The sequence below is a fragment of the Bradyrhizobium sp. BRP20 genome (genome assembly GCF_020194215.1).
Classification (GTDB): domain Bacteria; phylum Pseudomonadota; class Alphaproteobacteria; order Rhizobiales; family Xanthobacteraceae; genus Bradyrhizobium; species Bradyrhizobium yuanmingense.
In genome coordinates this window covers 1-113,133 of the sequence record NZ_JADYVY010000008.1, presented here as the reverse complement: position 1 = coordinate 113,133, position 113,133 = coordinate 1, and the positions used below count along the sequence as shown (strand labels likewise).

Genomic DNA, 113,133 nt, shown 5'->3' with positions numbered 1-113,133 from the left:
AGGCCCTAGCGCGCTAGCGCGAGCAGGCCTTCGACGTCGAGATGCTTTTCGATGTGATCGGCCAGCGCCTCGAGCGCGCTTTCGACGCTGGCGTGATAGGGCTCGTCGCCCGCGGGAATGTCGAGCTTGGCGAGGTAGGCCTTGCGGAAATCATCCGACGTGAACAGGCCGTGCAGATAGCTGCCCTGCACACGGCCGTCCCTGGAGATCGCGCCTTCCGCCTCGCCGTCCAGCTTGGCGAAGGGGCGGGCGCGATCCGGGCCGTCGGTGCGGCCGATGTGGATCTCGTAGGCCTGGATCGGCTGATCCGTCGCCGCGTGCACGGCCGTAACGCGCGTGAGGGTCTTTTGCGGGCTCATCACCGTCTCGACATCGAGAAGCCCGAGGCCCGGCGTGTCGCCCGCAGGTCCTTCGATGCCTTCGGGATCGGTGACGCTGCGTCCCAGCATCTGATAGCCGCCGCAGAGGCCGAGCACATGGCCGCCCCTGCGGTGGTGGGCGAGCAGGTCGATGTCCCAGCCCTGCGCGCGCAGGAATGCGAGGTCGCCGCGGGTGGATTTTGAGCCAGGGATGATGACGAGGAGCACGTCGCCCGGGATCGCCTCGCCCGGGCGCACCATCACGAGATCGACGCCCGGCTCGAGCTTGAGAGGATCGAGATCGTCGAAATTGGCGATGCGCGATAGCGCCAGGCAGGCGATCTTGCATTGGCCCGGCTTGCGCGCATCGCGCAGGCCGAGCGCGTCTTCGGCCGGCAGCTCGCCGGCGCGCGGAAACCAGGGCAGCACGCCGAGGCCGCGCCATGCGGTCTTTTGCTCGATCAGCCTGTAGCCGTCGTCGAACAGCGTGGGATCGCCGCGGAACTTGTTGATGACGAAGCCAGAGATCATCGCGGCATCGTCGGGCTCGATCACCGTCTTGATGCCGACGAGCTGGGCGATGACGCCGCCGCGATCGATGTCGCCGACCAGCACGACGGGCACATCCGCCTTGCGGGCAAAGCCCATATTGGCGATGTCGGACTTGCGCAAATTCACCTCGGCCGGGCTGCCGGCGCCCTCGACCAGCACCAGATCGGCCCGCGCCTTCAAGCGTTCGAAACTCTCCAGCACCGCGCCCATCAATGACGGCTTCATCGCGGCGTAGTCGCGCGCACGCGCCGTCGCGATGCGCTTGCCGTGCACGACGACCTGCGCGCCGACATCGGTCTCGGGCTTGAGCAGCACCGGGTTCATGTCGGTGTGCGGCTCGACGCCGGCGGCGAGCGCCTGCAGCGCCTGGGCGCGGCCGATCTCGCCGCCGTCGACCGTGACCGCGGCATTGTTCGACATGTTCTGCGGCTTGAACGGCAGCACCCGCAGACCGTGGCGCGCGAAGGCGCGCGCGAGGCCGGCGACGATGAGCGACTTGCCCACGTCCGAGCCGGCTCCCTGGATCATCAGCGCGCGTGCCATGATGACTTCAGAACTCGACGCCGGCCTGCGCCTTGATGCCGTAGCGGAACGGATGCTTCACGAGCGTCATCTCGGTGACGAGATCGGCGATCTCGACCAACTCGTCCTTGGCGTTGCGACCGGTGAGCACGACATGCGTCATCGCAGGCTTTTGCGTCGTCAGGAAATCGACGACTTCGGCGATGTCGAGATAGTCGTAGCGCAGCGCGATGTTGATCTCGTCCAGCACGACCATGCGCAGCCGCTCGTCGAGGATCAGCTCCTTGGCTTTCTCCCAGCCGGCGCGCGCGGCAGCGATGTCGCGGGTGCGGTCTTGGGTCTCCCAGGTGAAGCCTTCGCCCATCGCGTGGAACTGACAGAGTTCGCCGAAATGGCCGGTGAGTAGGCGCCGTTCGCCGGTATCCCAGGCGCCCTTGATGAATTGCACCACCGCACAAGGAAAGCCATGCGCGACGCAGCGGACGATCATGCCGAAGGCCGAGGAGGATTTTCCCTTGCCCGCGCCGGTGTGGACGATGATCAGGCCTTTTTCACCGCTCTTGGTCGCCATGATCTTGTCGCGAGCGGCCTTCTTCTTCGCCATTTTGGCGGCGTGGCGGGCGTCGGTTTCCTCGGTCGTGTGGGTTTCCGGTTCAGGCGTCATCGGTCCCGGTCCTTCGGCTTGACAAGTGGCGGCCACCGGCAAATGGTGGCCTGGCGTTGGTTCCTGTCCTATGACAGGCGAAGAGGGAATGCGATAGGGTCCGAATCCGCAAAGATTTGGGTCCAAAATGCAGCCGCCCCCGCGACCGTGACCGGAGAGATGCCCGAAGCCACTGAGTCCCGAAAGGGAATCGGGAAGGCGGGGATCGAAGGGCCAAAACCCTGCTCCGCAAGCCGGGAGACCTGCCAGCGCGGACGAGTTTTGGACCGGCGGACGGGGTGTTCCGCGACGGGGAAGCGGGCCTTTCTGGAGAATGGTCCGTGCGCCTCATCGCCTCCCGCTGTTATCTGGAAGAGGCGATGACCGTCACACTTCATGTCTGTATCACCTGCCGCGCCGGCCAGACGCTTGGCGAGGGCGAGACGACGCCCGGCAAGCGCCTGCATGGCGCGATTCTCGAGGCCGGCGTGCCCGAGGGCGTCAGCGTGGTTCCCGTCGAATGCCTGTCGGCGTGCAGCCAGGGCTGCTCGGTCGCGCTCAGCGCGCCCGGCCGCTGGTCCTATGTCTATGGCCGCCTGTCCGATGCGAATGCGCAGGACGTGGTCGCAGGTGCTGCGGCCTACGCGGCGGCGCCCGACGGAATCGTGCCCTGGCGCAGCCGTCCCGAAATCTTCCGCAAGCAGTCGCTTGCCCGTATTCCCCCTGTTACCGTCGTGCCGGAGGCCGCTGAATGAACTCGCTCGCAAAAGTCCCGGTTACGGTCGTCACGGGTTTCCTGGGCTCCGGCAAGACGACGCTGATCCAGCATCTGCTCAGCAATGCCGGCGGCAAGAAGCTCGCGGTGCTCGTCAACGAGTTCGGCAGCGAGGGCGTCGACGGCGAGATCCTGAAGTCCTGCGCCGATGCGAACTGCCCGGAGGAGAACATCGTCGAGCTCGCCAATGGCTGCATCTGCTGCACCGTCGCCGACGATTTCATTCCAACCATGGAGCAACTCTTGGCGCGCCCGGTGCGGCCCGATCACATCCTGATCGAGACCTCGGGCCTGGCGCTGCCAAAGCCGCTGCTGAAGGCGTTCGACTGGCCGGAGATCCGCTCGCGCATCACGGTCGACGGCGTGATCGCGCTGGCCGACGCCGAGGCCGTCGCGGCCGGCCGCTTCGCGCCGGATCCGGCTGCGGTGGAAGCGCAGCGCGCGGCGGACGACAATCTCGATCACGAGACGCCGCTGTCAGAAGTGTTCGAGGACCAGATCGCCTGCGCCGACATCGTGCTGCTGACCAAGGCCGATCTTGCGGGCGCAGCCGGAATCGAAGCCGCAAAAGCGGCGATCACCGCCGAGATGCCGCGCCGCGTGCCGATGCTGCCGGTCACCGACGGTGCGATCGATGCGCGCGTCATTCTCGGCCTCGGCGCTGCCGCCGAGAATGATCTCGCCGCGCGGCCATCGCATCATGACGGCGAGGAGGAGCACGAGCACGATGATTTTGCCTCGGTCGTGATTGACCTTCCGGAGGTCGCCGACATCGACGCGCTGGTCGCATCGGTCCAGAAACTGGCGCGCGAGCAGAACGTGCTGCGGGCGAAGGGGTACATCGCGGTCGCTGGCAAGCCGATGCGCCTGTTGTTGCAGGCGGTCGGCGAGCGGGTGCGCCATCAGTTCGACAAGCCCTGGGGCGCGGGTCTCAGACAGTCGAAGCTCGTCGTGATCGGCGAGCATGGCGATATCGACGAGGCCGCCATCAAGGCAGGACTTGGTCTTTCAGGATCTGGCATCTGATGCACGTCGTCTTCCGCGAGAGCCGCGGTCTTGAGGAGACCGCGACGCCAAGAGACATCGGCCAGGACCCGGCCGATCTCGTGGTGCTCTCGTATTCGGATTCCGATTTGGCCGCGTTTGCGGCCGGCTGGCGCCGCGGTCGGGGCAGCCTGCCGTCGCTGCGGCTGGCCAATCTCGCGGAGCTGCGTCATCCGCTGTCGGTCGACACCTATATCGAACGGACGCTGTCGCAGGCGCGGGGCATATTGGTGCGCCTGATCGGCGGGGAGTCCTATTGGGCATACGGGCTCGCGGCGCTCCAGCAACTCGCGCAAGAGCGCAACATCGTGCTCGCCGTGCTGCCGGCGGACGGCCGCGACGACGCGCGGCTGGATGCGTACTCGACCCTGCCGGTCTCGACGCTGCGGCGGCTCAAGGTGCTCTGCGACTCCGGTGGCCCGGTCGCCGCGCAAGCCGCGATCGCGCAGCTCGCGCTGGCCTCGGGCCTCTATGCCGGCCCGGTCATCGGCGAGATGACCGTGCCCGAGATGGGATTCTACGATCCCGCGCGCGGTGTCATTGCCGCGCCAGTTGGCGAGGGCAAGCCGCGCGCACTCGTGACGTTCTATCGCTCCTATCTCACGGCCGCCGATACGGGGCCGGTCGACGCCTTGATTGCGGCGCTGCGCGAGAAGGGATTTGACGCCTACGGCGTGTTCGTCACCTCGCTGAAGGCGCCGGCCGTTGCCGACTGGCTGCGCGCGCATCTGGCGCAACATCCTGCGGCGGCGATCGTCAATGCGACCGCGTTCTCGGCCCTTGGCGATGACGGCACGACGCCGTTCGATGCCGCATTCTGTCCGGTGTTCCAGGTCGCGCTCTCCACGGCGCGGCGCGAAGATTGGGCGGAATCACTGCGTGGCCTGTCGCCCGGCGATCTCGCGATGCATGTCGTGCTGCCGGAGGTCGACGGCCGCCTGTTCGCAGGCGTGGTGAGTTTCAAATCGGCCGGTCAGCGCGATCCCGATTTGCAGTTCTCGCATCTGGCGCACAGGTCCGATGAGGAGCGCGTGAAGGCTGTTGCTGGGCGTGTCGCGGCTTTGCGTCGCCTCGCCGAGAAGCCCGCCGGCGAGAAGCGGTTGGCGATCGTGCTCTCGAATTATCCGGGCCGTCCGCATCAGATAGCGCACGCCGTTGGTCTTGATGCGTTGGCGTCGGTCGAGGCTTTGATTTCCGATGTCGCTGAGGTCGGCTTCGATGTCGCGCCGGTCGATGCGCTCGGCGAGACGCTGCTAAGGCAGAGTTTGACCTGGAGCGTTGCCGATTATCGCGCTGCGCTTTCGCACCTGCCGCAATCCTTGCAGGACGATCTCGCGCAGGCCTGGGGTGCGCCGGAGAGTGATCCGAGTTGCCGCGATGGCGTGTTCCATTTCCCCGGCATCGCGTGCGGCCGGTCCATCATCGCGGTTCAGCCCGAGCGCGGCGATGCGGCCACGCGCGATGCCGACTATCACGATCTCGCCCGCACGCCGCGCCACGCCTATGTCGCATTCTATCTCTGGCTCAGGCAGCAGGGCTGCGATGCTGTCGTGCATATGGGCGCACATGGCACGCTGGAATGGCTGCCCGGAAAATCCGTGGCGCTGTCGCAAGCGTGCTGGCCGGAAGCGCTGATCGACGATCTCCCCGTCATCTATCCCTTCATCGTCAACGATCCCGGCGAGGCCGCGCAGGCCAAGCGGCGCATCGGCGCGGTCACCATCGGCCATTTGCCACCGCCGCTTGAGACATCAGCGGTGCCGGAGGGGCTTCGTCGGCTCGAACGGCTGCTCGACGAATATTCGACCGCTGACGGTCTCGATCCCGCCCGTCGCCAGCGCCTGATTGCGGCGATCCGCGATGAAGCGCGCGCGGCGGACCTCGAAGACGATCTCGGCCTCGATGCAATGGCCGCACCGGCCGAAGCCATCCCGCGGATCGACCGCTTCGTCTGCGATCTCAAGGAGAGCCAGTTCGGCGATGGCCTGCACGTGTTCGGCCGCGGTGCCTGCGGCGAAGCGGAGCGCGATGCATTGCGTTCCGTGCTCGCCGGAAAACGCGTTGCCCCCGGGCCGTCGGGCTCCCCGTATCGCGGGCGTCAGGATGTGCTGCCGACAGGGCGCAACCTCTTCGCCGTCGACCCGCGTGCGGTGCCGACGCCGTCGGCGCATGCGCAGGGGATAAAACTCGCCGAAGAGCTGTTGCGCCGTCATCTGCAGAATCACGGCGACTGGCCGAAGGGCCTCGTGGTGGATCTCTGGGGCTCGGCGACGATGCGCACCGCAGGCGAAGAGTTCGCGATGGCGTTGCATCTGGCCGGCCTCGCGCCGCGCTGGGATCACGCTTCCGGCCGTGTCACCGGTTACGACATCATCGCCCCGGCCGAGCTCGGCCGTCCGCGCATCGACGTCACGCTGCGCGTATCCGGCCTGTTCCGCGATGTCTTCGCAGGGCTGGCGCAATTGTTCGAAGCCGCCGCCGAGGCGCTCGCCGCGCGCGAGGACGAGGGCGATGAGAATCCCTATCGCCACCGTGCGTCCCGCGTGTTCGCGCCGCGGCCGGGACAATACGGCGTCGGCCTGTTGGCGATCCCGGATGCCTTCACGCCGGAGACGCGCGAGGCCGCGGGCGAAGCCTGGCTGTCGGCATCGTCGTGGGCGTTTTCGGCCGATGGCGCGATGCAGCCCGATCGCGCTGGTATCGAACAGCGTCTCGCGTCCGCCGATGCTTTTGTCCATGTCCAGGACTTGCCCGAAACCGATCTGCTGCTGGCCGCCGACTATGCCGCGCATGAGGCAGGCATCGCAGCGGCAGCCGTGCATCTCGGGGCAGGCGTGCCGTCGCTCTATCACCTCGATGCGACGCGGCCCGGCGAGCCGCATGCGCGCACGCTGACGGAAGAGATCTCGCGCATCGTTCGCGCTCGCGCGGCCAATCCGGCCTGGATCGCCGGTATGATGCGCCACGGCTTTCGCGGCGCGGCCGAGATCACCGCGACGCTGGAGCACATGGCCGCCTTCGCGCATCTCGCCGGCGCCGTGCCGCCGCATCTGTTCGACCTCTATTACGACGCGACACTCGGCAACGACGACGTCCGCGCCTTCATGGCGCGCGAAAATCCGTCCGCACTCGCCGCAATGGAAACCTGCTTCACGCGCCTGCACGAAGCCTCGCTCTGGCGAACCCGCCGCAATTCGATTGCAGCAGCGCTGCGGGAGGCCTCATGAGCGCGACCACGGTCAAGGGTTGGTGTCCCGGCGCGCTGCGCCCGATGCAATCGGGCGACGGGCTCGTGGTGCGCGTGCGTCCGTTCGGGGGACGCCTTGAAGCACCACAAATCTCCGGGCTTGCGGAACTCGCCGAGCGCTTCGGCAACGGTCTGATCGACGTCACGAGCCGGGCCAATCTGCAGATCAGGGGCGTCCAGGAGGACGGCCATCGGCCGCTGCTCGATGGTCTTGCGCAGCTCCAGCTGCTCGATCCCGACGCCGACATCGAAGCCAGGCGCAACATCCTGGTGACGCCGTTCTGGGGCAGCGGCGACGAAACGCAGTCGCTCGCTGCCGAGCTCGAGGAGGCGCTTGCCAATTCCGGCCTGGCGCTTCCCACCAAGTTCGGCTTCGCCATCGATGACGGGCGGTCGCGTGTTCTCGCCGGCGATTCCGCCGACATCCGCATCGAGCGCGACCGCTCGGGCGGTCTCCTGGTGCGGGCCGACGGCGCCAAGCTCGGTCGTTCCGTTGAACGCGGACAGGCCGTGAGCGCGGCGCTGGCGCTCGCAAGCTGGTTCATCATCTCCGGCGGTGCAAACGGCGGGCGAGCGCGCATGGCAGCCCACATCGCATCCGGCGCCGTGTTGCCTCAATCCTTGCGCGGCGAGACCGAGCCGGCGCCGGTGATGGCCGCGGTGCGTCCCGGGCACTATCCGCAAGGCGCGATGGTTGGCGTTGCGTTCGGGCAGATGCTGCACGCGACCCTGCATCAATTCTCTGCTTGCGACCATGCGCTGCGCATGACCCCGTGGCGGATGGTGCTGAGCGAAGGCAAGCGCGAGATGCCGAACGGGACGGGGCTCATCACCGAGCCGTTCGATCCGGCCCTACGCGTCATCGCCTGCAGCGGCGCGCCGCGCTGCCGCGAGGCCCATGCCGATACGCGCGCGCTGGCCGCGGCGCTGGCGCCGCGCATCCCCGCCGACGCGCGACTCCACGTCTCCGGCTGCGGCAAGGGCTGCGCCCATTCCGGCGCGGCTGCGGTTACCCTGATTGCGACGCGCGCCGGGTTCGATCTCGTCCGCGACGGCTCGACCCGCGACGCGCCGGTCCTGCGCGGGCTGAACGGCGCCGACATCGTCAGCGATCCCTCCATCCTGGTCGGAGGAAACTGATGCCGCACACCTACGAGACCGACGGCGCTGTGATCTACCGGCAATCCTTTGCCACCATCCGGGCCGAGGCCGATCTCGCGCGCTTCACGTCGGACGAGGAGCAGGTGGTGGTGCGGATGATCCATGCCGCCGGGATGGTTGGCCTCGAGGCGCATATCCGCTTCACCCCTGATATGGCGATTGCCGCGCGCGCGGCCTTGCAGAAGGGGGCGCCGATCCTGTGCGACGCGCGCATGGTGTCCGAAGGCATTACGCGGGCAAGACTGCCCGCGGCCAATGCCGTGATCTGCACGCTCGGCGATCCCGCCGTGCCCGCGCTGGCGCAGTCCATGCGCAACACGCGCTCGGCCGCGGCCCTGGAGCTGTGGCGGCCGCATCTTGATGGCGCGATCATCGCGATCGGCAATGCACCGACCGCGCTGTTTCATCTGCTCAACATGCTGGAGGATCGCGACTGCCCGCGGCCGGCTGCGATCATCGGCTGTCCGGTCGGCTTCGTCGGCGCGGCCGAATCCAAGGCCGCGCTGATGGCCGATCCGCCGGCACCGGCGCTCACCGTCGAAGGCCGCCTCGGCGGCTCCGCCATCACGGTTGCTGCCGTGAACGCGCTGGCAAGCCGGAGCGAATAGCCATGGGACGCATCATCTGCTGCGGTCTCGGCCCCGGCGATCCTGATCTGATGAGCGTGCGTGCCGATCGTACGGTGCGGGGAGCTAGCCACGTCGCCTATTTTCGCAAGAAGGGCAGGCCCGGTCAGGCGCGCCGCATCGTCGATGGCATGCTGGCTGCGGGCGTTACCGAATATCCAATGGAATATCCTGTTACGACGGAGATCGCTTTCGACAGCCCCGAATATGTCCAGCTGCTCGCCGGCTTCTACGACGAATGGGCCGAGCGCCTGGCGCGGCTTTCGCGCGCCGTCGACGTCGTCGTGCTCTGCGAGGGCGATCCTTACTTTTACGGATCGTTCATGCATCTGCACACGCGCCTGCAAGGCCGCGTCGAGATCGAGGTGATCGCCGGCATCCCCGGCATGGTCGGCTGCTGGAACGGCGTCGGGCAGCCGATCGCGCTCGGCGACGACGTGACGACGGTGCTGATGGGGACGCTCCCCGAGGCCGAGCTCGAACGGCGCATGCGCGATTCCGATGCACTGGTCGTCATGAAGACCGGCCGCAACCTGGCAAAGGTGCGCCGCGCGCTCAGCTCCGCCGGGCGACTCGCCGATGCCTGGCTGGTTGAGCGTGGCACCATGCCAGGCGAGCGCGTGGTGCGGCTCGCCGAGATCGATGCGGCCGACTGTCCCTATTTCGCGATCGTGCTCGTGCACGGCAAGGGCCGGCATCTGGATGCCGCCGAATGACAGGCACACTGACCATCGCGGGCCTCGGGCCGGGCAGCGACGCGCTGGTGACGCCGGAAGTTTCCGCCGCGCTTGCGACGGCGACCGACATTCTGGGCTATGCGCCCTATGTCGCGCGCGTGCCGCCGCGGCCTGGGCTCACTCTGCATCCATCCGACAATCGCGAAGAGCTGCAACGCGCGAGCGAAGCCCTGCGGCTTGCCGCCGAAGGCGGTCAGGTCGTCGTCGTCTCTTCTGGCGATCCCGGCGTGTTCGCGATGGCATCCGCCGTGTTCGAGGCGCTCGAGCAGGCGCCGGAATTTCGTGAACTTTCGATCCGTGTGCTGCCCGGCGTCACCGCGATGCTGGCGGCCGCCGCGCGTGCCGGCGCGCCGCTCGGCCATGATTTCTGCGCGATCAACCTCTCCGACAATCTCAAGCCGTGGGCAGTGATCGAGAAACGCCTGCGCCTCGCGGCGGAAGCCGATTTTGCCATCGCGATGTACAACCCGCGCTCGGCCAGCCGCCCGGAAGGATTCGGCCGTGCGCTTGCGCTGCTTCGCGAAGCCGGCTGCGGCGAGCGTCTCATGATCTTCGCGCGCGCGATCAGCGCGGCTGATGAAAAGATCGAGATCGTGACGCTGAACCAGGCGACGCCCGAGATGGCCGACATGCGCACGCTTGTCATCGTCGGCAATTCGCAGACGCGCCGCATCGGCCGCTGGGTCTATGCGCCGAGGCGCGCAGAATGACCGAGCCATTGCATCACGTCAGTGACACTCTCGACCCTTTGGCGCTCGGGCAGCTCTGGTCGCGAGATCATGATTACGGGAAGGCCGAGCATGCGCGCCGCGTCGATCTTGGCGCGCGCGCCGTCGCCGCCGGAATTGCGGGCGACGATCCAGGCGATGCCGCGCGTGTGCAGCATCTCCAACTCGCCGTCGAGGGTGAAGGGGCCACGCGATACGATCACATCGGCCGCGAAGGGCAGCGACGCTTCGGGCGGATCGACGAAACGCAGCGTGTAGGCATGTTGCGGCTTGGCCGCGAACGGCGCGATGTGCTGACGGCCGATGGCGAGGAACACGTTTGCCGGGGCGTCGGGCAGCGCGGAGACGGCAGCATTGACATCCGCCACCTCGATCCAGTTGTCGGTGGACGCCTTGATCCAGGGCGCGCGCTCCAGCGCAAGCAACGGCGTGCCCGTCTCGGTGCAAGCCGCAACGGCGTTGCGGCTCATTTCCGCGGCGAAGGGATGCGTTGCATCGATCACATGCGTGATGCCTTCGGCGCGGATGTAATCCGCAAGTCCGCTCACGCCGCCGTAACCGCCGATGCGGGTCGGCAGCGGCTGACCGGCCGGGACGCGCGTGCGGCCCCCATAGGAATAGACGGCGTCGATGCCGGCGCGCGCGATCTCCGCTGCGAGCAGGCTCGCATCGGCCGTTCCGCCCAGAATGAGGGCGCGAATCATGAATGAGCCCTGGCTGTCCATCATCGGTATCGGCGAAGATGGCCTTGCCGGGCTGTCGGAGGCAAGCCGAAAGGCGCTTGCCAGGGCCGAAACCGTGTTCGGCGGCGAGCGTCATCTTGCGCTTGCCGACATTGGCAGCCGCGGTCGTCCATGGCCGGTGCCGTTCGATGCGAATGTTGTGCTGAGCTGCCGCGGTCGGCCGACAGTGGTGCTCGCCTCCGGCGATCCGTTCTGGCATGGCGCCGGCGCGAGCCTCGCCGAGAAGCTCGGCAGCGGTGAGTGGATCGCGCACCCCGCGCCGTCGACCTTTTCGCTCGCCGCCGCGCGGCTGGGCTGGCGTCTGGAGTCCACCATTTGCCTCGCCCTGCACGCTGCCCCGTTCGAACGTCTGGTTCCTTATCTTGCGCACGGTGCGCGCATCATTTGCCTGGTACGCGATGGCAAGGCCGGCAGCGATCTTGCGAAATGGCTGACGGAACGCGGCTGGGGCTCCTCGACATTCTGGACTCTCGCCGCGCTCGGTGGGCCGCGCGAAAGTGTCCAGGAGTATCACGCCAGGGATTGTTCTGGTGATCTCACTGGAAACCCAGTGGCAGTAGCCGTGGAGGCGAGGGGCGAACATGGCATTGCTCGCAGCTCGGGCTTGCCGGACGACCTCTTCGTTCACGACGGCCAGATCACCAAGCGGCCGGTGCGCGCGCTTGCGCTCTCGGCGCTGGCGCCGCGTGCCGGCGAGCGGCTGTGGGATATCGGCGCTGGTTCAGGCTCGATCTCCGTGGAGTGGGCGCTGTGTGGTGGGAGGGCAAGTGCAGTCGAAGCGCGCGAGGATCGCGCCGCGAACATCCGCAAGAATGCAGCCGCATTCGGTCTGGCGCATCGGATCACAGTCGTCACGGGCAGGGCACCGGAAGCTCTTGCCGGGTTGGAAGCGCCGGATGCCGTCTTCATTGGCGGTGGTCTCGACGAAGTGTTATTTGATGCGATCTGGACGCGGCTTTCGCCTGGAGCACGGCTCGTCGCACATTCGGTCACGCTGGAGACGGAAGCGCTGCTCGGCGAGCTGCATCAGCGTCACGGCGGCGAACTGATGCGGGCCGAAATTTCGCATGCCGCCCCGCTCGGCCGCTATCGGTCTTGGGAGGCAGCACGCCCCGTGGTGCAGTGGAGTGTGGTTCGATGAAGGTCGCCGGACTCGGCTTCAAGCGCGATGTGACGCTGGCTTCGCTGCGCGAAGCGCTGCTCGCTGCCGGCGGTACGGAAGGGCTTGCGGCGATGGCAACCGTCAGCGACAAGGCCGATACCGAGGCGCTGAAGCAGCTCGCACGCGAATGCGGCGTGCCGATCAGGGCCGTTCCGGCCGCGACACTGGCCGGCATCGACACGCCCACGCAATCGAAGCTCGTCGCGGAGAAATTTGGCACCGGATCTGTAGCCGAGGCTGCTGCGCTCGCGGTCGCCGGTCCGCGCGCGCGGTTGATTGCAGCACGGGTTGTCTCGCAGGATCGCACCGCGACCGCCGCGATTGCCGAAGGAGACGGCCCATGACGGTGCATTTCATCGGTGCCGGGCCGGGCGCACCCGATCTGCTGACGTTGCGCGGCCGCGATCTGATCGCGGCCAGTCCGGTTTGTCTCTATGCCGGCTCGCTGGTGCCGGAGGGCGTGCTGGCGCATTGCCCGCCCGGCGCACGTATCGTCAACACCGCGCCAATGTCGCTCGACCAGATCATCGCCGAGATCGCAGGCGCGCATGCGGCAGGCCTGGATGTCGCGCGGCTGCATTCCGGCGATCTCTCAATCTGGTCGGCGATGGGCGAGCAGCTCCGCCGTTTGCGGGCGCTCGGGATTCCCTACTCGGTGACACCCGGCGTTCCCTCGTTCTCGGCTGCCGCGGCCGCGCTGGAGGCTGAGCTGACGCTGCCCGGTCTTGCTCAGACGGTCGTGCTGACGCGCACGCCGGGCCGTGCCAGCGCGATGCCCGAGGGCGAGAAGCTCGCCGCGTTCGCTGCGACCGGCGCGGTGCTCGCGATCCACCTGTCGATCCATCTGCTCGACCAGGTCGTCGCCGAGCTGACGCCGCATTACGGCGCGGATTGCCCGGTCGCGATCGTCTGGCGCGCGAGCTGGCCGGAGCAGCGCATCGTGCGTGCGACGCTCGCAACGCTCGATGCGTTCGTGGGTGGCGAGATGGAGCGCACGGCGCTGATCCTGGTCGGCAAGACGCTTGGCGCTGCCGATTTTGACGAGAGCCGTCTCTATGCCGCCGATTACGACCGCCGATACCGGCCGGTCGGTGCCGAGCCGCGCTTTCCGGAGGCGTCGTGATGCCGGCGAGCCTCGTCATCTCCGCGCCGGCCTCCGGCGTCGGCAAGACCACGCTGACGCTGGCGCTCGCCCGCGCCTGGCGCAAGCGCGGCCTGAACGTGCAGTGCTTCAAGAGCGGCCCCGACTATATCGATCCCGCCTTCCACGCCGCAGCCACGGGACGCGCCTCGGTCAACGTCGACAGCTGGGCGATGGATCGCGGCACCATCGCGCATCTCGTCAGCCGTGGCGGCAATGCAGATGTCGTTCTCGCCGAGGGATCGATGGGCCTGTTCGACGGTGTCGCCGCGCGCGGTGTCTCCGGCACCGGAGCGACCGCTGATATCGCGGAGATGCTGGGCTGGCCAGTGGTTCTGGTGATCGATCCCTCCGGCCAGGCGCAGACTGCGGCAGCGATCGCCGCCGGCCTTCGCGATTACCGCGCCGGCGTGCGCCTTGGCGGCGTCGTGCTCAATCGCGTCGCCAGCCCCCGCCATGAGGATCTGGTGCGGCGCGCGCTGAACGAGGCCGGCATCAAAGTGTTCGGCGCGCTGCCGCGCCATGCCGAGATCAGCCTGCCGAAGCGGCATCTCGGTCTCGTGCAGGCCGAGGAGCAGGCCGAGATCGGCAAGCTGATCGACGAGGCCGCGCGCTTTGTCGCCGAGCACGTCGATCTCGATGCGGTGCTCCACTCGGCAGGCCAATGGTCGCCGCAAGCTGCGGCGAACGGATTGAACGTGACGCCGCCCGGCCAGCGCATCGCGCTGGCGCGCGATGCGGCGTTCTCCTTCGTCTATCCGCATATGCTGGAAGCTTGGCGCGCCGCGGGCGCCGAGATCGTGCCGTTCTCGCCGCTGGCCGATGAAGCGCCCGATGCGAGCGCCAACGTGTGTTGGCTGCCCGGCGGCTATCCCGAGCTGCATGCGGGAAAGATCGCGGGCAATGCGCGCTTTCGCAGCGGCTTGCGCGCTTTCGCCGAGACGCGGCCCGTGCATGGCGAATGCGGAGGCTATATGGTGCTGGGCGCAGGCCTGACCGACGCCGACGGTATCCGCCATGAGATGGCGGGGCTGCTTGGCCTCGAGACAAGCTTTGCCAAGCGGCGCATGCACCTCGGTTATCGTCTTGCCGAACTCGCCGCACCGATGCCGGGACATCAGCCTGGCGCGCGCCTGCGCGGCCACGAGTTCCACTATTCGACCATCCTCGCCCAGCCCGATACGCCGCTCGCGGTCGTGCACGATGCCACCGGCGCGGTCATTGCCGAAACCGGCTCGCGCCGTGGCCATGCCACCGGCACGTTCTTCCATCTGATCGCGGAGGACCGGTGAGCGGTTTTGTCTCTTTCGTTTCCGCCGGTCCGGGCGATCCCGAGCTCCTCACGGTGAAGGGCGCCACGCGGCTGCGCGAGGCCGACGTCGTGCTTTATGACGATCTTGCCTCCGGCGCGATCCTCGATCTCGCACGGCCCGGCGCCAATCTCGTCGCGGTGGGAAAGCGGGCCGGGCGTCCTTCGACCAAGCAGCACCACGTCAACCGTCTCCTGGTCGACTATGCCGCAACCGGCGCGCGCGTGGTGCGGCTCAAGTCCGGCGATGCCGGCATTTTCGGCCGGCTGGAGGAGGAGATCGAGACGCTGCGCGAGGCCGGCATCGGCTACGAGATCGTTCCCGGCGTCACCTCCGCCTGTGTCGCCGCCGCCCAGGCCGGCATTCCCCTGACCCGCCGGTATACCTCCCGCCGGGTGCAGTTCATCACCGGCGCTGACGTCACGGGCGAGCTGCCGCCCAATCTGAATTGGGCGGCACTGGCCGACCCCGAGGCCACGACCGTGGTCTATATGGGCCGGCGCACCTTTCCGGCGCTTGCCGCAAAATTGATCGCGCACGGCCTCGCTCCCAGCACTCCGGCGCTGTTCGCCGAATCTCTCGGGCGTCCCGACGAACGGCTGGTCCGCACCACGATTGCCGAGCTCGCCGAGCAGCTTGGGCGCGGCGGCGCCGCTTCCACTGCGGCCGTCATCCTGTTCGGCGCGCTGGCGGGAGAATATCCGGCATGACGGCTCCGGCAGCGGTTCGCCCCTTGACGCCCGCGATACGAAAGGGGCACACAAGAGCGGCATGGTGCTCGACGCGGCGCAAAGCGCCGGAGCATAATCGGGAATGGGGATGGGCGGACCCAGTTGCGGCGCCCAAAACCCCAGCCGCCCCCGCGACTGTAAGCGGTGAGGGCCTCCGAACCGCCACTGGACCGCAAGGTCCGGGAAGGCCGGAGAACCCAGTGAACCGCGAGCCAGGAGACCGGCCGTGCACGTATTGAGGCCAAGGCCGTCGGGTGTGACGGCGGAAAGGAATTGAGCCATGCATATCGAACCCGGGATCGTGACGGGCGCCAAGCTCGTGTTGAGTTACGCAACCGGCATCGCCGCAGGCGGCGTTGCCTTGAAGCTCGCGGTCGAGACCGTGCGCGAGCAGGGCGCCGGCTCGTTCGCGGCGCGGACACTGGCCACCACCGCTCTCGTCTTCGTCTTCTTCGAGATCCTGCCGCACTTTCCGGTTGGGGTATCAGAGGTGCACTTCATCCTCGGCTCGACCTTGTTCCTGCTCTTTGGTGCTGCGCCCGCCGCCTTCGGCCTTGCATTTGGCCTGCTGCTTCAGGGCATGCTGCTGGAGCCAGTCGATCTGCCGCAATACGGCATGAACGTCACCACGCTTCTGGTGCCGCTGTTCGCGATCCAGGCGATCGCCAAGCGGATCATTGCCCGCAACACCGCCTATGTCGATTTGAAGTACGGTCAGGCGCTGGCGCTTTCGACGACCTACCAGGCCGGCGTGATCGCATGGGTGGCGTTCTGGGCGCTCTATGGCTCCGGCTTTGCGATGAGCAATCTCGCCAGCGTCGGGACGTTCGCTGCCGCTTATGCGCTGGTGATCGTGATCGAACCGCTCGCCGATCTCGCGGTGCTGGCGCTGGCGAAGTCGCTGCGCGGCGTCACCGCGCCCGGCCTCGTCACCCCGCGCCTGCACAACGCGGCGTAAGAGATCAGCGATGGGCGGCCGGTGTGGCCGCCCATCGCGCTCGCGATGCTAACGCTCTCTCTGATCGGCATCGGTTGCGGCGATCCCGCGCAGCTCACGCGCGCCGCCGTTGACGCCATCAACGCCGCCGATCTCATCCTGATCCCGCGCAAGGGGACTGCGAAATCCGATCTCGCCGATCTCAGGCGAACGATCTGCGCCGGTGTGCTCACCAACAAAACGACGCGCATCGCCGAATTCGATCTTCCCGTGCGCGATGCGACCGAGGCGGACTACCGCAAGGGCGTCGACGATTGGCACGATGCGGTGGCCGCGATTTGGTCGCAGACGATCGCTGGGCATCTCGAAGATGAGGGCAAGGTCGCGCTGCTGATCTGGGGCGATCCTTCGCTCTATGATTCTTCGCTGCGCATTGCGCGGCGGCTCGACCCATTGCCGACAATCGAGGTCGTGCCTGGGATCACCTCGATCCAGGCGCTGTGCGCGGCGCATGCGCTGCCGCTCAACGACATCGGCGAGCCGTTTCTGGTCACGACGGGGCGGCGCTTGCGCGAAGGCGGCTGGCCGCAGGGCGTCGATACCGTCGTCGTGATGCTCGATGGCGGCACGGCGTTCCAATCGCTGGATCCAGAAGGCCTGCAGATCTGGTGGGGTGCCTATCTCGGCATGCCCGATCAGATCATCATGTCCGGCGCGCTGGCTGAACTGGGCGCGCGCATTGCCGCCGTGCGGCAGGACGCACGCGAGCGGCACGGCTGGATCATGGACAGCTACATCATCAAACGCAGGCGTTGAGCAGCATGCTTCCCGAATGGGTTACCCAGAACTGCCCCGAGGTCTCCGCTGTTCATCGCGAGGCGGCCATTGCGCGGCAGGCGCAACTGACGAAGCCGACCGGCGCGCTCGGCCGGCTCGAGCAGCTCGCAATCGAGCTTGCGGGCCTGCAGGCCACCGAGCAACCGCGCGCCGCGCGGGTGCCGATCATCATCTTCGCCGGCGACCACGGCATCGTCGCGCAGGGCGTGTCGGCCTATCCGCAAGCCGTCACCATCGCGATGATGGCGAATTTTGCTGCCGGTGGCGCCGCGATCTCGGTGCTGGCGCGCGAGCTGGGTTCGAGCCTCGAGGTGGTCGACGCCGGCACGCTGGCCGAGGCGCAGATCGCGGGAATCGTCACCGACAAGCCGCGCAGCGGCACCCGCGATTTCAGTGTCGAGGCTGCGCTCACGCCCACGGAATTGGCCTTCGCCTTCGAGGCCGGGCAGCGCGCGGTGGTGCGCGCCGAGGCCGGCCGGCCTGATCTCTTGATCTTCGGCGAGATGGGGATCGGCAACACCACGACCTCAGCTGCGATTGCTGCGAGCCTGCTCGGTGTGAGTGCCGACGAGATCGCGGGCAGCGGCACCGGCGTCGATGCGTTGGGCCGCGCGCACAAGGTGCGGGTGATCGATGCGGCGATCGCGCATCACGGCGTTGCGGGGGCGTCACCCGAAAAAATCCTGTGCGCTGTAGGCGGCCTCGAGATCGCGGCGATCTCGGGGGCGATCGTTGCGGCTGCGCAACGCCGCATTCCCGTGTTGCTCGACGGCTTCATCGTCTCGGTGGCGGCGCTGGCAGCAGTGCGCCTCAACCCGTCCTGCCAGCCGTTCCTGTTGCCCTCGCATCAATCGGCGGAGCAGGGACATCGGCTGGTGTTGCGCGCGCTGAACGTGCAGCCGCTGATCAGCCTCGATCTCAGGCTCGGCGAAGGATCGGGGGCCGCGATCGCGCTGCCGCTGGTCCGCTCGGCCTGCGCGCTTCACAATGGCATGGCGACGTTCGCGCAGGCCAATGTGCCGGATCGGTCGTCTTGATGCGGCTCAAGCCACGCGCTGGTTGACCGACACGACGCGCCAATCGCCCGCCAGCCGGTCGATCCGAGTCAGCGACAGCGGATCGACGACGAAGCGCAGCGCGGCTTCCGGTGTGAGATCGAGCGCGATGCAGAGCGCGGCCCGAATGGTGCCGGAATGGACGACTAGTGCCGCGGGGCCTGCGCCAATCTGCGACAGGCCGAGGCGGACGCGGGCGACCTGATCCGCAAAGCTTTCGCCGTTCGGCGGCCGTCCGTGCGCGGGATCGCGCCAGACCTGCGCGTAGGCCTCGCCGCCGGTCCCGGCGAGCTCGTCATGCCGATGGCCGGTCCAATCGCCGAAATCCTGCTCTCCGAATTCGCTGACCAGCTCCGGTTCGAGTCCCAGGGCGCGCGCCGTCTCGACCGTGCGCCGCGATGGGCTGGCATAGCCGGCGACATCCGCGGGCAAGAGGCGCCTCAGGGCCGCCAATGCAGCGTGATCGCCGAGGTCGGCCCGCGCATCGGCCGCATGGATCGTCCCGGGCACGCCCGCGACGGCCGCATGCCTGATCAACCAGAGGAAGGTCTCGCCTTCCATGCTCATCTCCAAGGAAGTTGGTTGCTGTGGCCCCAACGCCGCAACTGGCACATTGACTCTGTCTTGGTGGTAATCCTAGATGCTCACGACGGTTTTCCCGAGAGGGAATGAAAAGGGAATGCGGTGCGGGGAAAATGTCCCCAATGCCGCGGCTGCCCCCGCAACTGTAAGCGGTGAATCCTTCGTCACGAGCCACTGGGTCCTCGGTCCCGGGAAGGCGACGAAGCGGTCACGACCCGCGAGCCAGGAGACCTGCCGTCAGCCGTGGTCACACGCGAAGATGTCGGTCGGGGAGTACAGACATTCGGCTTCATCGGACGGCTAAGGCCGAAGGTGAAACCTCGTTCGCTGTGACGTGCCACTGACGTCATACCGAGGTTTTCACCTGTGTCTTCCATCCGTATCGCACGACCGCGCCGCGTCCTGCTGGTTTCCGCCGCGTTCACGTCCTTTGCCGCTCTTGGTCCGCCTGCCGCTCTGGCGCAGCAGGCCCGAGAGCCGCTGCCGCCCATCGAGGTGTCGCCCGCCCAGGCCCGCAAGCCGGCCAAACCGGCAGCAGGAACGGCGCAGAGCGCGCGCCGCGCGGCAGCGCGCAGGCCGGCGGCTGTATCCGCAGCGCCAAGACCCGTCACGCCGGATTCGACGCCGCAAACGCCGCTCAACTCCAACGCCGTTGCCGAAAGCGCCTCGCGGCTCGGCCTGACGGTGCGGCAGACGCCCGCGACCGTCGAAGTTGTCTCCGCCGAAACCATGCGCGAGCAGGGCTATCGCACCGTGTCCGAGGTGGCGCAGGGCGCCGCCGGCGTCACCTCCGGCGACAACCCCGCCGAACCTTCCGCCTTCTCGATGCGCGGCTTCACCAACAGCCAGATCAACACGCTCTACAACGGCATCAAGATCGGTCCGCAGAACATGACCTCGCGGATCGTGGATACCGCCAATCTGGAGGCGGTGGAATTCCTCAAGGGCCCGGCCTCGCTGATCTCGGGCGAGGGCGCCGCGGGCGGTGTCATCAACTTCGTCACCAAGCAGCCCCACACCGGAGCTGTCCGCAACGAGGCCGATTTCTCCTGGGACTCGCTGAATTCGTTCCGTGCCCATTACGGCTCCGGCGGCAGCACCAATGTGCAGGGCCTGGACTATCGCTTCGACATCAGCCGTTCCGCCCTCAACGGCTTTGCCGATGACACCAATGTCAAGACGTTCGGCACGTCCGGCCAGCTCAACTACCGTGTTTCCGACAGCCTCAGGATCTGGGGTGCGGTCGAATATCGCGAAGACCGCTCGAAGGCCTATTGGGGCGCGCCGCTGGTGCCGATCACCTTCAGCGGCTCGCATGCGACGACGGGGATCGTCTCCGGCAATTACGTCTCGAATTACAACGGAACCAATCTCGGTGCCGTCACCATCGACGACCGCACCTTCAACACCAATTACAACGTTCTCGATAACCGCAACGTGGCGCAGGAAGTGTGGCTGCGTGGCGGCTTCGAGCTGAAGCTCGCGCCTGACCTCACGCTGAAAAGTCAGGCCTATGGCTATGGCGCGGAACGGACCTGGTTCAATAACGAGATCGAGGCGTTCAATTCCACCACGAACCTGGTCGATCGCGAGCGTTTCTATGTCGCCCACAGTCAGCGACTGGTCGGCAACATCACCGACCTGATCTGGGACACAAATATTGCGGGCTTCGACAATCGGCTCGTGACGACGCTGTCGTCGAGCTATCTCGATTTCGTCAGGCCCGGCGCGGCAAACTTTCCCGGCGATTCCGTCTCGCTGGTCGACCCCAACCGCGGCTTCTACGGCCTGCTCACGACACAGCAGCAGACCGCGCGCATCGACAACGAGGCGCTGTCATTCGAGGACAGGCTCAAGCTGACGCGCAGCTTCGCGCTGATCGGCGGCCTCCGCGTCGAGCATATCGGGCTCGACCGCAATTCGACCGACCAGAACGGGATCGTGAAGGCGGGCTTTCCATTCACGAAAGACTGGGCACCGGTCACGGGGCGCATCGGCTACACCTGGGAGGCCGTTCCCGGCCTCACCTTCTTCAGCCAATACGCCACCGGCGCCGACGTCGCAGCCAACAACATCTTCCTGCTCTCGCCCACCCAGCCGCTCGATCTGACCACCGCGCGCACCTATGAGACCGGTGTCAAGCACCTGTTCTGGGACAATCGGGCGGAGTGGTCGTTCTCGGCCTATGACATCCTGCGCAAGAACGTCTATGCGGCCGCCGGCGGCATGCAACTCAACATCGCCGGACGACAGGAGTCGAAAGGCGTCGAGCTTGCCGCCTCGATACGCCCGATCGAGCCGCTGCGGCTGTGGGGCAACATCGCCTATGTCGATGCGCGCTATGCCGACTACAATTTTGCCGGCGGCTCGTTCTCCGGCAACACGCCGCCAAACGTGCCGCGTATCGTCGCCAATGCCGGCGCGTCGTATCGCTTCTTCACACCATGGCCGGTGGAGCTTGGCATCACCGGCCGTCATGTCGGCGACCGCTACAACACCGACGCCAACGTCGTGACGATGAAGGCTTACACCGTGGCCGACGTCTACGCCTTCGTCGACATCCCCAAGACGGCGTTCAATGCGGTCGACCAGGCCCGCCTGACCTTCCGTGTCCGCAACATCACTGATAAGCGCTACGCGATCTGGGGCGATCCGTTCTATCCGGACCAGATCCTCCTGGGCGCGCCGCGCACCTATGAAATATCGGCCGCGTTCAAATGGTGAGGCCCTGAGCGCATGATGGGCGCGATCGTCCTCACGCATCGCTGGCTCGGCATCGCGTTCTGCCTGCTGTTCGCGATGTGGTTCGCGAGCGGGATCGTCATGCACTTCGTCCCGTTTCCGTCGCTGACGGAAGCGGAGCGATTTGCCGGACTTGTGCCGGTCGATCGCGACGGGACGAGGATCTCGGTCGCGGACGCCGTTGCGGCGAGCGGGATTGCCGATGCCACGCGTGTTCGGCTGATCCAGCGGAGCGATGGACCGGTCTACGTCGTCTCGGGCTCCGCAGGTTCGCGAGCGGTTCGCGCCTCCGATGGAGGAGACGCGTCGGTGACATCAGCCGATGTCGCGCTCACCATCGTGCAAGCTTATTCACGTCAGCGCGGGCTCGACGCGCCGCGCGCCGCGATCGTCGCGCGGTCGGACTACGATCAATGGAGCGTGCCGAACGGTTTTGATCGGCATCGCCCCTTGTCTCGCGCCGCTCTCGGCGATGCCCCTGGAACGGAGGTCTACGTTTCGTCGCTGACCGGCGAAGTCGTCCTGGATACGACGCGCAGCGAGCGCGCGTGGAACTGGGCCGGCAGCGTGCTGCACTGGATCTATCCGACAATTCTGCGCAGCAGCTGGGCGCTGTGGGATGGCGTGGTCTGGACGCTGTCGCTGCTGGCCCTAATCGCGGCATTGCTTGGTGCGGTGCTCGGAATCGTGCGTGTGAAGATATGGGGACGCCAGCTCTCGTCGCCCTATCGTGGCTGGCACGCCCTGCATCACATCATCGGTCTCGTCGCGACCGTGTTCGTGCTGAGCTGGATCTTCAGCGGCTGGCTGTCGATGGATCACGGCCGCCTGTTCTCGCGCGGGCAACTGACTCCGACAGAGGCCGGCGTGGTCGATGCCGCCCCGGATTGGCGAGACGCGTCGTCGCTCGATCCGCAGCCAATATCGCCGTTGGCCCGCGAGGTCGAATGGTTCGCCTTCAACGGCCATGTCTATCGGCGCGACCGGGTTGGTCTCGGCCGTCAGGCGTTGATCAGGGCAGGGGACGCGCCGCGCGATGGACCGGCGTCATACCTGGATAGGCAGGACATCGGCGACCTGATGGCGCGCCTTGGCACCGGCTGTGCCGCACCGTTCCTGCTCGCCGGCAACGACGACTATCCGGCGCAATCCGCACTTCCGGGGGGCCCCGTCTACCGGACGACCTGCGGCGATCTCTGGTTCGATGTCGATGCTGCCGATGGCAAGCTGCTGCAAAGACTGGACCGGTCGCGCCGCGCCTATCGCTGGCTTTACAGTGCGCTGCACACGCTTGATTTCCCGATTCTGCTGGCTCATGCGCGGCTGCGTGACGCTCTCATTGTCGGGCTCTGTACGCTCGGGCTGATGTTCTCCATCACAGGCATCGTCATCGGCTGGCGGCGCTTGCGAGCACGGCTGGCGAGCGCATAGCCAGTCGCGAAATCTCCGTACCCGGCGCGACCCGTTCGGCGCGCCGGGTTATCCACCAGCGGCCGGTGATGTCCTCGCTTACCGACCGTACAATAAAGAGAGGCTGAGCCGACCTGCGTGCATAGCTCTTGGTCAGTGCTGTCTCCCGCACCGCCGACCGATCGCCTGCAAAGTAGACAAACGGCCTTGTGCGATCCGATTGCAGTGCAACGGGCGCTTCTATTTGCCTCGAAGAATCCAAGGGTGCGCTGCACATTTTGACTTCGCGGCCTTCTGCTCTCTGCGCGAGCAGCGCTGCACGGAAACGTGCAGCCGATGCTGCGCCGCGCAAGGCCGGTGGCTTGCTAGCGCTTTGGTTTGCGACAACTCTGACCCTATCCCGCGGCCATCGCTCTGTCGCACGCTCGCACGTGATGGCATGACAGGGAATGATGATGAACGTCACGCGTAGCTGATTGTGCAGATGAGCGATCCCGGCAATCATTGGGAGGTCGGCACCGATATCGGTGGCACCTTCACCGACATCATCGCGATCCGGCGCGATTCCGCGGAAGCGCGAATTGCGAAGGTGCCGTCGCGCCCCGACGCACCGGTGCAAGCGATGCTGGAGGCGATCGAGGCGGTCGGCCTGCGCAAGAGCGAGGTGAAGCGCTTCGTCCACGGCACCACGCGCGTGACCAACGCGATCGTCGAGAACCGGCTGCCGAAGGTGGCGCTGGTCGCGACCGAAGGCTTTGCCGACGTGCTCGAGATCGCGCGCTATCGCCGCCGAGACCTCTACCGGCTCGACATTCCGCCGAAATCGCCGCCTCTGGTGCCGCCTGAACGCTGCTTTGGGCTCGCCGAGCGCCTCGATCATGAGGGGCGGGTGCTGAAGGCGCTCGAGGAAGCGGAGGTCGAACGCCTGGTGGCGTGGCTGAAGGGGACCGGCGTGCAGAGCGTCGCAGTCGCGCTCCTTCACGCTTATGCCAATCCGGTGCATGAAAAGATGCTGGGCGAGCGGCTCAAGGATGTGGTCGCTCACGTCTCGCTCTCACACGAGGTCAACCCCGAGGCGCGCGAATATGAGCGAACCTCGGCGACCGTGTTCAACGCCGCCGCGATGCCGATCGCGGTGGAATATCTCAGCGAGCTGGAACAGCGGCTGCCGATCGGGCCCGGCCTGCAGGTGTTTCACTCCGCCGGCGCCATGGTGCCGATTTCGGCGGTGAAGCAGCGTCCGCTGGTGATGGCGATGTCGGGCCCGGCGGCCGGCGTCTCGGCGTCGGTCAGCATTGCGCGCCAGCTCGGCTGCGCGCGGATGCTGACCTTCGACATGGGCGGCACCACGACGGATGTGTGCCTGATCGTCGACGGCCAGGCCGAGATGACCGACGGCCGCATGCTCGGCGACAAGCCGCTGCGCCAGCCGATGCTCGCGGTGCACTCGATCGGTGCCGGCGGTGGATCGATCGTGCGCAACGGTCCCGGCGGGCTGACGGTCGGGCCGGAGAGCGCCGGTTCCGAGCCGGGCCCGGCCTGCTATGGCCGTGGCGGCACGGAGCCGACCATCACCGATGCCAATGCGGTGCTCGGCTATCTCAATCCTGAGACCAAGCTTGGCGACCGTATCGGCATCGACATCGCGGCCGCAAAGCGCGTCATCGCGCCGATTGCCCGCGCGCTCGGGCTGAGCCTGACGGAGACGGCGCTCGGCATCATCAAGGTCGCGAACGCGACCATGGCCCGCGCGCTCCGCCGCGTCACGGTCGAGCGCGGCATCGACGGGCGCGATTGCACGCTGCTGGCCTTCGGCGGCGGCGGCCCGATGCATGCCGCGGGCCTTGCCGATCTCTACGGCATTGCGGAGGTGGTCGTGCCCAGTGCCTCGAGCGCATTCTCGGCGCTGGGCTGCCTCACCGCCGATTTCAGCTTCCTGCAGCAGCAGACCCTTCGCGCCGCCCTCGACGGCATCGATCTCGCCCGCGCCTCGGAACGGATCGAGGCCCTGATTGCCGATGCCTCGGCGCCGCTTCTCGCCAACAATGTTGCGAAGGCCGAGATCCAGGTCGAGCCGGTGGCCTTGATGCGCTACGCGGCGCAGAACGACGCCATTCCGGTATCCTTCACGCTGCCGCTCGACGTCGCCAGGCTGAAGCAGGACTTCCTGACGCGGCATCATGAGCTGTTCGGCTATGCGACCGGCGAGCCCTGCGTCATCGAATCGGTGCGGGTGCAGGCGCGTCGCCCGTCGACGACAATTGTCAGCCGGCCGGCGACTGCGGCGAGGGCAGTGTCTATGAGCACGCGCACCTGCTCGTTCGACGGCTTCCACGATATCGCAACCGAGATCGTCGACCGCGCCTCGCTCACCGAGACCATCAATGGTCCCGCCATCATCGAAGACGCCTGGTCGACAGTGGTGGTGCCGCCGGGCTGGCAGGCAAAGCCCGATACATCAGGCAATTTGTTCCTGACGCGGAGGGCGGCATGAAGCTCGATCCGTTCGTCGTCGAGGTCATCAGGCACGGGCTCTCCGCCGCGGCCGAGGAGATGAGCCTCGTCATGACGCGCTCGGCGCGCTCGCCGCTCTTGCGCGAGGCGGGCGACCTCTCGTCGGCGATCACCGACGGCCACGGCGGCCTGGTCGGGCAGGGCCGCGACATTCCGATTCATCTCGGCGCGATGGCCTACACCATCCCCGAACTCTTGAAGGTGATGCCGCGCGATGGCCTGAACGACGGCGACGTCGTCATCTACAATGTCGGCGCGCTCGGCGGCAATCATCTCAACGACGTCAAGGTCGTGCGTCCCGTCTTCTTCGACGGCGAGATCGTCGCCTTTGCAGTCAGCCTCGCGCATTGGCCAGACATCGGCGGCACCTGGCCTGGCAGCTATTTCGCCAAGGCGGTCGATACGTTCCAGGAGGCGATGCGGATTCCGCCGGTGCTGATCGCAACCGCAGCCGGCCTCAACGCGCCGATCGTGCAGCTGCTCAAGGCCAATGTCCGCGATGCCGAATCCTGCGAGGGCGACCTTCTTGCCCAGATCGCGGCGACCAAGGCCGGCGAGAAGCGCATCGTCGAGCTCTGCCGCGAGCATGGCAAAGCGGTCTTCATGGCGGCGCAGTCGCGCCTGCACGACCTCTCCGAAATCGAGATGCGGGAAGCGCTGCGCGATCTGCCGGATGGCATCTATGAGGGCGAGGATTATCTCGACGACGGCAGCGCGAACAACGCGCCGGCGCGCATCCATGTCAAGATCACCATCCGCGGTGACGAAGCGACCTTCGACCTTTCCGGAAGTTGCGACCGCGTCTCCAATTTCTGCAACACGACGCCATTCATGGCGCGCTCGGCGGTCGCCTATGCCGCGCGCATCATGAGTGGGCGCGACATGCAGCAGAATGCCGGCGCGCTGCGGCCGCTGACCATCATCACGCGCCCGGGCTCGATCCTCGAGCCCGGCTGGACCGCCTCCGTTGCCGCCGGCAATCACGAGACCTCCATGCGCATCGTCGATGCGATTTTCCGTGCCATGCAGGACACCATTCCCGAGCGCCTGTCCGCGGGCGGTGCGACCACCGCGGGTGTGCTGTTCTTCGCCGAGCCGCGGCCGAACGGGTCGTGGAAGATGCTCTATGAAGTCCATGGCGGTGGCGAAGGCGCGCGGCACGATCGGGCCGGCACGTCCGCGACCCGCGTGCATCTGTCCAACACCTCGAACACGCCGGTCGAGGTGATCGAGGCGAATTACGCGATCCGGCTCGAGCAGCAGGCCATCCGCCGGAATTCCGGCGGCGCGGGCGCGCATCGCGGCGGTGACGGCTCGGTCCGCACCTACCGCATCCTGGCGCCCTCGATGCACCTGACCACCTGCGTCGAACGCATGGTGATGGCGCCGTGGGGCATGCAGGGCGGCTCTCCCGGCAAGGCCTGCCGCATCTCGCTGGTCCGGCAGGGCGCCAACGTCGCCATCGACGGCAAGTCGAACCTGGTGTTGCAGCAAGGTGATCTCGTCACGATCGAGATGTGCGGTGGCGGTGGCTACGGCGCCGTTCCGGCGGAGTGAGGCAGTGGCGATGAGCAGATTGTTGCGAACTGGGCTGAATGCGGGCGAGGCTGCGCCGATGGCCGTGGTCGGCGGCGAGGGCGTCTACTTTCACCTTGCGGACGGCCGCAAGCTGATCGACGGCAGCAACACCGGAGGCGGTCTCGGCCATCGCCATCCCGCCATGGTGGAGGCGATCCGCCGTGCGGCCGATACGCCCGTCGTCAACGAGGGGTGGACCTGGGTCGGCCGCGAGCAGGCCGCCGACGATCTGATGGCCACCGCCTTCAAGGGCGAAGAGGACTGGGTCGGCGCGGTGCGCTTCTGCATCAGCGGCAGCGAGGCCAATGACATGGCGCTGTCGCTCTGCCAGGCGCTGACGCAGCGCTCGGCGCTGGCAACGCGCGAGCGCGCCTATCACGGCATCACTGGGCTGTCGCGCAGCATGACGGTGCAGCCGCAATGGCACGGTGGCCTCGCGGTGCACGCCGGCGGCTCGAAACTACCGGCACCCATGGCGCCGGTGCGGATCCTGCCGGCGCCGGATGGGGCGATCTATGGCGCGCCGGCCAACAACACCCCGCCCAGCGAATATCTCGCGGACGCCCCGCGCCTGCTCTCGGACACGGCGGCGACGATCATCGACTACACGCAAGGCGGCATCTATTACGACGGCGCCTATCAGGATGAAGTGGCAAAGCGCGCGCGGCAGGCCGGCTCGTACTGGATCGCGGACGAGGTCGTCACGGGCGCCGGCCGCGCGGGCCGCTGGCTCGCGTTCCAGGGCGCGCAGAGCCGGCCCGATATCGTGACGCTCGGAAAGTCGCTCGGCGGCGGCGCGGCGGCCGTTGCCGCTGTCGTGGTGTCCAAAGACATCGTCGAGCGGCTGAAGGGCACGAGCTGGCAGAACTACGGCACGCTGCGTGGCCATCCGATTAGCATGGCGGCGGTGAGCGCTTATCTGAAGGTCATCAGTGAGGACAGGATTCTGGACCACGTGCAGAATCTGGAGAAGCTGTTCACCCGCCGCCTCCTCGCAATAGCGCAAAAGCACCCCAGCGTGCAGCGCGTGGCCGGGCAGGGGCTGCACTGGACGGTGGAGCTGCATGGCCCGGATTGGCGCAGCTGGCATGCCGACACCACCGAGGTGCCGATCGCTTCGCGCGTCGCGGAGCGCGCACTGGAAGCCGGAGCCGTGATCGGCACCAGCGGCGAGCAGACCTCGCTGTTCCTGGCGCCGCCGCTGGTGATCTCCGAGCGCGAGGCGACGCTGCTGCTCGATGCGCTCGACCACGGCCTCGAAATTGCCGATAAGGAGCACGGGTGATCGCGGACCACGCAGCACCTCGTCGTTCGCCGGCCTGGCCGGCGGATGAGCCGTGGCATCTCGCGATGCCGGAGGGGACGCTCTACGACGCGCTGGCGCGCGCTGCAGGTGAACGGCCAACGCATCCGGCCACAATGTTCTACGGGGCGAGCCTGAGCTACGCCGAGCTGCGCGACCGGGTCGATGCCATGGCCGGCTTTCTGCAAGGCGTTTGCGGAGTGAAGCGCGGCGACCGCGTCATGATCGCGCTGCAGAATTCGCCGCAATACGTCATCGCTTACTATGCGACGATGCGGGCGAACGCCGTGATCGTGCCGGTCAATCCCATGAACAAGACCGCCGAGATCGCGTATCTCGCCGTGGACAGCGGCGCCAGGGTTGCAATCATCGGCAGCGAGCTAAGCGATGTGTTTGCACCGCTGGTGGGCGAGGCGATTACGCATGCGATTGTCGCGCAGTACCGCGACGAAGTTCCAGCCGCGACGCCCTACACACTGCCATCATGCGTGACCGAAGCGCCGTTGGAGCCGCCGTCATCGCCGGGCTGGTATTCGTGGTCGCCCGCGATAGTGCAGGGCCTGCAGCCGGGTGCGATGGAGGCGGGGCCGGACGATCTCATGATCCTGCCCTACACGTCCGGCACGACGGGTAAGCCCAAGGCGTGCATGCACACCCATCGCAGCGCGCTGTTCACCGCCGTGTTGCAAGCGCGCTGGTATGGGCTCAATGGCAGCGACGTGATGACCGGCTTCATGCCGCTGTTCCATGTCGCGGGCATGCAGGGCTCGATGAATGCCGCCATCGTCTCCGGCGCCACGCTGCTGCTGATGGCGCGTTGGGACAAGGATCTGCTGCCGGATTTGTTCGAGACCTATGGCGTCACGTTCTGGAACGCTGCGCCGACCATGATCGTGGATGTGCTCGCCAGCGCCAGCTTGCGCGACAAATGTTTTGCGAAGCTCAAGGTGCTGACTGGTGGCGGCGCGGCGATGCCGACAGCCGTCGCGGAACGGCTGAAGGGGCGGTTTGGGCTCGATTTCGTCGAGGGCTACGGCATGACCGAGACGATGTCTCCGACGCACCTCAATCCGATGGCGGCGCCGAAGCGGCAGTGCCTCGGCATCGCCGTGCACGAGACCGACGCCAGGGTGATCGATCCCGAGAGCCTGATCGAGCTCGACGACAATGTCGTCGGCGAGATCATCGTGCACGGGCCGCAGGTGCTGCAGGGTTACTGGAACAGGCCGGAGGCGGATGCCGAAGCCTTCATCGAACGGGACGGCAAGCGGTTCCTGCGCACGGGCGATCTCGGCTACCGCGATGCCGACGGCTATTTCTTCGCCGTCGACCGCCTCAAGCGCATGATCAATGTCAGCGGCTTCAAGGTGTGGCCGGCCGAGGTCGAGGCGACGATGTACCAGAACCGCGCCATCCGGGAATGCTGCATCGTTTCCGCGCCGGACGGCTATCGCGGTGAGACCGTCAAGGCGCTGGTGGTGCTCGATGACGCCGCGCGCGCGACGACGTCGGAGGGCGACATCGTCGGCTGGGCGCGCAGCGCGATGGCGAGCTACAAGGCGCCGCGCGCCGTCGTCTTCGTCGAGTCCCTGCCGCGCACCGCCAGCAACAAGATCAACTGGCGGCTGTTGCAGGATGCCGAATGGGGGCGGACGGCATGAAAGCTGCTTGGCTGGAATATCGGCACGGAGCCGCGTTATGCTCGGCGCTGCGGAAGATCCTGCAAGCCGACGCTTCCCCCCAGACATCACCAGGAACTCGCTGATGCGCATCGTCAATGTCGCCGCCGCCCAGATGGGCCCGATTCAGAAAGCCGACAGCCGCGAGGCGGTGGTCAAGCGCATGATCGCGCTGATGGACGAAGCCAAGAGCAAGGGTGCCGACCTGATCGTCTATCCCGAGCTGGCGCTGACGACGTTCTTCCCGCGCTGGTACGTCGAGGACCGCGCCGAGTTCGACATCTGGTTCGAGCGCGAAATGCCGAACGCGGCGACCAGGCCGCTGTTCGAGCGCGCGGCGCAGCACGGAATGGCGATGAATTTCGGCTATGCCGAGCTGACGCCCGATGGCCACCACTTCAACACCGCGATCCTGACCGACAGAACCGGCAGGATCGTCGGCAAATACCGCAAGGTACATCTGCCTGGCCATGTGGAATACGACAGCAAGCGCTCGCATCAGCACCTGGAGAAGCGTTATTTCGAGCCGGGCGATCTCGGCTTCAAGGTCTGGCGCGAGCTCGGCGGCATCATCGGCATGGCGATCTGTAACGATCGCCGCTGGCCCGAGACCTATCGCGTCATGGGCCTGCAGGGCGTCGAGATGGTTCTGATCGGCTACAACACGCCGTCCGTGAATGCGGAGAAGAGCGAGGAGGGCGTCGAGAAGCGCCTGTTCCACAACCGCCTTTCGGTGCAGGCCGGCGCCTATCAGAACGCGACCTGGGTGGTCGCCGTCGCCAAGGCCGGCGTCGAGGACGGTCATCCCCTGTTCGGCGGCAGCCTGATCGTCGATCCCAATGGCGAGATCGTTGCCGAGGCCAAGACGGATGACGACGAGGTGCTGGTCCATGCCTGCGACCTCGATGCGACGGCGTTCGGCAAGACCACCATCTTCGATTTCGCCCGGCATCGCCGCATCGAGCATTACGGTCTGATCACCAGCCAGACCGGCGCGGTGCCGCCGCCGGAGACGTGACGCCGATGGCTGACAAGGGCATATCCTTGCGTGAACTCGATCCGCGCGATCGCTACAAGCTGCTTTGCGGCGTGGTGGTGCCGCGGCCGATCGCGCTGGTGACGACGCTGGATGAGAACGGGGCGGCGAATGCCGCGCCATTCAGCTTCTTCAACGTGTTCTCCGAAAGTCCCGCGCTGATCGTGCTCGGCCTGCAGCACAAGCCGGATCACTCGCCGAAGGACACCACCCGCAACATCCATCGCGACGGCGAGTTCGTGGTGCACATGGTGGACGAGGCGCTGTCGGTCGCGATGAACGACTGCGCGGTCGATTTCCCCTCCGGAGACAGCGAGGTCGCCGCGACCGGCCTGGCGACGCTACCTTCGGTCGACGTGAAGGTGCCGCGTCTCGCCGCGGCGCCCTTCGCGCTGGAATGCCGGCGCCATGTCGTGATGACCTTCTCGCCCGATCGCGAGCTCCTGGTCGGCGAGGTCTTGCGGGTTCACGCCCGCGAGGGGCTAGTCGACACCGCCAACATGTATGTCGATCTCGACGCTTACCGGCCGATTGGCCGCATGTTCGGCAATCTCTACACCACGCAGCGGGATACGTTTGCCCTTGTCCGCGAGAGCCATGCGCAATGGCTCGCGCGCCAGGACACCAACGAGCTGAAGGACGCCTAGTGAGCCGAGAACTGCACCGTACCCAGCGCCATGCTGACGGCCGCCTGTGTCGGGTCGATGACGGGAATCCGCAGCGCGTCTTCCAGCGCACGGCGGTGGCGGGCCATGCCGGCGCAGCCCATCACGATGGCACGGGCGCCGTCCTCGTCGCGCAGCGCGCGGCCGACCTCGATCATCTTGGCGAGTGTACCTTCGCCCGAAGCGGTTTCGGCGACGCTCATGTTCAGCGGCCGCTCGCCGGAAAAGCGGTCGGTCAGGCCCATCTGCCTGAGATAGCGCATGTGACGCGGGATCGAACGCTGGGCGATCGCGATGACGCCAAAAGTCTCCGCGCGGGAAAGCGCCGTCAGCACGCCGCACTCGGCGATGCCGAACACGGGGCGGTCGGTGCCTTCCCGGCAAACTTGCAGCCCGGGATCGCTGTAGCAGGCGATGACGAAGGCGGCCGAGCTGTTGTCGCTTTCGACCAGCTTTCGCAGTGGGATCGCAACGCTGTCTGCGTCCGCCTGGCTTTCAATGCCGAACGGACCTTCGGCCAGCGTCTGGCAGACCACTTCCGGCCCGCCCTCGAAATCGAGCGGCTTCAACGCATCCTCCAGCCCCTGCGTGACCTTGTGGTTGGAGTTCGGGTTGATGACGAGAATGCGCGGCCGGGACATGATGATCTTCCTGCGAGATTTAGCGAACGTACCTTGAGCCTATCACGGAGTGCCTCATGACTGAACCCGCTTACGACATGATCATCCGCGGCGGCCGCGTCGCCACCACCACAGACGTCTTCGAGGCCGACGTCGCCATCTCCGGCGAGACCATTGCGGCCATCGGCCGCGGGCTTCCGCCCGCAAAGCGCGAGATCGACGCGCGCGGCAAGCTGGTGCTGCCCGGCGGCGTCGACAGCCACGCGCATATCGAGCAGCTGTCGGCCGCCGGCATCATGAACGCCGACACGTTCGAGAGCGCGACCGTCTCTGCCGCTTTCGGCGGCACCACCACGGTGATTCCGTTCGCGGCTCAACATGTCGGCATGAAGCTGCCTGAGGTCGTCGCGGACTATCACGCCCTGGCGAAGAAGGGTGCGGTGATCGACTACGCCTTTCACATGATCATTGCGGACGCGACCAAGGAGACGGTCGAGGAACACATTCCCGCGCTGGTGAAGCAGGGCCATGCCTCGATCAAGATCTTCATGACCTATGACCGCCTCAAGGTCGATGACGAGCCGCTGCTCGACATCCTGCTCGCGGCGCGTCAGTCCGGCGCGATGTTATGCGCCCATGCCGAGAACCACGGCATCATCGCCTGGATGGTGAAGCGGCTGCTGTCGCGCGGCTACACCATGCCGAAATACCACGCCGTCAGCCACGCCCGCGTGTCGGAAGCCGAGGCCTTCACCCGGCTGATCGGCATGGCGGCGTTGATCGACCAGCCGATCATGATCTTCCATGTCTCGACCGCCGAAGGCGCCAAGGTGATCCGCGACTCGCGCGGGCAGGGGCTCAAGGTCTTTGCCGAGACCTGTCCGCAATATCTGTTCCTGACCGCCGCTGATCTCGACAAGCCCGGCGCGGAAGGCGCCAAATGGATGTGCAGCCCGCCGCCGCGCTCGCATGCCGACCAGAAGGCGCTGTGGCAGGCGCTCTCGCTCGGCGATCTCCAGACCATCTCGTCGGACCACGCGCCGTATCGCTATGACGAGACCGGCAAGCTGCGCGCCGGCCCCAATCCCACCTTCAAGCAGGTCGCCAACGGCCTGCCGGGCCTGGAGCTGCGGCTGCCGCTGTTGTTCGACGCGATGGTGTCGAAGGGCCGGCTGGGCCTGGAGAAATTCGTCGAGCTGACCGCGACCGCGCCCGCAAAGATCTACAACCTGCATCCGCGCAAGGGCTCGATCGCCGTCGGCGCCGACGCCGATATCGCGATCTGGGATCCCAACCGCGAGGTCACCATCGCCGACGAGATGATGCACGACCTCGCCGGCTACACGCCGTTTGCGGGGCGCAAGCTGAAGGGCTGGCCGGTGTCGGTGCTGTCGCGCGGCCGCGTGATCATCGAGGGCGACAAGTGCCTCGCAAGCGCCGGCAGCGGAAAATTCCTGGCGCGCAGCGGCGGCGAGGCGGCCACGCCGACCGGTCGGCTCGTTGCCGACATGGATCCGGAGCGGAATTTCGGAGCAAACCTGCTGTGACGGCGGATCGCGCGCGATGAGGATCGTTATCTTCGGCGGCACCGGCTTTGTCGGCCTCAATCTCGCCGAGGTGCTGCTCGCGCGCGGGCATGAGGTGACGCTGTATGATCGTGCGGCGTTGCCGGCGAGTGCACAAAGATCTCTGGCTGACTACGGCGCGCGGATAAATGCCGTGCAGGGCGATATTAGCGACACAGACACCATCGACGCCCTGATTGCAAAGGGCTGCGATGCGATCGTACTGGGTGCCGCGGTCACCGCCGGCGATGACCTCGAACGGGCATCGCCCGCGCGCGTTCTCGAGATCAACGTCATGGCCCAGATCCCGATCCTGCAAGCCGCGATCCACCATGGTGTTCGCCGCGTTGTCAATCTCTCGTCGGCCTCAGCCTATGGCGCTGCGGGTAAGCGTCATCAGATCCTCGACGAGGAAACGCCCTGCGATCCCGTCTCGTTCTACGCCATCAGCAAGTTCACTTCCGAGCGGTCGGCGGCGCGGCATGCCGAGCTGTTTGGCGGCGATTTTCTGAGTGTGCGCTTAAGTGCCGTATTTGGTCCGTGGGAGCGGCCAGGTTCGGTGCGCGATACGCCCAGCCTCCAGTTCCAGATCCTTGCTGCATTCGCTCGCGGCGAACCGGCGCTGCTGCCGGCGCCAGGCATCAAGGATTGGACCTACGCGCTGGACGCTGCCGAGGCCGTGGCTGTGCTGATCGAAGCCGAGCGGCCGCGCCATCGGCTCTACAATATCTCCAGCGGCGCGGCCTGGTCGGCGCTGCAATGGGGCGAGGCTTTTGCGGCCCTGCATCCCGGGCTGGAGTGTCGGCTGGCGGAGCCGCGCGAGAAGACCTTCATCAAGCTTCATGGCGGCGATCGCGCGCCGCTCTCGGTGATGCGAATGGCCGACGAATTCGGCTGGCGCGCGCGGTTCGGCTGTGCGGAGTCAGCTGCCGCGATGAGCGCCTGGTGGATGCAGCACAGGGAGGGGATCTGACATGCGGCTGCAGGGGCGCACGGCCATCATCACCGGCGCAGGCTCGGGCATCGGCCGCGCCAGCGCAAAACTGTTCGCGGAGGAGGGCGCGCGCCTTGCTTTGGTCGATCGTGACGCCGCGGGCCTCGAGGAAACGCTGAGCCTTATCGGCGAAGCGACGACGCATATCGGCGACGTCGGCGATGGCGCATTCGCCGAAACCGTCGTCGGCGACGTCGTGGCCCGGCATGGCCGGCTCGATATCCTCATGACGGCGGCTGGCTTCTCCTGTGGTGGCACGGTGCTGACGACGAGCCTGGACGACTGGGATGCGGTGTTCCGCGCCAATGTCGGCGGCACCTGGCTGTGGGCGCGGGCCGCGGTGCCGCAGATGCAGCGGCAGAACAGCGGCTCGATCATCACGCTGGCATCGCAGCTCGCCATTGCCGGCGGCAAGGGCAACAGCGCCTATATCGCGGCCAAAGGCGCGATCATCAGCCTGACGCGCACCATGGCGGTGGATTTCGCCGCCGACGGCATCCGCGTCAACGCAATCGCTCCCGGCGCGATCGACACGCCGATGCTTCGCCGCAGCTTTGCCCGCCACGCCAATTCGGACGAGGTGCGCGAGGCCTCGCGCAGCCGCCACGCCATGAAGCGGTTTGGCGTGCCTGAGGAGATCGCGCAGACCGCGCTGCATCTCGCGAGCGATGCCTCCTCGTTCACGACCGGCACCGTGATGGTGGTCGACGGAGGCTGGCTCGCCGCATGAGTGAGACGCTGACCCAGCTCGAAGCCGACATTCACGCCGATCTCGCTCGGATCGCGCATCCCGGCGCGGCGTGGCTCGAACCGAAAGCGGGGCCAGACGGCAAGGCGGCGCTGGATGTTCTCATCATCGGCGCCGGCCAGTCCGGCATCGCCATCGGCTTCGGCCTGCTGCGCTCGCGCGTCAGCAACATCCTGCTGATCGACAAGGCCGAGGAGGGCAAGGAGGGCCCGTGGCTCACCTACGCCCGCATGCCGACGCTGCGCAGCCCGAAGGACTACACCGGGCCCGACCTCGATATCCCCGGCCTGACTTACCAGTCCTGGCACGAGGCCCGCTTCGGCAAGGCGAGCTGGCAGGAGCTCGGCCTGATCGCGCGCGAGCATTGGGCGGAGTATCTGCTCTGGCTGCGGCGCGCGGTCGGCTTGCCGGTGCGCAACGCTTGCGAGCTCAAGGAGATCGCGCCGGCGGCTGACGGCCTGCTCGCTGCGCGCGTGAAACGGGCAGCAGAGGTCGAAACGCTCTATGCCCGCAAAATCGTGCTGGCGACAGGGCAGGAGGGCATGGGCGGCTGGATGATTCCGGAGCAGCTGGTGCATCTGCCGGCGAGCTCTGTTGCAACCGTCGCCGACGACATCGATTTCGAAAGCCTGCGCGGCAGGCGCGTCGCCGTGATCGGTGCCGGCGCCTCCGCTTTCGACAATGCGGCGACTGCGCTGGAGGCCGGTGCCGCTGAAGTGCGCCTGCTGTGCCGCCGTGCGCAGATCCAGGTGATCCAGCCCTATCGCTGGCTGACCTTTCGCGGCTTCCTGCGCCATCTCAGCGATCTCGACGATGCCTGGCGCTGGCGCTTCATGCGCAAGATCCTCGAGATGCGGGAAGGATTTCCGCAGCCGACCTATGACCGCTGCGCGCGTCACGCCAACTTCACACTGCACGAGGGCGCGCCGGTCGAAGCCGCGCGCAAGACTGATAACGGCGTTGAACTCCAGACGCCGCGCGGCGCCATCACCGCCGATTTCGTCATCTGCGGCACCGGCATCGACATGGACTTTGCCGGCCGCGGCGAGCTCGCCCAATGTGCCGGCAACATCGCGACCTGGGCCGACCGCTACCAGCCGCCGGAAGACGAACGCAACGAACGGCTCGGCCGCTTTCCCTATCTCGCCGACGACTATGCCTTCACCGAGCGCGAGCCGGGAATGACGCCGTGGATCGCCGACATCCATCTGTTCGCCATCGCCTCGACCATGAGCTTCGGTCCGTCGGGATCGTCGATCAATGCGATGACGACCGCCGTTCCAAAGCTGGTCCACGGCCTGACGCGCGGCCTGTTTCGCGCCGATGTCGGGCGGCACTGGGATTCGCTCAGCGCCTATGACGTGCCGCAGGCCGTGGTGACGCGTCATGCGCGAGAAATGGGGGAATCGCTGTGATCACCCATGCGCCGTCGCGACCTCGCGTCCCTCGAAATGTCCGATCGGACTGGCGCGCAACTTGCTTCCTTCTGAACCTGCCTTGCTGGCGTTCTCGTTCGAAATTCAGGGAAAAACCAATGCGTTTTGTGTCTTTCAGACTGGCGACCTCAGTTCTCGCTACCACTGCGCTGCTGCTCGTCGCCACTGCGCCGTCGCAAGCGCAAACCAGGGCAGAGACCTTGCGCTACGTCACCGGCGCCTCCGTCAACACGCTCGATCCCAACATCCCCGGCTCGACCCGCGAATCCTTCGCGTTGAGCATGAGCACCTATGACCGGCTGGTGGCATTCGGCCGCAAGCAGCTCAACGGCAAATGGGTGTTCGACCTCGACACGATCACCGGCGAGCTCGCCGAATCCTATGACGTCAGTCCCGACGGCCTTAAGATCACCTTCCGCCTGCGCAAGGATGCAAAGTTCCAGGACGGCTCGCCGGTCACGGCCGAGGATGTCAAGTGGTCGCTCGACCGCTGCGTCACCGCGCCGATCCTCGGCAAGGCGCAGCTGCTGACGGGCTCGCTGACGTCGGCCGATCAGTTCAAGGTGATCGATCCCCTCACCATCGAGGTGACGCTTCCAAAACCCGACAAGCTTGCGCTGCCTAATCTTGCCACCGTCTACCCGATGATCATCAACTCGAAAGTGGCAAAAGAGCACGCGACGGCTGACGATCCCTGGGCCACGGCCTGGCTGAAGGAGCACACCGCTGGCAGCGGCGCCTATGCGGTCGAGAGCTTCAAGCCGGGCGAGCAGGTGATCATCAAGCGCAACGAGGCCTGGAACCGCGGATCGCCCGGCAAGCCGGCGTTCTTCAAGCGCGTCATCGTGCAATCGGTGCCGGAGCCGGCGACCCGCGCCAACCTCGTCGAGCGCGGCGATGCCGATCTCGTGCTCGACCTGCAGGCCAGCGACGTGCAGTCGCTGGAGGCCAAGGGCAAGCTCAAGGTAATCTCGACGCCGCAATACAACGCGGTCACCTACGTCTCGATGAACAACCAGATCCCGCCCTTCGACAACGTCAATGTCCGCCGCGCCATCGCTTCCGCGCTGCCCTATGAGGACATGTTCAAGGCGGCCCTGTTCGGCCGCGGCGCGCCGCTGTTCGGCGCGACTTGGCCGGACGGCAAGCCGGCGAACGGCATCTATCCGTTCCAGCAGCCGGTGAAGATGGATCTCGACAAGGCCAGGGAATACCTCAAGGCTGCAGGTCTGCCCGAAGGCTTCTCGACCACCTTCAGCTTCAATGTCGGCCAGGCCGCGACGGCCGAGCCGATGGCCGCCCTCGTCAAGGAGTCTCTTGGCAAGATCGGCATCAAGGTCGACATCCAGAAGCTGCCGGACGCGCAGATGTCGACGCAGATCAACGAGAAGAAGCTGCCGTTCTTCACCGAAGGCATCGTCGCCTGGCTGCCGTCGACCGACTATTTCTACCGCAACTTCTACACCGGCACTCAGCGCTGGAATTACTCTTCGATCAACAATCCGGACCTTGCCGCGATTGCGCAGGAGGCCCGCTTCGAGCCGGATAAGGCCAAGTACGAGGAAGCCGGCCGCAAGCTCAACGCGATGCATGTCGACCTGATGCCGCAGATCATGCTGTGGCAGCCCAATCAGGACGCGGTGATGGCGCCGTCGATCGAAGGCTACACCTATGAGTTCCACCGCCAGGTGGATTATCGCGATGTCAGCCGTAAGTGACATCCGCGGCGAGCAGGGACCCTGAATGGTGACGACCGGTCTTGGTGCAACGATGGTGCGGGCGGGCAGGCGGCTCTTGTCGTCGCTGCCGGCACTGTTCGGTGTGCTGGTCTTCACCTTCCTGTTGATGCGCGTCCTGCCCGGCGACCCCGCGGTGTTCTTCGCCTCGGGGCCCAATGCCGGCAAGGAGGAGATCGAGCAGATCCGCAAGCAGATGGGGCTCGACAAATCCGTGCCGGAGCAGCTCGTGTTCTATCTCTCCGACATCGGCCACGGCAATCTCGGCCGCTCGATGATGACGGGACAGCCGGTGCTGAAGGACCTGCGCGAGCGATTGCCGGCCTCGCTCGAGCTCACCTTCACCGCACTGTTGATCGCGCTCATCGCGGCCGTGCCGCTTGGGGTGCTGGCGGCGCTGCGGCCGGGATCAATCATCGATCACGGCGTGCGGCTGTTCTGCGCACTCGGCGTCTGCGTGCCGACCTTCGTCTCGGGCCTGCTCTTGATCTATGTCTTCTATTATCTGTTCGGGCTGGCCCCTGATCCGACCGGGCGCATCGACGTCTTCACCTCGCTGCCGCCGCAGCGCACCGGCTTCCTCTCGATCGATTTCCTGCTCGCCGGCGACGTCGAGGGCTGGTGGGCGGCCTGCAGGCAGTTGATCCTGCCGGCGGTGAGCATGGCGCTGTTCGTGATCGCGCCGCTGGCGCGGATCACGCGGGCCTCGATGCTGGTCTCGCTCGGCAGCGATTTCGTGCGCACTGCGCGCTCGGTCGGATTGTCCTGGCGCAAGGTGGTCGTCACCTATGCGCTCCGCAATGCGATCCTGCCCGTCATCACCATCGCCGGCATCGTGTTCTCGACCATGCTGGGCGGCAACGTGCTGGTGGAGAAAGTGTTCTCCTGGCCGGGCGTGGCCTCTTATGCGCTCGACGCGTTGCTGTCCTCCGACTATGCGCCGGTGCAGGGTTTCGTGCTGCTGATGGCCAGCCTGTTCGTGCTGGTCAATCTCGTCGTGGACATCTGCTACGGCATCGCCGATCCCAGGGTGTCGATCGAATGACCAGCGCCACACTTCGCCATTCGGTCTGGATCCTGCGCGGCAATCCGCTCACGGCGGTGGCCGCGGCCGGGGTGACGCTGTTCGTCTTGGTCGCGATCTTCGGACCGTGGATCGTGCCTTACGACCCCGTGGCCTCGAACGTGTCGGAGGCCCTGCTGCCGCCGAGTGCGGCGCACATTGCCGGCACGGACCAGCTCGGCCGCGACGTGTTCAGCCGTCTCATCATCGCTGCACGGCTCGACCTTGCCATCGCGGTTTCCGCGGTTGGCATCTCCTTCGTGATCGGGGCCGTCGTCGGCGCGTTCTGCGGCTATGCCGGCGGACGGCTCGATCGCGCCGTCGGCCGCTTCGTCGACGTGATGATGGCCTTTCCGCTGTTCGTGCTGGCAATGGCGATGGTCGCCGCGCTCGGCAACCGGATCGAGAACATCGTGATCGCGACCGCGATCATCAATCTTCCGTTCTACATCCGCTTCGCGCGCGCCGAGGTCAACGTCCGCCGCAATGTCGGCTGGGTCGAGGCTGCGCGCGCCTGCGGCGAGAGCCATTTCTCGGTGGTGCTGCGCTTCCTGCTGCCGAACATCCTGCCGGCGATGGCGGTGCAGATCTCGCTCAATCTCGGCTGGGCCATTCTCAATGCCGCCGGCCTGTCCTTCATCGGTCTCGGCGTCAAGCCGCCGACGCCGGAATGGGGCATCATGGTCGCGGAAGGCGCGCGCTTCATCTCCACCGGACGCTGGTGGCTGGTGGCCTTTCCCGGCCTCGCACTGATGCTGGCCGTGCTGTGCTTCAACCTCCTCGGCGACGGCATGCGGGACATTCTCGATCCCCGGATGCGCACATGAGCGAGGACCTGCTCAGGATCGACGACCTCCACGTCGCGTTCTCGACGCGGCGGGGCATGGTCGAGGCCGTGCGCGGCGTCACGCTCACCGTCAAGGCCGGCGAGATGCTCGGCCTCGTCGGCGAGAGCGGCTCGGGCAAGTCGGTCACCGGCTTTGCGACGACGCGGCTGCTCGATGCAGCCGGCCGCGTCACCGGCGGCAAGATCCTGTTCCGCGGGCAGGACGTCACCAAGCTCCGCGGCGATGATCTGCGACAGCTGCAGGGCGCGGCGATGTCGATGATCTTCCAGAATCCGCGGGCGGCGCTCAACCCGATCCGCGCGATCGGCCTGCAGATCGCGGACGCGATCCTCACCCACAAGCGTATCTCGAAAGAGGCCGCGCGTGCCGAGGCGCTGGACCTGCTGCGCGCCGTTCAGATCCGCGATCCCGAGGCGCGGATGAACGCCTATCCGCACGAGCTCTCCGGCGGCATGTGCCAGCGCGTCATGATCGCGATCGCGATCTCCTGCAATCCTGCACTGCTCATCGCGGACGAGCCGACCACCGGCCTCGACGTCACCACGCAGAAGGTGGTGATGGATCTGCTGGCAGACATTGCCGCCGCGCGAGGCATGGCCACGATCCTGATCACGCACGACCTCGGCCTTGCGGCGCGCTATTGCCGCCGCATCGCCGTGATGGAGCGCGGCCGCATCGTCGAGGAGGCGAGCCCCGGCATTCTCTTCAGTGCGCCGCAGCACGCCTATACGAGGCGCCTGGTTGCGGCGTCGCCGACGGCGACGTCACGGATCGAAGATCTCGTGACGGAGGAGGACAGAGAGCGTTACGCCAACGTCGTCACCAGGCCCAGGCAGGAGCGAGCGCACGGCACGCCGCCGCTCCTGGAAGTGCGCAAGCTCGCCAAGCGTTTCGATCAGGGCGCTGCTGCGGTTGCCGACTTCTCGATGACGATGGCGGGCGGCGAGAGTGTCGGGCTGGTCGGCGAGTCCGGCTCGGGCAAGAGCACGACCTCACGCATGATCTGCCGCCTGATCGATCCGAGCGAGGGCGACATCGTGTTCGACGGGCAGTCGATCGGGCACGTGGCGGCGCGCGATTTCCACCGCTCGCCGTTACGCAAAGACATCCAGATGGTCTTTCAGGACCCCAACGAGAGCCTCAACCCGCGCTTTACGGCGTTCGATTGCATTGCCCATCCCTTGATGCGGCTCGACGGCATGCGCGCGGGCGAAGGCTTGCGCAAACGGGTGGAAGAAAGCGCCGAGCGGGTCGGACTGCCGCTCGATCTGTTGCCGCGGTTTCCGCATCAGCTCTCCGGCGGGCAGAAGGCCCGCGTCGGCATTGCCCGCGCCATCGCCTGCCGGCCGCGGCTGCTGGTGCTGGACGAGCCGACCGCCGCGCTCGACGTCTCGGTGCAGGCGGTTGTGCTGCAGCTGCTCGATCGCCTCAGGCGCGAGAACGACATTGCGCTGCTGTTCGTCAGCCACGATCTCAATGTCGTGCGCATGCTGTGCGACCGCACCATCGTGCTGCGCAACGGCGGCATCGTGGAGCAGGGCGAGAGCCGGGCGCTGTTTGACAATCCAAAGACCGACTACACGCGCAAACTGGTCGAGGCGATCCCGCATATCGAGACCGGGCCGACGCTGGCGGCCGCTCTGTGAACCCCGAACTCGTATTCCTGGGCCGCCAAATGGCGAGATCCCGCTGGCGAAGCCGCATTTAGTGGCATACCATTTGCTTGCAAATGGGTTCGGTTTCACTTGCCCTTTGCCAATGAATAGCTGGCATCACGGCATCTCTGGGAGGACTTCATGGATCGCAGGACGGTATTGAAGGGACTGGCTGGCGCGGGCAGTCTGGCGTTGACGGGTGGCCTGTCGGCCCCGGCGATCGCCCAGGGTGCGGCGGCGCGCACCCTGCGATTCGTGCCCCAGGCCAATCTCGCCAATTTCGACCCGATCTGGGGCACGCAATATGTCGTGCGCAATGCCGCCGCGATGGTCTGGGACACGCTCTACGGCATCGATTCCTCGTTCCGGCCGCAGCGGCAGATGGTCGAGTCCGAGGAAGTGACCGACGACGGCACCACCTGGACGTTCAAGCTGCGGCCCGGCCTCAAATTCCACGATGGCGAGCCGGTGCTCAGCAAGGACGTCGTGGCAAGCCTGACGCGCTGGTCGGCGCGCGATCCGATGGGCCTGATGATCAAGGCGCTCCAGCAGGAGCTCACGGCCGTCGACGACCGCACCTTCAAATGGGTGCTGAAGCAGCCTTTCCCGAAATTGCTCTATGCGCTCGGCAAGAACAATTCGCCTTGCAGCTTCATCATGCCGGAGCGCATCGCGCAGACCGATCCGTTCAAGCAGATTTCTGAATATATCGGCTCCGGTCCGCTGAAGTTCGCCAAGAGCGAGTGGGTCCCCGGTGCGAAGGCCGTGTTCGAGAAATTCGCCGACTATTCACCGCGGCAGGAGAAGGCGTCCTGGCTTGCTGGCGGCAAGCAGGTGATGGTCGACCGCGTCGAGTGGGTGATCATGCCGGATCCGGCAACCGCGGCGGCCGCGTTGCAGAACGGTGAGATCGACTGGTGGGAGAACCCGATCGCGGATCTCGTTCCGGTTCTGAAGAAGAACAAGAATATCAGCGTCGATATCGGCGATCCCCTCGGCAATATCGGCTCGTTCCGCATGAACTTCCTGTATCCGCCGTTCAACGACGTCAAGGCGCGGCGTGCGGTGCTGATGGCGCTCAGCCAGGAAGACTACATGCGCGCGATCGTCGGCGACGACAATTCGCTGTGGAAGCCGCTGCCCGGCTTCTTCACGCCGGATACGCCGCTCTACACCGAAGTGGGCGGCGAGATCCTGAAGGGCAAGCGCGATCTGGACGCCGCCAAGAAGCTGCTCGCCGAGAGCGGCTATTCCGGCCAGCCGGTGACCTGCCTCGTCGCGCAGGACCAACCGATCACCAAGGCAATGGGCGACGTCACCGCCGACCTTCTCAAGAAGCTCGGCATGAATGTCGATTTCGTCGCAACCGATTGGGGCACCGTCGGCTCCCGCCGCGCACAGAAGACGCCTCCGGGACAGGGCGGCTGGAACATGTTCCACACCTGGCACGCAGGCGCGGATTGCGTCAATCCGGCTCCCTACACCGCCATCCGTGCCAACGGCGACAAGGCCTGGTTCGGCTGGCCCACCAGCGCGGCCACCGAAAAGGAGGTCGCCTCGTGGTTCGAGGCCAAGAACGTCGACGAAGAGAAGGCCGCCATGGGCCGCCTCAACAAGGCTGCGATCGATGACGTCGTCTACGCGCCCACGGGTTTCTTCCTGAGCTACACCGCCTGGCGCAAGAACGTCTCCGGCGTTGCCAAGGGACCGCTGCCGTTCTTCTGGGGCGTGTCGAAGTCCGCATGATCGTGCGCTGAGGCCAGATGCTCTCCTACATCCTCCGTCGCATCGTCGCGACCTTGCCGGTCATGGCCATCGTCGCGCTGTTCGTGTTCAGCCTGCTCTACATCGCGCCCGGCGATCCGGCCGTGGTGATCGCGGGCGATCAGGCAAGCCCGGAGGATGTGGAGCGCATCCGCCAGAGCCTCGGGCTGGACCGGCCCTTCCTGGTCCAGTTCGGAGGCTGGGTCTGGCGCATCCTGCACGGCGATCTCGGCACCTCGATCTTCACCAACCTGCCGGTCTCGGCGATGATCGGGCAGCGTCTCGGACCGACGCTGTCGCTGATGATCGTCACGCTGCTGCTGACGATCGTGGTGGCGGTGCCGCTCGGCGTGGTGGCGGCATGGAAGGCCGGCAGCCTGATCGATCGCGTCATCATGGGCTTTGCCGTGTTCGGATTCTCGCTGCCGGTCTTCGTGGTCGGCTACATGCTCGCCTACATCTTCGCGCTGGAGCTGGAATGGCTGCCGGTGCAGGGCTACACGCCGCTGGCCCAGGGTTTCTGGCCATGGCTAGAAAACCTGATCCTGCCGGCGATCGCGCTCGGCTGCGTCTACATCGCGCTGGTCGCCCGCATCACGCGGGCAGCCATGCTCGAAGTGCTGCAGCAGGACTATATCCGCACCGCCAAGGCCAAGGGCCTCGGGCAGGGCGGCATCCTGTTCATTCACGCCCTGAAGAACGCGGCGGTGCCGATCGTCACCGTGATCGGGATCGGCATCGCGCTCCTGATCGGCGGCGCGGTCGTCACCGAGAGCGTGTTCGCGATCCCCGGCCTTGGCCGCCTCACCATCGATGCCATCCTGCGCCGTGACTATCCGGTGATTCAGGGCATCGTGCTGCTGTTCAGCTTCGTCTACGTCCTCGTCAATCTGATGATCGACGTCGTCTACACGCTCGTTGACCCGAGGATCCGCTATTGACCGACACCACCGTTAATCCGCATTCGCTTCCGGCCGGCCTCGTCCTTGCGCCGCAACTGCCCGAGATCCTGCGGCCGGTCAGGATACGGCGCGGCTTCGTCGGCCTCCTGCGCGGCCACCCGACGGTCGCGATCGGCGGCGCGCTGCTGCTGATGCTGGTGCTGATCGCGATCTTTGCGCCATACCTCGGCACGGTCGATCCGACCGCGCTTGCGCCCGCCAAGCGCACCCGCGCGCCGTCGGCCGATTTCTGGTTCGGCACCGACGTGCTCGGCCGCGACATCTATTCGCGCGTGCTGTTCGGCGCGCGCGTCTCGCTCACGGTCGGCCTGTCGGTCGCGATCTGCGCCTCGGCGATCGGCCTTGCCATCGGCATGGTCTCCGGCTTCATCCGCTGGGCCGACGGCATCCTGATGCGGTTCATGGACGGGCTGATGTCGATCCCGCCGATCCTGCTGGCGATCGCGCTCATGGCCCTGACGCGCGGCAGCGTCGGCAACGTCATCCTGGCGATCACCATCGCCGAGATTCCGCGCGTCTCGCGCCTCGTCCGCAGCGTCGTGCTGTCCTTGCGCGAGCAGCCCTATGTGGACGCGGCCGTGGCCTGCGGCACGCGCACGCCGATGATCATCCTGCGCCACATCCTGCCCAACACGGTTGCGCCGATGCTGGTCCAGGCAACTTACATCTGCGCCAGCGCCATGATCACGGAGGCGATCCTGTCCTTCATCGGCGCCGGCACGCCGCCGACCATCCCGTCCTGGGGCAACATCATGGCCGAGGGCCGCGCGCTCTGGCAGGTGAAGCCCTACATCGTGTTCTTCCCGGCGGCGTTCCTGTCCGTCACCGTGCTCGCCGTGAATCTGCTCGGCGACGGTCTTCGCGATGCGCTGGACCCGCGCATGGCCAAAAGCCTGTGATGTTGTCTGTGTTGGATCGAGGCTGATTGCGATGGCTTTGCTCGAAGTCGAGAACCTCCAGACCCACTTCCGCACGCCCGGCGGCATCAACCGCGCGGTCGACGGGGTATCCTTCCATATCAACGAGGGTGAGACGCTCGCCATCGTCGGCGAGTCCGGTTGCGGCAAGTCGGTGACATCGATGTCCTTGATGCGGCTGATTCCGGAGCCGCCGGGCCGGATCGCAGGCAGCATCCGCTTCGCGGGCAGGGATCTGCTGAAACTGTCCGATCGCGAGATGCGCGCGATCCGCGGCAACGACATCTCGATGATCTTTCAGGAACCGATGACGAGCCTGAACCCGGTGCTCACCGTCGGCCGCCAGATCCGCGAGACCTTGATGATCCATCAAGGCCTCGACAAGCAGGCGGCGGAGGCGCATGCGGTCGAGATGCTGACACTGGTCGGCATTCCCGAGCCGAAACGGCGCGTCGGCGAATATCCGCATCAGCTGTCCGGCGGCATGCGCCAGCGCGTGATGATCGCGGTCGCGCTGGCCTGCAATCCCAAGCTTCTCATTGCCGACGAGCCGACCACCGCGCTCGACGTGACGATCCAGGCGCAGATCCTCAAGCTGATGTTGGACCTGAAGCGCCGGGTAGGCGCCGCCATCATCCTGATCACCCACGATCTCGGCGTCGTCGCCGAGATCGCCGAGCGCGTTATGGTGATGTACGCCGGCCGCAAGGTCGAGGAGGCGCCGGTGGCCGAGCTGTTCCGATCCCCGCGTCATCCCTATACGCAAGGCCTGTTGGGCGCGGTGCCGAAGCTCGGCTCCTCGCTCGCGGGCACCGCGACCCGCCTTGCCGAGATCCCGGGGCAAGTGCCGGATCTCCGCAAGCCCATTATCGGCTGCGTCTTCGCCGGCCGCTGTGCGCTCGCGACCGACGTGTGCCGGCAATATGCGCCCGGACTTGAAGAGAAGGGCCCGCGCCACGTCGCCGCCTGCCATTACGCCGCCAAGGGAGCCGTCGCGGCATGAGTCCTCCGCTGCTCCAGGTCAACGACCTCAAGAAACATTTTCCGGTCAAGAGCGGCCTGTTCGGCCGCAAGTCCGAATTCGTCTACGCGGTGGACGGCGTGTCGTTCGAGATCGCGCGCGGCGAGACGCTGTCCCTGGTCGGCGAGTCCGGCTGCGGAAAATCGACGGTCGGCCGCGCCATCCTGCGACTGTTCGAGATCACCTCGGGCCAGGTCATCCTCGACGGCCAGAGGATCGACGACGCCGCACCGGGCACGATGCGCCAGATGCGCCGCCGCGTGCAGGTCGTGTTCCAGGACCCGTTCTCCAGCCTCAATCCGCGCATGCGCGTGCGCGACATTCTCGCCGAGCCGATCCGCAATTTCGGCCTCGCCAAGTCCGCGGAGGATCTCGAGGTTCGTGTCACATCGCTGATGGACACGGTGCGCCTGCCGCGCGAAGCGCTGAACCGCAGGCCGCACGAATTCTCCGGCGGCCAGCGTCAGCGCATCGGCATCGCGCGGGCGCTCGCGGCCGAACCCGAGCTGATCGTCTGCGACGAGGCGGTCTCCGCGCTCGACGTTTCGGTCAAGGCGCAGATCGTCAATCTTTTGCAGGATCTCCAGCGCGAATTCGGTCTCGCGCTGCTGTTCATCAGCCACGATCTCGCCATCGTCGAGCACATGACCCATCGCGTCGCCGTGATGTATCTCGGCAAGATCGTCGAGGTGGCCCCGCGCCGCGAGATCTTTGCCGCGCCAAGGCATCCCTACACTAAGGCGCTGCTTTCGGCCGTGCCGCTGCCGGAGCCCGGAGCCCCGCGCAATCCCATCATCCTCAAGGGCGACGTGCCGAGCCCGATCAACCCGCCGAAGGGATGCCGCTTCCACACCCGCTGTCCGTTCGTGTTCGACCGCTGCCGGACCGAGGAGCCGCCGCTGCGCGCGACGGGACCCGAGCAGTGGGTGGCGTGTCACCTGGAAGAGGCTGCGCCGGCAGTCAGCGGTTAAGGACCTGACTCCAGTCCGCGTCGCACACCGCGCCGACGCTGGGCAGGTGCCTGGATGGCGGGCGCAACTGACATCGGGTGATGATTACATTATGCCCCTGTTTTGCCCGACGAGTCAAAATCCACCGCCGATCCGGGTCGGCATTGGCCTCGGATGCGAGGTCGCGCGGTGCATCGGAAATTCGTAAGCGAAAACAAGCCCCGTTCTACTGTGCATGGGGTTGTTTTCGCACTTTGTCGTGGCGGACCCTCAACCCTGCCGGCGCAGGAAGCCGGTGATCGTCACCTTGTCCCAGATGCCGGCCGCGGCAAACGGATCGGCGCGATTGAAGGCCTCGACCTCGCTACGGCTAGGGGCCTCGATCAGGAACAGGCTGCCGATCATGGTCTGGCCGTCGTCGGAGACGAGCGGACCGGACATCACGATCTTGACGCCGAAGCGCGAGGTGTCGCTGAGGAAAGCCTTGTGGGCATCGTAATTGGCGAGCCGGGTCGGCAACGCGCCGGTGCGGTCGAGGGCGTGAATGGCGAACAGCATGCTGTCTCCGTTTCTTGGCTTCATTCTTGGGACGGCCGCGGGCTGCGGCCGTCCGGTCTTGATGTGGGGGGATGGCCTACTTCGCGCTGAGCTTGCCGGCGTCCTCGAAGGTGGGGCAGGTCCGCTGCTCCAGCGGCACGTCGAACGGTCCGTAATTGTCCTTGGTGATCACCGTCGGCTTCAGCACGATCTCGCTGATGACAGGCTGGCCCCGCAAGGAGCGGATCGCCATCATGGTGCCGAGGCAGCCTTGCGCAAAGCCGTTGTAGTCGCCGCTCGCCAGCAGCTTGCCGGACTTGATCGCGTCGATCGCCTCCTTGGTGCCGTTGATGCCGATCACCTGCGCCTTGCGGTTGGCGCCGTCGAGCGCCTCGATCGCGCCGACCGCCATGGCATCGTTGGCGGCTAACACGCCGTCGATCTGCGAATTCGACTGCATCAAGTTCTCCATCACCTGGAGCGCCTGGAGCCGCTGGTAGTTGCCGGGCTGCGAGGCCAAAAGCTTGGCGCCGGGGGCTTCCTTCAGCGCGTCGTTGAAGCCGCGGACGCGGTCGACATTGGTCAGCGAGCCCTTGACGCCTTCGATGATGACGATGTTGCCCTTGCCGCCGAGCGTCTTGAGCAGGAAGCGCGCGGTCTCCAGCCCAAGGCTGTAATCGTCGGCGCCGACGAAGGACAGGAACTTGCCGCCGGCAGAACGGTCGGTGATGTTGACGACCGGGATCTTGGCTTCGTTGATCTTCTCGACCCCGGGGACCATCGCCTTGTAGTCGACCGGCGTGAACACGATCGCGCTCGGCTTCTTCACCACGACGTCCTCGATCTGGCTGAGCTGCTCGGGGATCGAGTCCGGCTTGGTCGGGATGTATTGCAGCGTCTTCGCGTTCAGCACCTTCGCCATGTTGTCGGCGCCGACCCGCACCGTCTGGAAGAACGGATTGGTCTGGTTCTTGGTGAAGACGGCGATGGTCTCGCCGTCGGCACGCGCCGCAGTGGTGAGCGCGGTCGCCATCAGCAACGGCAGCGCCACATAGCCAATTGTCTTTCTCATATTGCCTCCATCCCTCATTTTGCTTGTTGGATTGCTGGAACTCATTGCGCGCGGCGGCGGGTCTTCATGTCGAGCCAGACCGCGAGAATGACGATGACGCCGGTGACGAGCGGCTGCCAATTGGCGCTGACCGCGAGCAGGTTCATGCCGTTCAGCACCAGGGTCAGGATCAGCGCGCCGATGAAGGTGCCGAACACGGTGCCGACGCCGCCGAACAGCGAGGTGCCTCCGATCAGAACGGCCGCGATCGCCGGCAGCGTCAGGCTCTCGCCGATATCGGCCTCGGCCGAATTGAGCCGCGACAGGAAGATGATCGAGGCAAGTCCCGCCATGGTGCCTGAGACCGCGTAGACCAGCAGCAGGCGGCGCGCGACGGGAATGCCTGATAGTCGTGCGGCGACAGGATTGGCGCCGATCGCGTAGATCTCCTGGCCCCAGACCGTGCGCTGCGCGAAGAACGTCCCGATGCCGAGGAACACCAGGAGCAGGTAGACCGGAATGGGCAGGCCGAACAGATAGCCGCTGCCGATCTGGCGGAAGCCGGCCGGGAAGCCGTGCAGGGTCTCGCCCGCCATGTACCAATAGGTGAGGCCGTTCAGCACCCAGAGCATGCCGTAGGTGGCGATGAAGGAGGGGATGCGGAGCGCCGTGACCATGACGCCGTTGATCAGGCCGACGAGCCCGCCGCAGGCAAGTCCGGTGAGGATGCCGAGCGCAGGCGAACCGGTCGTGTGGATCACGGTACCGGCGAGGCAGGCGGACAGCGCGACATTGGCGCCGACGGAGAGATCGAGGCCTGCGGTCAGCACCACCAGCGTCAGGCCGGAGGCGATGAAGAAGGTCAAGCTTGCCTGCCTCAGCACGTTGAGGATGTTGCCGAGGCTCAGGAAGGAATCGCTGAGCACGGCCAGCACCGCGCAGATCAGGAAAGCCGCGAGCAGGCGATAGAATAGCTGGACCGCGTCCTGCGACAGGAAGGAGCGGGGCGGCGCCATGGCGCCCTTGGTGATGTCGGTCATGTGCGGCTCCTGAGGCCGTCGAGGAACAGGGCAAGGATGACGAGCACGCCGACGCTGGCGACCTGCACCGAGGAGGGCAGCGAGATCAGGTTTAGCCCGTTGCGCAACACGCCGACGGAAAGGACCCCGAGCAGCGTACCGAGCAGCCAACCATTGCCGCGCTCGAACGAGGTGCCGCCGACGGCGACGGCCGCGATGGCGTCGAATTCGAGTCCGAGCCCGGCGGTGGGATGGCCGGAGTTCATGCGTGCGGTCATCAACAGGCCTGCGATTCCGGCCATGGCGCCACCGATCGCGTAGACCGCGATTAGCAGCCTGTTGGGCGAGAGCCCGGCATAGCGCAGCGCCTCGCGGTTGCCGCCGAGGGCGAAGATGTAGGTGCCGAAGCGGGTGTGATAGAGCAGGCCGTGAAAGGTCGCATATGTCACCAGCGCCATCACGATCGGCACGGGAATGCCGAGCAGCGTCGCCGAATAGATGTCGCGCACGCTGTGGGGAATGCCGACCACGCTCTGGCCGTCGCTGACGATCAGCGACAGGCCCTGCGCCATGCCGAGCGTGCCGAGCGTCGCGACGAAGGGAGGTATGCCGAGAATGGCGACCAGCCAGCCGTTGGCGAGGCCAAAGGCCGTGCCGACCAGAAGGCCGGCGCCGAGGCCGAGCAGCATCGACTTGGTCGCAAGCGACACGATCGCGACGCAGAGCGAGGTCAGCGTCAGCACCGCGCCCATCGACAGGTCCAGTCCCTCCGTCATGATGATCAGCGTCATCGGCAGCGCGAGCATGGTCAGGATGGTCGACTGCACCAGCACGTTGGAGAGGTTGGCGACCGACAGGAAGCCGGGCGCGATCACGCTGAACAGCGCGATCAGCAGCACCAGCACCATGGCAACGCCGGGAATGCGCTGCAGCGGATTGGGCTCCGAAGCGACTGCGACTTCACGCATGATGCATCCCCAATCGCACGATGTTCTCCTCGGTCAATTCGTTGCGGGTCAGGTGTCCGGCGATGCGCCCCTCGCGCATCACATAGGCGCGGTCGCAGACATGGCAGATCTCGACCTGTTCGGACGAGATCATCAGCGCCGCCGCGCCGTCCGCGACCAGGCGGTCGATCAGCGCGAAAATCTCCGACTTGGCGCCGATGTCGATGCCCCGTGTCGGCTCGTCGAAGATGAAGAGCTTCGAGCCGGCGGCGAGCCATTTGCCGATCACGACCTTCTGCTGGTTGCCGCCCGAGAGCAGGCCGACGGTCTGGCGTGCGCTTGGTGTCGCGATGCGGAGCTGCCGGATCAGACCGTCAGCGGTACGCTGGGCCGAGCGTTGGTCGAATAGCCCGCTCGGAAACAGCTTTTTCAGCGCCGACACCACCAGATTGTCGCTGACGGATCGCAGCAGCGCGAGGCCTTCGCTCTTGCGGCTTTCGGGGATCAGCGCGATGCCGCGACGGGCGGCGAGATCCGGCTCGCCGGAAATGCTCTTACCATCGAAGATGATCTCGCCCGAGGTCACGGGATCGGCGCCGAAGATGGCGCGGGCGACCTCGCTGCGGCCGGAGCCGACCAGGCCGCACAGCCCGACGATCTCGCCCCGGCGCACCTCGATGTTGATGTCGGAGATGCCGGTCGACGCGCTCAGGCCCTTGACCTGGAGCAGCACCTCGCCGGGCTTGTCGGCGAAATGGCGCGGATAGGTCATGTCGATGTTGCGGCCGACCATCATGCGCACCAGCTGGTCCGGCGTGACGTCGGCGGGCCGGACGCCGTCGATGCGGCGGCCGTCGCGCAGCACGGTGATGCGATCGCCGAGCGCGAACACCTCGGCCATGCGGTGCGAGATATAGACGATGGACACGCCGTCGGTCTTCAGCCGCGCGATGAGCGCGAACAGGAGCTCGGTCTCGCGGTCGGACAGCGCCGCGGTCGGCTCGTCCATGACGAGGATGCGGGCGTTCTGGCTGATCGCCTTGGCGATCTCGACCATCTGCTGCTGGGCGACGCCGAGCTTGTCGACGGTGGTGGCGGGATCGATGTCGAAGCCGATGGTGTCGAGCACGCGCCTTGCGTCAGCCAATATCCTGCGGCGGTCGATGGTGCCGGGAATGCGGCCCTTCGGCTCGCGTCCCAAGAAGATGTTCTGGGCGATGTCGAGATGGGGGACCAGCGAGAATTCCTGGAAGATCACGGCGATGCCGAGCTTCTGCGCATCCGCGGTGGAATTGATCGCGACCTTCTCGCCCTTGTAGTAGAATTCGCCGGCGTCGGCGCGATAGGCGCCGCACAGCACTTTCATCAGGCTCGACTTGCCGGCGCCGTTCTCGCCCAGCAGCATATGGACCTCGCCGGGGTAGACGGCGAAGGACACGTCGTCGAGCGCCTTGACGCCGGGAAACTCCTTGCTGATGCCGCGCAGCTCCAGCAGCGGCGTGGGTGAGGTGACCTCGATCGGGAGCGCGTCGCTCATGGCTTGTTGCTCATGTTGTGGCTCTGCCAGAAAAGATCTTTCCGGGGTTCATCAATCCGTCGGGATCGAGCGCCGCCTTGATCGATCGCATCACGTCCACGGCCTCGCCGAGCTCGTCGGTGAGATAGTCGATCTTGCCGAGCCCGATGCCGTGCTCGCCGGTGCAGGTGCCGTCCATGGCGATGGCGCGCGCGACCATGCGGGCCTGCAGCGCTTTGGCGCCCTCGACCTCCTCCGGTCGTGTCGGGTCGATCAGGATCAGCATGTGGAAATTGCCGTCGCCGACATGGCCGACGATCGGCGCGGTGAAGCCGTGCTCGTCAGAGTCGCGACGCGTCTCGATCAGGCATTCCGCCAGACGCGAGATCGGCACGCAGACGTCGGTGATCACAGCGCGCGCGCCGGGCCGCAAGCCAAGGCCGGCGTACAGGGTGTTGTCGCGGGCATGCCAGAGCCGGCTGCGGTCTTCCTGCGCCTTAGCCCAGGCAAAGCCATGGCCGCCATGCTCGGCCGCGATCGCCTGCGCGGCTTCGGCCTGCTCGGCGACGGAAGTCTCTGAGCCATGGAATTCGAAGAACAGGGTGGGAGCCTCGCGATAGCCGAGCTTTGCGTAGGCATTGATGCCGCGCATCATGACATCGTCGAGCAGCTCGATGCGGGCCACGGGGATCGCGGACTGGATCACGGAGATCGCGGTGTCCACCGCATCGTGCAGGGTGTCGAAGCTGCAGACTGCCGCCGAGATCGCCTGCGGCACCGGGTGTACCTTCAGCGTGATCTCCGTGATGACGCCGAGCGTGCCTTCCGCACCGACGAACATGCGCGTCAGGTCGTAGCCGGCCGCCGATTTCCGCGCGCGCCGGGCGGTACGGATCACGCGGCCGTCGGCCAGCACGACCTCGAGCGCCATGACATTGTCCTTCATGGTACCGTAGCGCACCGCCATCGTGCCCGAGGCGCGCGTCGACGTCATGCCGCCGATCGAGGCATCGGCGCCCGGATCGATCGGGAAGAACAAGCCGGTGTTGCGCAGCTCCGCATTGAGCTGCTTGCGCGTGATGCCGGGCTGCACCACGACGTCCATGTCGCTGTCGTGCAGGCTGAGCACCTTGTTCATGCGCGCGAAGTCGAAGCAGACGCCGCCGGCGACCGCGGCCGCATTGCCTTCGAGCGAGGTCCCGGCGCCGAACGGGACGATCGGCATGCCCGCGCCGGCGCAGAGCTTGACGATTTCAGCGACCTCCTGCGTCGTCTCAGGGAAGACGACGATGTCCGGCGGCAGGCTGCGATAATGCGACTCGCTCTGCCCATGCTGATCGAGCACGCCGCGCGCGACGCTCGCGCGCGGTCCGATCATGCCGGCGAGGCGCTCGGCCAATATGTCCGTGCTGACCCGCGGTCCCATCCGTAAGCTCCCGTTTGCTCCCTGTCTCCGGACTCTTGTTGGTCCGTCGTTCAGCTTAAGCGGCTCTTGCGTTGCTCGCGAGCTGCTTCAGGCCGAAGTCATAGTTGAGATGAAAATAGTCGCGCTCCACCATGCGACCATCCGGCGCACGGCCGGCGGGATGACGGACGAACTCCCGGATCAGGCTGTCCTTGACGCCGAACACCACGTCGCTGTCGAGATATTGGTCGCCGGCAACGAACACGTGCGTAACTAGCTGCTCGAAACCTGGCGCTGAGATCATGAAGTGCACGTGCGCCGGGCGCCAGGGATGGCGTCCCTGCACCTCCAGCATCTCGCCGACCGGTCCATCATGCGGAATCGGGTAGGCGGCCGGCTTGATCGACCAGAAATGGAAGCGGCCGTTGGCGTCGGTATGGAAGCGGGCGCGCATCGCGAGATCGCCGATCTTGTCGAGCTGCTGCACGTCGTAATAGCCGTCGTCGTCGGAATGCCAGACGTCCACGATCGCGCCGGCGAGCGGCTTTCCGTCCACGGTCGAGACCGAGCCGGTGACCAGCATGGGATCGCCATCCATCGGCCCGGAGATGTCAGCGCCGCTGTCCTTCTCGGGCGCAGCCTGGACGAAGAAGGGGCCGAGCACCGTGGTCTCGGTCGCGCCTTCGGGCACCGGATGGTTGATGGCATCGACCAGCATGGAGACGCCAAGCGTGTCCGAGAGCAAGATGAATTCTTGGCGCTTGTCGTTGCACATGTGCCCGGTGCGGGTCAGGAAATCGATGCCGAACTCCCATTCGTTCTGGGTGGGCCGCACCTCGCGGACGAAGGCGTGCAAGTGCCGCACCAGCGCTTCGCTCACCTGCTTGATGCGCGGGTCGGTCGCGCCCGCGATCCGCTCCAGCACCGCATCCGTGATCGTATTTTCGTTGAAGTTACGCATGTGTATCTCCGCGATCAGGGTTTTGGTTCGCCGAGGCCGGACAGCCGTTCGAGATGCTTGACGGTCGCGATGAAGTCGGTATCGCCGTCGCCCTGCGCGACCAGCGCGCCATAGGTCTCGCGCACTTGGGCGGCGAGCTGCAGCGGCACACCGACGGCATGGCCGGCGCCCAGGATCAGGTCGAGATCCTTGGCCATCTGCTTGCAGGAGAAGGTGGACTCGAAATCGCGGGTCCGCAGCGGCGCGGTCTTGTACTTGACCATGGGCGAAGCGACCGCGCTGTCGTCGAGCACCTTCAAGATGTCCTGCCAGGCGATGCCGCCCTTGCGCGCCAGCGCCAGGCTCTCCGCCATCATTGCCGCCGACACCGCGATCATCAGGTTGACCGAGAGTTTTGCATAGCGCGCTTCCTCGGCGGAGCCGAGATAGGTCTGAGCGCGGGTGAAAGCTGCGAACAGCGGCTTGGCGCTCTCGAAGGCGTGCTTCGGCCCCGAGACGAAGCAGGTCAGCGCCCCCGTGTGCACGATGCTGGCATTGCCGGAAACCGGCGCGCGCAGATAGGCAATGCCACGCGCCTGCGCGGCGGCTGCAACCTCAGCCGAGGCGTCGACACTCACGGTGCTGGTTTCGATCAAGACGGCAGCGGGCGCCATCGCGGCGATCAGGCCGGCGGAGCCGAGCAATGCGCCGCGCAAAGCGGCGTCGTCGGGCAGGGACGTGATCACGGCGGCCTTGCCGCGCACGGCCTCGGCCGGCGAAGCGGCAATCGCAATGCCCTGCGCGCGTGCCTCGTCGATGCGCGCCGCGCTCTGGTCGAACGCGGTAACGGCAAAGCCCGCCTTGGCGACGAGCACCGACATCGGCAGGCCCATCTTGCCGATCCCGATGAAACCAACTGTTTTCAGAGCGTCAGTCATTGTTCTTGTCCATTGGCGCCTCAGGCGGCGCGTCCCTGTCGTTCAATATCCTGCACCAGCCGCCGGCCGGATTGCGCCAGCAGCTCCTTCTTCGTCTCGAGTCCCTCGACCAATAGCCGCCCGTTCTGCTTCTTCCAGGCACCGCCGATCATGACGGCCTCGATGTTGGCGAGGCTTGTCTGCATCACGACGGTTGCGACGGGATCATGCACTGGATGGAGATTGAGGTCGGAGGCGTTGATGATGACGAGGTCGGCGAGCTTGCCCGGCGTCAGCGAGCCGATCTGGTGCTCGCGGCCGAGCATGCGGGCGCCTTCCGTCGTGATCCAGCGCAGCGCTTCGCGCACGGGAATCGTGGTCGTCGCCGGAATGGCGCCACTTGCTTTGCGCGATTCCACATTGTCCAGTGCCCGCTGCATCGACAGCGCGACGCGCGCGGCGGAGAGGAGATCGCCGGCCAGCACGGACTCCAGGTCGATGCCGATGGTCGGCCGCACGCCGCGCTTCAGGAGGCGGCCGGTGATCGGAAAGCCATGGCCCTGGATCATCTCGTTCTCGGGCGTCACCGAGAACGATACGCCGAGATCGACGAGACGATCGAGCAGATCATCGGGCAGATCGTTGCCGTGGACGATGTTGATGCCGGGGCCGACGAGGCCGGCCTCGAGCAGCTTCTCCCAGCCGTCGGGCGTCTTGGCCGGACCGCCGCCCTGATGCATCGATGCGATCAGCTTCAGCTCCCGCGCCAGGCGGAAATCGTGCATGGCGACGTCGAGCGTCGAATAATGCGGACCGAGGATGGCGAGCCCGAGCGTGACGAGGCCGTCGCGGTCGGCGAGGGGCCCGGCCAGCAGCCGCTCGACCTCACGGCGCGGATGCGGCACTTCCGAGAAATGCGGCTCGCCCGGCTTCGGCTCGGGCTTCGGCGAGCCGTGGAAGAACGCGGCGCGGACGCCGCTTTCGATCAGGCCGCGCACGGCGGCGTCGGTATGATCCGGCGTCGGGTTGTTGTGGCACCAATCGACCAGCGTGGTGACGCCGTGATTGATCTGGTTCAGCGCGCCGACGAGGGTTGCGATGTAGATATCGTCGGGCCGGAACACGGTGGCGAGGCCCGCATGCATGCGGCGGAAATATTCCAGCAGCGTCCAGTTCGCGGCAAAGCCGCGCAAGCCGGTCTGCCAAGTGTGCATATGTGCGTTGATCAGGCCGGGAATGACGATGCGGCCCGTGCCGTCGACGACCTCCGTGTCGGCCGCAGCGTCGATCGACGGGCGCACCTCGGCGATCCGGCTGCCCTCGACCAGCACATCGCCGGTCGAGAGATCGCCGATCGCGTCATCCATGCTGATGACGGTGGCGGATCTGATCAGGGTGCGCCGCATCGCTTCAAGCTGCCGCTTTGATGGCGCCGGGTGGCTCGCCGGTCCAGGCGCGCGCGATCAACTCGCGAATGGCGCCACGCTCGAGCGGGCGCGGATTCCAGTAGGCATTCGTGACTGCGAGGTCAGCCGCCTTGTCGATGCCGCCCTCGGGCATGCCGACATCGCGTAGCGCGACCTTCGCACCCAGCCGCTTCGCAAGTTCGAAAAGCCCCCGAGCTGCATCGGCTGCCCCGATCGCGCGCGCGATCCGCACCATCGCGTCGGGCACGGCCGGCGCGTTGTAGGCCAGCGCATGCGGCAGCACGATGGTGTGCGTTTCGGCGTGCGGCAGGTCGAAAGTGCCGCCGAGCGTGTGACAGAGCTTGTGATGCAGCGCCATGCCGACAGTGCCGAGGCAGACACCGCACAGCCAGGCGCCATAGAGCGCCTCAGTGCGGGCCTCCCGATCGTCGTTCCTGGCGACAATGGCGGGCAGGGCGCGCGCCAGCGCGCGGATGCCTTCTTCGGCCATCAGCGAGGTGACAGGGTTGGCGTCGCGCGCGTAAAGCGCCTCGACGGCATGGGCGATCGCGTTGATGCCGGAGGTTGCGGCGAGGCTCGCCGGCAGCGTCAGCGTCAGGTCGACGTCGTAGATCACGGTCTGCGGCAGCACGGCTGCATCGCGCACCGTGGTCTTCAGCCCGTTCTCGGTCTGGCCGACGATCGGCGTCATCTCCGAGCCGGCATAGGTGGTGGGAATGCAGAGCTGGTTGACGCCGGTGCGCAAGGCCAAGGCCTTGCCGAGCCCGGTGGTCGAGCCGCCGCCGAGCGAAACGACGCAATCGGCTTCGCATGCCTTCATTGCCGCGAGCGCGCGTTCCGTGACCTCGACCGGCGTGTGCATGGTGGCGCCGGAAAAGATGCCGGCATAGAGCGGGCCGAGCGCGGCTCCCAAGCTCTTGCCTTGTGCCTCCTGCTGCGGCGTCGTCAGCACCAGCGCACGCTTGCCGCCGAGCCGCTCGACCTCGGCCTTGGCTGAGGCAAGCGTGCCGCTGCCGAACACGACGCGGCAGGGCAGGTTTTCGAAGGTGAACGAGCCGATCATGCGCCGGTCTCTTTGATGGGATAATCGACCTGGAAGCGCCCGATCCGCAAGTCGCCCAGCGCCTCGCGCACGCGCAGATGCTCCGGGTGGTTGGCATAGGCGGCGAGCGCCGCCTGGTCGGTGAATTCGGAGAACAGCACCACGTCGCAGGCGTAATCGACCGCGCTGACGTCCATGCCGACTTCGATATGGGTGAGGCCGTCGATCCGGCCTTTGAGGCCCTCGAACAGGGTCTTGACCTTGAGCCGGGCGGCCGAGCGCTCCGCGGGCGTCTCCCCGCGCAGTCGCCACATCACGATGTGCCTGATCGGGCCCGACATTTCCTGATTTCCTCGCCTGCAATGGTGCTTTGTTGGCGCCATTTTGCCTTGCAGAAAACGGAAATAAAGGTCAAAATTTGTAAGTCTCTTTTCCTCTTTATGCAAAAATGGACCGGCTGCTTCAACTCGAGGTGTTCTCCAAAACCGCTGAGCTCGGCAGCCTTTCCAAGGCCGCCGAAATCCTGCGGATGTCGAACGCCGCTGCGAGCCGCCATCTCAGTGCGCTGGAGGAGCGGCTTGCGGTCCGGCTGATCGAGCGCAACACGCGCCGGCAATGGCTGACCGAAGCGGGACAGGAACTGCTGCAGCGGTGCAGCACGCTTCTGAACGAGCTCGCCGAAGCCGAGGACGCCGTCTCCGATCGCGCGCTGTCGCCGAAGGGCATGCTGCGCGTGACGAGCTCGCTCTCCTTTGCGATGATCTACCTCGCACCGATGCTGCCCGCCTTCCGTGCGCTCTATCCCGATCTCAGCGTGCAGATCATCAGTGCAAACCGCTATCTCGACTTCATCGAGGCCGGCATCGACGTTGCGATCCGCACCCGCGAGCACGAGCCGGATTCAAACATCGTCGTCCGCCGCATCGGTCAGATGCACCGCGTGCTCGCGGCCGCTCCCTCCTACCTCGAGAAGCACGGCCGGCCCGAGCATCCCGCCGATCTCGCCCGGCACAACATGCTGATCTACAATCTCGCCAATGATCCCTATTCGCTACGGCTGAGCCAGGGCAGCACGACGCAGACGATCCGGATCGCGCCGACGCTCGACAGCAACGACGGCCAGATCATCTGTGGTGCGGCGCGCGCGGGGCTCGGCATCCTGATCCAGCCGCTCTATATCGTGCAAGGCGATATCGCGGCTGGGCGGCTGGTGCCTGTCCTGAGCGATTGGCAGCTGCCGTTGCTCACCATGAACATCGCCTATCAGAACCGCGTCAGGCTGCCTGCCAAGATCAGGGTGTTCTCCGACTTCCTCGTCAGCTACATCCGGGAGCATTCAGAGCCGGGGATCTGGATCGACGCGGCGAAGTGAGCGGAAGCAGCATGTATCTCGGCATCGATCTCGGCACGTCGGCGGTCAAGACGGTTCTCGTCGATGATGCCCAGCGCGTGATCGCAAGCGAGAGCCGGTCGCTCGCGACCGTCTCGCCGCAACCGGGCTATTCCGAGCAGGATCCGGCGCAGTGGATCGGTGCGACCTTCGCCACGCTGGATGCTCTCAAGGCGTCGCATGCCGATGCGTTGGCGGCGGTCGCAGGCATCGGGCTGTCCGGCCAGATGCATGGCGCCACGCTGCTTGATGCAAGCTTGAGGCCGCTGCGGCCTTGCATTCTCTGGAATGACGGACGATCGGCCAGCGAGTGCCGTATCCTGGAGCAACGCTGGCCCGCCTTGCGCGAAGTGACGGGCAACAAGGCGATGCCGGGCTTCACCGCGCCAAAACTGCTCTGGATCGCCACGCACGAGCCCGAGATCTTCGCGGCGACGAAACTCGTTCTTCTGCCAAAGGCCTATCTGCGACTGGTGCTATCGGGCGATGCTGTCGAGGACGTCTCGGATGCCTCGGGATCCCTATGGCTCGACGTTGCGCGCCGCGATTGGTCGGACGCCGCGCTGGCAGCGAGCGGCTTGTCGCGCGAGCACATGCCGCGCCTGGTCGAGGGATGCGCGCCCGCAACCACGCTGCGCAGCGAACTCGCGCGGCGCTGGGGGATGATCAGGCAGCCGGTGATCGCGGGTGGGGCCGGCGACAATCCCGCGGGCGCCATCGGCATCGGCGCAATCCGGCCGGGAGCCGCTTTCGTGTCGCTGGGAACCTCGGGTGCGCTCATGGTCCCGACCGACCGGATCGCCGCCAATCCCGACCGTGTCGTGCACACGTTCTGCCACGCCATTCCAGGGATGTGGATTCAGGCCGGCGCGATCCTCTCGGCCGCTTCCTGCCTTGCCTGGCTCGCGCGCCTGTTCGGCGCCGCCGAGGCCGAGCTGCTGGCGCCGCTTGGAGCCCGACCGCGGGCGCCGTCGCCCGTGAGCTTCCTGCCTTATCTCGCCGGTGAGCGGACGCCGCACGACGATCCCGTTGTGCGCGGCATGCTGGATGGCCTGAGCCATGGCACCGATCGCGCGGCGATCGTGCAGGCGGTGCTCGAAGGCGTTGCCTTCGCGCTTGCCGATTGCCGCGATGCGCTCGCGGATGCCGGCATCGGGATTGCGGAGGCCGACGTGATTGGCGGCGGTTCACGCTCTACCTTCTGGCTCTCGGTGCTGGCGAACGTGCTGAGCATTCCGATCCATCGCTTTGCCGGAGGTGAAACCGGCGCCGCGTTCGGTGCGGCGAGATTGGGGCGGCTTGCTGTCACGGGTGAGGCAATCGGTGACGTATGCATGCAGCCGCAGCGCATCGAAACATTCGAGCCCGACGCTGCACTGGTCGATGCCTACGCTGAACGGCTTCCCGCCTGGCGCGACCTGTATCGGCCGCGCCACTAGCTGGCCCAATCTGGTTTGCATACTTCGGTATATTCGCCTTCGGTATTGCCCTGCGTCACTCGCTTTTGTTTAATGACCAAACCGCGTTGCCGAGAAACGAGACGCGGGTGGGAAACGCATTGTGCGCCGGGAGGCACGATGAACGATCCGATCCTCGAGATGCGCGGGGTCTCGAAGACCTTCTTCGGCATCAAGGCGCTGCGGGCCGTCGATCTCACCGTCTATCCCGGCGAAATTCACGCCCTGATGGGTGAGAACGGCGCCGGCAAGTCGACGCTGATGAAGATCCTGTCCGGCGCCTACCGGCCCGACGCGGGCGGCGAGATCCGCATCGAGGGCAGGGCGGTGCGGATCGAAGGCCCGCTCGGCGGCCGCGCGGCGGGCATCTCCATCATCTACCAGGAGCTGTCGCTCGCTCCCAATCTCAGCGTTGCCGAGAACATCTATCTGGGACGGGAGATATCGCGGTCAGGCTTGCTGGCGCGCGGCACAATGCGCGAGGGCGTCGGCCCGATCCTGAAGCGCCTGGGCGCGGACTTCCTGCCCTCGACGCTGGTGGCGCATCTGTCCATGGGGCAGCGGCAGCTGGTCGAGATCGCCCGTGCGCTGCACGTCAGATCGAAAATCCTCATCATGGACGAGCCGACCACCTCGTTGTCGGCCGCCGAAAGTGAGCGGCTGTTCGCGTTGATCCGCCAGCTTCGCGCCGAGGGCCTTGCCATCATCTACATCTCGCATCGCATGGACGAGGTCTATGCGCTCGGCGATCGCGTCACCGTGCTGCGCGACGGCCGCCTGGTCGGCTCGCTCGACAAGCCCGAGATCCGCGCCGACACCATCGTGCGCTTGATGGTCGGTCGCGACGTCTCCTCGTTCTACAAGAAGGACCATGATCCGGAGGCGGGGCGGGGGCATCCCGTGCTCGCGGCGATCGACATGGCCGATGGCGGGCGCGTCAAGGGCTGCTCCCTCACCGTGCATGCGGGTGAGGTGGTCGGCCTCGCCGGCCTGATCGGCGCCGGTCGCACCGAGCTTGCGCATCTCATCATCGGCGCGTCGCCAAAAACCTCCGGCCGGCTCGAGCTGGAGGGGCGTCCGGTCGAGATCCGCACGCCGGGCGAGGCGCTCGAGGCCGGCATTGCCTATCTGACCGAAGACAGGAAGGCGCTCGGCCTGTTTCTCGACATGTCGTGTCTGGACAACATCAACCTCGCCGTGCTCGGCCGCGATGCGAAGCTCGGCTGGTTTCTCGATCGCGACAAGGCCCGCGAGCGCGCCGACCGCGCCTTTGCCGGCCTCAGCATCCGCGCCGCGAATGCCGGCGTTCCCGCCGGCGGCCTGTCAGGGGGCAACCAGCAGAAGGTGCTGCTGTCGCGACTGCTCGCCATCGCGCCGAAGGTCCTCATTCTCGACGAGCCGACGCGCGGCGTCGATGTCGGTGCCAAGTCGGAAATCTATTCGATCATCGACAATCTCGCCAAGGCCGGCACCGCGATCCTCGTCATCTCGTCCGATCTGCCCGAGATCATCGGCATCTGCGACCGCGTCATCGTGATGCGTGCCGGGCACATTGCCGGCGAGGTCAGCCGCGGTCCGAATTCGCCGCTTGCGCAGGAAGACATCATGGGGCTTGCCACGGGGATGGAGCATCTCGATGCCTGACAATGGTGCTGCGGAGGCAAAGCCGGCATCGACGACGACCAATGGCGCTGCCGCGGAGACAAGACGCCAGCGGATGAGGATGCTGATCAGCGCGCTCGGCATGTTGCCGGTGCTGCTGATCCTCTGCATCGGCTTCAACGTGCTGTCGGAAGGCCGCTTCTTCACCGGACAAAATCTCGGCATCGTATTGCAGCAGGCCGCGGTGAACACCGTGCTCGCCGCTGGCATGACCTTCGTCATCCTCACCGGCGGCATCGACCTGTCGGTCGGCTCGATCCTGGCGGCCTCCGCGATGGCGGGTTTGACGCTCTCCAAGATGCCGGAGCTCGGCTTGCTGTGGCTGCCGGCCGCACTGCTCACCGGCCTCGTCTTCGGCATCGTCAACGGCGCGCTGATTGCGCTGCTGCGCCTGCCGCCCTTCATCGTCACGCTCGGCTCGCTCACCGCAGTGCGCGGCCTGGCGCGGCTGCTCGGGGCTGACACCACCGTGTTCAATCCCTCCATTCCCTATGCCTTCATCGGCAACGGCTCGTTGACGCTCATTCCCGGAGTCGCGTCGATCCCATGGCTCTCGGTAATCGCCTTGCTCGTCATTCTCGTCTCCTGGCTGGTGCTGCGCCGGACCGTGCTCGGCGTGCATATCTATGCCGTGGGCGGAAACGAGAGCGCAGCGCGGCTTGCCGGCATCAAGGTCTGGGCCGTCCTGATCTTCGTCTACGGCATCTCCGGACTTTTCGCCGGGCTCGGCGGCGCCATGCAGGCGGCGCGGCTCTACGCAGCCAACGGACTCCAGCTCGGCCAGTCCTATGAGCTCGATGCAATCACCGCGGTGATCCTCGGCGGTACCTCGTTCGTCGGCGGCATCGGCTCGATCTGGGGCACGCTGGTCGGTGCGCTCATCATCGCCGTGCTCTCGAACGGGCTCATCCTGATCGGTGTCTCCGACATCTGGCAATATGTGATCAAGGGCCTGGTGATCATCGGTGCCGTGGCGCTGGACCGCTACCGGCTGCAAGGCTCCGCGAGAACGTGAAAGGTCTGGCGCGCAACGGCGTGCGCATGGCTTGAGACGAGATTCCGTTGCGGCAACTGGTCTGCCGCGCCGGGGACGAAGACAGACCAGGGAGGAAGTCCATGTTGAAGACGATCATGCTCGCCGGCGCCGCCATGGCGCTTGCCCTCACCACCGCACCATCCTTCGCCAAGGAGCTCAAGTCGATCGGCGTCTCGCTGGGATCGATGGGCAATCCGTTCTTCGTCGCGCTGTCGAAGGGCGCCGAGTTCGAGGCCAAGAAGACCAATCCCAACGTGAAGATCACGACGGTCGGCTTCGAATACGACCTCGGCAAGCAGGTCACCCAGATCGACAATTTCATCGCCGCTGGCGTCGACCTGATCCTGCTCAATCCCGGCGATCCCAAGGCGATCGGGCCGGCCATCAAGAAGGCGCAGGCCGCAGGCATCGTCGTCGTCGCTGTCGACACCGCGGCCGAAGGCGCCGATGCCACCGTGACCACGAACAACGTGCAGGCCGGCGAGATCTCCTGCCAGTACATCGTCGACAAATTGGGCGGCAAGGGTGACGTCATCATCGAGAACGGGCCGCAGGTCTCCGCCGTGATCGACCGTGTGGTCGGCTGCAAGAACGTGTTCGCGAAGAATCCCGGCATCAAGGTGTTGTCGAGCGACCAGGACGGCAAGGGCTCGCGCGAGGGCGGCCTCACCGTCGCGCAGGGCTATCTGACCCGCTTCCCCAAGATCGACGCCATCTTCGCCATCAACGATCCGCAGGCGATCGGCACCGACCTTGCGGCACGCCAGCAGAACCGAACCGGCATGATCATCACCGCCGTCGACGGCGCGCCCGATATCGAGGCCGCGCTGAAAGATCCGCAGTCGCCGCAGATCCAGGCATCGGCGTCGCAGGATCCGTTCTTCATGGCGCGGCGGGCCGTGCAGGTCGGCGTCGGCATTCTCAACGGCCAGAAGCCGGCTTCGACCGTCGAGCTGCTGCCGTCCAAGCTGGTGACCAGGGACAACGTTGCCGCGTACAAGGGCTGGACCTCGGATCGCTCGCAGTAAGGCATCGGGGCGTTCGAAGCACGAGAGATGGCGGGTGGCGGTTCGTTCGCGCCGCCCGCCGCCGATACCTCGCGTGCTCACCAGTAGCACGCAGCAATGCCTGTGCTAGCTTTCCACGATCTCGTTCGGTCGATTCGGAAAGCAGATCCGGTGAAATCCACGACGTCAGGCACCGCGTGGCGGCATGCCAATATCGGCCGCCTGCTCAATAACGCGGTGCGGCGCTTCGAAGGCCGTGTGCTCGAATTGATGACCGAGCGGGGCCACGACGAGACGCGCATCGCCCATGTCAGCCTCACGCGCAATCTCGACGTGGAGGGGACGCGGCTCACCGAGCTCGCCCGCCGCGCCTCCATGAGCAAGCAGGCGATGGGCGAGCTGGTCGACCAATGCGCCGCGCTCGGCCTCGTCGATCGCATCGCCGATCCGACCGACCGGCGCGCGCGCATCGTCGTGTTCACGCCGGCCGGACGCAAATGGCTCGATGCGTTCCGTGATGCCGTCGACATCGCCGAGCGGGAGATGCGCGTCGAGCTCGGCAAGGCCACGATGGATGCAATCCTGAAGGGGCTCGCGGTGTATGGCACGGAATTCGACACGCTCGACGACCCGAATTAGTCAGGCAGCTTGACGAAATAGTCAGGTGTCCTTACCATGCAGGTTGGTGTTGGTAGGGAGAAGCATCTTGGAAATTCGTCTGACGGCCGCGGTGCTCATCGTTGGCGGGGGCCCTTGCGGGCTGATGCTGGCCAACGAGCTCGGCCGCCGCGGCGTGTCCGCGATCCTGGTCGACGAAAAGCCGGGCACGGCCTTCAACCCGCAAGCCAATGCGACGCAGGCGCGCTCGATGGAGCATTATCGGCGGCTGGGCTTTGCCGACGAGATCAGGCGCGAAGGTCTGCCCGCGGACTACCCGACCGATGTCGCATATTTCACGCGCTATACCGGATACGAGCTGGCGCGGTTCGCGCTGCCGTCAGCGTCGCGGGCGGGTGAGCTGATCAAGGGCATGTCAGGCTCCTGGAGCGCGGCGGAGCTGCCGCATCGGGTCTCGCAGAAATATGTCGAGGCGGTGCTGCGCCGCCACGCCGAACGGCTGCCCGGAATCCAGCTCAACTACAGTCACCGGCTGATCGGCTACACGGAAAGTGATGACGGTATCGCCGGCAATATCGAATGTCTCGACGATGGCAGCCGCTTTCGGGTCCGCGCCGACTTCCTGGTCGGGGCCGACGGGCCGCGCTCGATGGTCCGGCAATCGCTCGGGATCGTCTATGGCGGCGAGAGCGGGACGCAGCGCGACTTCATGGGCGGCCGCATGCTGGCGGTCTATCTCCGCTCGCCCGATTTCTACGCGCGCGTTCCCCACGCGAAAGCGTGGATGTACAATTGCTTCAACGGCGACCGCCGCGCCTTCATGGCCTCGGTGAACGGTCGTGATGAGTTTGCATTCCACACCCAGTTGCGACCGGGCGAGGACGAAACTGCGATCACGATCAACCAGGCCAAAGCCGCGTTCCAGCGCGCCTGCGGTGCGCCGATCGATTGCGAAGTTCTGTCCTTCCTGACCTGGACCGCCGGTCACGCATTGGTGGCAAGCGGGATGCAGCGGGGCAGGGTCTTCCTCGGCGGCGACGCGGCGCATCTGTTCACGCCGACCGGCGGGCTCGGCTACAACACCGCTATCGAGGATGCGGTCAATCTCGGCTGGAAGCTCGCAAGCGTCGTCAAGGGCGTGAGCCCGGCGGCACTGCTCAATAGTTACGAGGTCGAGCGGCGTCCGGTGGCGCTCCGCAACACCGATCATGCGCGCCGCTTCGCCGATTCGCTTGGCCTCTTCGCGCCGGCGCCGGAGATCGAGGATGCCACGGAGGCCGGCCACAAGGCGCGGCGAATCGCGGGTGCCTATCTCAATCAGCACGCCCGTGCCGAGTTCAACATCCCCGGCGTCACCTTCGGCGGACGCTACGACGGCTCCCCAATCATCGTCCCCGATGGTAGCGAGCCGCCGCCGGATGCTGCCAACGTCTACGTTCCCACCGCCTCTCCCGGTGGCCGCCCACCGCATGCGTGGCTGGAGGACGGCATGTCGCTATACGACCAGTTCGGATTCGAATGGACCTTGCTTCAGTTTGGGGACGTCATGTCGGCCCATGCGTCATTCGCTGACACCATTCGCGCGATCGGGGCCGACGTAAAGCTCGTCACGCTACCCAGATCGTTGCGCGATCTCTATGAGGCGGATCTCGCCCTGATACGTCCCGACCAGATCGTGGCTTGGCGCGGCAACGCATCGCAGGCCGGAACGATCGCACGCGTTCTTAGCCGCGTACTCGGGCGCGAAGACGCGCGGCTGCTAGCCGGCGGTGGAGGGATTGGTTCGCGCAGGTGACACGGCCGATGGAATTGCGCTCGTAAAGAGACTGGTCTTGGGCTGGACGCGCGATCCGTCGATCAGCTCGAGCCGCCCGCAGCGATTCAAGGTGTGCAGCTTCCTGCCCGGCCATGCCGGTCCGGGTTTCAGAGTGTGGCGGACGACCTGCTTGAATACCGTCGGCGACAGCTCGACCACTTCCGCCAGGGCAAGCGCTGCGCCGTATCCGTCGGTGCAATCCTGGACCGGTCGCCACAGTCTGTCATCGAGCGTGACGAAGTTTCCTGCCGGCCGCGTGCTGGCGCGGTCGATCAAGACGGGATTGCTGGCGTGGGGAAGCCAAGGCCCCAAGAGCCGATCGGCGTAATAGATCGCCAGCGAATCCGAATAGCCACCCGTTCCGTCGCGCCAGGCGCCAAACAGATAATACAGGCCGTTGTGGCGCGTGATCGTGACGTCGGCCAGCTCGAGGCCGGAAAGGAGCGTTGCGTATCGCTCCCATTTGTCCGGAAACCGAGTGCATTTGTAGAGAGCGACGTCCCCGCGGGTCGAGCTCTCCGGGATCATCCACAGCTCGCCATCGTCCTCGATCAGGAACGGATAGGAGAGGTGACAGGGCTCCTCCAGCACCGGCGTCACCTCGCCGATCGGCCCCGCGTCGTTGAACGCGATCGCGGAAATGATACCTTTTCCGACACGGTGATCGAGATCCTCGAAGAAGGCGAAGGTCCGTCCCTGCCACGTGACGGGAAAGGGATCGGCGTAGAAGTGGTTTCCAGGATCTCCCAGAACGTTCCAGCTTGGACCTGACAGGTCTCCGGTCTGCCAGACGCCCGGGCCGTCGTTGAAGCGCCATCCGATATGCCAATGCGGGGCATAGCAGCAGAGGCGATAGATCTCCTTGGCGATCGATACGGCAAGGCCGCGCGCCACGTAGCCAACGGGTCCGCGGTGCGGGACAGTTGAAGCGGGGCGCGGCAGGTGCGGCACGATGCGCGGCCTTCCCGACAGGATCGCCGCCAGCATGGTGAGGGTCCGCGCCATGATCGTTTCGAGCGCACCACTGAGGCCCGCAGCAATCTCACCGGACGGATGGCCGCGGTCGAGGACCGAACCGTCGATCTCGTTGACGATCTCGATCACGGGCAGGTCGCCGGCGAGGATGGCGGCGAGCGCGGCATTTTCGCCTGCGACGCCGTTGAACAGCGGCCGCAGATACAGCCGGGCCGGGCTCGCCGGATCGCGCGGGGCATTCGTGAAATCGACGATTACGTCGGCGGTGCCGATGCTGACCCGTGCTGGTTCGGAGCTGATCGTCAGCCTGTCGGCGGCGCTGTGCTTGCCCTTGTGCAACACGATGCGTTCGAGCTCGACCAGCGCATCGAGACCTGCCGGCCGCGGCTCCGCCGTTGCCGTCCATGCAACTTGCACCGACATGTCCCGGCCGTCGACCGACAGCGTCCTGCGGTCCATCCAGCGCCGCGCATAGTCACGTTCACAGCGAAACTCGATGATCATGTCGAGCCAATCTGTTCCGACGTATCAGGTCAAACGACCCGGTCGAGAATCCGGACGTATTCCTCGACCATGGCATCTACCGAATAGCGCAGCCGCAGGCCTTTGGCGTTTTGTCGCAGCTCGTCACGTAATTGCTTGTCGGTTACCAGCCTGGAGACCGCCGCGGAGAGCTTCGCATGATCGGAGGCATCGACGAAGAGCGCCGTCGGTCTGCCCTCGTAGGACAATACCTCGCGCAGGACGGGAAGATCGGTCACGACGGAGGGAACACCGGCGTTGGCAGCCTCGACCGCGGCCAGACCGAAGGTCTCGGCCTGGGTCGGAAAGACGAACACGTCGAGACAAGCAAGGAAGTCCGCCATCCGGCCAGGAGGAATCTCTCCCAGCAAATGCAGACGGTCCGCGACGTTCAAGTCGTTCGCGAGCTGCCTCAGCCGGGCCTCGTCGGCTCCCTGGCCGGCCAGCGCAAGATGCCAGGACGGTTGATCCGGCAGCAGACCGATCGCCAGATCGAGCCGCTTATGCGGATGCAGCCGTGCCGCGCAACCGAGCAGGACGCGGTCCGGTGGCAGGTTGAATTGACCTCGTGCCGCCTCCTTCGACAGGGTAAGGGCCTTGTCGTCGAAGCCGTGCGGCACATGCACCATGCGCGACCGGTAGGCCGCGGGGTAGCGCGAATATTCGCGCTCCATGTCCTGCGAATTGAGCGTGATGCAGTCGAAGAAGCCGAGGCTGCCCATGGCGATGTCGGCGGTGCGGACCGGCCAGCTCATCGCCAGCGCGGATGAAACCTGATTGGCGACGACGGGTGCACGGCTGACGAGGCGCGTGACGCCGGCGCCGATGACGTTGCCGAAATGCTGGAAGGTCAGGACGGCGTCGGGCCTGGTGGTTCTGATGTGGCGGCCGAGCGTCCACAGCATCCGCAGCAGCGCCAGCGGATTGCCCGGCCGGCTCGACGCGCAGTAGAGCGTGGCGGGCGGTTCGTCAAAGGAGTCCGATTTGCGGAAGAAGAACAGATTGGTGACCCGGTGACCGCGCGCGGTCAGCCCGGCGCCGAGCAGCCGCGAGATCTCCTGTGCACCGGCGTTCTCGGCCTGGGTTTGCGCAAGAAGCACGTGGAGTTTTCGCCCACTGCCGTTCGGCCGCGCAGGTGCCGTCGCGCTCGTCTCGTCCAGGTCTTTGTTCGGCTGATAATGGAGCACGGATCCCGACCCGCTAAAGCAACGAAATCTTCACCTTCTTAACTCCGTACCTATCATGCGGGCATCCCGCGGACACCGGCTAGCAACAAACGGAGTTAATGCGGCGCGGATGGCGACGGTGTCGTTGGCGCAGCATTTCCGCTGGTTCCCCGCTGGCGCGTTAACCAATCGGTCCTGCGCGTTCACCCCGGCGGCGCGTGCTGACACCTAGTCACGCGAGTCCGCGCTACGAACGGCATAATTGCCGCGCCTCGATGCTGGGAAGCGCAAGAGCACCAGAACGGAAGGATCCACCCCGCTGCGCCGGCGGCAGAGGACGTTCAGGGCGATGGTCGCGAGCGCGAGCGACACGGTCGTCGAAATCGCCGCGCCAAGCACGCCGAGGAAGGGGACCAGGACGAGAAATCCGACGAGCCGCAGCCCGACGTTGGCAGCGACCACCGGCACATAGATTCGTTCATGACCGGTCAGCTGCAGGATCGCAGCAGCCGGGCCGCCCGCCGCCTGAATGGCGGTTCCGATTGCAAGCACGATCAGGACCGAATGCTGCTCGGCGAAATGAGGTCCGAACAGGTTGAGGAGATAGGGGCCGCCGATCCAGATCGTGGCGAGACCGGCGACGACGCAGAGCCCAGTCACTTCCGCCATCAAGCGCGAGGTCCGCTCGAACTCCCCGTGGTTCTTGCTGAAATAGAGCGACGGGAGCCGGCGCGCACCGAACGTGTAAAGCGCCGCGGACACCATGGCGAAAATGTTGGCGAGGCGCGAGGCGGCAAAGTAGATTCCCGCGGTCGTCGGATCCAGCATCCAGTAGACCAGAATGACGTCGAGATACTGATTGGCGACTTCGAGGATCGATGCGAGCCAGAAGTGCAGGGCACTTGATCGCCAGCGTGACGTCTCCGAGCGCGCCGGCGTACTGCGCAGATCCGGCAGCACGCGCGCGACGGATACGATCTGCGCAACAAGGCCAACCGACATGGCGACCGTCATCGCCGCGAACAGCTCGGCCGGATCGAGTTGGCGATGGGCGAGCAGCATGACGAGCAGGAACACGACGACGAGGGCCCGCCAAAGGAACTCGCGGTTTCCTTCGCCCATGATAATGCTGACCAGCGAGCGCGCGATTTGGCTGCCGAGCATCAATCCGGCGTTGACGGCCGTGTAGGCCGACACCGCAAGGATCAGCAGCCACCAGTCGCCTCTCATGCTCGCGACGATCGCGATCCCGCCGATCACGATCAGCATTGCGACCGAGGCGATCTTCAAGCTCGATTGCAGCACGCCTTTGGTAAGGTCCGGCCTTTCGCCGACCTGATATTCGTTCAGGAATCGCACCAGCAGGGATTCCTGGCCGACCAGTCCCACGACGGCTGCGATCTGCGCGACCGACAGCCAGGTCGCAAAGATGCCGAAGCCGTCAGGCGACATCGTCCGCGCAGCCAGCGAGAACAACGCGAACGCGAGCACGCCGCTGCCGACCTTGAGCAGGATGGTCCCGGCAACGCCGCGCGTGACGTCGCGCCGCATGAACTGGAGAATGGATGCGATCATGGAAGGGTTAAGGGAGCCGCGCTCCCCTGACGAGACATGTTCCGATACCGGCGAGAACCTAGCATGTCGAGCAATCGCGAGTGTTAATGGACGAGTTGGAGGATTTCGGCGATCGCGGTGATACGGGTTGCTTCGTTCTGGAACATCGCTGTCTCCATTGTCCAACATCTGCGAGTTTCAACTCGCGCGACGGACGGCATAACGCCGCATCGACGACTGAGAAGGCGAGATCCGGGGCTCGCGTGCAGAATGGTTTCGGGACAGCAAGACGCGTGCCGCGGCGAGTCGGCGAACTGGGCACCTGCGGTCATTAACCTCAATCTCAGGAAATGTTCGCACCCGGCCCTGCGATGCGACATCAGGCGAGAGAATTGCACTGCAGACGCTGTTAACCGTGGGAGCCGGAGCCATGACGAGAACCGTGACCGAGCCGGTCGACGGGGACGAGACCGCAACCATCGACTCGGACGTCGCCATCGTCGGTGGCGGTCTTGCGGGATCGCTTGCGGCGGCCGTGCTGGCGCGGGCAGGGCGTCGCGTCGCTCTGATCGACAAGCGGGCAGTCCATCCGGATGAGTTCCGGGTCGAGAAGATCGGCGGCCATCAGCTGGAGCTGTTCGGTAAGCTCGGCTTTCTCGATGCGCTCGAAGATGTCGCGTGCCGATATGATCAAGTGCTCAACATCCGTGAGGGCAAGGTGGTCGATGTCAGCGTCGGCAGGGCTTACGGATTTGCCTATGCCGATCTCGTCGCAATGGCGCGTCGCCAGCTTCCGGATCCTTCCAACCTGATCGTCGACGAGGTCACAGCGATTGGCAGCAGCGGCGATGTCCAGCATCTCGAGCTCGCCTCCGGACGGCGCGTGGCGGCGCGCCTCGTCGTTCTGGCCACCGGCATGGCGGGAGCCCTGGGCTACAAGCTCGGCATCAGGCGGCGCGTGCTTGCCGAGCGCCATTCGGTGTCGTTCGGTTTCACGATCGCGCGCAAGGATGGCACCCCGTTCGATTTCGAGGCGTTGACCTGTTACGGCGAACGCACCGCCGATGGCATCGACTATCTCAGCCTGTTTCCCGTCCACGCCGGAATGCGTGCCAATCTCTTCATGTTCCGCGATCCGACCGATCCTGTTATGCGCGAGTTGCGCCGCGAACCGGAGGCGACAGTTTTGCGCCTGCTGCCGGGATTGCGGAGCTACCTCGGCGATTTCCGTGTGACCGATCGCGTCCAGAACTGGGTGATGGATCTGACCGTCGTTGAAGGGCATCTCCGGCCTGGAATCGTGCTCATCGGCGATGCGTTCCAGACCAATTGTCCCGCGGCCGGAACGGGCGTCGCCCGCCTGCTCGTGGACGTCGACCGTCTCTGCACCGAATATGTGCCGCGATGGCTCATGACGGCAGGCATGGGCCTGGAGAAGATCTCGCAATTCTATGCCGATCGCGACAAGATCGCGGCGGATCAGCAGTCGCTGAAGATGGCACGCTTCCGCCAGGCGCTGACCTCGCGCAACGATATCGGCTGGGACGTGCGGCGACGGTTGCACTTCCTGCGGCGCAGTCTTGCACACCGCGTCGATCAGATGCATCCGGGCTGGCTTGGCCGCGTCCGCGGCGTATTGCGCGCCTGATCTCTGCGACCCCCCGCCGGTCAGCGCGTGGGCCTCGCGGTGTGGGCGGGCTGAACCTTCAAATCGGAGAGCCGCTTGGCCGCCAGCTTGAGCCAGGGCGCCTGCCTCAACGCGAAGAGGGCGATTGCGCCTACGGCGCTGCCGACCTGCGTGACCTCCCACATCGGTGAAGCCTGTGCACCGAACGATTTCTTGTATGGCTCGTCGCCGATGGTGAAGTCGAGCATCTGATCTCCGCGCTCGATACAATCCCGCGCCACTTGTTCGAACATCAGCGCGCCGATGGACTGGCTCTTGTAGCCGGCGATGTCGAAGGCGCTCATGATGACGAGGAAGCTGTCGCGGTGGCACAATCCGAGCACGGCGGCGATCACTTCGCCGTCCATCTTCATGACATAGAGGCGAACGAAGGACCCGAGGCCCCGAAGGGCGACGTCGGAATAGAAGCCGTAATATTCGGGCCGCTGCAGCAGGTCTCCGTCGCCTTGTGCGTGAAAGCGCGGGCCGCGAAACTTCCTCATCACCTCCATCGTCTCGAGCACGGCGGCGCTGTCGCTGCAGCATGAGAAGCTCAGCGCGCCCTTCTTCTGCAGCTGGCGATATTTCTTGGCGAGCTCCTTCTGGTAGGAGCGATCCATCGCACTGGCCCGCCATTGCTCGTACGGCGCGACCAGAACCGTGGCATAAGCATTGGTGTTCATCGAGACACGGCGGGACGTGGCGAGGAGGTCCTCGATCGGAAGCCGTCCGTCAGGCAGCTTGGCCATTCGCAGCAGATCGAAGGGGCGGACAAGGCGCCGAATCTGCGCGCATGCAGCCGCATCATGGAGCAATTGCGAGAACACGTCCGGGCTGCAAACCGGTGCCAGATAGTCGGAAACGCGCAAGTCGGCGAACTCGACGGTCCGTATCGGACCGCGCCGGATCCGGAGCAGCGGCAGCACCATGGCAAGGGCGCCGGTGTCGCGGTAGCGCACCACGACGACCAGAGCCGTTGCATCCGTTTCCGGCGCGAGCCTGGTGTAGAGGCTATGCAACCAGACCGGATGCTGGAAGGCAGTGGCAGCCGAACGATCGAACAGCTCTGCATATTCCGGAGACAGAAAGTCGAACGACGGCTCGATGGCGATGTCGAACGTGTTGCTGGGCTTATTCATGCGCACAAGGAAACCGGATCATCCGCGAACGTCGTTCGAACCGTAGCTGCGCTTATACCAAGGCCGTTACAGGTCAGACACTGCCGCCGCGCGATTTGCGCCGATGCGTTCAACCATGCTCGTATGGTTACCAAATTCTGAAGCCGGAGGCGGAAATGGCGCATGGAGCGCACCTTGCGCGGCGCCATCGTCTGCATGGCGCAGGCAATGATCTACGATCCTCGGCTGCAGGAAAGCTATGGTTCGCAAGGTCGAGCTCGTTCCCTCCGCTCCGATCCTCGGGCCGATCGGGCTCAAGCGCGAGTGAGCCTTCTCAGAGACGCACCCCGGTGGTGGCAAACGCGTGCGCGGCGGGCTCCTGCACGCGATCGAGGATCACCATGCCACCAACCGCGATCACCACGGCCGCGACGCAGCCAAGCAAAAAAGCCTTCATCCTCAGCCTCCCTCGATTGGACCACGCCATCTATACGACAGGGCCTGCGGCGAGCAAGCTCGTCGATCGCATCAGCCATCCGCCCGCTATGGGCTTTTGAACACGGGATCGGCGGAAAGACGCATCGCCCATCGAGCCAAGGGACCGGAGCTCGGCGCTGCTGCGCTGCACGATCCGGAACGGATGCGGGTCTTGCAAGTTTTCTGCAGGCCTGGTGAGCGCATCGGAGGCTTGGCGTGAAATTACCGAGAACGATCCTGTGCTTCGCAGCACTTTGCATTGTCGAGGGCGCCCTGGCCCAGCCGGCGCAAACCAACTCGCCGACGGGGCAAACGCCTCCCGAGGACAAGGGCCAGCTCCAGCCGCAAGGTTGGACGGGTCCGATCAATACCGGCTCGGGTGGTGCGCCGCCCGAAAGCCCCCAGGGCCAGAGTCCGCCCGGAATGCAGCCCGCGCCGGAGGGGTCGTCCAAGACCACGACGGCACCGGCCAAGTAGACTGTTTCAAGTAGACCGTTCCAGGATATTCATTTCCGTTGCCTCTTCTGGCAATCTCGAGCGGGTGAATGTCAGCAGGCGGCCAGGAATGAACAGATCGGCTCTGTGCACGAAGGTGGCCGCATTGCTGTGGACCATCTTTGCCGCATCGTCCGTGCATGCCGACATGGTCGGACACGGCGGCCCGATACGGGCTCTCGCCATTTCGCCCGATGACGACAGCCTTCTCTCCGGCAGCTTCGACACCGCCGTCATCCGCTGGTCGCTCAGGACAGATACGGCAGAGCACGTGCTGCGGTATCATGCCGATGGCGTCAACGCCGTCGCCTTTCTCAAAGACGGCCGCATGATCACGGCCGGAGCCGATGCGCGCATTGCGGTGTGGACGGCGGGCCGGCCGGAGCCGGACCGGGTGCTGGAGGGACATGTCGCTCCGATCGCGGCGCTTGCTGTGTCGTCCGATGGGACGCTTCTCGCATCGGCGTCATGGGACCAGACAGTGCGGCTCTGGTCGCTGTCGGACAGCACATCCCGCGTGCTCGAAGGGCATACGCAGAACGTCAATGGGGTCGCTTTCCTGCCGGACGGCAGGCTCGTCAGTGTCGGCTACGATCTTGCGCTGCGCATCTGGCGTTTGCCGGATGGCCAACCTGACATCGTGACTTTGCCGGCGCCGCTGAACGCGGTGGCTGTCGCGCCGGATGGTGAAATCGTCACGGGCGCGGTCGATGGCAGGCTGCGCATGCTGACAACGGACGGCAAGGTCAGCGGCGAGGTCGCGGCCAGTCCGACGCCGGTGGTGGCCTTGGCCATGTCGGCGGACGGTGCGCTGGTCGCTGCGGCCGGGATCGGCGGCACGGTGGCGATCATCGATCGCAAGTCGCGCAACCTGCTGCGCACCCTGGTTGGGCCCGGGCTGCCGGTGTGGGCGGTCGCCTTCCTTGCCGATCGCGAGACACTGATGACGGGGGGTGCGGACGGCAGGATCAGGCGCTGGAATGCCCGCACCGGCAATCCCATCGGTTCAAGCCTGGTCGGCACACCGGCCGACCCGCTTGCGGCCTATGCCGGCGATCACGGCGCCGATGTGTTTCGGGCCTGTGTTGCCTGCCACACGCTCTCGGACAAGGAGGTGCAGCGCGCGGGTCCCACACTTGCGGGACTCTACGGCCGCAAGATCGCTTCGGTGCCGGGATATCGCTTCTCTGATGCACTGAAGACGATGGACATCGTCTGGACGCCGGAAACCGTCGCACGATTGTTCGAAATCGGGCCGAATGCCTACACCCCCGGCACCAAGATGCCGGAGCAGCGCATCGGCTCGGCCGAGGACCGGCGCGCGCTGACCGAATTTCTGGCCCGCGCGACGTCGAGATGATTGCCTTGCGCCGATTCGACCTCGTCCGCTTTAGTCCTTGCCGTTGCGTTCGCGGATGTAATCATCCGTCGTTCGCGGCGGCGTTCGTTCCGGAACGCCCTTGAACGGATCGAATTGCTGTTCGCTCATGACCACGACGCGGCAGTCCGCGCACATCCTGAGCGCCTCGATTCGCTTGTCGCCGGCCGGATACATCCAGTGCCGGCCTTCGAGCTTGGCGGCGATGCGGTCGATCGTGCTCTTGACGCCGAAGGGCGTGCCGCAGCGGACGCAGAGCGCGGGCTCCTCTTCCTTGATGACAACGGCGGGCGCGCGCGCCGCCCGGAAATCGATCTGCGGCTTGAGGCTGATGACCTTTTCCGGACAGGTGCTCTGGCACAGGCCGCACTGCACGCAGGCATCCTCGATGAATTTCAGCACCGGCCGCTCGGGATCGTCGCGCAATGCGCCGGTCGGGCAGGCCGAGACGCAGGATAGGCACAGCGTGCAGCCATCGGCCTCGACGCTGATTGCGCCGACCGGCGCACCTTGCGGCAGCGCGATGATGTCGACCGGCTGCGGCGCCAGCCGATGCAACTCGCTGAGGGCAAACCGCAAGAGGTCGCGCCGCTTGCCGACGGTCTTGAAAGTTGCCGGCGTCGGAACCGCGGCGAGCGTGCCGATATCAGTCAAATGCGCGCCGAGCGCGTCGGGATCGTCGGTTTCGATGGTGGCGAGGCGACGGCCCGCAAATCCAAGGCCGCCGAGGATCGCCTCAGCCATCGCGATCGTCTGCGTCAATCCGGTCACGTCGTGGCGCGGCTTGCCACGGAGCAGGAAGCGCACGGCAGAGACGCCATAGGCAAAGGCGCCGACGATCGCCTCCAGCCCAACCTGCGTGACCTCGTTGACGGCAAAGGGAAGCACGTTCGCCGGCAGGCCGTCGCCATGCCGCGCGAGGGCGTCGATCAGCGGCGTGCCGTGCGGGCTGTCGTGAAAGAGCAGCACCGCATTCGCGCCGCCGGCCTCGCGATAGGCGAGCAGCATGGCGCGAAGTTTATGGAGCAGCGTATCGGCGGGCGGCAGCGCGTAGGAGACCGCGCTGGTCGGGCAGGCCGCCGCGCATTGGCCGCAGCCCGCGCAGATATTCGGATCGATTGCGATATGATCGCCGACGGGCGTGATCGCCCCGGTCGGGCAAAGATCGAGACAGCGATGGCAGCCCGTACGCTTCGAGCGCGAATGGGCGCAAAGCGCCGGCGCAACCTCGACATATCTGGGCTTGTCGAAGCTGCCGACGAGATCGCGCGCGGTCAGCACCGCGCGCAGCACCGCGGCGGGATCTTTCGTGTCGGCGCGGAGATAGCCGTCGCGCAGGTCGTGGGCGGGAAACATTGGCAGACCGCCGGAAAGATCGAGCACGATATCGCAGCGCGAGGTGACCCCGCTTCGCGGCGAGTCGAGCACGAAGCGATCGCGCGAGGAGGGGCGGGGACGCGCATAATCGTCGATTACCAGCTCGAACGCGCCGAAATGTCCCTTCGCGGAGCGGATCGTGCCCTTCACGATCGGGAACACCGTGGCAACCGGCGGCACCGTGTCATCGAGCTGCTTCAGCATCACGGTGACGTCGAGGTGATCGGCAAGCAGGCGGCCGGCCTCAATCGCGGCCTCATCGCGCCCGTAGATCAGGATGACGCCCTCGCTCGACAAGGTGACGAGCGGATAGTCCGGGGCGGGGATGGAGGCGGATGCGAGCAGGGCGGCCATTTTTGCGCCGGCGTGCGCGCCGTCGCGGGACCAGCCAGCCGTCTCGCGGATATTGACGAAGCCGATCGCGTCAGGCCGCTCGCCGGCCTCGTCCGAAAACTGCGCCGCCTGCTGCGTGCAGGCGACCGTCAACACGCCTTCTGTCGCGGCCATGTTGCGGAAATGATCGAGCTCCGCCCCGCAGAGGTGGCGGAAGCTCTTGACCTCGCTGTTCGGACATCCGCGCCGGATTGCAGCCACGTCGAGGCGCATCGTGTCTTCGCACGAGCAGATCAGGATGGTCTTCGACGGCTGCTCCAGGTTAACTCCTCCGCCTTTCGGACGACGACGACGGACTCGCGCCGGCCCTTCGCCTCGTATAGACATTATCCGTCGGGAAGAAAAGGAAAGCGGAGGACGGTCTGCCGTCGATCCCAGTGAGCCATGTTTCCGCGGCGGAACCGATCCACCTGCCGCCGCCGTTCACATTGGTGCGATTGCGCGAGAGCGGCGACGCTTTTGCCCATGCATGCCGCATCGCACCGGAGAGCGGCGCCGGAACGCTCGTCTATGTCGGCCGCTTCGAACTCGCCGAGTTCGCCGTGGTGCTCGAGCCGGCCGAGCCGTTGCGCAGCGCGCGGCGTGCGTTCTACGCAGGCATGGTCGCGCTCACCGACGCGCTTCGCGCCTATGCACCGCCGAGCAAGCCGATCACGATCGGCTGGCCGGATGCGGTCAGGATCGACGGGGGGCTGGTCGGCGGCGGACGGATGGGTTGGTGTTCCGGAGCTGACGAGGGCGCGCCGCCGCCCTGGCTGGTCTTCGGCGCGATGATACGGACGGTTGCCATGAATGATGACGATCCAGGCGTCCACCCGCTGGCCTCGGCGCTTGACCAGGAAGGCTTTGGCGAGGCGGGCGCGGCGCAGATCACGGAAAGCTTCGCCCGGCATCTGATGCTGGCGCTGGACGGCTGGCGGGTCGACGGCTTCGACAGCGTCGCGCGCGACTATCTCACGCGGATGCCGCGTGAAAGGCAGACGATACAGCGCATAGATGATTGCGGCGACCTCCTGACGCGCCGCATCGGGACGGAGACGATCGAACGAAGCGACCTGGTCCGGGCGCTCGCGGTGCCGTCCTGGCTCGATCCGGCCCTCGGAGGACCGCGCCTGTGAAACTCCTGCGCACGATCGCGCTCGATCCCTCGGACACTTTCGTGTTCGACGTGGCGGCAGAGCCGGGCGAATGGGCCGTTTCCGGCGCCTTCCGCTTCTGGGATTGCGATGGCGCGAAGCTCGAGGGCAAGGCCCGCGCGGCGTTTCGCGGTGGGTTCCTCGGGGTGCAATCCTGGGGCTGGTCGACGCTGGCGCAGATCGTTCCGGCGACCGCGGACGATTACCACGGCCTGGTCGATCTGCTGGCGAGGCAATTGGTCGATCGTTTCGGCGCGCCGGATATGGCGGCGGCGAAAACGGCGGCCGAAGAGGAGGTCGCTTTTGCCCAGTCGCTCTGCAGCCATCCCATCAGCTCGCTTATTGCAGTGCACCGCACCTCGAGCGACGGGGAGGTCCGCGAGTCGTTCCGCCGGCTGCAGCTTCGGGAAGGCCAGGGGCATGGCAAGGCGTTCTCGTTCATCGAGATGGAGGACGACGTCGAGCCGGACGGCGATCTCAGGCTTGCAGATCTCGGCCGGGAGCCGACCGTCCGATGAACGATTTCTGGATCTCCTGTGGTCACCACCTGCTCGATCGCGACGAGGGCGGCGGCCTGCGTGTCACGGACGAATTTCTCAAAGCCTATTTTGCCCGTCCCGAGCTGATGCCGCCGGACGACGCGTGCGCGGTCGAACGCCGGCTGCACCGCGATCTGCTCGCCGACCCGCGCCAGGCCGTCGGCGCCGGCGAGATCGCCGCGATTGCCGATGCGGATGCCAAGGAGAATTGGCAGTTCGTGCTGGCGTTCCGCGATCTTCTGCTGCGGCATCCGACGCTTGAAGCCGCTTATCTTGCCTGGGTGCGATCAGGAGCGAACGATCTGCCGCCGCTGTTCGTCAACCAGCTCGTGCACGTCATCCTGCGCAACGCGCTCGACGGCTGCGACGACCCGTTCGCGCTGCGCGCGGCCGAATTGTTCTTCCGGATCCAGCGCGTTCTCCCACATGAGCACGCTTTGTTGCTGGGAGACGAGGAGGTCGTCGGCGGCCGGAGCCCGACCCCGGTGCTCTCGCTGATGTCGATGCTCGGCGCCACCGCCGATGCGGTGGTCGAGGTGTTGGGCGAGGAGAATGCCGAGGCCTATTGGCACCGGAGCGACCAGTTCGACATGGCCCTCGACCTGACCGCCGACGGCCGCGGACCTGTAGCGCTGGCGCAGGCGATGACGCGTTGGGTCTCCCATCTGCTCGGCATCGATGTCGTGATCGAGCCGCTACGGGCGCTGCACGAGGCGAAGCTGAGCTGGTATGTCGGGCTCGATGCCGATGCCACGAGGCTCGGCGACCGTCTGTGGCACGGCGAAGAGCTCGGCGAGCGCGACGCCGATCGCGTGCTGGCGCTGTTCCGGCTGACGTTTGCGGATTCCAGCCGTGCCCTCGACGATGTCGGGGATGAGCCGGTCTACCTGATCCTGTCGATGACGGCGGATCAGAAGCTGCGGATGAAGCCACAGAATCTGCTGACCGGGTTGCCGGTGAAGCGGCTGGAGATGGCGACGTGAGCCCCGCGGCATTGCCGTCCCTCTCGATTGCCGTCGGCGTCGTAGTCGAGCGGCGCAAGGCCGACTCGCCTTGGGTCGATTTCATCTGGCGCGGAATTGCTGTCCTGCCGGACGAGCCGTCAACCGAGCCATGGACCGTGCTTCGCGAGCAGGACGGCACGACCCTGTTCTATGCCGGAAGTGCGACCATCGATCTCTATCCGTCGGAGACGGCGCGCTATCGCGACAATCTCGCCTCCGGCGGTCCGAGCATCTGGGTCGTGTTGTCGCCTGCGGAAGGCGTCTGGCCCTATGCAGTCACCGCGGTGACCGCCGACCCCGCCGAGGGCGAAGGCTTTACCGAAGCCGCCGACAATCTCGTCGAGGCCGTGCCGATGCCGGAAGTGCTGCGCGAGGCGATTGAAAGCTTCGTGGCCGAGCACCATGTCGAGCGCGAATTCGTCAAACGCAAGCGGCGCCGTGCCGATCCGGAGGCGCTGGCGCGGCGCGAACATGAAGGCGGACAGGAATGAGTGAGGAGGACTTCCTTGCGCGTTGGTCCCGCCGCAAACAGCAGTCGCGAGCGGAGCCGGCGAAACCTGCCCCGGCGCAGCCGACGCCGCCGTCCGAGGACAAAGAGGACGAGACGGAGTTCGATCTGTCGAGCCTGCCGTCGATCGACGAGATCAATGCTGCCACCGACATCACGGCCTTCCTCGGCAAGGGGATTCCTCGCGAGTTGAGCCTTGCGGCTCTTCGCCGCGCTTGGGCGACCGATCCCGCGATTCGCGACTTCATCGGGCTCGCGGAGAATGCATGGGACTTCAACGACCCGACGGCGATGCCGGGATTTGGCCCGCTGGATTGTTCCTCGGAGGAGCTGGCCGCACTGGTCGATCGCATTGTCGGCGGCGTGCGCGAGGCGGCCAAGTCTGCGGCCCAGACTCTTGCTGAGGCGTCGATCGAAACGGCGGATTCTCCAGCGGAATCGCATCAAGCCGATGTGGCACTTGTTTCCAATGTCGTCGAGCCGCCCGATGAGACGCAGCACCTGGCAATCCCTGCTGCAGTGCAACCGACAGTGGGTGAAAGACCTGCGGATTCTGCAGAGCCTGTGAGGTCCCGCACGCATGGTGGTGCACTGCCGCGCTGAACCACGACCAAAGACTATAGGTACAGGCTATGGCAGGCGATTGACCGTTGCTGGAACCCGGATTACGCTACCTACTGCTTTGTAACAAAAGCGATAATCAAGCAGACGGGACTGGGATGGGAGGTCCACGTGCGCGATGACGGACTTGATCGAGCGATCGATGCCGCAGGCGGCATCGCTCAGCTTGCACGCAAAATAGGCATCAGCCAGCCCTCCGTCTCGAATTGGACCCGTGTGCCCGCACAACGGGTGGTTGCAGTCGAAACGGCGACCGGCGTCTCCCGAAACGATCTGCGGCCTGATCTTTACGGTGAGCAAGCCGGCTCCGCCGAGCTCGTCGATCCCATCGATGCGGCGCGCGCGCAGGAATACGTCTTGCTCGCGGCGCTGCTGTCTGCGCCTCCGTCGAAGCGCCTGCTCGATCAGCTCGCCTCGCTCAGCGGAGACGCGACGCCGCTCGGTCGCGCGCATGCGGCGCTTGCCGAGGCCGCCTCGAACGCCGTCCCAGCGAAGGTCGAGCGGGAGTATTTCGATTTGTTTGTCGGGCTCGGCCGCGGTGAATTGCTGCCCTATGCTTCCTATTATCTCACGGGCTTTCTCAACGAACGGCCTTTGTCGCGCCTGCGCGGCGACCTGATGACGCTCGGCATCGAGCGTATCGCCGACGATTCCGAACCCGAAGATCACGCTGCCATCCTGTGCGAGATCATGTCGGGCCTTGCCGATGGCCGCTTCGATGCCTCACACGAGGCGCAGCGCGCCTTCTTCGAAAAGCATGTGTCGCCATGGATGGGGCGGTTGTTCGCCGACATCGAGAACGCGGGGACTGCCCGTTTCTATCGCGCAGTCGGCGCGCTCGGCCGCACTTTCATCGAAATCGAGACGGAAGCATTTACATTCGCCAGCTGACCGAGGCGCTTCGGTCCGGGAGAGATGCGATGAGTGACGAGACGAAAGCAAAGGTCGGACGCCGCGATTTCCTGCGCAAGGTCGGCTTGGGTACCGCCGGTGCCGGCGCGGCGCTTGCAACACCGTTGGTCGGGTCCGCCCAGGCCGACAGTGAAACCAACGATGAGAAGCGCAAGGCGCGCTACAAGGAATCCGATCACGTGAAGACGTTCTACCGCGTCAATCGTTATCCGGCCTGAGAGGGAGGCTGCCCGTGCTTATCAAGCGAACACACCAGCGTTCCGATCGCCGCGGTTCCGTCGCCGAATCCCTTGCGGGGCAGGGCGGGGGACTTGATCGCCGCACATTCCTGCGCAAATCCGGTCTGGCCGGCGGCGCGCTCGCTGCGCTCGGGGCCATGCCGGTGGGCAACGTGCGAAAGGCGGAGGCGGCCGCCGCCGGCCCGCTCGCGGCCGGCGCCACCGTCAAGAAGAGCATCTGCACGCATTGTGCCGTGGGCTGCACGGTGACGGCGGAAGTCCTCAACGGAGTCTGGATCGGGCAGGAACCGAGCTGGGATTCGCCGATCAACCGTGGCTCGCATTGCGCCAAGGGCGCCTCGGTGCGCGAGCTCGTGCACAGCGATCGCCGCCTGCGCTATCCGATGAAGCTGGTGAACGGGCAGTGGACGCGCGTGTCGTGGGACACGGCGGTGAACGAGATCGGCGACAAGCTGCTGCAGGTTCGCGAGAAGTCGGGCAGCGATTCGGTCTATTGGCTCGGCTCGGCCAAGATGACCAACGAAGGAGCCTACCTGTTCCGCAAGTTGGGCGCGTTCTGGGGCACCAACAACACCGATCACCAGGCGCGGATCTGCCACTCCACCACCGTCACCGGCGTCGCCAATACCTGGGGCTACGGCGCGATGACGAACAGCATCAACGACATGCGCAACTCCAAGACGATGCTGTTTATCGGCAGCAACGCGGCGGAAGCGCATCCGGTCAGCATGCAGCACCTGCTCGAATCCAAGGAGCTCAACAAGGCGAATTTCATCGTCTTCGATCCGCGCCTGACCCGCACCGCGGCACATGCCACCGAATATGTCCGCATCCGTCCCGGCACCGACATTCCCGTGCTCTACGGCATGATGTGGCACATCCTGAAGAACGGCTGGGAGGACAAGGAATTCATCGCCCAGCGCGTCTACGGCTTCGACGACCTGCGCAAGGAGGTCGAGAAATGGAATCCGCAGGAGGTCGAGCGCGTCACCGGTGTGCCCGCCGCGCAGCTCGAGCGCGTCGCCAAGACGTTCGCGACGGTCAAGCCCGCGACCATCATCTGGTGCATGGGCCAGACCCAGCACACGGTCGGCACTGCCAACGTGCGGGCGAGCTGCATCGCGCTGCTGATGACGGGTAACGTCGGCAAGGCCGGGGCCGGCGCCAACATCCTGCGCGGCCATGACAACGTGCAGGGCGCGACCGATGTCGGCCTCGATATCGTGACGTTGCCGTTCTATTACGGCCTCGCGGAGGGCGCCTGGAAGCACTGGTCCCGGGTCTGGGAGGTCGACTACGACTATCTCGTCTCGCGCTTCGACGAGAAGAAGCAGATGGAGACGCCAGGCATCCCGCTGACGCGCTGGTTCGATGCGGCGCTGTTGCCGAAGGCCGACGTCGCACAGAAGGACAACGTCAAGGCCGTGTTCGTGCAAGGCCACGCCAGCAACAGCATCACGCGCATTCCCGAATCGCTGAAGGGCCTGAAGGCGCTGGAGCTGCTGGTGATCGCCGATCCGCACCCGACCACCTGGGCGTCTCTGGCGGTCGAGGCCGGGCGCAAGGACGGCGTCTATATCCTGCCCGTGGCGACGCAGTTCGAATGCGCGGGATCGCGCGTCGCCTCCAACCGCTCGATGCAATGGGGCGAGCAGATCGTCAAGCCGATCTTCGAATCCAAGGACGACCTCGAGATCATCTATCTGCTGGCGAAGAAGTTCGGCTTCGCCGACAAGATGTTCAAGAATATCAAGGTCGAGAACAACCTTCCGGTCCCCGAGGACGTGCTGCGCGAGATCAACCGTGGAAGCTGGTCGACCGGTTATTGCGGCCAGTCGCCGGAGCGCATCAAGGCGCACATGAAGAACCAGCACAAGTTCGACCTGGTGACGATGCGCGCCCCCAAGGACGATCCGGAAGTCGGCGGCGATTATTACGGCCTGCCTTGGCCGTGCTGGGGCTCGCCCGAGGTGAAGCATCCCGGCTCGCCGCTGCTCTACAACAACAATCTGCACGTCATGGACGGCGGCGGCGCATTCCGTCCGCGCTTCGGCATCGAGCGCGAGGAGAAGCTGCCCGACGGCACGACGCGCAAGGTCAGCCTGCTCGCCGACAAGTCCTTCTCCAAGGGATCGGAGATCGAGGACGGCTATCCCGAGTTCACGCTGGCGAGCCTGAAGAAGCTCGGTTGGGACAAGGATCTCACCGAGGCCGAGATGGCGACCATCCAGCGGGTCAACCCGGCCAATCCGGATGCGGTGTCCTGGGCGCTCGACCTCTCCGGCGGCATCCAGCGCGTCGCGCTGAAGCATGGCTGCGTGCCCTTCGGCAACGGCAAGGCGCGCATGAATGCGTTCGGTCTACCGGATCCGATCCCGGTGCACCGGGAGCCGATCTACACGCCGCGCGTCGACCTCGTCGAGAAGTATCCGACCTTGCCCGATGCCAAGCAGTTCCGTCTGCCCAACATCGGCTTCTCGGTGCAGAAGGCGGCGGTGGAGAAGGGAATCGCCAAGCAGTTCCCGCTGATCCTCTCCTCCGGGCGTCTTGTCGAATACGAAGGCGGCGGCGAGGAAACCCGCACCAATCCGTGGCTCGCCGAATTGCAACAGGACATGTTCATCGAGATCAGCCCGGCTGATGCCGCCGATCGCGGCATCAAGGACGGCGGCTGGGTCTGGGTGAGCGGCGCTGAGAACAACTCGCGGGCCAAGATGAAGGCGATGGTGACCGAACGCGTCGGCAAGGGCGTCGCCTGGATGCCGTTCCATTTCGGCGGCTGGCTCGGCGGTAACGACCTGCGCAAGAACTATCCTGCCGGCACCGATCCGATCGTGCTGGGCGAGAGCGCCAACACGATCACGAGCTACGGCTACGATCCTGCAACCGGCATGCAGGAGCCGAAGGTCACGCTTTGTCAGATCGTCGCAGCCTGAGAGGAGCACGCACATGGCTCGGATGAAATTTCTCTGCGACGCTGATCGCTGCATCGAGTGCAACGCCTGCGTCACCGCCTGCAAGAACGAGCACGAGGTGCCCTGGGGCATCAACCGGCGGCGTGTCGTCACCATCAACGACGGCAAGCCGGGCGAGCGCTCGATCTCGATGGCCTGCATGCACTGCACGGACGCGCCCTGCGCGGCGGTCTGTCCGGTGAACTGCTTCTACACCACGGCCGATGCCGTGGTGCTGCACTCCAAGGACCTCTGCATCGGCTGCGGCTATTGCTTCTACGCCTGTCCGTTCGGCGCGCCGCAATATCCAAAGGTCGGAAACTTCGGCTCGCGGGGCAAGATGGACAAGTGCACCTATTGCGCCGGCGGCCCTGAGGCCGACGGCAGCAAGGAGGAATACGCGAAATACGGTGCGAACCGGCTGGCCGAAGGCAAGCTGCCGCTCTGCGCGGAAATGTGCTCGACCAAATCCTTGCTTGCGGGCGACGGCGAGATCATCGCGCAGATCTACAAGGAGCGCGTCATGAAGCGCGGCTATGGCTCGGGTGCATGGGGCTGGAAGACCGCTTATCGCGAGGCGATCGAGTCCTGAAGTGGCAACAGAAGGGCGCGCAAATACCGGGGAGGACGTGATGGCGTCATTTGGAAGGTTCATTCGCCTGGCGTTCGGCGTTTGCACGCTGCTTCTCTTGGCGATGGCGGCGCCTGCGAGTGCTCAGCAGGTCAATCCGACTGCAAGCTCGGTCAAGGAGCAGCAGCTTCTGCAGGAGCTGAACCGGATTCAAGGGCGTGTCAGCATTCCGGATCAGCGGTCCGGCGTTCTCGAGCAGCCGCAGGGGCGGGAATGGCGGGAATTCCGCATGGTGACGCTGCCCTGGATCGGCGGCGTTGCCATCATCGGCATGATCGCCCTGATCATGATCTTCTATCTCACCCGCGGCATGGTTCGGCTGGAAAGCGGCCACTCGGGCCGCACCATCGTGCGCTTCAACGGTTTCGAACGTTTCGTGCACTGGATGACGGCAACCTGCTTCATCATCCTAGCGATCTCCGGCCTCAACGTCACCTTTGGCCGGCAACTGCTATTGCCGCTGATCGGTTTCGAGGCCTTTTCCGAATGGTCGCAATGGGCCAAATACGCCCACAATTATCTGAGCTTCCCGTTCACGCTGGGGGTCGTGCTGATCTTCCTGATGTGGATCGGCGGCAATATCCCCAATAAGGTGGATATCGAATGGGCCAAGCGGGGTGGCGGCCTGATCGGGCATGACCATCCACCGGCCAATCGCTTCAATGGCGGCCAGAAGATGATCTACTGGATCGTCGTGATCGGTGGTGGGCTCGTCGCGGCGAGCGGCTATGCGCTGATGTTCCCGTTCTACGGCACGGGTATCGAAAGCATGCAGATGGCCCAGATCGTCCACTCCATTGTGGCGGTCCTGTTCGTCGCGGCGATGATCGGGCACATCTATATCGGCACCATCGGCATGGAAGGTGCGTTCGCGGCCATGGGCTCGGGCGAAGTCGACGTCAACTGGGCGCGCGAGCACCACAGCCTCTGGCTCGACGAGCAGATGGCGCGAACGGGACCGAACGACGGGCAGCGGCAACCCGCGACCGCAGCGGCCGAATAAAGCGGACCTGCCGGCCTACCGCGGCTCTTTCGCAAACAAGAAGGAGCGGTCCTGCAGCTCCTGCTCGGGAAGCTTGTCGGCTTGGCCCGTCTGCATGTCTTGAATGGACGCCATGCCGGGCTGACCGAAGTGAGGTACTGCATGCGGCCTGAACACGCTATTGGCCGCACCGGCGAGAAGCATGGCTGCGATTAGCGAGAGCATGAGGAATTTCATGCGCGTCTCCGTCTGCCATCTCCACCCGCCACGATGAATACATCCGGATCGTCGAATCGGATGTGAGCGGCTTCACAGCAACGGGTTCCAGTTGCGTGGGTCGAGCTCCCCCTGACGACCGTCAACTTCGGCGTCAAACTGGATATCTGCTTGCCAATGCGAGCGCCCATCCCGCATCGGCGCGGTGATCCCGCTGACGCGGAATTCCTCCATCAGGCCCGCCATTTGGCTCGCATTCCGTCGGCTCGTCAGGGGGCAGACCGAAACTGGTCCGGCTCTTGCTCTTGCCAGTATGAGAAATTTTGATAAACGTCATACTGTAAGGGCGAGCGAATGGAACGAGCAGCGATGCGGACTTTGCGGGCGGTCGAGCCCGGAACGGTGGCGCTGCTTGGCGGGCTCGTCGCCGCCAACATCGCCGCATGGGCCTGGGCCTTCACGCTGTTCGGCGACCGGCCGACGGTGATGGCGACGGCCTTGCTGGCCTGGGTGTTCGGCCTGCGTCATGCCGTCGATGCCGATCACATTGCCGCGATCGACAACGTCGTGCGCAAGCTGATGCACGGCGCCGAGACGCCGCGCAGCGTCGGCCTCTATTTCGCGCTCGGCCATTCCACCGTCGTCGTGGTGGCGACCATGCTGCTGGCACTGGGCGTCGTGAGCCTCGGCGGCGACAGCCTGCTCAAGGAGATCGGCGGTCTCATCGGCACCTCAGTCTCGGCCCTGTTCCTGCTTGCGGTTGCCGCGATCAACCTCGTCATTTTCGTCGGCCTGTGGCGGACGTTTCGCGCGGCGCGGGAGCAGGGCGTTCACGATGCTGCGCAATTCGATGCGCTGCTTGCCAGCCGCGGTATTCTGGCCCGGCTGCTCGGCCCCATGTTCCGCCTGGTGACGAAGCCCTGGCACATGTACCCGCTCGGCTTCCTGTTCGGCCTCGGCTTCGATACCGCGACGGAGATCAGCCTGCTCAGCATCTCCGCCAGCGAGGCCGCGCGCGGCGCCTCGCTCGCCGATGTGCTGGTTTTCCCCGCGCTGTTCGCCGCAGGCATGGCGCTGGTCGACGCGGCCGATTCCGCGCTGATGGTGAGCGCCTATCGCTGGGCCTTCGTCGATCCCTTGCGCAAGCTCTGGTACAACCTCACGATCACCGGCGCCTCCGTCGCGGTAGCACTGTTCATCGGCGGGATCGAAGCGCTCGGCCTGATCGGCGAGCGGCTCGGTCTCTCCGGCGGCGCATGGGTGCTGGTCGAGGACCTCAACGAGTCGCTTGCCAATGTCGGCTTTGTCGTGATCGCGCTGTTTGCGGTCGCATGGCTCGTCTCGGTCGTGCTCTATCGCCGCATGTTCGGGAACGAGCCTCGCCACGCCGGCACGAAAGTTTTGGAATGCACCGATGCGACCGAGGCGGCCTGAGCACGGTCATCGCGGCGGCGCTTTGACGGCACTCTCGGTCCTGGCGCTGCTCGCGGATGACGGCCGCGCCCTCGCACAGAGCAATGACACCTCACGCGAACTGCCGCCGGTCGAGGTCAGTGGCGGCGCCACGCCCGGGCGCAAGATGACGGCCGCATCGCGCCGTGCCGCCAGATCGCCCGCGGCCGGCCGCCGGATCTTCGTGTCTTCCGCGACGGCGCAGGCGTCGGATCCGCGCAGTGCCGGCTCGGGTGCAAGGGCCGCAGCCGGCATGGCCAGCGAGATCACTGTCTCCGGCGACGAGATCAACGCGCGCCCTTTCACACGGCCGGGCGAGGCGCTCGAAGCCGTGCCCGGTCTGATCGTGACGCAGCATTCCGGCGAGGGCAAAGCCAACCAGTATTTCCTGCGCGGGTACAATCTCGACCACGGCACCGATCTGGCGATCATCGTCGACGGCGTCCCCGTCAACATGCGCACCCACGCGCATGGTCAGGGCTATGCCGATCTCAACTGGCTGATCCCGGAAACCATCGCCGCAATGGACGTGCGCAAGGGACCTTACTTCGCCGACGAAGGCGACTTCGCCTCGGTCGGAAGCGTTCACATCGGCCTGATCGACAGCACAAGGCGGCTGGCGCAGGTGAGCGCCGGCAGCTTCGGTTACCGCCGTCTGCTCGGCATGGATTCCGCGAAAGTTGGCGACGGTTCGCTGCTGGTGGCTGGCGAGATCGGTACCTACGACGGCCCGTGGGACAATCCGGACAAATTGCGAAAGCTCAACGGCCTCGTGCGCTACAGCCAGGGCACCGCGACCGACGGCATGTCGCTCACCGGCATGGCCTACGTCAACAAATGGAATGCGACCGACCAGGTGCCGCAGCGCGCCATCACCAGCGGCCTGCTCGGCCGTTATGGTTCGGAAGATCCGAGCGACGGTGGTCATGCCAACCGCTTTGCGCTGTCCGGGCGCATCGCGCAGACCGACGACATCGGTTCATGGAAGGCCAACGCCTATCTGGTGAAGAGCCAGCTCGACCTCTTCAATAATTTCACTTACTTCCTTGACGATCCCGTGCTCGGCGACCAGTTCCACCAGCACGACGACCGCTTGATGGCGGGCGCCAATGTCTCGCGCACGCTGGACGGCTCCTTTGCCGGCCTGCCGATGCAGACCACCTTCGGTCTGCAATCGCGCTATGATGCGATCGACCTCGCGCTCACCAATACGTTCCGGCGCGGCTTCATCGGCAATATCCGCAGCGACAAGGTCGGCGAGGGCAGCGTCGGGGTCTATGCCGAGAACACGGTGCGCTGGACCGACTGGCTCAGGACGACGTTGGGCTGGCGGGGCGATTATTACGCCGCCGACGTCACCTCTCTGTTCAACGCCGCAAATTCCGGTCGCGCCGATGCCGCGCTCGGCAGCCCGAAATTCAGGATGGTGCTTGGGCCGTTCAATCATACGGAATTCTTCCTCGGCGCCGGCTACGGCATGCACTCGAACGATGCCCGCGGTGCGACCACGACGGAGGATCCCACCGATCCCGCGACAAGGCTCACGCCGTCGCCGCTCCTGGTGCGCACCAGAGGCGCGGAGGTCGGGGTTCGTAGCAGGATCGTTCCCGGCCTCGAGAGCTCTCTCAGCCTCTTCATCCTGGACCAGGATTCCGAGATCCTGTTCTCCGGCGATGCCGGCGATACCTCGGCAACCCGCGCCAGCCGCCGCTACGGCTTCGAGTGGACCAACCATTACCGGCCGCGGTCCTGGATCGACATCGATGTGGATCTTGCAATGACGCATGCGCGCTTCCGCGGCCATGACGGCGAGCAGGCCGCGGTCTATGCCTCGCTCGCCGGCTATCCCGAGGCGCAAATCGGCAATGCGCCCGGCAACTACATTCCCAATGCCCCGGCGATGGTGGCATCGGCCGGAATAACGCTCGGCGAGAAGACCGGCTGGTTCGGCAGCGCGCGCTGGCGCTATATCGGCGCGAGCCCGTTGACCGAGAACAATGCGTTCCGCTCGCGGCCGACCGGCCTCGCCAACGCGCGGCTCGGCTACCGCAGCGAGAACGGCTGGCGCATCCAGTTCGACGTGCTCAACCTGTTCAACAGCAAGGCGAACCAGATCACCTATGCCTATGGCTCGCTGTTGAAGACCGATACGCTCTACAATCTCTGCGCCGCCAATGCCGCACCGGCCGCAGTCTGCGGGAACGGCGTGATGGACTATGTGCTGCACCCGGTCGAGCCGATGGCGTTTCGGGTCACTGTGGCCGGAATGTTTTAGGCCTGTTGCGCGAGCACACTGGGCTAGCCTGTCAAAGGATTTGCCTTCACGGTTGCTCGGACATCGTCAGGCGGCCGCGTGCTGGAGGGCGCGTCCTGCGCGCGGCGATGGCCGGCACGAGCGTGGGCGATTCCCCGGCGAGACGGAGCGCAAAATAGGCGATGGTCGCTTGAAGGCCGTCCTTCAATGCCACCCTCGGACGCCATCCCAGGATCTTCTCGGCGGCGTCGATCACAGGCTTGCGCCGCCTGGGATCGTCCTTCGGCAGGGGCTCGAAGCGCAGCGGGGACGCAGATTCGGTGCATGCCAGCACCTCACGGGCGATGGCCTCGATCGTGACCTCGTGCGGATTGCCGAGATTGCACGGACCGCTGACCGAGGCGGGGCTCTCCATCAGGAGCTGAAGCCCCCGCACGAGATCGTCAACGAAGCAGAAGCTGCGGGTTTGCGTGCCCTGGCCGTAGATCGTGATCGGCTCGCCACGCAACGCCTGCACGATGAAGTTGGAGACGACGCGGCCGTCATTCTCGAGCATGCGCGGGCCGTAGGTGTTGAAGATGCGCGCGACCTTGATCTCCGTCCCGTGCATCCGCCGATAGTCGAACATCAGCGTCTCCGCGGCCCGCTTGCCTTCGTCGTAACAGGCCCGCGGCCCGACGGGATTGACGTTGCCGAGATAGGATTCCGGCTGCGGATGCACCTCCGGGTCGCCGTAGACCTCGCTGGTGGAGGCCTGAAGAATCCGGGAGCCCTTCTGCCGCGCCAGTTCGAGCAGGTTGATCGAGCCGAGCACGCATGTCTTCATCGTTCCGACCGGATCGACTTGATAATGGCGGGGCGAGGCTGGGCAGGCGAGGCTGTAGATCCGGTCGATCTCGCCCTCGATCTCGATGGAATCGCGTACGTCATGCTCGATGAAGCGGAAGTTCGGATGGTTGAGCAGGGGCCGGATGTTGTCGGTGGTTCCCGTGAACAAATTGTCCAGGCAGATCACCATGCTGCCGCGTTGCAGGAGCGCGTCGCAGAGATGCGATCCGATGAAGCCGGCGCCGCCGGCGACCAGGACCGTCGGCGAGCGGCGGGACGCGTGGATGCGGGTCTGGAGCGTCATGACGTGGCCTTTCAGAGTTGGGCGACCTGCATGGGGCGAACGACGGGGAGTGGCGCCGTCTTGCGGCGGCGCCGCGCGGCTGCCTCGGCGTAATAGGTCTCCAGCTGCCGCGCGCGATGGTCGGGGGTGTGGTCGGCGAGCACCCGCCGCCGCGCGTTGTGGGCGATCGTGCGCCGTTGCTCGTCCGGCATGTCGCGCAGGATCTCGACAACCTCGCGCGGGCTGGCTGCCAGCAGGATTTCCTTCGAGGGCGCGAAGATCGTCTCGATCCCGGGCCACCGGTCCGAGATCACGGGCGTGCCGCAGGCCGCCGCCTCGAACAGCCGGACGCTCGGGGAGAAGCCCAGCGCCTTCATGTCGGCGCGGGTGGCGTTCAGCGTGAAACGCTGCGCCGCGTAGAACTCCGGGTGCTGCTTCGGCGAGAGGTGCTCGATCCGCGTAACGTTGGCGGGCCACGCGATATTGTCCGGATATTGCGCGCCGGCGACGACGAATTGATCGCTCGGCAGCGTGCGCGCCGGTGCCAGCAGCAGCTCCTCGAGAACGGGCTGCCGGTCCTCGCTGTAGGTCCCGAGATAGCCGAGCGCCCATTTCGGCGGCGCCTGCTTCGGCGCGTAGATCTCCGCGTCTGCGCTGCAGTAAAGCACACGCGCGAGCGGACTGCCGTAGCTCTGCTCGATCATGCCGGGCACCGGTCCGCCGGTGAAGGACAGATAGAGATCGAAGCGCGGGATCATTGCCGCCGAGAGATAGGCGAGGCCTTGCTCCAGCCGCGCCAGAGTGACCGGCGTGTCGATGTCGTAGAACGCGGTGATGCCCCTCGCGTGCGTCGTAGTCCATTCGGCGAGGGCGATGCCGTCGGGAACATAAGAGCCGATGATCACCAGATCGGCATCGCGGATCAGCTTGCCGAACTGGCGCGGAACATCTTTCGAAGAATGGTACAATTCGACAGTCCAGGCAGAGGGCTTGGTCAGGTCGCGGTGATCCCGATACCAGGGCACGTCCCGCTCCAGGAACGTGACGCGGTGACCTCGTCGCGCCAGCGCTTCGATCAGGGCGCGGTAGGTCGTGGCATGACCGTTGCCCCAGGACGAAGTGACCGAAAGACCGATGACGACGATGGAGAGGTTCATTCTGCTGCCTCGATTCGGGAGCTGTGGGCGACGAAGAGATCGTTGAACTGGCGGGCGCGCTGCCGGTAAGTGTGCTGGCTGAGGATGCGTGCGCGGGCGCGGCGGGCGATAGACCGGGCCCGCTCGGGATCGAGCGCGGTGAGGTGCTCGGCCACCTCGGCTCCGTCGGCGGCCACCAGCACCTCGCGGCCGGGTTCGAGGAAATGATCGATGCCGGCCCACTCGTCGGTGATCAGGCAGGCGCCGGCGCCGATCGCTTCGAACACCCGCGTCGGCGGTGAGAAGCCATAGCGCGCCATGCTGTCGCGATTGACGTTGAGCGTGGCGAGCGCCGAGCCGAAGAACGCGTTGTGATCGGCGGTGCCGACATGGCCGACCTTTCGCAGATTGGCGGAGGCGTCCTTGTCGTCCCAGCCGGAGCCGCCGAGCACGAAGGACTTTTCGGGCAGATGGCGTGCAACGTCGAGGAAGAAATGCTCGACGCGCCTCTCACGGTCGGGCAGGCGGTTCGCCAGCAGGCTGAGATCGCAGGCAAAGCGCGGATTGGGCGGCGACGGAAAATGCGTGGCCGGATCGAGCGCGTTGTAGATCGGCACGCAGTCCCGCGCGCCCACCGATCGATACGCGGAGACGACGGGCTCGCCGCCGCCATAGGTCAGGACCATGTCGTAGTATGGGATCGCGCGACGCAGATGATGCTGCGGATCGCTTTCCATCGCCTCGAGCGTGGCGGGAGCATCGACGTCCCAATAGATCCGCGTCAGCCGCGAGGGCAGCGCGGCGACGGCGTTCTCCAGCTCGAGATCAAAGACGCCGACGCCGCTGGCCTTGACCAGCATGTCGGCCGATTGTGCGGCTGTGTCGAGCGAGCTGCGCCAGCCGTCGGCGGTCGCGGGATACACGACCACTTTGGCCCAATCCGGCTCGTCGATGTCGCGATGCGACTGGCGGTCGAAGGCGTCGGGTTCGTAGAAGGTGACCTCGTGGCCGAGCGCCGCGATCTCCTTCAGCATGCCACGGTAGTAGGTGGCAGCGCCGTTCCAGTAGGACGAGACGAGGCTGGATCCGAAGAAGCAGATCTTCATGCGACGGCTCCGATGTCGTGCTGAGGCCGTGCCGAACGGCTGGAATCCCTGAGGTCGGTGACGATGTCGATGAGCTGCTCGGCGCGGTGGCGGCAGGTATGACGATCCCGGATGACCTTCAGTCCGGTCTCCACCATCGCGGCAGAGAATTCCGGATCGTCGATGATGATACGAAGCGCATGCTTCATCTGCGCGCCGTCGGCAACGCTGAGATAGGTGCCCTCGGGGAACAGGCCTTCCTCATCCGACCAGGGTGCCGAGACCAGGGGAATGCCGCAGGCCAGCGCCTCGAACACGCGGATGGTCGGGATGCCCGGCAGCAGGGCGACGTAAGGCCCGCGCGGCACATGGATGGTCGCGCGCGCGCTAGCGAACGCGACGGGGGCCCAGTGCGCCGGCAGCCAGCCGCCATAGCGGATGCCTGCGCTCCTGATGGTGCGGAGCGCATCATCCGAATAGCGCACGCCATGGACGCTGGCGCGGAGCTTCAGCTCCGCCACGGGCTCGACCAGGAACTCGTTCAGCTCGGCGCTGCGCTCGCCGTCGCCCCAATTGCCGACCCAGACCAGGTCGTCGGTCCGCTCGACCTGCGGCAGCGGATGATACAGCGCGACATCGGCGGCTTCGTGCCAGGTGAAGACCCGGTCGGCCCAGCCGAGCTTCAAATAGATCTGCCGAAGCACCTCGCCGAAGGCGAGCACGCCGTCGAATCCGTCGAGATCGAATTGCGCAAGCTCGTCGGGCGCGCTGACCGCACGGTGATGGGTATCGTGAAAGAGCAGGGTGAAGGACGCACCTTGCGCCCGCCTGCGCCCGACTTGCGCGATCAGATCGGGCGAATTCCATTCATGCACGATGACGAGATCGGCGTCATCAAGCGCCCGTTCGAGATCGAGGCTGGTGTCGTAGCGGCGGATGTCGATGCCGGAAAATAGCGCCGGAATGTCATCCATGGCGTGGCTGCCGCCTTCGCGGATCGCGTTCAGCCGGCTCCAGCCGTCGATGGGTTCGAACACGACGACTTGGTGCCCAAGCGCATGGAGCTCGCGCGCATAGCCACGCAGGAAATGCGCGTTGCCGTTGTTCCAGCAGGAGGTGAAGGCATGATAGAACAGGACGCATTTCATGCGCGCACCTCGATTTGGCTGGCCGCGGCGCTCGTCCGGCGCGATGCGATCAGATCCTGGTAGAGACCGAGATAGGCGCTCGTCATGCGCGTCAGCGAATAGGTCAGGGATTGCTCATAGGCGGCCCGCTGCAGCTTTGCGCGGCCCATCTCGTCAGCGCAAAGATCTGCCAGAGCCCGGTGCAGCGCCTCGCTGTCGGCGGGATCGACGAACAAGGCGGCGCCGCGCCACAATTCCCTGAAGGTCGGGACGTCAGAGAGGACCAGCGCGCAGCCGGCGGCGGCGGCTTCCAGTACCGAGAGACCGAACGGTTCATAGAGTGCGGCGCTGACGAAGATCGCTGCATGCTGCAGGCGCGTCTCCAGCGCCGCGTGCGGCAGCTCTCCGAGCCAGGTGATACCCGCTGGCAGGCGTGCTTCGATAGGACCGGCCACCTCGACCGGCCAATCCAGCCCAGGCGCGGCGGCGGCGAGCGCTTCGATGTTCTTGGCTCGGTCCCACAGCCGTCCTGCCGCGAAAATCAGGTCCTGCTTTCGCCCAGACGGGGCGCGTGGCGAAATTCCGTTCCAGATCACCGCGCCGCGCGATCGCGACTGGTAGATCGCCGTGATGTCGTCGTGGAAGGCCCGGCTCGGACAGAGCCAGGCCTGCGCCGCGTCGAGCGCGGCGGCGACCCGCTCGCTGTAGCGGCGCCATCTGGGCTCGCCAAGCCAGGCCGTATCGCGGCAGGCCAAGGCCCAGGAGTTCACGCAGGAATGCGCCACCAGCACGGTCGGGGCCTGCCATGCAAAGGTCGCCTCGCGAAAGCTGTTGAGATGCACAACGTCGGGCATCAATCTGGCTTCCAGGTTTGCAAGCACGCGCCTTGCGTCGGAAACGTTTTGGCCCTCCGGGTCCTGCCATTCGAGTGCGAGGTCCGTCTCGATCAGGTGAACGCTGGTCTCGTGCAGCATCTGACGCTGATCGACGCGCGCCCGCGGGCCCAGCGTCACCAGCGTGACGTCGGCTCCGGACGCAGCGAGACTTGTGGCGAGGGCGCAGGAATAGGTCCACACGCCGCCAACCGTGTCGGTCGTCATCATGATCCTGATGTCGGCGCAACGGTTCATGAGGCCACCTGGAGTTCGAGGCTGTCGAGTGGCACCGGGCGATCGTTCTGCACGTCGCTGAACTGGTCGAACATCGCGAGATAGTGCCGGTGTGCGCGCTCCCAGGCGACATCGTCGGGCTCGCCCCAGAGCTTGCGGTAGTCGGGAGAGCCGGGATAGGGGTAGAGCGGCACGGGATCGTTGGCCCAGACGCCGGCATCCTGCATGGTGCGGCGCCAGCGCTGCACCACGGGATCGTCGTCCTCGGGCACCTCGATCAAATTGGCCTGCACGAAGGGGACGTGGCGGCGAGCTTCGACCAGCCGGTCGGCGAGCTGATCCGTCGTCATCTTGCAATTCTTGGCGAGGGCCGCGCGCCCTTCCACGGTGAGGCTCTCGATGCCGGCTTCGATCGAGACGCAGCCGGCGCGCCCGAGCAGGGCGAGCATGTCGGGCTTCCAGAGGTCGATCCGCGTCTGCACGCCGAACTTCAGCCCGCGCGTCGTCAAGCCTTCCAAAAGTTCGCGATTGGGAAGAAAGATCTCGTCGATGAAGTAGACGTACTCGATGCCATGGCGGCGCAGACGATCGATCTCGTCGAGAATGACGGCGGGCGGCCGCTTGCGATAGGCGTTGCGGAAATTCTCCTTGGCGCAGAACGTGCAGTTGTAGGGGCAGCCGCGCGAGGCCTCCACCTCGGCTCCCGGTGCGGTCGGCGCGGCCTCGAAGCGGTGATGATGGTGATGGTGACGCCGGATCATATCCTCCGGCCAGTCGAGCGCGGGCTGGTCGCTGAACGCGACCGCCTGGGGCCCGCCATTGACCCGGAGCGAAGCACCGTCGGCGAAGCACAGGCCGGGAAAGTCTCGCTCGCCATTGGCGAGACGCAGCAGGGACGCCTCGCACTCGCCCATCACGACGATATCGACGCCAAGCTTCCTCAGGGCGGTCTTCGGCGTACTCGAACCATGCGGGCCGACCGCGATCAGGGTCGGCGCAAGGTCCCGCACCGCGATGGCGAGTTGCTGCGGCACGCGCAGCTCGGGCGGCGCGCAGCGCCAGAACAGATAGGTCGGTGCGGTGGTGAAGACGATCTGGTCGGGATCAAAGGCGCGCAGCTCGGCCTCGATCTCAGCGAGGGAGAGATCGAACATATGCGCATCGAGCAGCAACGTGTCGTGGCCGGCCGCCTTCAGATAGTGCTCGGAGATGCCGAGCTCGAGCGGCAGGTGAGGCGAGCGGCAGCCGAAATAGATGCTGCCCGAAAAATCCCAGTTCGGATTGATGAGGGCGACCCGCGTCATGCCAGGGCCTCGCTTCTATTCTGTGATCCGAAGCGGCTGTCGAGCCAGGTGTGGAGCGAGCGCAGGCCATCGGCGAGAGGCATTTGCGGCGTCCAGCCGAGCGCGGTGGCGAGCGCCCGCGTGTCGGTCACGTACCAGGGCTGATCGCCCGGTCGCCAGTCCGCAAAGCGATAGCTGACCTTGCGGCCCGTCAGCTCGGTGATGCGGTCGATCAACTCGAGCAGGCTGATCGCATTCGCAGGACCGCCGCCGAGATTGAAGACGCGCCCGCGCGCCAGCGCGATGTGGTCGAGCGCCGCGAGCCAGGCGCTCACCGCGTCCGACACGTGCAGCGCGTCGCGGACCTGCTTGCCGTCGCCATAGATCGTCAGCGGATTGCCGCTTATGGCGCTGAGCAGGAAGTGTGCGATCCAGCCCTGGTCCTCGGTGCCGAACTGCCGCGGCCCGTAGATGCAGCTCATGCGCATCACCACGGTCTGCAGCCCGAACACCCGGGCATAGTCGTGGACGTATTGATCGGCGGTGCCCTTGGAGCATCCATAGGGACTGTAGAAGTCCAACGGCGCGTTCTCCGAAATGCCGCCGGCGAGCAGATCGTTGACCGGCGTGTAGCGACGGCCGGTGAGCGCGATCTCGCTGTCCTCGATCAGGCGCCCATAGACCTTGTTGGTCGAGGCGAAGATCACTGGCGCTGAGGCGTTGTGCAGGCGGACGGCTTCGAGCACGTTCAGCGTGCCACGGGCGTTGATCTCGAAATCGGCCGAGGGATCGCTGACGCTGTCGGTCACGGCGACCTGGGCCGCGAGGTGCAGCACGGCGCGTGCCTCGCGCACGGCGTCGATCACCGGAATGGGGTCGCGGATATCCGCCACCGTGATCGCGACGCGCTCGCCATGCCGGGATTTCAGCCATTGCGCGTTCTCGCGCACGCCGGCGCGGGCGAGATTGTCCAGCACCAGCACACGGTCGCCGCGCTCGGCCAGACGGTCGGCGAGATTGCAGCCGATGAAGCCGCAGCCGCCGGTGACCAGGACAGGTCTGTTGTCTTGTTCACTCATCACGCGACCAACCCTCGTTGCAGCAGCTCACGGGTCGCCCGCTCCGCCTGATCGTCGGCGATCTGGTCGGCGAGGTACCCGGCGAGCTCTTCGAGCCCGTCCTTGAACGCGACATGCGGCTCGAAGCCGAGCAGGTCGCGTGATTTGCCGATGTCGGCGAAGCAGTGCCGGATGTCGCCAGCACGGTATTTCCGTGTGATCTCGGCAGCGATCTCGCACCGTCCCATCACCTGGGCAAGATCCTCGGCTACCGACAGAATGGTGCGGCTCTGGCCCGAGCCGACGTTGAAGACGTCCTGGGCGTGGTCGGATTCGAGCGCCATGCGGCAGGCGCGGGCGACATCGTGCACGTGGACGAAGTCGCGCCGCTGCAGGCCGTCTTCGAAGACGAGCGGCGGCCGGCCATTGAGCAGCCGCGCGGCGAAGATGGCCAGCACCCCGGTATAGGGATTCGACAGCGCTTGCCGCGGACCGAACACGTTGAAGAAGCGCAAGCCGACCGTCGGAATGCTGTAGGCCTTGCCCGTGATCAGGCACATCCGCTCCTGCGCATATTTGTTCAGCGCGTAGATCGAGCTCAAAGACGGCTGCTTGGTCTCAGGCGTAGGCACGGGATCGAGCGCATGGCCTGCATGATCCCGCAGTTCCCACTCTCCTTGGCGAAGCTGCCCGATCGGTCGTTCGTCGCAAGCCACGACGTTGCCGACGGCATCACGATACAGGCCCTCGCCGTAGATGCTCATCGAGGACGCCACAACCAGCCGTGCGACCGGTCGCTTCGCCAGCGCCTGCAGCAGCACGGCGGTGCCGAGCTCGTTCGTCCTGACATAGGGCTCGATGTCGTACATGCTCTGGCCGACGCCGACGGCGGAGGCGAGATGCAGGACCATGTCGGCGCCGCGCAAGGCCTGTTCGACGGCGACGCTGTCCGTGACGTCGCCGACCACGAGCTCGGCATCGTCCGCGAGATAAGCGGGCCGCTGACGGTTGCCGCCATGGACCTGCGGAGAGAGATTGTCGAGAAGGCGGACCTCATAGCCAGCCGCAAGCAGCACGTCGGCCGTATGCGAACCGATGAATCCCGCGCCTCCGGTAATCAATACTCGCGTCATTCACCGCTCCGTGCCGCATGGGACCGATCCGTTCGGGACCAGCCGATGATGAGAGTTGAAGCGCGCCTTTGCTTGGTCGGGCGACCTGCGCGCCAGTCACGTCTGGGAGTTAGAAGCGGTGCAAGGAATGTTCGTTCCTGCGAAACCTACAAACGAAAATTTCTCTAACCTGGATCAATAACCCAAGTGAATCCCAGCTAGAATCCCGGCTAGAAATGCGCGCCATGAAGTGGCGCCGGCAGGTCGAGATGTCTTGCAACCGTCGCGCCGATGTCGGCAAAGCCGGCGCGTCGGCCGATCGGAGCCGTTGACTGCGCGGTCCACGCCAGGATCGGGACCTGCTCGCGCGTATGATCGGTGCCGCTCCAGGTCGGATCGCAGCCATGATCGGCGGTGATGATGAGGAGATCGTCGCTTCGCAGCCGGCTCAGCAGCTCGGGGAGGCGGGCGTCGAAAGCTTCGAGCGCCGCTGCGTAGCCGGCGACGTCGCGGCGGTGGCCGTAGAGCGTGTCGAAATCGATGAAGTTGGCGAACAAAAGCCCGCCTTCTGCAAGGCCTCCAAGCCCATCGAGCGTGGCATCGAACAGCGCTGCATTGCCGTCGCCGCGCAGGTTTCTCCCGGTGCCGCGATGAGCGAAGATGTCGTCGATCTTGCCGATCGTGACGATGTCGCGGCCGGCAGTTTCTGCAAGGTCGAGGATGGTTCGCTCGGGCGGCGGAACCGAGAAATCGCGCCGGTGCGAGCTGCGCTTGAAATTGCCTGCGTCCGTTCCGACGAACGGACGCGCGATGACGCGGCCGATGTTCAGGGGATCGACCAGCCGTCTCGCGATTGTGCAAACGTCGTAAAGCCGCTCAAGCCCGAACGTCTCCTCGTGCGCCGCGATCTGGAACACGCTGTCGGCCGAGGTGTAGCAGATCGGCTCGCCGCTGCGCATGTGGCGCTCGCCGAATTCGGCGATGATGTCGGTGCCGGAGGCGTGGCAGTTGCCGAGGATGCCGGGCAGTCCGGCTTGTTCGCACAGCTTCGTTACCAGATCGCGCGGGAAGCAGGGCTGGATCTTTGGAAAATAGCCCCAGTCGAACGCGACAGGCACGCCGGCGATCTCCCAATGGCCGGATGGCGTGTCCTTGCCCCTCGATATCTCGCTGGCGCATCCATGGCGCGCACCCTGAACCCGGCCGTCGAGCCCGGGCGGGACGCGCCCCGTCGCAAGGCGGCAGGCCTCGCCGAGGCCGAGCACCACGAGATTTGGCAGGCACAGCGGCCCCTCCCGCTGCGGACTATTGGCACGCCCGGCCATGCATGCATCCGCAATGTGGCCGATGGTGTCGGCACCTTCGTCGCCGTAATTGGCGGCGTCGGGCGCGGCGCCGATTCCGACGGAATCCATCACCAGGATCAGGGCACGCATGTCGGCTCCCTGATCGGCGGGGAGACGCCACTAGAGGAGGCGAGACCGGTCTTCGTGCAATAGCGCTCGACCATCTGCGCGCAGAAATCGGCGAACTCGTTCACGTCGAGCGGCGGGCTGGTGTGATGCGGTTCGAGACCGCGGTGTTCCGGCGTGAAGCAGAACGTCACAGTGATCTCGAACTCGGCCAGCGCATCCATCTGGCGGTCGAACCAGTCCAGTGCGTTGGGGCGGAAGCTGTCGGCCCATGACAGGCCGGTCCGCAAGTGCCGCACGCCGAACCGTCGCATCCAGCGCACGGCGTCATCGAGACGATGGTCCTCGAAATGAAACCACTGGCAGAGGCCCATGTCGGCGGCGTATTGGCCGAACAGCTCCGCCGCGGCTTTCGGCGTTCCATCCTCGCGCAGCAGGCCCATGTGGAAATGCCGGTAATAGGAGGACCCCTCGGCCTCCTTGTGCCGCGTGGTCGCCTCCCAGGCTGAAGGGAGATCATAGAGGCTGTACCAGTGGATGCGCGGCGCGCGGCCGATCAGAAGGTCGGCGGTGCGCGACAGGCCCCAGGCTTGCACCTCCTCGGCGCCGAACGAGGAGACGCCGACCTCGGTCACCCAGACCGGGAGCGAGGTAACAGCCTTGATCTCCTCGATCTTGGCCGGCCATTCTCCGATCTGCCATAAATTCCAGTCGAGCGGAAAGCCGTGCACGGCGACGGCGTCGACGTGATCGAGCACGCCACGCGCCTGCATGCTGCGCATGAAGGACGGGTCGATCGGCGAAATGCCGCCGAGCACGCGCGGCAAGGTCGGATGCGCGCTGCGGATGGCCTTGCCGGCCGCGAGCGCCAGGTTGGCAAACATCGCCCAGTCCGGGTCGATCAGGAGGTCCCAATGCGACTTGTTGTTGGGCTCGTTCCAGATCTTGGCCGCCTCGATCATCGGCTCGCCTCCCGTGACGGATAAACCGGCCCGTCGACCTGCGGCCGCGTCGTGCGCTTGCACAGATAGACCTCCTCTTCCGGATGGGCCGCGATGGCAAAGCCGGCGCTGCGCAGCATGGCCTCGACGCAGGCGCGATTGGGCACCCACCAATTGGTGGGGTCGTCGGCATATTTGTGCTCGATGAAGTGCAGCTTCGGGTAGCCGGAGGAATCGAACTGATCGGTAGTCCAGAAGTCGTAATTCTTCTCGATCGCATCGACCCGGCTGTCGCCGCGCAGCATCGACTGAAACAGGAGGAGATCGCCGGCGACGTGCTCATGGATCAGGTCCAGCGCCAGCAGCGGGTGTCGCAGATGATAGAGCACGCCCATGAAGATCACGAGGTCGAACTTTTCGCGCAGCTGCCCGACATCATAGGCCGACATCTTGCGGAATTCGATCCTGAGCCCGTTCACCTCGGCCGCGAAGCGGGCCTGGGCCAGATATTCTTCGTCGGTGTCGAGGCCGAGCACGCGTTCGGCGCCGCGCCGCTTCATCTCCATGGCGTAGAAGCCGGCATTGCAGCCGATATCGAGCACGGTCTTGCCTTCGAGCCGGTCCGGAATGATGCCGGAGAAGCGCTGCCACTTCACATTGGGGTAGTCGCCGAGAAAGTGCGACGGCGCTGTCGGCACGCCCTTGAGGTCGAGATTGTGAAACCATGGCCCCAGCGCATCGACGCGCTGGCGGATTTCCTCGCGGGAGAGGGCGCCTCTGGTCATGCAATCGCTCCGTTATTCATTGAGACCGGCCGGGCCCCGTCCGATGAGGCGCGGGTCCGCGACTTGGAACGGCCCTCGACGCCCTCGGCGAGCAGGGCCATTGCCGTGCGATAGCCGTCGATGGTGCCGACATCGACGTAGGATTCGCCGGCCTTGACCCCGATGCCGTTGCCGCCGGCCGAAAGGTAGGCATTGACCAGCGTCCCGAAATATTCGTCGCGGCGTTCGCGTGCGTGCCACAGCGCCTGGAGCTGGCGGAAGCCGTGGGCCGACATCTTGAAAGCACCCCAGATCCAGCGCGAGGCTGCATTCGGCTGCTTGACCTGGATCTCCGTCACCTGCTCGCCGTCCAGCACCACCGCATCGAAGAATTCGGGGTGCTCGACCGGGAACAGCAGGAACGAGAGGTCTGCCTCGGGCAGGGATTGCAGGGCCGCCTTGGGAAACCACACCGTGTCGGGCAAGCCGACCATGACGTCTTCGTGCCGCCCGACGACGGTGCTTGCCCTGAACACCGCGTCGCACAGGCCGGAGGCTTCGGGCTGCACCACATAGGCGAGCTCGGCGCTGCCGTAGTGGTCGCCGAAATATTCGAGGATGTCGGACTTGCCTGGCGAGATCACGAAGCAGATCTTGTCGGCGCCGCCGAGGATGAGGCGCTCCAGCAGATATTCGGAGACGGCGCAGGGACGATCGGTACCGTCGTCGCGCCGGCTGCCGACCGGCAGCAATTCCTTCGAGAAGGCGAGCGGCTGAATACGGCTGCCGCGGCCCGCGGCCGGAACGATGCCCCACATGATCAGGCCTCCTCGATTTGTTGCCGGCTGACCCGGCTCGACGCAATCTGCTCGAGCATCGAGATCAGTTCACGCGCCCGCTTGTCGGATGTGTGCTGGTCCATGGTGCGCTCATAGGCGCGCAGGGCCATGCGCCTGAGCTCGGCATCCGGCATCGCGAGTGCGGCAAGCGCGTCGTGCTCGTCGCGTGCGATCAGGATCTCTTCTCCGGGCGCGAAGAAGTCCGCTATTCCGGGCCAGTCGTCGCTCAGCAGCGGGGCACCGCAGGCCGCGGCCTCGAACAGCCGGCCGGACGGGCACCAGCCCATCTCCGCCATGGCCCGGCGGGTAACATTGAGGGTCAGCCGCGACGAGGCAAAGAACGGCGCGTGCTCGGACGGCGGCAGGTGCCGCACGAAATAGATGTTGGGCGACCATGGGAAATCGTCCGGATATTGCGCGCCGCCGATCAGGAAGCGGAGATCCTGGCGTGCCCGCGCGGGCGCAACGAAAAGCGCCTCGAGCGTGTGCTGGCGGTCTTCGGAGTAGGTGCCGAGATAGGACAAATCGGCGCGATAATGCGGCTGCGGCGCGACCGGATGGTGGATGTCTGTGTCGACATGCCCATAAAGCGGCCGCGTGTCGCGCGCGCCGAGCCTGTTGCGGAATTCGTCCGCAACGTGAGGCCCGCCGGTAAAGCTGAGCACCAGCGCGAAGTCCCGCAGGCCGCGCGGGCCGATATAAGGAACGGCCTCGCCGGCGATGAGCCTTGCCAGCGTGACCGGAGTATCGAGGTCGTAGAACACGGGAACGGCACGATCCTCAGCAAGGATCAGCTCGGTCGCGGCGATCGCATCTGGGCAATAGGAGGTCACGATCGCAACGTCGGCGTCACGGACCTCCGCGCTTGCCGCCTGCCGCACATCGTCCCAGTTCGCGAACAGTCGGAGCGCGCCGCCCGGCAGCTCGTAGAGATCCCGGGCACCGGCATAATAGGGCACGTCGCGCTCGAAGAAGACGACGCTGTGTCCCGAACGCGCGAGATGCTTGCAGAGGCCGCGCCACAAGGTGGCGTGACCGTTGCCCCAGGAAGAGGAGATTGTCAGGCCGAAGATGACGATCTTCACGCCGGCACCCGCTTGTTGATCCCGGTGATCTTCATGCCGCTTCTGTCAGCGCGGAGCGTGCTGATGCTGGCAGGATCGATCTCGATCGAGAGAAACTGGTCGAGCGGCGTGCGCGAATAGTGCAGCAGCGCGGCGCGGATCGGCTCGGCGTGGCTGACGAGGACCACGGCGTCGAGATTGCGATCGCCACGCAGCTGCTCCAGATGAGCGACCATCCGATTCTGAAGCGACCGCATGCTCTCGCCACCGGGCGGACGGCTGGTGCCGCGGCGCCCATTCCAGCGCGACCATCGGGGATCCGGCGCCAGCTCATCGAACGATCGTCCGGTCCATTCGCCATAATCGATTTCGTCGAGGGCGGGAACGATCTCGACCGGCAGCCTGAAATGCGCCGCGAGGATGCAGGCCGACTGCATACAGCGCCGTTGCGGACTGGACTGAATGAGCGATGGCCGCGGCGCGATGGTGCCGGCACAGCGCGCCATTTCCTCACAGCCGAGATCGTCGAGCGCGACGCCCTTCATCCGGCCGCACAGGATGCGGCCGAGCAGGGCATGATGCCCGTGCCGGACGAGATGGATGATCCCAGCCATCACGCAAACGCCTTGTCGTCGATGAAGGCGCGCGTCCGCCGTCCGGCCTCCTCGTCGGTGAACTGCTGCGGCGGCGATTTCATGAAATAGCTCGAAGGGCCGGTCAGCGCTCCGGCCTGGCCGCGGTCCATGGCGAGCTTGGCACAGCGCACCGCGTCGATCACGACGCCCGCCGAATTCGGGGAGTCCCAGACCTCGAGCTTGACCTCGGCGCTCAGGGGAACGCCGCCGAACGTCGTTCCCTCCAGGCGGATGAAGGCGAGCTTGCGATCGGTGAGCCACGGCACGTGGTCGCTCGGTCCGACATGGATGTTGTCGGGGTCCATGGGGACGTCGAACTGGCTGGTCACGGCCTGGGTCTTGGAGATCTTCTTCGACGCCAGCCGCTCCCGTTCGAGCATGTTCTTGAAATCGGTGTTGCCGCCGACATTGAGCTGGTAAGTGCGGTCGAGCCGCACCCCGCGCTCGCGGAACAGATTGGCGAGCACGCGATGCAGGATGGTGGCACCGACCTGGCTCTTGATGTCGTCGCCGACGATCGGCAGGCCCGCTTCCTCGAAGCGGCGCTGCCAATCCGGATTGGAGGCGATGAAGACCGGAATGCAATTGACGTAGCCGCAGCCGGCCTCGATGGCGCGCGACGCATACCATTCGCTGGCGCGCTGCGAGCCGACCGGAAGATAGGAGACCAGAACGTCGGTGCGGGACATCGCCAGCACTTCGGACACGTCGGCCTCCGGCACCTCCGCAATCGGAACGTCGTCGGTGAGATAATGCCCGATGCCGTCCAGGACCGGTCCGCGCTGCACGATCACGCCTGTCGGCGCGACGTCGGAGAAACGGTGCGTGTTGTTGGGCGGGGCGAAGATCGCATCGGCGACGTCGCGGCCGACCTTGTTGGCGTTGACGTCGAACGCCGAAGCGATCTGGATATCGCTGATATGGTAACCGCCGAGGTCTGCATTCATCAGTCCCGGGACCGGCTCGTTCGACTTGGCGTTCCGGTAGTAGGTGAGGCCCTGGACGAAGGAGCTCGCGCAATTGCCGACGCCGACGAGTCCGACGCGCACGCGGCGCCTGTGTTGGAGACGAGAATGCATGGAATGAAGCCCTCCGGAAGCATGCGGCGTCGGTGCAAGAGTCGGTGTAAGTACGTCGGCGAACGTGTGGAAGGTATGTTCGTTCCTGGGAAGGAGATGCGAGCGGCACGCCGTGGGCCGATTCATCGCGACAAAATGCGACGCGCTTAACATGGGATAAAGTCCCGTACCGCCAGCTCGGAACGAACGACTTTCATGATGAAGATGAAGAAGATGATGCTCGCCTCACGCGGACCGTTTCGTATCTGCCGCGAAGAACCAATCACTGCGGCCCGCGTTTGTCGGCCAATGGTTCGATGCGGTGCGGCGTTCATCGCCCGCCTAGTGAACGAGGTGTGACATGACATCCAAGGCACAGAACAGCGAAGCCCACGAGACCACCGATCACAACGTCATCCAGAAATGGGCCGAAGAACGCGGCGGGAAGCCGGCGACCGTGAAGGCGACGGAGGAGGGTGGCCACGCCGGAATCCTGCGTATTGATTTCGATCCGCCGGATGAAGCGTTGGATCGCATCAGCTGGGATGCGTTCTTCGAGAAGTTCGATGAAGCCGGCATCGCGTTCCTGCATCAGGATCGAACCAAGGACGGCAAGCTCAGTCGATTCCACAAGTTCGTGCGACACTAGCGACCGCGACATGGCGGGCGGCTGGGCGGAAGCGATCAGGGCGGGCGATTTTGGGCGCGCCTGGCGGATCAACGATCGAGATTTGCTGGAGATCGCGCATCCGCCCAAGCACACTGGCCCGCGCCATCTCCAGCGGATCTGGCGCGGCGAGGACCTGCAAGATAAGCACGTGCTGGTGCGCTGCTATCACGGACTCGGCGACACCATCCAGTTCCTGCGCTTCATGAAGCCGCTTCGCGCGATTGCGCGCAGCGTCACCCTGTGGTGTCAACCCGAGCTGCTGCCGATGGTCGAGGGCGCAGCGGGCGTCGATCGCGCCATCCCGCTGCATGATGGTGCGCCCGAGAGCGCTTTCGAGGTCGACATCGAGATCATGGAGGTGCCGCACGCTATCAGAGCGCGCCGCGATCAGGTCGAGATGCGCGGTCCTTACCTGGCGCTGCCTACAATTGCTCTTCCGCCGCTTCGGCGAGAACAAGGGCTGGCCGTCGGCCTGGTCTGGAAAGTCGGTGAGTGGGACAAGCGGCGGGAGGTTCCGGCCGTCTTGCTGCGCAATCTCGCAGGACCCGGCGTGACGCTCCATTCGCTTCAGCGCGGGACGAGCACCGAAGAGCTCGCGACGATCGGGGCACGGGACATCAGCACGCCTGATATCGTCGCTCTCGGCCATCGCCTGCGGCAGCTCGATCTCGTCGTATGTGTCGACACCATGATCGCACACCTTGCGGGCGCGCTTGGATGCGAGGCCTGGGTCTTGCTGCATGCCGATTGCGACTGGCGCTGGCCCCAATCCGGTGCGCGTTCGTTCTGGTATCCGAGCCTGCGGCTGTTTCATCAAACACGGCCGGGCGATTGGGTCGATGTCATCGCCGACGCCCGCAACGCGCTACGGGTGCGGCTCGAAGGAGGTCGAACGACCGCGGCGATGTGATTTCCAGACGTTCTTTCCAAGACATTGATGAGGAACGAGCGCCGCCCACGCGCTTTGGTGCAACGCCCTCGCAATGGAAAGACGCTCATGCAAAGTTCCGACGCCGGTGTGTCGACTGCCAGCCTGTCGCAGGTGACCGACGATATCTGGATCGTGAACGACAAGCCGATCAACGCCGCCGGCCTGCAACTGCCCGTACGGATGACTGTCATCCGCCTGTCGAACGGCGACCTCGTGCTGCATTCGCCGGTGAGATATTCGCCGGCTTTGCGCGAAGAGCTGGAGCGGCTGGGCACGATCAGATACCTGCTGGCGCCGAATATTGCGCATTGGATGTTCCTGCCAGAATGGCAAAGGCAGCTGCCGCAGGCCGCGATCTTTGCTGCGCGCGGCCTTGCGGCGCGCAGGCAGGTGCGGGCGGCCGGCCTCCGCGTCGATCGCGAGCTTGGAGACACGACGCCGGAGGAATGGGCCGCCGACCTCGAAACGGTGTCGGTGAATGCTCCGATGTTCTCGGAGGTCGAGCTGTTCGACAGGCGGAGCCGGACGCTGGTTCTGACGGATATCGTGCAGAACCTCGATCCCCACCACCTCAGCGCCTCGAATACAGCCGCGGCGAGCCTGCTCGGCATTGCCAAGCCGGACGGGAAGGCCCCGGTCTATCTGCGGCTGCTGCTCCGCCTCGGCGGCCGTTCGGCGCGGGCTGCGGGCGAGCGGCTCGTGAAGCTGGCTCCGGAGCGGGTGATCTTTGCGCATGGCGACTGGTTCGAAACACAGGGAACGGCACGCCTGCGGCGATCCCTGCGCTGGCTGCTTCCCGCGGACGTCTCGGGACGCGAGCACGGGCAGATGGTCGGCACGCGCGTCGTCATCACCGGCGTCTCCAGTGGAATCGGCCGCGCCGCGGCGCTGGCCTTTGCCCGCGAGGGCGCAAGCGTGGTCCTCGCCGCACGCCGCGGCGAGGTCTTGATGCGGCTTGCTGCGGATTGTGAGGCGCTCGGAGGCCGGGCCCTGGCCGTGCCGACCGACGTCACTGACGCGGAGGCGGTGCAGCGTCTGGCCGGTGAGGCGGATGAGGCCTTCGGCGGCATCGACGTCTGGATCAACAACGCCGGCACGGGCGTGTTCGGGGCCTATCAGGATGCAGACATCGCGCTTCATCGCCGGACCATCGAGGTCAATCTGCTCGGCACCATGCATGGCGCGTTCGCGGTGCTTCCGATCTTCCTTCGCCAGAACCGCGGTGTCCTGATCAACAACATTTCGCTTGGCGGCTGGGCGCCGACGCCCTTTGCCGCAGCCTATACCGCCAGCAAGTTCGGCCTTCGCGGCTTCACCGCAAGCTTGCGTCAGGAGCTCCGGGCTCATCCCGGCATTCACGTCTGTGGCGTTTTTCCGTCCATGGTCGATACGCCGGGCTTCGTCCACGGCGCCAACGTCTCCGGACGAAGGCTCGATCCTGGTCCGCTGCTTTATCAATCCGAAGATGTAGCCCAGACCCTCCTGCGCCTCGTCCGCGCGCCTCGTGACGAGATGGCCGTGGGGTGGCCGGCGCGCGCCGGGCAACTGGCCTATGCGGTTGCTCCTGAGATCACCGAGAATGTCATCGGAGCCGCATTCCGCTGGCTGCTGTCGCGCGCGCGTCCAGCAGCAAGGAACGAAGGCACCTTGCTCGAAGCGGGTCCGCAGGGCACGTCCGTCGACGGCGGCTGGCTGGTGCGGAAGCAGGTTCCGCCGGCCGCTGTGCTCAGCAAGGGGCTCGTGGTGCTCGGGATCGCTGCCGGCCTGGCATTCGCGGCATCGAGGGCGGGGCGTTACAGACCCCGCGCGAGGACGCGGCGGCGCCGCGCGTGAGTCGGCGGCAATCTCGCGCCGAGGACCGACGGGGATGCCCGCCCGCCGGACCGCAGATGGCTCCGACGCCGGAACGAAGCCCCGAGACCGCGCGTTCCTGCGGGAACACCCGAGGATCAGACGTTGCCGCGCTATCATTTTGATTTGGTGGATTCTGAAACCGTAGCCGACGAGGGAGGTGCCGATTTGCCGGACGACATCAAGGCTCTGGATGTCGCCGAAGAGATTGCGCGGCGCCTGCTCGAGGAGCGTCCCGAGCTTAAGGGCCGCCACCTCTCGATCCTCGTCACGAACGAGGATGGTGAGGAAATCGGCCGGATGCCGCTGGATGTAGTGCACTGAAGCGGTGATCTGACATGACGTTCATGATTGGGGTGATCGCCGACACGCATGGACTGCTGAGGCCCGAGGCGGAGCGCTGCCTCGCCGGCGTCTCGCACATCATCCACGCCGGCGACATCGGCGCCCAGGCGGTGATGGACGGGCTTTGCCGCATCGCACCCGTCACCGCGATCAGGGGAAATGTCGACCGGGGCACGTGGGCTGAACGCTTTCCCGAAACACAAACGCTGCGCCTCGGCGGCCGCAGCTTCCACGTCCTGCACGACCTCAACGAGCTGACGATCGATCCTGCCGAGCTCGGGATCGATGTCGTGGTCTCAGGGCATTCCCACCGCGCGCGGATCGACACCGTCAACGGCGTGCTCTATCTGAATCCAGGCAGCGCAGGGAAGCGCCGCTTCAAGCTGCCGATTACGCTGGCAACGATGGAACTGCACTCCGGCGGGCCGCTGCGGCCGGTCATTCACGATCTCGACACGCCAGCAGGCCTCCGCTGCTAGTGCGTCTTCGATTTCTGCCACCGCTCCAGATCCAGCGGCGGCCGTTCCGGATCGATCTGTTCCTTCTCGGGATTGCCTTGCCAAGGCTTATCCGTCTGCCGGTGCGTCGGCATATCGGTCTTCCGGCGCGGATCGTCGAGCGGTGTCTCTCGCGGATCGGTTTCAGGTTCAGTCGCCTTTGGCATGTGTTTCCCCGTCGAGAGTTTCCCTGTCGAGCTCGCAGGATGGGCTGCGGCAGCACCCTCTGATCAACCCGGGACGCAGCGCGGTGTTCCCTGTCTCGCGCTGCGGCGATCGGCGCAGGAACGACCCCTGCGACAACTCATTGTTCTGTTTCGACATTGCGAACCATCGACACAGGAGCAGCACATGTCAAAGATGCCTCCAGTCCCCGAAGAACAGCGGAGCAACAAGGGACCCGGTTCCGATCCGGCCGTCGAGCCGACAGAACGGGAGCCGGGCCGCGAGAATTTCGATACCCAGGGCCGCCACGGCAACATCAAGCAGAACACGACCAACCAGGGCTACCAGCAGGATCGATGATGCTCGACCTCAACAGATGCACCAAGAGACAGTCGATGAGCAGGACAGGTCTGGTGCTGCTCGCCGTGCTGGCGACCGCCTCCGCCGGAGTGGCATTCGGGCAGGGAGGTGGCGGCGGCGGGGGAG

The 113,133-nt window shown here is 65.8% G+C and carries 105 protein-coding genes and 3 riboswitches (1 of these 108 only partly in view); of the genes, 65 read left to right on the top strand and 40 right to left on the bottom strand.

The features are described 5' to 3' along the window. Positions 1-17, top strand: partial view of a threonine-phosphate decarboxylase CobD gene (cobD, locus tag I6F33_RS20185; protein ID WP_225143923.1) — the 3' end only. 949 nt of this gene lie to the left of the window's left edge; 17 of the gene's 966 nt are visible here — the last part of the coding sequence; its start codon lies off the left edge, out of view; its stop codon occupies positions 15-17. On the opposite strand, the gene I6F33_RS20180 is transcribed toward cobD, so the two are convergent. Then, the gene (locus I6F33_RS20180; protein ID WP_225143922.1) at positions 6-1,454 is read right to left on the bottom strand and encodes a cobyric acid synthase; all 1,449 of its coding nucleotides are present in this window, start codon (positions 1,452-1,454) and stop codon (positions 6-8) included. The genes cobD and I6F33_RS20180 overlap by 12 nt on opposite strands. A 7-nt stretch (positions 1,455-1,461) precedes the next feature. Beyond that, a complete protein-coding gene (cobO, locus tag I6F33_RS20175) occupies positions 1,462-2,097 on the bottom strand; it encodes a cob(I)yrinic acid a,c-diamide adenosyltransferase (protein ID WP_225143921.1) in 636 nt (211 codons plus the stop codon). A gap of 40 nt (positions 2,098-2,137) precedes the next feature. Then, a riboswitch (cobalamin riboswitch) is annotated at positions 2,138-2,362 on the top strand. Positions 2,363-2,456: 94 nt separating this feature from the next. On the opposite strand from cobO, the gene I6F33_RS20170 reads away from it, so the two are divergent. Genes I6F33_RS20170 through cobJ form a run of 7 tightly spaced genes read left to right on the top strand, consistent with a single transcriptional unit; the run spans position 2,457 to position 10,376 of the window. Next, positions 2,457-2,831 carry a DUF1636 domain-containing protein gene (locus I6F33_RS20170; RefSeq protein WP_036005458.1) on the top strand — a complete coding sequence of 125 codons (375 nt, stop codon included), beginning with the start codon at positions 2,457-2,459 and terminating at the stop codon, positions 2,829-2,831. Continuing rightward, the gene (gene cobW / locus I6F33_RS20165; protein WP_109144295.1) at positions 2,828-3,877 is read left to right on the top strand and encodes a cobalamin biosynthesis protein CobW; all 1,050 of its coding nucleotides are present in this window, start codon (positions 2,828-2,830) and stop codon (positions 3,875-3,877) included. The genes I6F33_RS20170 and cobW overlap by 4 nt, the downstream gene beginning before the upstream one ends. Continuing rightward, positions 3,877-7,122, top strand: a complete 3,246-nt coding sequence (gene cobN / locus I6F33_RS20160) for a cobaltochelatase subunit CobN (RefSeq protein ID WP_225143919.1) — start codon at positions 3,877-3,879, stop codon at positions 7,120-7,122. The genes cobW and cobN overlap by 1 nt, the downstream gene beginning before the upstream one ends. Continuing rightward, positions 7,119-8,282 carry a precorrin-3B synthase gene (gene cobG / locus I6F33_RS20155; RefSeq protein ID WP_225143917.1) on the top strand — a complete coding sequence of 388 codons (1,164 nt, stop codon included), beginning with the start codon at positions 7,119-7,121 and terminating at the stop codon, positions 8,280-8,282. Before cobN ends, cobG begins: the two co-directional genes overlap by 4 nt. Further along, positions 8,282-8,911 carry a precorrin-8X methylmutase gene (locus tag I6F33_RS20150; protein ID WP_036005374.1) on the top strand — a complete coding sequence of 210 codons (630 nt, stop codon included), beginning with the start codon at positions 8,282-8,284 and terminating at the stop codon, positions 8,909-8,911. Before cobG ends, I6F33_RS20150 begins: the two co-directional genes overlap by 1 nt. Positions 8,912-8,913: 2 nt before the next feature. Continuing rightward, on the top strand, positions 8,914-9,645 hold the full coding sequence (locus I6F33_RS20145) for a precorrin-2 C(20)-methyltransferase (RefSeq protein ID WP_225111821.1): 732 nt from the start codon (positions 8,914-8,916) through the stop codon (positions 9,643-9,645). After that, entirely contained in the window at positions 9,642-10,376 is a 735-nt protein-coding gene (cobJ, locus tag I6F33_RS20140; protein WP_036005370.1) for a precorrin-3B C(17)-methyltransferase, read from the top strand. The genes I6F33_RS20145 and cobJ overlap by 4 nt, the downstream gene beginning before the upstream one ends. On the opposite strand, the gene I6F33_RS20135 is transcribed toward cobJ, so the two are convergent. Next, the gene (locus I6F33_RS20135) at positions 10,352-11,098 is read right to left on the bottom strand and encodes a cobalt-precorrin-6A reductase (RefSeq protein WP_225143914.1); all 747 of its coding nucleotides are present in this window, start codon (positions 11,096-11,098) and stop codon (positions 10,352-10,354) included. The two genes, cobJ and I6F33_RS20135, sit on opposite strands and share 25 nt — an antisense overlap. Here I6F33_RS20135 and cbiE point away from each other — a divergent pair. The 8 genes from cbiE to cobT all read left to right on the top strand — a co-directional run bounded on the left by cbiE (position 11,097) and on the right by cobT (position 18,292). Beyond that, complete coding sequence (gene cbiE / locus I6F33_RS20130; protein WP_225143912.1) at positions 11,097-12,278, top strand: precorrin-6y C5,15-methyltransferase (decarboxylating) subunit CbiE; 1,182 nt, start codon at positions 11,097-11,099, stop codon at positions 12,276-12,278. The two genes, I6F33_RS20135 and cbiE, sit on opposite strands and share 2 nt — an antisense overlap. Further along, positions 12,275-12,643: a cobalamin biosynthesis protein gene (locus tag I6F33_RS20125; protein ID WP_225143910.1), complete on the top strand. Its 369-nt coding sequence runs from the start codon at positions 12,275-12,277 to the stop codon at positions 12,641-12,643. The genes cbiE and I6F33_RS20125 overlap by 4 nt, the downstream gene beginning before the upstream one ends. Continuing rightward, a complete protein-coding gene (gene cobM, locus I6F33_RS20120) occupies positions 12,640-13,422 on the top strand; it encodes a precorrin-4 C(11)-methyltransferase (protein WP_036005348.1) in 783 nt (260 codons plus the stop codon). Before I6F33_RS20125 ends, cobM begins: the two co-directional genes overlap by 4 nt. Beyond that, positions 13,422-14,732, top strand: a complete 1,311-nt coding sequence (locus I6F33_RS20115) for a cobyrinate a,c-diamide synthase (protein ID WP_225143908.1) — start codon at positions 13,422-13,424, stop codon at positions 14,730-14,732. Before cobM ends, I6F33_RS20115 begins: the two co-directional genes overlap by 1 nt. Continuing rightward, positions 14,729-15,460 carry a uroporphyrinogen-III C-methyltransferase gene (cobA, locus tag I6F33_RS20110; protein WP_036005341.1) on the top strand — a complete coding sequence of 244 codons (732 nt, stop codon included), beginning with the start codon at positions 14,729-14,731 and terminating at the stop codon, positions 15,458-15,460. The genes I6F33_RS20115 and cobA overlap by 4 nt, the downstream gene beginning before the upstream one ends. Before the next feature lie 45 nt (positions 15,461-15,505). Continuing rightward, positions 15,506-15,725: riboswitch (cobalamin riboswitch) on the top strand. A 36-nt stretch (positions 15,726-15,761) separates the two neighbouring features. Further along, complete coding sequence (locus tag I6F33_RS20105; RefSeq protein WP_036023541.1) at positions 15,762-16,439, top strand: energy-coupling factor ABC transporter permease; 678 nt, start codon at positions 15,762-15,764, stop codon at positions 16,437-16,439. Positions 16,440-16,484: 45 nt separating this feature from the next. Continuing rightward, on the top strand, positions 16,485-17,234 hold the full coding sequence (gene cobF, locus I6F33_RS20100) for a precorrin-6A synthase (deacetylating) (RefSeq protein WP_225141387.1): 750 nt from the start codon (positions 16,485-16,487) through the stop codon (positions 17,232-17,234). Between the two features lie 5 nt (positions 17,235-17,239). Continuing rightward, entirely contained in the window at positions 17,240-18,292 is a 1,053-nt protein-coding gene (gene cobT, locus I6F33_RS20095; protein WP_225143905.1) for a nicotinate-nucleotide--dimethylbenzimidazole phosphoribosyltransferase, read from the top strand. Between the two features lie 6 nt (positions 18,293-18,298). On the opposite strand, the gene I6F33_RS20090 is transcribed toward cobT, so the two are convergent. Further along, positions 18,299-18,871 (bottom strand): histidine phosphatase family protein, encoded by a 573-nt coding sequence (locus tag I6F33_RS20090; RefSeq protein WP_225143903.1) that lies wholly within the window; start codon positions 18,869-18,871, stop codon positions 18,299-18,301. 72 nt (positions 18,872-18,943) lie between these two features. After that, positions 18,944-19,146, top strand: a riboswitch (cobalamin riboswitch). A 112-nt stretch (positions 19,147-19,258) separates the two neighbouring features. Here I6F33_RS20090 and I6F33_RS20085 point away from each other — a divergent pair. From I6F33_RS20085 to I6F33_RS20050, 8 genes are all read left to right on the top strand, one after another. Next, positions 19,259-21,616: a TonB-dependent receptor gene (locus tag I6F33_RS20085; RefSeq protein WP_225143901.1), complete on the top strand. Its 2,358-nt coding sequence runs from the start codon at positions 19,259-19,261 to the stop codon at positions 21,614-21,616. 12 nt (positions 21,617-21,628) lie between these two features. Continuing rightward, positions 21,629-23,065 carry a PepSY domain-containing protein gene (locus I6F33_RS20080; RefSeq protein ID WP_225143900.1) on the top strand — a complete coding sequence of 479 codons (1,437 nt, stop codon included), beginning with the start codon at positions 21,629-21,631 and terminating at the stop codon, positions 23,063-23,065. A gap of 463 nt (positions 23,066-23,528) precedes the next feature. After that, entirely contained in the window at positions 23,529-25,538 is a 2,010-nt protein-coding gene (locus I6F33_RS20075) for a hydantoinase/oxoprolinase family protein (protein ID WP_225143898.1), read from the top strand. Then, positions 25,535-27,115, top strand: a complete 1,581-nt coding sequence (locus I6F33_RS20070) for a hydantoinase B/oxoprolinase family protein (protein WP_225143896.1) — start codon at positions 25,535-25,537, stop codon at positions 27,113-27,115. Before I6F33_RS20075 ends, I6F33_RS20070 begins: the two co-directional genes overlap by 4 nt. Before the next feature lie 10 nt (positions 27,116-27,125). After that, the gene (locus tag I6F33_RS20065) at positions 27,126-28,421 is read left to right on the top strand and encodes an aminotransferase class III-fold pyridoxal phosphate-dependent enzyme (RefSeq protein ID WP_225143894.1); all 1,296 of its coding nucleotides are present in this window, start codon (positions 27,126-27,128) and stop codon (positions 28,419-28,421) included. Further along, positions 28,418-30,100 carry a long-chain-fatty-acid--CoA ligase gene (locus I6F33_RS20060; RefSeq protein ID WP_225143892.1) on the top strand — a complete coding sequence of 561 codons (1,683 nt, stop codon included), beginning with the start codon at positions 28,418-28,420 and terminating at the stop codon, positions 30,098-30,100. Before I6F33_RS20065 ends, I6F33_RS20060 begins: the two co-directional genes overlap by 4 nt. A gap of 103 nt (positions 30,101-30,203) precedes the next feature. Then, a complete protein-coding gene (locus tag I6F33_RS20055; protein WP_225143890.1) occupies positions 30,204-31,136 on the top strand; it encodes an N-carbamoyl-D-amino-acid hydrolase in 933 nt (310 codons plus the stop codon). Positions 31,137-31,141: 5 nt separating this feature from the next. Continuing rightward, on the top strand, positions 31,142-31,801 hold the full coding sequence (locus tag I6F33_RS20050) for a flavin reductase family protein (protein ID WP_225143888.1): 660 nt from the start codon (positions 31,142-31,144) through the stop codon (positions 31,799-31,801). Here the strand turns inward: I6F33_RS20050 and I6F33_RS20045 are convergent. Next, positions 31,798-32,460 carry an aspartate/glutamate racemase family protein gene (locus tag I6F33_RS20045; protein ID WP_036023560.1) on the bottom strand — a complete coding sequence of 221 codons (663 nt, stop codon included), beginning with the start codon at positions 32,458-32,460 and terminating at the stop codon, positions 31,798-31,800. The genes I6F33_RS20050 and I6F33_RS20045 overlap by 4 nt on opposite strands. A gap of 56 nt (positions 32,461-32,516) precedes the next feature. Here I6F33_RS20045 and hydA point away from each other — a divergent pair, with 56 nt between their 5' ends. From hydA to I6F33_RS19980, 13 genes are all read left to right on the top strand, one after another. After that, on the top strand, positions 32,517-33,986 hold the full coding sequence (hydA, locus tag I6F33_RS20040) for a dihydropyrimidinase (RefSeq protein ID WP_225143886.1): 1,470 nt from the start codon (positions 32,517-32,519) through the stop codon (positions 33,984-33,986). A 16-nt stretch (positions 33,987-34,002) separates the two neighbouring features. Beyond that, the gene (locus tag I6F33_RS20035; protein ID WP_225143884.1) at positions 34,003-34,977 is read left to right on the top strand and encodes an NAD(P)-dependent oxidoreductase; all 975 of its coding nucleotides are present in this window, start codon (positions 34,003-34,005) and stop codon (positions 34,975-34,977) included. A gap of 1 nt (position 34,978) precedes the next feature. After that, a complete protein-coding gene (locus I6F33_RS20030) occupies positions 34,979-35,728 on the top strand; it encodes an SDR family oxidoreductase (RefSeq protein ID WP_225143883.1) in 750 nt (249 codons plus the stop codon). Then, a complete protein-coding gene (locus I6F33_RS20025; protein WP_225143881.1) occupies positions 35,725-37,161 on the top strand; it encodes an NAD(P)-binding domain-containing protein in 1,437 nt (478 codons plus the stop codon). The genes I6F33_RS20030 and I6F33_RS20025 overlap by 4 nt, the downstream gene beginning before the upstream one ends. Positions 37,162-37,280: 119 nt before the next feature. Next, positions 37,281-38,900 carry an ABC transporter substrate-binding protein gene (locus I6F33_RS20020; protein ID WP_225143879.1) on the top strand — a complete coding sequence of 540 codons (1,620 nt, stop codon included), beginning with the start codon at positions 37,281-37,283 and terminating at the stop codon, positions 38,898-38,900. 28 nt (positions 38,901-38,928) lie between these two features. Then, entirely contained in the window at positions 38,929-39,963 is a 1,035-nt protein-coding gene (locus tag I6F33_RS20015) for an ABC transporter permease (protein ID WP_225144061.1), read from the top strand. Further along, entirely contained in the window at positions 39,960-40,808 is an 849-nt protein-coding gene (locus I6F33_RS20010) for an ABC transporter permease (RefSeq protein ID WP_036005271.1), read from the top strand. The genes I6F33_RS20015 and I6F33_RS20010 overlap by 4 nt, the downstream gene beginning before the upstream one ends. Next, a complete protein-coding gene (gene nikE / locus I6F33_RS20005) occupies positions 40,805-42,475 on the top strand; it encodes an ABC transporter ATP-binding protein (RefSeq protein ID WP_225143877.1) in 1,671 nt (556 codons plus the stop codon). Before I6F33_RS20010 ends, nikE begins: the two co-directional genes overlap by 4 nt. 150 nt (positions 42,476-42,625) lie before the next feature. Then, the gene (locus I6F33_RS20000) at positions 42,626-44,230 is read left to right on the top strand and encodes an ABC transporter substrate-binding protein (protein ID WP_109145850.1); all 1,605 of its coding nucleotides are present in this window, start codon (positions 42,626-42,628) and stop codon (positions 44,228-44,230) included. Between the two features lie 17 nt (positions 44,231-44,247). Next, on the top strand, positions 44,248-45,189 hold the full coding sequence (locus I6F33_RS19995; protein WP_036023577.1) for an ABC transporter permease: 942 nt from the start codon (positions 44,248-44,250) through the stop codon (positions 45,187-45,189). Beyond that, positions 45,186-46,109 (top strand): ABC transporter permease, encoded by a 924-nt coding sequence (locus tag I6F33_RS19990; RefSeq protein ID WP_036034858.1) that lies wholly within the window; start codon positions 45,186-45,188, stop codon positions 46,107-46,109. The genes I6F33_RS19995 and I6F33_RS19990 overlap by 4 nt, the downstream gene beginning before the upstream one ends. Before the next feature lie 31 nt (positions 46,110-46,140). Then, positions 46,141-47,130 (top strand): ABC transporter ATP-binding protein, encoded by a 990-nt coding sequence (locus I6F33_RS19985; RefSeq protein WP_225143874.1) that lies wholly within the window; start codon positions 46,141-46,143, stop codon positions 47,128-47,130. Next, the gene (locus I6F33_RS19980; protein ID WP_225143872.1) at positions 47,127-48,119 is read left to right on the top strand and encodes an ABC transporter ATP-binding protein; all 993 of its coding nucleotides are present in this window, start codon (positions 47,127-47,129) and stop codon (positions 48,117-48,119) included. Before I6F33_RS19985 ends, I6F33_RS19980 begins: the two co-directional genes overlap by 4 nt. 249 nt (positions 48,120-48,368) lie before the next feature. Here I6F33_RS19980 and I6F33_RS19975 read toward each other — a convergent pair whose 3' ends face one another. The 11 genes from I6F33_RS19975 to I6F33_RS19925 form a co-directional block, all read right to left on the bottom strand. Beyond that, positions 48,369-48,656: a YciI family protein gene (locus I6F33_RS19975; protein ID WP_036005205.1), complete on the bottom strand. Its 288-nt coding sequence runs from the start codon at positions 48,654-48,656 to the stop codon at positions 48,369-48,371. A gap of 76 nt (positions 48,657-48,732) precedes the next feature. Next, positions 48,733-49,707, bottom strand: coding sequence for a sugar ABC transporter substrate-binding protein (locus tag I6F33_RS19970; RefSeq protein ID WP_036005202.1), 975 nt, complete (start codon positions 49,705-49,707; stop codon positions 48,733-48,735). 41 nt (positions 49,708-49,748) lie between these two features. Next, on the bottom strand, positions 49,749-50,726 hold the full coding sequence (locus I6F33_RS19965; protein WP_036005199.1) for an ABC transporter permease: 978 nt from the start codon (positions 50,724-50,726) through the stop codon (positions 49,749-49,751). Beyond that, positions 50,723-51,673, bottom strand: coding sequence for an ABC transporter permease (locus tag I6F33_RS19960; RefSeq protein ID WP_225143870.1), 951 nt, complete (start codon positions 51,671-51,673; stop codon positions 50,723-50,725). Before I6F33_RS19960 ends, I6F33_RS19965 begins: the two co-directional genes overlap by 4 nt. Further along, positions 51,666-53,189, bottom strand: a complete 1,524-nt coding sequence (locus I6F33_RS19955; RefSeq protein WP_225143869.1) for a sugar ABC transporter ATP-binding protein — start codon at positions 53,187-53,189, stop codon at positions 51,666-51,668. The genes I6F33_RS19960 and I6F33_RS19955 overlap by 8 nt, the downstream gene beginning before the upstream one ends. 10 nt (positions 53,190-53,199) lie before the next feature. Beyond that, positions 53,200-54,594 carry an FAD-linked oxidase C-terminal domain-containing protein gene (locus I6F33_RS19950; RefSeq protein WP_225143868.1) on the bottom strand — a complete coding sequence of 465 codons (1,395 nt, stop codon included), beginning with the start codon at positions 54,592-54,594 and terminating at the stop codon, positions 53,200-53,202. A gap of 55 nt (positions 54,595-54,649) precedes the next feature. Beyond that, positions 54,650-55,534 (bottom strand): intradiol ring-cleavage dioxygenase, encoded by an 885-nt coding sequence (locus I6F33_RS19945; RefSeq protein ID WP_225143867.1) that lies wholly within the window; start codon positions 55,532-55,534, stop codon positions 54,650-54,652. Positions 55,535-55,548: 14 nt separating this feature from the next. Continuing rightward, positions 55,549-56,451 carry an NAD(P)-dependent oxidoreductase gene (locus I6F33_RS19940; RefSeq protein WP_225143866.1) on the bottom strand — a complete coding sequence of 301 codons (903 nt, stop codon included), beginning with the start codon at positions 56,449-56,451 and terminating at the stop codon, positions 55,549-55,551. 20 nt (positions 56,452-56,471) lie between these two features. Continuing rightward, on the bottom strand, positions 56,472-57,836 hold the full coding sequence (locus I6F33_RS19935) for an amidohydrolase family protein (protein WP_225143865.1): 1,365 nt from the start codon (positions 57,834-57,836) through the stop codon (positions 56,472-56,474). A 4-nt stretch (positions 57,837-57,840) separates the two neighbouring features. Then, positions 57,841-58,920, bottom strand: coding sequence for a maleylacetate reductase (locus I6F33_RS19930; protein ID WP_225143864.1), 1,080 nt, complete (start codon positions 58,918-58,920; stop codon positions 57,841-57,843). Then, a complete protein-coding gene (locus I6F33_RS19925; RefSeq protein ID WP_036034831.1) occupies positions 58,917-59,240 on the bottom strand; it encodes a Dabb family protein in 324 nt (107 codons plus the stop codon). The genes I6F33_RS19930 and I6F33_RS19925 overlap by 4 nt, the downstream gene beginning before the upstream one ends. Before the next feature lie 107 nt (positions 59,241-59,347). Here I6F33_RS19925 and I6F33_RS19920 point away from each other — a divergent pair, with 107 nt between their 5' ends. The 7 genes from I6F33_RS19920 to I6F33_RS19890 all read left to right on the top strand — a co-directional run bounded on the left by I6F33_RS19920 (position 59,348) and on the right by I6F33_RS19890 (position 67,864). After that, entirely contained in the window at positions 59,348-60,271 is a 924-nt protein-coding gene (locus tag I6F33_RS19920; RefSeq protein WP_036005170.1) for a LysR family transcriptional regulator, read from the top strand. Positions 60,272-60,282: 11 nt separating this feature from the next. After that, complete coding sequence (gene xylB, locus I6F33_RS19915) at positions 60,283-61,728, top strand: xylulokinase (protein WP_225144060.1); 1,446 nt, start codon at positions 60,283-60,285, stop codon at positions 61,726-61,728. 138 nt (positions 61,729-61,866) lie between these two features. Further along, the gene (locus I6F33_RS19910; RefSeq protein WP_036023608.1) at positions 61,867-63,390 is read left to right on the top strand and encodes a sugar ABC transporter ATP-binding protein; all 1,524 of its coding nucleotides are present in this window, start codon (positions 61,867-61,869) and stop codon (positions 63,388-63,390) included. After that, the gene (locus I6F33_RS19905; protein WP_036005162.1) at positions 63,383-64,423 is read left to right on the top strand and encodes a ribose ABC transporter permease; all 1,041 of its coding nucleotides are present in this window, start codon (positions 63,383-63,385) and stop codon (positions 64,421-64,423) included. The genes I6F33_RS19910 and I6F33_RS19905 overlap by 8 nt, the downstream gene beginning before the upstream one ends. 101 nt (positions 64,424-64,524) lie before the next feature. Beyond that, on the top strand, positions 64,525-65,472 hold the full coding sequence (locus I6F33_RS19900) for an ABC transporter substrate-binding protein (protein WP_036023609.1): 948 nt from the start codon (positions 64,525-64,527) through the stop codon (positions 65,470-65,472). A 150-nt stretch (positions 65,473-65,622) separates the two neighbouring features. After that, positions 65,623-66,090 (top strand): MarR family winged helix-turn-helix transcriptional regulator, encoded by a 468-nt coding sequence (locus tag I6F33_RS19895; protein WP_036023611.1) that lies wholly within the window; start codon positions 65,623-65,625, stop codon positions 66,088-66,090. Between the two features lie 67 nt (positions 66,091-66,157). Beyond that, positions 66,158-67,864, top strand: coding sequence for an FAD-dependent oxidoreductase (locus tag I6F33_RS19890; RefSeq protein ID WP_225128962.1), 1,707 nt, complete (start codon positions 66,158-66,160; stop codon positions 67,862-67,864). Here I6F33_RS19890 and I6F33_RS19885 read toward each other — a convergent pair. From I6F33_RS19885 to I6F33_RS19875, 3 genes are all read right to left on the bottom strand, one after another. Beyond that, positions 67,829-69,364, bottom strand: a complete 1,536-nt coding sequence (locus I6F33_RS19885) for a hypothetical protein (RefSeq protein ID WP_225143863.1) — start codon at positions 69,362-69,364, stop codon at positions 67,829-67,831. The two genes, I6F33_RS19890 and I6F33_RS19885, sit on opposite strands and share 36 nt — an antisense overlap. 29 nt (positions 69,365-69,393) lie before the next feature. Further along, a complete protein-coding gene (locus I6F33_RS19880) occupies positions 69,394-70,569 on the bottom strand; it encodes a glycosyltransferase family 4 protein (protein ID WP_225128964.1) in 1,176 nt (391 codons plus the stop codon). Between the two features lie 207 nt (positions 70,570-70,776). Next, the gene (locus I6F33_RS19875; protein WP_128262439.1) at positions 70,777-72,123 is read right to left on the bottom strand and encodes a lipopolysaccharide biosynthesis protein; all 1,347 of its coding nucleotides are present in this window, start codon (positions 72,121-72,123) and stop codon (positions 70,777-70,779) included. Between the two features lie 409 nt (positions 72,124-72,532). On the opposite strand from I6F33_RS19875, the gene I6F33_RS19870 reads away from it, so the two are divergent. Continuing rightward, a complete protein-coding gene (locus I6F33_RS19870; protein ID WP_225128965.1) occupies positions 72,533-73,750 on the top strand; it encodes an NAD(P)/FAD-dependent oxidoreductase in 1,218 nt (405 codons plus the stop codon). A gap of 20 nt (positions 73,751-73,770) precedes the next feature. Here I6F33_RS19870 and I6F33_RS19865 read toward each other — a convergent pair whose 3' ends face one another. Further along, positions 73,771-74,907 (bottom strand): GNAT family N-acetyltransferase, encoded by a 1,137-nt coding sequence (locus I6F33_RS19865; RefSeq protein ID WP_225128967.1) that lies wholly within the window; start codon positions 74,905-74,907, stop codon positions 73,771-73,773. Positions 74,908-75,220: 313 nt separating this feature from the next. Then, positions 75,221-75,343 carry a hypothetical protein gene (locus I6F33_RS38345; RefSeq protein ID WP_260346694.1) on the bottom strand — a complete coding sequence of 41 codons (123 nt, stop codon included), beginning with the start codon at positions 75,341-75,343 and terminating at the stop codon, positions 75,221-75,223. Between the two features lie 236 nt (positions 75,344-75,579). Between I6F33_RS38345 and I6F33_RS19860 the strand changes: the two genes are divergently transcribed. Beyond that, complete coding sequence (locus I6F33_RS19860) at positions 75,580-75,840, top strand: hypothetical protein (protein ID WP_128262436.1); 261 nt, start codon at positions 75,580-75,582, stop codon at positions 75,838-75,840. Positions 75,841-76,006: 166 nt separating this feature from the next. Then, positions 76,007-77,218, top strand: coding sequence for a c-type cytochrome (locus I6F33_RS19855; protein ID WP_162130838.1), 1,212 nt, complete (start codon positions 76,007-76,009; stop codon positions 77,216-77,218). Positions 77,219-77,248: 30 nt separating this feature from the next. Here I6F33_RS19855 and I6F33_RS19850 read toward each other — a convergent pair whose 3' ends face one another. Next, positions 77,249-79,219: a 4Fe-4S binding protein gene (locus I6F33_RS19850; RefSeq protein WP_225143861.1), complete on the bottom strand. Its 1,971-nt coding sequence runs from the start codon at positions 79,217-79,219 to the stop codon at positions 77,249-77,251. A gap of 164 nt (positions 79,220-79,383) precedes the next feature. On the opposite strand from I6F33_RS19850, the gene I6F33_RS19845 reads away from it, so the two are divergent. From I6F33_RS19845 to I6F33_RS19800, 10 genes are all read left to right on the top strand, one after another. Then, positions 79,384-80,124, top strand: a complete 741-nt coding sequence (locus I6F33_RS19845; RefSeq protein WP_225143859.1) for a biotin/lipoate--protein ligase family protein — start codon at positions 79,384-79,386, stop codon at positions 80,122-80,124. Then, complete coding sequence (locus I6F33_RS19840; RefSeq protein ID WP_036005125.1) at positions 80,121-80,660, top strand: DUF6505 family protein; 540 nt, start codon at positions 80,121-80,123, stop codon at positions 80,658-80,660. The genes I6F33_RS19845 and I6F33_RS19840 overlap by 4 nt, the downstream gene beginning before the upstream one ends. After that, positions 80,657-81,664 carry a DUF6352 family protein gene (locus tag I6F33_RS19835; RefSeq protein ID WP_225143857.1) on the top strand — a complete coding sequence of 336 codons (1,008 nt, stop codon included), beginning with the start codon at positions 80,657-80,659 and terminating at the stop codon, positions 81,662-81,664. Before I6F33_RS19840 ends, I6F33_RS19835 begins: the two co-directional genes overlap by 4 nt. After that, positions 81,661-82,176 carry a DUF3305 domain-containing protein gene (locus I6F33_RS19830; RefSeq protein ID WP_225128972.1) on the top strand — a complete coding sequence of 172 codons (516 nt, stop codon included), beginning with the start codon at positions 81,661-81,663 and terminating at the stop codon, positions 82,174-82,176. The genes I6F33_RS19835 and I6F33_RS19830 overlap by 4 nt, the downstream gene beginning before the upstream one ends. Further along, complete coding sequence (locus I6F33_RS19825; RefSeq protein ID WP_225143856.1) at positions 82,173-82,796, top strand: DUF3306 domain-containing protein; 624 nt, start codon at positions 82,173-82,175, stop codon at positions 82,794-82,796. The genes I6F33_RS19830 and I6F33_RS19825 overlap by 4 nt, the downstream gene beginning before the upstream one ends. A 129-nt stretch (positions 82,797-82,925) precedes the next feature. Further along, on the top strand, positions 82,926-83,705 hold the full coding sequence (locus tag I6F33_RS19820; protein WP_225143854.1) for a molecular chaperone TorD family protein: 780 nt from the start codon (positions 82,926-82,928) through the stop codon (positions 83,703-83,705). 29 nt (positions 83,706-83,734) lie between these two features. Continuing rightward, positions 83,735-83,944, top strand: a complete 210-nt coding sequence (locus I6F33_RS19815; protein ID WP_036005112.1) for a twin-arginine translocation signal domain-containing protein — start codon at positions 83,735-83,737, stop codon at positions 83,942-83,944. A gap of 14 nt (positions 83,945-83,958) precedes the next feature. After that, entirely contained in the window at positions 83,959-86,901 is a 2,943-nt protein-coding gene (locus I6F33_RS19810; RefSeq protein ID WP_158284415.1) for a formate dehydrogenase subunit alpha, read from the top strand. A 13-nt stretch (positions 86,902-86,914) separates the two neighbouring features. After that, positions 86,915-87,511 carry a formate dehydrogenase FDH3 subunit beta gene (gene fdh3B / locus I6F33_RS19805; protein WP_036005105.1) on the top strand — a complete coding sequence of 199 codons (597 nt, stop codon included), beginning with the start codon at positions 86,915-86,917 and terminating at the stop codon, positions 87,509-87,511. Between the two features lie 40 nt (positions 87,512-87,551). Continuing rightward, the gene (locus I6F33_RS19800) at positions 87,552-88,553 is read left to right on the top strand and encodes a formate dehydrogenase subunit gamma (RefSeq protein ID WP_036023646.1); all 1,002 of its coding nucleotides are present in this window, start codon (positions 87,552-87,554) and stop codon (positions 88,551-88,553) included. Between the two features lie 15 nt (positions 88,554-88,568). Here I6F33_RS19800 and I6F33_RS19795 read toward each other — a convergent pair whose 3' ends face one another. Together I6F33_RS19795 and I6F33_RS19790 are read right to left on the bottom strand one after the other, a co-directional pair. Further along, positions 88,569-88,769: a hypothetical protein gene (locus tag I6F33_RS19795; protein ID WP_225143852.1), complete on the bottom strand. Its 201-nt coding sequence runs from the start codon at positions 88,767-88,769 to the stop codon at positions 88,569-88,571. A gap of 72 nt (positions 88,770-88,841) precedes the next feature. Then, positions 88,842-88,994, bottom strand: a complete 153-nt coding sequence (locus I6F33_RS19790; RefSeq protein ID WP_156447252.1) for a hypothetical protein — start codon at positions 88,992-88,994, stop codon at positions 88,842-88,844. A 108-nt stretch (positions 88,995-89,102) separates the two neighbouring features. Here I6F33_RS19790 and I6F33_RS19785 point away from each other — a divergent pair, with 108 nt between their 5' ends. After that, on the top strand, positions 89,103-90,182 hold the full coding sequence (locus I6F33_RS19785) for a HoxN/HupN/NixA family nickel/cobalt transporter (RefSeq protein WP_225143849.1): 1,080 nt from the start codon (positions 89,103-89,105) through the stop codon (positions 90,180-90,182). Next, positions 90,163-92,475, top strand: coding sequence for a TonB-dependent receptor (locus I6F33_RS19780; protein ID WP_225143847.1), 2,313 nt, complete (start codon positions 90,163-90,165; stop codon positions 92,473-92,475). Before I6F33_RS19785 ends, I6F33_RS19780 begins: the two co-directional genes overlap by 20 nt. Positions 92,476-92,521: 46 nt before the next feature. Here I6F33_RS19780 and I6F33_RS19775 read toward each other — a convergent pair whose 3' ends face one another. The 15 genes from I6F33_RS19775 to I6F33_RS19705 form a co-directional block, all read right to left on the bottom strand. Continuing rightward, positions 92,522-93,586: a UDP-glucuronic acid decarboxylase family protein gene (locus I6F33_RS19775; protein WP_225128980.1), complete on the bottom strand. Its 1,065-nt coding sequence runs from the start codon at positions 93,584-93,586 to the stop codon at positions 92,522-92,524. Between the two features lie 11 nt (positions 93,587-93,597). After that, entirely contained in the window at positions 93,598-94,722 is a 1,125-nt protein-coding gene (locus tag I6F33_RS19770; protein ID WP_225128981.1) for a glycosyltransferase, read from the bottom strand. After that, a complete protein-coding gene (locus I6F33_RS19765) occupies positions 94,719-95,807 on the bottom strand; it encodes a glycosyltransferase (protein ID WP_225128982.1) in 1,089 nt (362 codons plus the stop codon). Before I6F33_RS19765 ends, I6F33_RS19770 begins: the two co-directional genes overlap by 4 nt. Further along, entirely contained in the window at positions 95,804-96,934 is a 1,131-nt protein-coding gene (locus I6F33_RS19760; protein WP_225143845.1) for a glycosyltransferase, read from the bottom strand. The genes I6F33_RS19765 and I6F33_RS19760 overlap by 4 nt, the downstream gene beginning before the upstream one ends. Then, a complete protein-coding gene (locus I6F33_RS19755) occupies positions 96,931-98,043 on the bottom strand; it encodes a glycosyltransferase family 4 protein (RefSeq protein WP_225143843.1) in 1,113 nt (370 codons plus the stop codon). The genes I6F33_RS19760 and I6F33_RS19755 overlap by 4 nt, the downstream gene beginning before the upstream one ends. Further along, on the bottom strand, positions 98,040-99,326 hold the full coding sequence (locus I6F33_RS19750) for a TIGR04295 family B12-binding domain-containing radical SAM protein (RefSeq protein WP_225143842.1): 1,287 nt from the start codon (positions 99,324-99,326) through the stop codon (positions 98,040-98,042). Before I6F33_RS19750 ends, I6F33_RS19755 begins: the two co-directional genes overlap by 4 nt. Next, complete coding sequence (locus I6F33_RS19745; RefSeq protein ID WP_225111869.1) at positions 99,323-100,384, bottom strand: SDR family NAD(P)-dependent oxidoreductase; 1,062 nt, start codon at positions 100,382-100,384, stop codon at positions 99,323-99,325. The genes I6F33_RS19750 and I6F33_RS19745 overlap by 4 nt, the downstream gene beginning before the upstream one ends. Further along, positions 100,384-101,496, bottom strand: a complete 1,113-nt coding sequence (locus I6F33_RS19740; protein ID WP_225143840.1) for an NAD-dependent epimerase/dehydratase family protein — start codon at positions 101,494-101,496, stop codon at positions 100,384-100,386. The genes I6F33_RS19745 and I6F33_RS19740 overlap by 1 nt, the downstream gene beginning before the upstream one ends. Before the next feature lie 209 nt (positions 101,497-101,705). After that, the gene (locus I6F33_RS19735; protein ID WP_225128989.1) at positions 101,706-102,911 is read right to left on the bottom strand and encodes a phosphopentomutase; all 1,206 of its coding nucleotides are present in this window, start codon (positions 102,909-102,911) and stop codon (positions 101,706-101,708) included. After that, positions 102,899-103,849: a beta-xylosidase gene (locus I6F33_RS19730; protein WP_036005069.1), complete on the bottom strand. Its 951-nt coding sequence runs from the start codon at positions 103,847-103,849 to the stop codon at positions 102,899-102,901. The genes I6F33_RS19735 and I6F33_RS19730 overlap by 13 nt, the downstream gene beginning before the upstream one ends. Beyond that, positions 103,846-104,613: a TIGR04290 family methyltransferase gene (locus tag I6F33_RS19725; protein WP_074448197.1), complete on the bottom strand. Its 768-nt coding sequence runs from the start codon at positions 104,611-104,613 to the stop codon at positions 103,846-103,848. Before I6F33_RS19725 ends, I6F33_RS19730 begins: the two co-directional genes overlap by 4 nt. Further along, positions 104,610-105,410: a nucleotidyltransferase family protein gene (locus I6F33_RS19720; protein ID WP_109144243.1), complete on the bottom strand. Its 801-nt coding sequence runs from the start codon at positions 105,408-105,410 to the stop codon at positions 104,610-104,612. Before I6F33_RS19720 ends, I6F33_RS19725 begins: the two co-directional genes overlap by 4 nt. Positions 105,411-105,412: 2 nt before the next feature. Further along, positions 105,413-106,516, bottom strand: coding sequence for a glycosyltransferase (locus tag I6F33_RS19715; RefSeq protein WP_225143836.1), 1,104 nt, complete (start codon positions 106,514-106,516; stop codon positions 105,413-105,415). Next, entirely contained in the window at positions 106,513-107,109 is a 597-nt protein-coding gene (locus I6F33_RS19710; RefSeq protein WP_225143834.1) for a histidine phosphatase family protein, read from the bottom strand. Before I6F33_RS19710 ends, I6F33_RS19715 begins: the two co-directional genes overlap by 4 nt. Beyond that, complete coding sequence (locus tag I6F33_RS19705) at positions 107,109-108,209, bottom strand: inositol-3-phosphate synthase (RefSeq protein ID WP_225143832.1); 1,101 nt, start codon at positions 108,207-108,209, stop codon at positions 107,109-107,111. The genes I6F33_RS19710 and I6F33_RS19705 overlap by 1 nt, the downstream gene beginning before the upstream one ends. Before the next feature lie 340 nt (positions 108,210-108,549). Here I6F33_RS19705 and I6F33_RS19700 point away from each other — a divergent pair, with 340 nt between their 5' ends. From I6F33_RS19700 to I6F33_RS19680, 5 genes are all read left to right on the top strand, one after another. Then, positions 108,550-108,837, top strand: coding sequence for a hypothetical protein (locus tag I6F33_RS19700; protein ID WP_057029924.1), 288 nt, complete (start codon positions 108,550-108,552; stop codon positions 108,835-108,837). Positions 108,838-108,847: 10 nt separating this feature from the next. Further along, entirely contained in the window at positions 108,848-109,768 is a 921-nt protein-coding gene (locus I6F33_RS19695; RefSeq protein WP_225143830.1) for a hypothetical protein, read from the top strand. A gap of 87 nt (positions 109,769-109,855) precedes the next feature. After that, a complete protein-coding gene (locus I6F33_RS19690) occupies positions 109,856-111,622 on the top strand; it encodes an SDR family oxidoreductase (RefSeq protein ID WP_225143828.1) in 1,767 nt (588 codons plus the stop codon). A 123-nt stretch (positions 111,623-111,745) separates the two neighbouring features. Next, entirely contained in the window at positions 111,746-111,964 is a 219-nt protein-coding gene (locus I6F33_RS19685; protein ID WP_036005044.1) for a hypothetical protein, read from the top strand. Between the two features lie 14 nt (positions 111,965-111,978). After that, positions 111,979-112,464 carry a metallophosphoesterase family protein gene (locus I6F33_RS19680; protein ID WP_225143825.1) on the top strand — a complete coding sequence of 162 codons (486 nt, stop codon included), beginning with the start codon at positions 111,979-111,981 and terminating at the stop codon, positions 112,462-112,464. Here the strand turns inward: I6F33_RS19680 and I6F33_RS19675 are convergent. Beyond that, positions 112,461-112,649, bottom strand: coding sequence for a hypothetical protein (locus tag I6F33_RS19675; protein WP_036005037.1), 189 nt, complete (start codon positions 112,647-112,649; stop codon positions 112,461-112,463). The genes I6F33_RS19680 and I6F33_RS19675 overlap by 4 nt on opposite strands. 184 nt (positions 112,650-112,833) lie before the next feature. On the opposite strand from I6F33_RS19675, the gene I6F33_RS19670 reads away from it, so the two are divergent. Further along, complete coding sequence (locus I6F33_RS19670) at positions 112,834-113,007, top strand: hypothetical protein (protein ID WP_192893250.1); 174 nt, start codon at positions 112,834-112,836, stop codon at positions 113,005-113,007. Positions 113,008-113,133 lie beyond the last annotated feature (126 nt).

What these genes read in the sequence shown, in the direction of transcription:
- I6F33_RS19835 (WP_225143857.1), top strand. Translation starts at nt 80,657, where the DNA reads ATGAACGATTTCTGGATCTCCTGTGGTCACCACCTGCTCGATCGCGAC.
- I6F33_RS20075 (WP_225143898.1), top strand. Translation starts at nt 23,529, where the DNA reads ATGAGCGATCCCGGCAATCATTGGGAGGTCGGCACCGATATCGGTGGC.
- I6F33_RS19930 (WP_225143864.1), bottom strand. Translation starts at nt 58,920, where the DNA reads ATGATCGGCTCGTTCACCTTCGAAAACCTGCCCTGCCGCGTCGTGTTC.
- cobF (WP_225141387.1), top strand. Translation starts at nt 16,485, where the DNA reads ATGCTAACGCTCTCTCTGATCGGCATCGGTTGCGGCGATCCCGCGCAG.
- I6F33_RS20135 (WP_225143914.1), bottom strand. Translation starts at nt 11,098, where the DNA reads ATGATTCGCGCCCTCATTCTGGGCGGAACGGCCGATGCGAGCCTGCTC.
- I6F33_RS19675 (WP_036005037.1), bottom strand. Translation starts at nt 112,649, where the DNA reads ATGCCAAAGGCGACTGAACCTGAAACCGATCCGCGAGAGACACCGCTC.
- I6F33_RS19695 (WP_225143830.1), top strand. Translation starts at nt 108,848, where the DNA reads ATGGCGGGCGGCTGGGCGGAAGCGATCAGGGCGGGCGATTTTGGGCGC.
- I6F33_RS20070 (WP_225143896.1), top strand. Translation starts at nt 25,535, where the DNA reads ATGAAGCTCGATCCGTTCGTCGTCGAGGTCATCAGGCACGGGCTCTCC.
- I6F33_RS19750 (WP_225143842.1), bottom strand. Translation starts at nt 99,326, where the DNA reads ATGACGCGGGTCGCCCTCATCAATCCGAACTGGGATTTTTCGGGCAGC.
- I6F33_RS19680 (WP_225143825.1), top strand. Translation starts at nt 111,979, where the DNA reads ATGACGTTCATGATTGGGGTGATCGCCGACACGCATGGACTGCTGAGG.
- I6F33_RS19920 (WP_036005170.1), top strand. Translation starts at nt 59,348, where the DNA reads ATGGACCGGCTGCTTCAACTCGAGGTGTTCTCCAAAACCGCTGAGCTC.
- I6F33_RS19825 (WP_225143856.1), top strand. Translation starts at nt 82,173, where the DNA reads ATGAGTGAGGAGGACTTCCTTGCGCGTTGGTCCCGCCGCAAACAGCAG.
- I6F33_RS19870 (WP_225128965.1), top strand. Translation starts at nt 72,533, where the DNA reads ATGACGAGAACCGTGACCGAGCCGGTCGACGGGGACGAGACCGCAACC.
- I6F33_RS20125 (WP_225143910.1), top strand. Translation starts at nt 12,275, where the DNA reads ATGAAGGTCGCCGGACTCGGCTTCAAGCGCGATGTGACGCTGGCTTCG.
- cobG (WP_225143917.1), top strand. Translation starts at nt 7,119, where the DNA reads ATGAGCGCGACCACGGTCAAGGGTTGGTGTCCCGGCGCGCTGCGCCCG.
- I6F33_RS19670 (WP_192893250.1), top strand. Translation starts at nt 112,834, where the DNA reads ATGTCAAAGATGCCTCCAGTCCCCGAAGAACAGCGGAGCAACAAGGGA.
- hydA (WP_225143886.1), top strand. Translation starts at nt 32,517, where the DNA reads ATGACTGAACCCGCTTACGACATGATCATCCGCGGCGGCCGCGTCGCC.
- cobN (WP_225143919.1), top strand. Translation starts at nt 3,877, where the DNA reads ATGCACGTCGTCTTCCGCGAGAGCCGCGGTCTTGAGGAGACCGCGACG.
- I6F33_RS20045 (WP_036023560.1), bottom strand. Translation starts at nt 32,460, where the DNA reads ATGTCCCGGCCGCGCATTCTCGTCATCAACCCGAACTCCAACCACAAG.
- cbiE (WP_225143912.1), top strand. Translation starts at nt 11,097, where the DNA reads ATGAATGAGCCCTGGCTGTCCATCATCGGTATCGGCGAAGATGGCCTT.
- I6F33_RS20030 (WP_225143883.1), top strand. Translation starts at nt 34,979, where the DNA reads ATGCGGCTGCAGGGGCGCACGGCCATCATCACCGGCGCAGGCTCGGGC.
- I6F33_RS19875 (WP_128262439.1), bottom strand. Translation starts at nt 72,123, where the DNA reads ATGATCGCATCCATTCTCCAGTTCATGCGGCGCGACGTCACGCGCGGC.
- I6F33_RS20010 (WP_036005271.1), top strand. Translation starts at nt 39,960, where the DNA reads ATGACCAGCGCCACACTTCGCCATTCGGTCTGGATCCTGCGCGGCAAT.
- I6F33_RS19925 (WP_036034831.1), bottom strand. Translation starts at nt 59,240, where the DNA reads ATGTCGGGCCCGATCAGGCACATCGTGATGTGGCGACTGCGCGGGGAG.
- I6F33_RS19865 (WP_225128967.1), bottom strand. Translation starts at nt 74,907, where the DNA reads ATGAATAAGCCCAGCAACACGTTCGACATCGCCATCGAGCCGTCGTTC.
- I6F33_RS19955 (WP_225143869.1), bottom strand. Translation starts at nt 53,189, where the DNA reads ATGAGCGACGCGCTCCCGATCGAGGTCACCTCACCCACGCCGCTGCTG.
- I6F33_RS19710 (WP_225143834.1), bottom strand. Translation starts at nt 107,109, where the DNA reads ATGGCTGGGATCATCCATCTCGTCCGGCACGGGCATCATGCCCTGCTC.
- I6F33_RS20115 (WP_225143908.1), top strand. Translation starts at nt 13,422, where the DNA reads ATGCCGGCGAGCCTCGTCATCTCCGCGCCGGCCTCCGGCGTCGGCAAG.
- I6F33_RS19705 (WP_225143832.1), bottom strand. Translation starts at nt 108,209, where the DNA reads ATGCATTCTCGTCTCCAACACAGGCGCCGCGTGCGCGTCGGACTCGTC.
- cobO (WP_225143921.1), bottom strand. Translation starts at nt 2,097, where the DNA reads ATGACGCCTGAACCGGAAACCCACACGACCGAGGAAACCGACGCCCGC.
- I6F33_RS19790 (WP_156447252.1), bottom strand. Translation starts at nt 88,994, where the DNA reads ATGGCGGGCCTGATGGAGGAATTCCGCGTCAGCGGGATCACCGCGCCG.
- I6F33_RS20180 (WP_225143922.1), bottom strand. Translation starts at nt 1,454, where the DNA reads ATGGCACGCGCGCTGATGATCCAGGGAGCCGGCTCGGACGTGGGCAAG.
- I6F33_RS19935 (WP_225143865.1), bottom strand. Translation starts at nt 57,836, where the DNA reads ATGCGGCGCACCCTGATCAGATCCGCCACCGTCATCAGCATGGATGAC.
- I6F33_RS19775 (WP_225128980.1), bottom strand. Translation starts at nt 93,586, where the DNA reads ATGACGCTCCAGACCCGCATCCACGCGTCCCGCCGCTCGCCGACGGTC.
- I6F33_RS19740 (WP_225143840.1), bottom strand. Translation starts at nt 101,496, where the DNA reads ATGACGCGAGTATTGATTACCGGAGGCGCGGGATTCATCGGTTCGCAT.
- I6F33_RS19795 (WP_225143852.1), bottom strand. Translation starts at nt 88,769, where the DNA reads ATGAAATTCCTCATGCTCTCGCTAATCGCAGCCATGCTTCTCGCCGGT.
- I6F33_RS19760 (WP_225143845.1), bottom strand. Translation starts at nt 96,934, where the DNA reads ATGAAATGCGTCCTGTTCTATCATGCCTTCACCTCCTGCTGGAACAAC.
- I6F33_RS19975 (WP_036005205.1), bottom strand. Translation starts at nt 48,656, where the DNA reads ATGCTGTTCGCCATTCACGCCCTCGACCGCACCGGCGCGTTGCCGACC.
- I6F33_RS19735 (WP_225128989.1), bottom strand. Translation starts at nt 102,911, where the DNA reads ATGCGTGCCCTGATCCTGGTGATGGATTCCGTCGGAATCGGCGCCGCG.
- I6F33_RS19755 (WP_225143843.1), bottom strand. Translation starts at nt 98,043, where the DNA reads ATGAACCGTTGCGCCGACATCAGGATCATGATGACGACCGACACGGTT.
- I6F33_RS20150 (WP_036005374.1), top strand. Translation starts at nt 8,282, where the DNA reads ATGCCGCACACCTACGAGACCGACGGCGCTGTGATCTACCGGCAATCC.
- I6F33_RS19815 (WP_036005112.1), top strand. Translation starts at nt 83,735, where the DNA reads ATGAGTGACGAGACGAAAGCAAAGGTCGGACGCCGCGATTTCCTGCGC.
- I6F33_RS19700 (WP_057029924.1), top strand. Translation starts at nt 108,550, where the DNA reads ATGACATCCAAGGCACAGAACAGCGAAGCCCACGAGACCACCGATCAC.
- cobT (WP_225143905.1), top strand. Translation starts at nt 17,240, where the DNA reads ATGCTTCCCGAATGGGTTACCCAGAACTGCCCCGAGGTCTCCGCTGTT.
- I6F33_RS19765 (WP_225128982.1), bottom strand. Translation starts at nt 95,807, where the DNA reads ATGAAGATCTGCTTCTTCGGATCCAGCCTCGTCTCGTCCTACTGGAAC.
- I6F33_RS19910 (WP_036023608.1), top strand. Translation starts at nt 61,867, where the DNA reads ATGAACGATCCGATCCTCGAGATGCGCGGGGTCTCGAAGACCTTCTTC.
- I6F33_RS19730 (WP_036005069.1), bottom strand. Translation starts at nt 103,849, where the DNA reads ATGATCGAGGCGGCCAAGATCTGGAACGAGCCCAACAACAAGTCGCAT.
- I6F33_RS19965 (WP_036005199.1), bottom strand. Translation starts at nt 50,726, where the DNA reads ATGACCGACATCACCAAGGGCGCCATGGCGCCGCCCCGCTCCTTCCTG.
- I6F33_RS20065 (WP_225143894.1), top strand. Translation starts at nt 27,126, where the DNA reads ATGAGCAGATTGTTGCGAACTGGGCTGAATGCGGGCGAGGCTGCGCCG.
- I6F33_RS19995 (WP_036023577.1), top strand. Translation starts at nt 44,248, where the DNA reads ATGCTCTCCTACATCCTCCGTCGCATCGTCGCGACCTTGCCGGTCATG.
- fdh3B (WP_036005105.1), top strand. Translation starts at nt 86,915, where the DNA reads ATGGCTCGGATGAAATTTCTCTGCGACGCTGATCGCTGCATCGAGTGC.
- I6F33_RS20020 (WP_225143879.1), top strand. Translation starts at nt 37,281, where the DNA reads ATGCGTTTTGTGTCTTTCAGACTGGCGACCTCAGTTCTCGCTACCACT.
- I6F33_RS38345 (WP_260346694.1), bottom strand. Translation starts at nt 75,343, where the DNA reads ATGAAGGCTTTTTTGCTTGGCTGCGTCGCGGCCGTGGTGATCGCGGTT.
- I6F33_RS20170 (WP_036005458.1), top strand. Translation starts at nt 2,457, where the DNA reads ATGACCGTCACACTTCATGTCTGTATCACCTGCCGCGCCGGCCAGACG.
- I6F33_RS19725 (WP_074448197.1), bottom strand. Translation starts at nt 104,613, where the DNA reads ATGACCAGAGGCGCCCTCTCCCGCGAGGAAATCCGCCAGCGCGTCGAT.
- nikE (WP_225143877.1), top strand. Translation starts at nt 40,805, where the DNA reads ATGAGCGAGGACCTGCTCAGGATCGACGACCTCCACGTCGCGTTCTCG.
- cobJ (WP_036005370.1), top strand. Translation starts at nt 9,642, where the DNA reads ATGACAGGCACACTGACCATCGCGGGCCTCGGGCCGGGCAGCGACGCG.
- I6F33_RS19850 (WP_225143861.1), bottom strand. Translation starts at nt 79,219, where the DNA reads ATGCGCCTCGACGTGGCTGCAATCCGGCGCGGATGTCCGAACAGCGAG.
- I6F33_RS19770 (WP_225128981.1), bottom strand. Translation starts at nt 94,722, where the DNA reads ATGAACCTCTCCATCGTCGTCATCGGTCTTTCGGTCACTTCGTCCTGG.
- I6F33_RS19900 (WP_036023609.1), top strand. Translation starts at nt 64,525, where the DNA reads ATGTTGAAGACGATCATGCTCGCCGGCGCCGCCATGGCGCTTGCCCTC.
- I6F33_RS19960 (WP_225143870.1), bottom strand. Translation starts at nt 51,673, where the DNA reads ATGCGTGAAGTCGCAGTCGCTTCGGAGCCCAATCCGCTGCAGCGCATT.
- I6F33_RS19970 (WP_036005202.1), bottom strand. Translation starts at nt 49,707, where the DNA reads ATGAGAAAGACAATTGGCTATGTGGCGCTGCCGTTGCTGATGGCGACC.
- I6F33_RS19980 (WP_225143872.1), top strand. Translation starts at nt 47,127, where the DNA reads ATGAGTCCTCCGCTGCTCCAGGTCAACGACCTCAAGAAACATTTTCCG.
- I6F33_RS20025 (WP_225143881.1), top strand. Translation starts at nt 35,725, where the DNA reads ATGAGTGAGACGCTGACCCAGCTCGAAGCCGACATTCACGCCGATCTC.
- I6F33_RS19745 (WP_225111869.1), bottom strand. Translation starts at nt 100,384, where the DNA reads ATGAGTGAACAAGACAACAGACCTGTCCTGGTCACCGGCGGCTGCGGC.
- I6F33_RS19905 (WP_036005162.1), top strand. Translation starts at nt 63,383, where the DNA reads ATGCCTGACAATGGTGCTGCGGAGGCAAAGCCGGCATCGACGACGACC.
- I6F33_RS19785 (WP_225143849.1), top strand. Translation starts at nt 89,103, where the DNA reads ATGGAACGAGCAGCGATGCGGACTTTGCGGGCGGTCGAGCCCGGAACG.
- I6F33_RS20050 (WP_225143888.1), top strand. Translation starts at nt 31,142, where the DNA reads ATGGCTGACAAGGGCATATCCTTGCGTGAACTCGATCCGCGCGATCGC.
- I6F33_RS19720 (WP_109144243.1), bottom strand. Translation starts at nt 105,410, where the DNA reads ATGTGGGGCATCGTTCCGGCCGCGGGCCGCGGCAGCCGTATTCAGCCG.
- I6F33_RS20090 (WP_225143903.1), bottom strand. Translation starts at nt 18,871, where the DNA reads ATGGAAGGCGAGACCTTCCTCTGGTTGATCAGGCATGCGGCCGTCGCG.
- xylB (WP_225144060.1), top strand. Translation starts at nt 60,283, where the DNA reads ATGTATCTCGGCATCGATCTCGGCACGTCGGCGGTCAAGACGGTTCTC.
- I6F33_RS20035 (WP_225143884.1), top strand. Translation starts at nt 34,003, where the DNA reads ATGAGGATCGTTATCTTCGGCGGCACCGGCTTTGTCGGCCTCAATCTC.
- I6F33_RS19690 (WP_225143828.1), top strand. Translation starts at nt 109,856, where the DNA reads ATGCAAAGTTCCGACGCCGGTGTGTCGACTGCCAGCCTGTCGCAGGTG.
- I6F33_RS19800 (WP_036023646.1), top strand. Translation starts at nt 87,552, where the DNA reads ATGGCGTCATTTGGAAGGTTCATTCGCCTGGCGTTCGGCGTTTGCACG.
- I6F33_RS20145 (WP_225111821.1), top strand. Translation starts at nt 8,914, where the DNA reads ATGGGACGCATCATCTGCTGCGGTCTCGGCCCCGGCGATCCTGATCTG.
- I6F33_RS20055 (WP_225143890.1), top strand. Translation starts at nt 30,204, where the DNA reads ATGCGCATCGTCAATGTCGCCGCCGCCCAGATGGGCCCGATTCAGAAA.
- I6F33_RS19855 (WP_162130838.1), top strand. Translation starts at nt 76,007, where the DNA reads ATGGTCGGACACGGCGGCCCGATACGGGCTCTCGCCATTTCGCCCGAT.
- I6F33_RS19945 (WP_225143867.1), bottom strand. Translation starts at nt 55,534, where the DNA reads ATGCGTAACTTCAACGAAAATACGATCACGGATGCGGTGCTGGAGCGG.
- I6F33_RS20000 (WP_109145850.1), top strand. Translation starts at nt 42,626, where the DNA reads ATGGATCGCAGGACGGTATTGAAGGGACTGGCTGGCGCGGGCAGTCTG.
- I6F33_RS19940 (WP_225143866.1), bottom strand. Translation starts at nt 56,451, where the DNA reads ATGACTGACGCTCTGAAAACAGTTGGTTTCATCGGGATCGGCAAGATG.
- I6F33_RS20080 (WP_225143900.1), top strand. Translation starts at nt 21,629, where the DNA reads ATGATGGGCGCGATCGTCCTCACGCATCGCTGGCTCGGCATCGCGTTC.
- cobM (WP_036005348.1), top strand. Translation starts at nt 12,640, where the DNA reads ATGACGGTGCATTTCATCGGTGCCGGGCCGGGCGCACCCGATCTGCTG.
- I6F33_RS19780 (WP_225143847.1), top strand. Translation starts at nt 90,163, where the DNA reads ATGCGACCGAGGCGGCCTGAGCACGGTCATCGCGGCGGCGCTTTGACG.
- I6F33_RS19985 (WP_225143874.1), top strand. Translation starts at nt 46,141, where the DNA reads ATGGCTTTGCTCGAAGTCGAGAACCTCCAGACCCACTTCCGCACGCCC.
- cobW (WP_109144295.1), top strand. Translation starts at nt 2,828, where the DNA reads ATGAACTCGCTCGCAAAAGTCCCGGTTACGGTCGTCACGGGTTTCCTG.
- I6F33_RS19885 (WP_225143863.1), bottom strand. Translation starts at nt 69,364, where the DNA reads ATGATCATCGAGTTTCGCTGTGAACGTGACTATGCGCGGCGCTGGATG.
- I6F33_RS19950 (WP_225143868.1), bottom strand. Translation starts at nt 54,594, where the DNA reads ATGGGACCGCGGGTCAGCACGGACATATTGGCCGAGCGCCTCGCCGGC.
- I6F33_RS20105 (WP_036023541.1), top strand. Translation starts at nt 15,762, where the DNA reads ATGCATATCGAACCCGGGATCGTGACGGGCGCCAAGCTCGTGTTGAGT.